The 110114-nt window shown below is 67.7% G+C and carries 103 protein-coding genes (2 of these 103 only partly in view); 38 read left to right on the top strand and 65 right to left on the bottom strand.

Translation table 11 applies throughout. The features are described from left to right. Both AC07O3_RS06125 and AC07O3_RS06120 read left to right on the top strand, forming a co-directional pair. Positions 1–432, top strand: partial view of a CHAP domain-containing protein gene (locus tag AC07O3_RS06125; protein WP_495338843.1) — the 3' portion only. The gene continues 132 nt to the left of window position 1, outside the view; 432 of the gene's 564 nt are visible here — the last part of the coding sequence; the start codon falls outside the window, past its left edge; the stop codon is at positions 430–432. Positions 433–469: 37 nt separating this feature from the next. Then, positions 470–1153, top strand: coding sequence for an alpha/beta hydrolase family protein (locus AC07O3_RS06120; protein WP_495338842.1), 684 nt, complete (start codon positions 470–472; stop codon positions 1151–1153). Positions 1154–1193: 40 nt separating this feature from the next. Here the strand turns inward: AC07O3_RS06120 and AC07O3_RS06115 are convergent, their stop codons facing one another. Next, positions 1194–1469: a hypothetical protein gene (locus AC07O3_RS06115; protein WP_093059356.1), complete on the bottom strand. Its 276-nt coding sequence runs from the start codon at positions 1467–1469 to the stop codon at positions 1194–1196. Positions 1470–1733: 264 nt separating this feature from the next. On the opposite strand from AC07O3_RS06115, the gene xylF reads away from it, so the two are divergent. The 4 genes from xylF to AC07O3_RS06095 all read left to right on the top strand — a co-directional run bounded on the left by xylF (position 1734) and on the right by AC07O3_RS06095 (position 6027). Further along, a complete protein-coding gene (gene xylF, locus AC07O3_RS06110; RefSeq protein WP_093059354.1) occupies positions 1734–2756 on the top strand; it encodes a D-xylose ABC transporter substrate-binding protein in 1023 nt (340 codons plus the stop codon). A 119-nt stretch (positions 2757–2875) separates the two neighbouring features. Then, positions 2876–4066, top strand: a complete 1191-nt coding sequence (locus AC07O3_RS06105; RefSeq protein ID WP_093076134.1) for a sugar ABC transporter permease — start codon at positions 2876–2878, stop codon at positions 4064–4066. A 1-nt stretch (position 4067) separates the two neighbouring features. After that, entirely contained in the window at positions 4068–4865 is a 798-nt protein-coding gene (locus AC07O3_RS06100; protein WP_258352400.1) for an ATP-binding cassette domain-containing protein, read from the top strand. A gap of 7 nt (positions 4866–4872) precedes the next feature. Then, positions 4873–6027: an ROK family transcriptional regulator gene (locus tag AC07O3_RS06095; RefSeq protein WP_426390717.1), complete on the top strand. Its 1155-nt coding sequence runs from the start codon at positions 4873–4875 to the stop codon at positions 6025–6027. Here AC07O3_RS06095 and AC07O3_RS06090 read toward each other — a convergent pair whose 3' ends face one another. After that, positions 6028–7260, bottom strand: a complete 1233-nt coding sequence (locus AC07O3_RS06090) for a helix-turn-helix domain-containing protein (RefSeq protein ID WP_426390716.1) — start codon at positions 7258–7260, stop codon at positions 6028–6030. A 143-nt stretch (positions 7261–7403) separates the two neighbouring features. Between AC07O3_RS06090 and AC07O3_RS06085 the strand changes: the two genes are divergently transcribed. Beyond that, the gene (locus AC07O3_RS06085) at positions 7404–9518 is read left to right on the top strand and encodes a PQQ-dependent dehydrogenase, methanol/ethanol family (protein WP_495338841.1); all 2115 of its coding nucleotides are present in this window, start codon (positions 7404–7406) and stop codon (positions 9516–9518) included. A gap of 21 nt (positions 9519–9539) precedes the next feature. Here the strand turns inward: AC07O3_RS06085 and AC07O3_RS06080 are convergent, their stop codons facing one another. From AC07O3_RS06080 to AC07O3_RS06070, 3 genes are all read right to left on the bottom strand, one after another. Further along, positions 9540–11966 carry a hypothetical protein gene (locus AC07O3_RS06080; RefSeq protein ID WP_495338840.1) on the bottom strand — a complete coding sequence of 809 codons (2427 nt, stop codon included), beginning with the start codon at positions 11964–11966 and terminating at the stop codon, positions 9540–9542. Next, the gene (locus AC07O3_RS06075; RefSeq protein ID WP_426390714.1) at positions 11963–12700 is read right to left on the bottom strand and encodes a hypothetical protein; all 738 of its coding nucleotides are present in this window, start codon (positions 12698–12700) and stop codon (positions 11963–11965) included. The genes AC07O3_RS06080 and AC07O3_RS06075 overlap by 4 nt, the downstream gene beginning before the upstream one ends. A 120-nt stretch (positions 12701–12820) precedes the next feature. Continuing rightward, on the bottom strand, positions 12821–13795 hold the full coding sequence (locus AC07O3_RS06070) for a tripartite tricarboxylate transporter substrate-binding protein (RefSeq protein WP_495338839.1): 975 nt from the start codon (positions 13793–13795) through the stop codon (positions 12821–12823). A 160-nt stretch (positions 13796–13955) separates the two neighbouring features. Between AC07O3_RS06070 and AC07O3_RS06065 the strand changes: the two genes are divergently transcribed. Next, positions 13956–14972 (top strand): hypothetical protein, encoded by a 1017-nt coding sequence (locus AC07O3_RS06065; RefSeq protein ID WP_495338838.1) that lies wholly within the window; start codon positions 13956–13958, stop codon positions 14970–14972. 4 nt (positions 14973–14976) lie between these two features. Here the strand turns inward: AC07O3_RS06065 and AC07O3_RS06060 are convergent, their stop codons facing one another. The 7 genes from AC07O3_RS06060 to AC07O3_RS06030 form a co-directional block, all read right to left on the bottom strand. Further along, entirely contained in the window at positions 14977–16227 is a 1251-nt protein-coding gene (locus tag AC07O3_RS06060) for a phenylacetate--CoA ligase family protein (protein WP_093059337.1), read from the bottom strand. A 140-nt stretch (positions 16228–16367) separates the two neighbouring features. Continuing rightward, the gene (locus AC07O3_RS06055; RefSeq protein WP_093059335.1) at positions 16368–17180 is read right to left on the bottom strand and encodes an ABC transporter ATP-binding protein; all 813 of its coding nucleotides are present in this window, start codon (positions 17178–17180) and stop codon (positions 16368–16370) included. A gap of 96 nt (positions 17181–17276) precedes the next feature. Further along, a complete protein-coding gene (locus tag AC07O3_RS06050) occupies positions 17277–18608 on the bottom strand; it encodes an ABC transporter substrate-binding protein (protein ID WP_093059333.1) in 1332 nt (443 codons plus the stop codon). A 58-nt stretch (positions 18609–18666) separates the two neighbouring features. Beyond that, positions 18667–19731 carry a branched-chain amino acid ABC transporter permease gene (locus tag AC07O3_RS06045; protein ID WP_093059331.1) on the bottom strand — a complete coding sequence of 355 codons (1065 nt, stop codon included), beginning with the start codon at positions 19729–19731 and terminating at the stop codon, positions 18667–18669. Positions 19732–19734: 3 nt separating this feature from the next. Further along, the gene (locus AC07O3_RS06040; protein WP_093059329.1) at positions 19735–20664 is read right to left on the bottom strand and encodes a branched-chain amino acid ABC transporter permease; all 930 of its coding nucleotides are present in this window, start codon (positions 20662–20664) and stop codon (positions 19735–19737) included. A 15-nt stretch (positions 20665–20679) separates the two neighbouring features. After that, entirely contained in the window at positions 20680–21465 is a 786-nt protein-coding gene (locus AC07O3_RS06035; RefSeq protein ID WP_093076121.1) for an ABC transporter ATP-binding protein, read from the bottom strand. Beyond that, positions 21462–23417: an AMP-binding protein gene (locus AC07O3_RS06030; protein ID WP_093076119.1), complete on the bottom strand. Its 1956-nt coding sequence runs from the start codon at positions 23415–23417 to the stop codon at positions 21462–21464. Before AC07O3_RS06030 ends, AC07O3_RS06035 begins: the two co-directional genes overlap by 4 nt. Positions 23418–23501: 84 nt before the next feature. Here AC07O3_RS06030 and AC07O3_RS06025 point away from each other — a divergent pair, with 84 nt between their 5' ends. Genes AC07O3_RS06025 through AC07O3_RS06010 form a run of 4 tightly spaced genes read left to right on the top strand, consistent with a single transcriptional unit; the run spans position 23502 to position 25845 of the window. Then, the gene (locus AC07O3_RS06025; protein WP_093059323.1) at positions 23502–24272 is read left to right on the top strand and encodes a Crp/Fnr family transcriptional regulator; all 771 of its coding nucleotides are present in this window, start codon (positions 23502–23504) and stop codon (positions 24270–24272) included. Further along, a complete protein-coding gene (locus tag AC07O3_RS06020) occupies positions 24269–24739 on the top strand; it encodes a hypothetical protein (RefSeq protein ID WP_495338837.1) in 471 nt (156 codons plus the stop codon). The genes AC07O3_RS06025 and AC07O3_RS06020 overlap by 4 nt, the downstream gene beginning before the upstream one ends. A 60-nt stretch (positions 24740–24799) precedes the next feature. After that, positions 24800–25564 (top strand): SDR family NAD(P)-dependent oxidoreductase, encoded by a 765-nt coding sequence (locus tag AC07O3_RS06015; protein ID WP_495338836.1) that lies wholly within the window; start codon positions 24800–24802, stop codon positions 25562–25564. 23 nt (positions 25565–25587) lie between these two features. Further along, positions 25588–25845, top strand: a complete 258-nt coding sequence (locus AC07O3_RS06010; RefSeq protein WP_093059317.1) for a hypothetical protein — start codon at positions 25588–25590, stop codon at positions 25843–25845. 7 nt (positions 25846–25852) lie between these two features. Here the strand turns inward: AC07O3_RS06010 and AC07O3_RS06005 are convergent, their stop codons facing one another. Both AC07O3_RS06005 and AC07O3_RS06000 read right to left on the bottom strand, forming a co-directional pair. Next, positions 25853–26869 carry an MBL fold metallo-hydrolase gene (locus AC07O3_RS06005; RefSeq protein ID WP_097200656.1) on the bottom strand — a complete coding sequence of 339 codons (1017 nt, stop codon included), beginning with the start codon at positions 26867–26869 and terminating at the stop codon, positions 25853–25855. 60 nt (positions 26870–26929) lie between these two features. Beyond that, on the bottom strand, positions 26930–27913 hold the full coding sequence (locus AC07O3_RS06000) for a Bug family tripartite tricarboxylate transporter substrate binding protein (protein WP_093174191.1): 984 nt from the start codon (positions 27911–27913) through the stop codon (positions 26930–26932). A 264-nt stretch (positions 27914–28177) separates the two neighbouring features. Here AC07O3_RS06000 and AC07O3_RS05995 point away from each other — a divergent pair, with 264 nt between their 5' ends. After that, a complete protein-coding gene (locus AC07O3_RS05995; protein WP_093174189.1) occupies positions 28178–28555 on the top strand; it encodes a VOC family protein in 378 nt (125 codons plus the stop codon). Positions 28556–28571: 16 nt separating this feature from the next. On the opposite strand, the gene AC07O3_RS05990 is transcribed toward AC07O3_RS05995, so the two are convergent. The 10 genes from AC07O3_RS05990 to paoA form a co-directional block, all read right to left on the bottom strand. Next, positions 28572–29153: a superoxide dismutase gene (locus AC07O3_RS05990; RefSeq protein ID WP_495338835.1), complete on the bottom strand. Its 582-nt coding sequence runs from the start codon at positions 29151–29153 to the stop codon at positions 28572–28574. Positions 29154–29189: 36 nt separating this feature from the next. After that, complete coding sequence (locus tag AC07O3_RS05985) at positions 29190–29858, bottom strand: helix-turn-helix transcriptional regulator (RefSeq protein WP_495338834.1); 669 nt, start codon at positions 29856–29858, stop codon at positions 29190–29192. 36 nt (positions 29859–29894) lie between these two features. Next, positions 29895–31334 (bottom strand): efflux transporter outer membrane subunit, encoded by a 1440-nt coding sequence (locus tag AC07O3_RS05980; protein WP_495338833.1) that lies wholly within the window; start codon positions 31332–31334, stop codon positions 29895–29897. After that, entirely contained in the window at positions 31331–34411 is a 3081-nt protein-coding gene (locus tag AC07O3_RS05975; RefSeq protein ID WP_495338832.1) for a MexW/MexI family multidrug efflux RND transporter permease subunit, read from the bottom strand. The genes AC07O3_RS05980 and AC07O3_RS05975 overlap by 4 nt, the downstream gene beginning before the upstream one ends. Continuing rightward, positions 34408–35517: an efflux RND transporter periplasmic adaptor subunit gene (locus AC07O3_RS05970; RefSeq protein WP_093076104.1), complete on the bottom strand. Its 1110-nt coding sequence runs from the start codon at positions 35515–35517 to the stop codon at positions 34408–34410. Before AC07O3_RS05970 ends, AC07O3_RS05975 begins: the two co-directional genes overlap by 4 nt. Before the next feature lie 213 nt (positions 35518–35730). Then, positions 35731–36618, bottom strand: a complete 888-nt coding sequence (locus AC07O3_RS05965; protein WP_495338831.1) for a LysR family transcriptional regulator — start codon at positions 36616–36618, stop codon at positions 35731–35733. Positions 36619–36657: 39 nt separating this feature from the next. Beyond that, a complete protein-coding gene (locus AC07O3_RS05960; protein WP_495338830.1) occupies positions 36658–37368 on the bottom strand; it encodes a cysteine hydrolase family protein in 711 nt (236 codons plus the stop codon). Between the two features lie 131 nt (positions 37369–37499). Beyond that, complete coding sequence (gene paoC / locus AC07O3_RS05955; protein WP_495338829.1) at positions 37500–39695, bottom strand: aldehyde oxidoreductase molybdenum-binding subunit PaoC; 2196 nt, start codon at positions 39693–39695, stop codon at positions 37500–37502. Between the two features lie 3 nt (positions 39696–39698). Continuing rightward, positions 39699–40649 (bottom strand): FAD binding domain-containing protein, encoded by a 951-nt coding sequence (locus AC07O3_RS05950; protein WP_495338828.1) that lies wholly within the window; start codon positions 40647–40649, stop codon positions 39699–39701. Further along, on the bottom strand, positions 40646–41290 hold the full coding sequence (gene paoA / locus AC07O3_RS05945; RefSeq protein WP_093179826.1) for an aldehyde dehydrogenase iron-sulfur subunit PaoA: 645 nt from the start codon (positions 41288–41290) through the stop codon (positions 40646–40648). The genes AC07O3_RS05950 and paoA overlap by 4 nt, the downstream gene beginning before the upstream one ends. Before the next feature lie 137 nt (positions 41291–41427). Here paoA and AC07O3_RS05940 point away from each other — a divergent pair, with 137 nt between their 5' ends. From AC07O3_RS05940 to kdpE, 3 genes are read left to right on the top strand one after another with little or no spacing between them, the layout of a single operon-like run. Then, complete coding sequence (locus tag AC07O3_RS05940) at positions 41428–42399, top strand: LysR family transcriptional regulator (RefSeq protein WP_093060015.1); 972 nt, start codon at positions 41428–41430, stop codon at positions 42397–42399. 42 nt (positions 42400–42441) lie between these two features. After that, complete coding sequence (locus AC07O3_RS05935) at positions 42442–45189, top strand: DUF4118 domain-containing protein (RefSeq protein WP_495338827.1); 2748 nt, start codon at positions 42442–42444, stop codon at positions 45187–45189. A gap of 4 nt (positions 45190–45193) precedes the next feature. Beyond that, positions 45194–45895 carry a two-component system response regulator KdpE gene (gene kdpE / locus AC07O3_RS05930; RefSeq protein ID WP_093080910.1) on the top strand — a complete coding sequence of 234 codons (702 nt, stop codon included), beginning with the start codon at positions 45194–45196 and terminating at the stop codon, positions 45893–45895. A 19-nt stretch (positions 45896–45914) separates the two neighbouring features. Here kdpE and AC07O3_RS05925 read toward each other — a convergent pair whose 3' ends face one another. The 7 genes from AC07O3_RS05925 to AC07O3_RS05895 all read right to left on the bottom strand — a co-directional run bounded on the left by AC07O3_RS05925 (position 45915) and on the right by AC07O3_RS05895 (position 52895). Next, the gene (locus AC07O3_RS05925; protein ID WP_495338826.1) at positions 45915–46355 is read right to left on the bottom strand and encodes a hypothetical protein; all 441 of its coding nucleotides are present in this window, start codon (positions 46353–46355) and stop codon (positions 45915–45917) included. A gap of 184 nt (positions 46356–46539) precedes the next feature. Continuing rightward, entirely contained in the window at positions 46540–47673 is a 1134-nt protein-coding gene (locus AC07O3_RS05920; RefSeq protein WP_495338825.1) for a zinc-binding dehydrogenase, read from the bottom strand. An 88-nt stretch (positions 47674–47761) separates the two neighbouring features. Next, on the bottom strand, positions 47762–48334 hold the full coding sequence (locus tag AC07O3_RS05915; protein ID WP_093058643.1) for a dual specificity protein phosphatase family protein: 573 nt from the start codon (positions 48332–48334) through the stop codon (positions 47762–47764). Further along, the gene (locus AC07O3_RS05910) at positions 48334–48837 is read right to left on the bottom strand and encodes a hypothetical protein (protein WP_495338824.1); all 504 of its coding nucleotides are present in this window, start codon (positions 48835–48837) and stop codon (positions 48334–48336) included. The genes AC07O3_RS05915 and AC07O3_RS05910 overlap by 1 nt, the downstream gene beginning before the upstream one ends. Then, the gene (locus AC07O3_RS05905) at positions 48834–49979 is read right to left on the bottom strand and encodes an MGDG synthase family glycosyltransferase (RefSeq protein WP_495338823.1); all 1146 of its coding nucleotides are present in this window, start codon (positions 49977–49979) and stop codon (positions 48834–48836) included. Before AC07O3_RS05905 ends, AC07O3_RS05910 begins: the two co-directional genes overlap by 4 nt. A 333-nt stretch (positions 49980–50312) precedes the next feature. After that, entirely contained in the window at positions 50313–51758 is a 1446-nt protein-coding gene (locus AC07O3_RS05900) for a nicotinate phosphoribosyltransferase (RefSeq protein ID WP_495338822.1), read from the bottom strand. 66 nt (positions 51759–51824) lie between these two features. Next, complete coding sequence (locus AC07O3_RS05895) at positions 51825–52895, bottom strand: bifunctional nicotinamide-nucleotide adenylyltransferase/Nudix hydroxylase (RefSeq protein ID WP_495338821.1); 1071 nt, start codon at positions 52893–52895, stop codon at positions 51825–51827. A gap of 82 nt (positions 52896–52977) precedes the next feature. Here AC07O3_RS05895 and AC07O3_RS05890 point away from each other — a divergent pair, with 82 nt between their 5' ends. The 5 genes from AC07O3_RS05890 (at position 52978) to AC07O3_RS05870 (ending at position 57587) form a co-directional block, all read left to right on the top strand. After that, positions 52978–53811: a pseudouridine synthase gene (locus AC07O3_RS05890; RefSeq protein ID WP_093080928.1), complete on the top strand. Its 834-nt coding sequence runs from the start codon at positions 52978–52980 to the stop codon at positions 53809–53811. Beyond that, positions 53778–54896, top strand: a complete 1119-nt coding sequence (locus tag AC07O3_RS05885) for a winged helix DNA-binding domain-containing protein (RefSeq protein ID WP_495338820.1) — start codon at positions 53778–53780, stop codon at positions 54894–54896. Before AC07O3_RS05890 ends, AC07O3_RS05885 begins: the two co-directional genes overlap by 34 nt. Before the next feature lie 120 nt (positions 54897–55016). Next, the gene (locus tag AC07O3_RS05880; RefSeq protein WP_093058650.1) at positions 55017–55673 is read left to right on the top strand and encodes a response regulator; all 657 of its coding nucleotides are present in this window, start codon (positions 55017–55019) and stop codon (positions 55671–55673) included. Next, positions 55670–57052 carry a sensor histidine kinase gene (locus AC07O3_RS05875; protein ID WP_093080933.1) on the top strand — a complete coding sequence of 461 codons (1383 nt, stop codon included), beginning with the start codon at positions 55670–55672 and terminating at the stop codon, positions 57050–57052. Before AC07O3_RS05880 ends, AC07O3_RS05875 begins: the two co-directional genes overlap by 4 nt. 196 nt (positions 57053–57248) lie before the next feature. Beyond that, positions 57249–57587, top strand: a complete 339-nt coding sequence (locus AC07O3_RS05870) for a hypothetical protein (protein ID WP_093080935.1) — start codon at positions 57249–57251, stop codon at positions 57585–57587. A gap of 38 nt (positions 57588–57625) precedes the next feature. Here AC07O3_RS05870 and aqpZ read toward each other — a convergent pair whose 3' ends face one another. Beyond that, the gene (gene aqpZ, locus AC07O3_RS05865) at positions 57626–58333 is read right to left on the bottom strand and encodes an aquaporin Z (protein WP_093058653.1); all 708 of its coding nucleotides are present in this window, start codon (positions 58331–58333) and stop codon (positions 57626–57628) included. Positions 58334–58497: 164 nt separating this feature from the next. Further along, positions 58498–59508 carry a zinc-dependent alcohol dehydrogenase family protein gene (locus tag AC07O3_RS05860; protein WP_495338819.1) on the bottom strand — a complete coding sequence of 337 codons (1011 nt, stop codon included), beginning with the start codon at positions 59506–59508 and terminating at the stop codon, positions 58498–58500. 104 nt (positions 59509–59612) lie between these two features. On the opposite strand from AC07O3_RS05860, the gene AC07O3_RS05855 reads away from it, so the two are divergent. Together AC07O3_RS05855 and AC07O3_RS05850 are read left to right on the top strand one after the other, a co-directional pair. Further along, positions 59613–60524, top strand: coding sequence for a LysR family transcriptional regulator (locus AC07O3_RS05855; RefSeq protein ID WP_495338818.1), 912 nt, complete (start codon positions 59613–59615; stop codon positions 60522–60524). Positions 60525–60572: 48 nt separating this feature from the next. Continuing rightward, complete coding sequence (locus AC07O3_RS05850; RefSeq protein WP_495338817.1) at positions 60573–61613, top strand: ABC transporter substrate-binding protein; 1041 nt, start codon at positions 60573–60575, stop codon at positions 61611–61613. Positions 61614–61748: 135 nt separating this feature from the next. On the opposite strand, the gene AC07O3_RS05845 is transcribed toward AC07O3_RS05850, so the two are convergent. From AC07O3_RS05845 to AC07O3_RS05815, 7 genes are all read right to left on the bottom strand, one after another. Further along, positions 61749–62282: a DUF3761 domain-containing protein gene (locus AC07O3_RS05845; RefSeq protein ID WP_495338816.1), complete on the bottom strand. Its 534-nt coding sequence runs from the start codon at positions 62280–62282 to the stop codon at positions 61749–61751. Positions 62283–62375: 93 nt separating this feature from the next. Next, complete coding sequence (locus tag AC07O3_RS05840; RefSeq protein ID WP_256216966.1) at positions 62376–63038, bottom strand: hypothetical protein; 663 nt, start codon at positions 63036–63038, stop codon at positions 62376–62378. Further along, complete coding sequence (locus tag AC07O3_RS05835; RefSeq protein ID WP_093179772.1) at positions 63035–63847, bottom strand: COG1470 family protein; 813 nt, start codon at positions 63845–63847, stop codon at positions 63035–63037. Before AC07O3_RS05835 ends, AC07O3_RS05840 begins: the two co-directional genes overlap by 4 nt. Beyond that, positions 63844–64338 (bottom strand): hypothetical protein, encoded by a 495-nt coding sequence (locus tag AC07O3_RS05830; RefSeq protein ID WP_097197738.1) that lies wholly within the window; start codon positions 64336–64338, stop codon positions 63844–63846. The genes AC07O3_RS05835 and AC07O3_RS05830 overlap by 4 nt, the downstream gene beginning before the upstream one ends. Beyond that, a complete protein-coding gene (locus tag AC07O3_RS05825) occupies positions 64335–64979 on the bottom strand; it encodes a hypothetical protein (RefSeq protein ID WP_495338815.1) in 645 nt (214 codons plus the stop codon). Before AC07O3_RS05825 ends, AC07O3_RS05830 begins: the two co-directional genes overlap by 4 nt. After that, on the bottom strand, positions 64979–65584 hold the full coding sequence (locus AC07O3_RS05820) for a hypothetical protein (protein ID WP_097197740.1): 606 nt from the start codon (positions 65582–65584) through the stop codon (positions 64979–64981). The genes AC07O3_RS05825 and AC07O3_RS05820 overlap by 1 nt, the downstream gene beginning before the upstream one ends. Positions 65585–65645: 61 nt before the next feature. Next, positions 65646–67904: an SdrD B-like domain-containing protein gene (locus AC07O3_RS05815; protein WP_495338814.1), complete on the bottom strand. Its 2259-nt coding sequence runs from the start codon at positions 67902–67904 to the stop codon at positions 65646–65648. Positions 67905–68196: 292 nt separating this feature from the next. Here AC07O3_RS05815 and htpG point away from each other — a divergent pair, with 292 nt between their 5' ends. From htpG to AC07O3_RS05795, 4 genes are all read left to right on the top strand, one after another. Beyond that, positions 68197–70233: a molecular chaperone HtpG gene (gene htpG, locus AC07O3_RS05810; RefSeq protein ID WP_495338813.1), complete on the top strand. Its 2037-nt coding sequence runs from the start codon at positions 68197–68199 to the stop codon at positions 70231–70233. Beyond that, positions 70230–70898, top strand: coding sequence for a hypothetical protein (locus AC07O3_RS05805; protein WP_495338812.1), 669 nt, complete (start codon positions 70230–70232; stop codon positions 70896–70898). The genes htpG and AC07O3_RS05805 overlap by 4 nt, the downstream gene beginning before the upstream one ends. A gap of 74 nt (positions 70899–70972) precedes the next feature. Beyond that, positions 70973–71968 (top strand): Bug family tripartite tricarboxylate transporter substrate binding protein, encoded by a 996-nt coding sequence (locus AC07O3_RS05800; RefSeq protein ID WP_495338811.1) that lies wholly within the window; start codon positions 70973–70975, stop codon positions 71966–71968. A gap of 138 nt (positions 71969–72106) precedes the next feature. Next, positions 72107–73762 (top strand): hypothetical protein, encoded by a 1656-nt coding sequence (locus tag AC07O3_RS05795; RefSeq protein WP_495338810.1) that lies wholly within the window; start codon positions 72107–72109, stop codon positions 73760–73762. Here the strand turns inward: AC07O3_RS05795 and AC07O3_RS05790 are convergent. Genes AC07O3_RS05790 through AC07O3_RS05775 form a run of 4 tightly spaced genes read right to left on the bottom strand, consistent with a single transcriptional unit; the run spans position 73752 to position 77728 of the window. Continuing rightward, positions 73752–74870: a glycosyltransferase family protein gene (locus AC07O3_RS05790; protein WP_495338809.1), complete on the bottom strand. Its 1119-nt coding sequence runs from the start codon at positions 74868–74870 to the stop codon at positions 73752–73754. The genes AC07O3_RS05795 and AC07O3_RS05790 overlap by 11 nt on opposite strands. Before the next feature lie 3 nt (positions 74871–74873). Further along, entirely contained in the window at positions 74874–75650 is a 777-nt protein-coding gene (locus AC07O3_RS05785; protein WP_495338808.1) for a hypothetical protein, read from the bottom strand. Further along, positions 75640–76653: a hypothetical protein gene (locus tag AC07O3_RS05780; protein WP_495338807.1), complete on the bottom strand. Its 1014-nt coding sequence runs from the start codon at positions 76651–76653 to the stop codon at positions 75640–75642. The genes AC07O3_RS05785 and AC07O3_RS05780 overlap by 11 nt, the downstream gene beginning before the upstream one ends. A 49-nt stretch (positions 76654–76702) precedes the next feature. Continuing rightward, a complete protein-coding gene (locus AC07O3_RS05775; RefSeq protein WP_495338806.1) occupies positions 76703–77728 on the bottom strand; it encodes a glycosyltransferase family 2 protein in 1026 nt (341 codons plus the stop codon). A gap of 96 nt (positions 77729–77824) precedes the next feature. On the opposite strand from AC07O3_RS05775, the gene AC07O3_RS05770 reads away from it, so the two are divergent. Beyond that, positions 77825–79168 carry a UDP-glucose dehydrogenase family protein gene (locus tag AC07O3_RS05770; RefSeq protein ID WP_495338805.1) on the top strand — a complete coding sequence of 448 codons (1344 nt, stop codon included), beginning with the start codon at positions 77825–77827 and terminating at the stop codon, positions 79166–79168. Here the strand turns inward: AC07O3_RS05770 and AC07O3_RS05765 are convergent. From AC07O3_RS05765 to AC07O3_RS05755, 3 genes are all read right to left on the bottom strand, one after another. Further along, a complete protein-coding gene (locus tag AC07O3_RS05765; protein ID WP_426390674.1) occupies positions 79154–80293 on the bottom strand; it encodes a CaiB/BaiF CoA transferase family protein in 1140 nt (379 codons plus the stop codon). The genes AC07O3_RS05770 and AC07O3_RS05765 overlap by 15 nt on opposite strands. A 294-nt stretch (positions 80294–80587) precedes the next feature. Beyond that, positions 80588–81565 carry a Bug family tripartite tricarboxylate transporter substrate binding protein gene (locus tag AC07O3_RS05760; RefSeq protein ID WP_495338804.1) on the bottom strand — a complete coding sequence of 326 codons (978 nt, stop codon included), beginning with the start codon at positions 81563–81565 and terminating at the stop codon, positions 80588–80590. A 34-nt stretch (positions 81566–81599) separates the two neighbouring features. Further along, complete coding sequence (locus AC07O3_RS05755; RefSeq protein ID WP_495338803.1) at positions 81600–83294, bottom strand: acyl-CoA dehydrogenase family protein; 1695 nt, start codon at positions 83292–83294, stop codon at positions 81600–81602. Between the two features lie 101 nt (positions 83295–83395). On the opposite strand from AC07O3_RS05755, the gene AC07O3_RS05750 reads away from it, so the two are divergent. Beyond that, positions 83396–84376: a LysR family transcriptional regulator gene (locus AC07O3_RS05750; protein ID WP_495338802.1), complete on the top strand. Its 981-nt coding sequence runs from the start codon at positions 83396–83398 to the stop codon at positions 84374–84376. Here AC07O3_RS05750 and AC07O3_RS05745 read toward each other — a convergent pair. The 4 genes from AC07O3_RS05745 to AC07O3_RS05730 form a co-directional block, all read right to left on the bottom strand. After that, on the bottom strand, positions 84373–85416 hold the full coding sequence (locus AC07O3_RS05745; protein ID WP_495338801.1) for a serine/threonine protein kinase: 1044 nt from the start codon (positions 85414–85416) through the stop codon (positions 84373–84375). The genes AC07O3_RS05750 and AC07O3_RS05745 overlap by 4 nt on opposite strands. A 33-nt stretch (positions 85417–85449) precedes the next feature. Further along, positions 85450–86565 (bottom strand): DUF2855 family protein, encoded by a 1116-nt coding sequence (locus tag AC07O3_RS05740; protein WP_495338800.1) that lies wholly within the window; start codon positions 86563–86565, stop codon positions 85450–85452. A 160-nt stretch (positions 86566–86725) separates the two neighbouring features. Beyond that, positions 86726–87151 carry an organic hydroperoxide resistance protein gene (locus AC07O3_RS05735; protein WP_093058675.1) on the bottom strand — a complete coding sequence of 142 codons (426 nt, stop codon included), beginning with the start codon at positions 87149–87151 and terminating at the stop codon, positions 86726–86728. 100 nt (positions 87152–87251) lie between these two features. Next, a complete protein-coding gene (locus AC07O3_RS05730; RefSeq protein WP_495338799.1) occupies positions 87252–87707 on the bottom strand; it encodes a MarR family winged helix-turn-helix transcriptional regulator in 456 nt (151 codons plus the stop codon). A gap of 194 nt (positions 87708–87901) precedes the next feature. Here AC07O3_RS05730 and AC07O3_RS05725 point away from each other — a divergent pair, with 194 nt between their 5' ends. Beyond that, positions 87902–88924 (top strand): MerR family transcriptional regulator, encoded by a 1023-nt coding sequence (locus tag AC07O3_RS05725; protein WP_495338798.1) that lies wholly within the window; start codon positions 87902–87904, stop codon positions 88922–88924. A 19-nt stretch (positions 88925–88943) separates the two neighbouring features. On the opposite strand, the gene AC07O3_RS05720 is transcribed toward AC07O3_RS05725, so the two are convergent. Both AC07O3_RS05720 and AC07O3_RS05715 read right to left on the bottom strand, forming a co-directional pair. After that, complete coding sequence (locus AC07O3_RS05720) at positions 88944–89789, bottom strand: ABC transporter permease (RefSeq protein ID WP_093058678.1); 846 nt, start codon at positions 89787–89789, stop codon at positions 88944–88946. Between the two features lie 3 nt (positions 89790–89792). Beyond that, entirely contained in the window at positions 89793–90743 is a 951-nt protein-coding gene (locus AC07O3_RS05715; RefSeq protein WP_307616927.1) for an ATP-binding cassette domain-containing protein, read from the bottom strand. Between the two features lie 126 nt (positions 90744–90869). Between AC07O3_RS05715 and AC07O3_RS05710 the strand changes: the two genes are divergently transcribed. Genes AC07O3_RS05710 through AC07O3_RS05700 form a run of 3 tightly spaced genes read left to right on the top strand, consistent with a single transcriptional unit; the run spans position 90870 to position 92982 of the window. Next, positions 90870–91712, top strand: a complete 843-nt coding sequence (locus AC07O3_RS05710) for a hypothetical protein (RefSeq protein ID WP_097197756.1) — start codon at positions 90870–90872, stop codon at positions 91710–91712. After that, positions 91709–92386 carry a hypothetical protein gene (locus AC07O3_RS05705; RefSeq protein ID WP_097197757.1) on the top strand — a complete coding sequence of 226 codons (678 nt, stop codon included), beginning with the start codon at positions 91709–91711 and terminating at the stop codon, positions 92384–92386. The genes AC07O3_RS05710 and AC07O3_RS05705 overlap by 4 nt, the downstream gene beginning before the upstream one ends. After that, positions 92383–92982 carry a hypothetical protein gene (locus tag AC07O3_RS05700; protein ID WP_256216968.1) on the top strand — a complete coding sequence of 200 codons (600 nt, stop codon included), beginning with the start codon at positions 92383–92385 and terminating at the stop codon, positions 92980–92982. Before AC07O3_RS05705 ends, AC07O3_RS05700 begins: the two co-directional genes overlap by 4 nt. Here AC07O3_RS05700 and AC07O3_RS05695 read toward each other — a convergent pair. Then, positions 92979–93869, bottom strand: a complete 891-nt coding sequence (locus tag AC07O3_RS05695; protein WP_093058682.1) for a LysR family transcriptional regulator — start codon at positions 93867–93869, stop codon at positions 92979–92981. The genes AC07O3_RS05700 and AC07O3_RS05695 overlap by 4 nt on opposite strands. A gap of 117 nt (positions 93870–93986) precedes the next feature. On the opposite strand from AC07O3_RS05695, the gene AC07O3_RS05690 reads away from it, so the two are divergent. Further along, a complete protein-coding gene (locus AC07O3_RS05690; RefSeq protein WP_440532890.1) occupies positions 93987–94646 on the top strand; it encodes a glutathione S-transferase family protein in 660 nt (219 codons plus the stop codon). After that, the gene (locus AC07O3_RS05685) at positions 94643–95635 is read left to right on the top strand and encodes a flavin-nucleotide-binding protein (RefSeq protein WP_495338797.1); all 993 of its coding nucleotides are present in this window, start codon (positions 94643–94645) and stop codon (positions 95633–95635) included. The genes AC07O3_RS05690 and AC07O3_RS05685 overlap by 4 nt, the downstream gene beginning before the upstream one ends. On the opposite strand, the gene AC07O3_RS05680 is transcribed toward AC07O3_RS05685, so the two are convergent. Then, positions 95593–96771, bottom strand: a complete 1179-nt coding sequence (locus tag AC07O3_RS05680) for a cytochrome P450 (protein WP_495338796.1) — start codon at positions 96769–96771, stop codon at positions 95593–95595. The two genes, AC07O3_RS05685 and AC07O3_RS05680, sit on opposite strands and share 43 nt — an antisense overlap. An 82-nt stretch (positions 96772–96853) precedes the next feature. On the opposite strand from AC07O3_RS05680, the gene AC07O3_RS05675 reads away from it, so the two are divergent. Continuing rightward, on the top strand, positions 96854–97546 hold the full coding sequence (locus AC07O3_RS05675; protein WP_495338795.1) for an ArsR/SmtB family transcription factor: 693 nt from the start codon (positions 96854–96856) through the stop codon (positions 97544–97546). 12 nt (positions 97547–97558) lie between these two features. Here the strand turns inward: AC07O3_RS05675 and AC07O3_RS05670 are convergent, their stop codons facing one another. The 8 genes from AC07O3_RS05670 to AC07O3_RS05635 form a co-directional block, all read right to left on the bottom strand. After that, complete coding sequence (locus tag AC07O3_RS05670; RefSeq protein WP_495338794.1) at positions 97559–98566, bottom strand: Bug family tripartite tricarboxylate transporter substrate binding protein; 1008 nt, start codon at positions 98564–98566, stop codon at positions 97559–97561. 100 nt (positions 98567–98666) lie between these two features. After that, positions 98667–99677 (bottom strand): Bug family tripartite tricarboxylate transporter substrate binding protein, encoded by a 1011-nt coding sequence (locus AC07O3_RS05665; RefSeq protein ID WP_176928987.1) that lies wholly within the window; start codon positions 99675–99677, stop codon positions 98667–98669. 125 nt (positions 99678–99802) lie between these two features. After that, positions 99803–101320 carry an AMP nucleosidase gene (locus tag AC07O3_RS05660; RefSeq protein ID WP_093058687.1) on the bottom strand — a complete coding sequence of 506 codons (1518 nt, stop codon included), beginning with the start codon at positions 101318–101320 and terminating at the stop codon, positions 99803–99805. Positions 101321–101362: 42 nt separating this feature from the next. Beyond that, complete coding sequence (locus AC07O3_RS05655) at positions 101363–101911, bottom strand: TIGR00725 family protein (RefSeq protein WP_093058688.1); 549 nt, start codon at positions 101909–101911, stop codon at positions 101363–101365. Then, on the bottom strand, positions 101862–102683 hold the full coding sequence (locus tag AC07O3_RS05650; protein ID WP_093058689.1) for an ABC transporter permease: 822 nt from the start codon (positions 102681–102683) through the stop codon (positions 101862–101864). The genes AC07O3_RS05655 and AC07O3_RS05650 overlap by 50 nt, the downstream gene beginning before the upstream one ends. Before the next feature lie 10 nt (positions 102684–102693). Continuing rightward, positions 102694–103782, bottom strand: coding sequence for an extracellular solute-binding protein (locus tag AC07O3_RS05645; RefSeq protein WP_093179806.1), 1089 nt, complete (start codon positions 103780–103782; stop codon positions 102694–102696). Between the two features lie 22 nt (positions 103783–103804). Next, positions 103805–104833, bottom strand: coding sequence for an ABC transporter ATP-binding protein (locus AC07O3_RS05640; RefSeq protein WP_307616917.1), 1029 nt, complete (start codon positions 104831–104833; stop codon positions 103805–103807). Further along, positions 104830–105615, bottom strand: a complete 786-nt coding sequence (locus AC07O3_RS05635) for an ABC transporter permease (protein WP_093058692.1) — start codon at positions 105613–105615, stop codon at positions 104830–104832. Before AC07O3_RS05635 ends, AC07O3_RS05640 begins: the two co-directional genes overlap by 4 nt. Positions 105616–105781: 166 nt before the next feature. Between AC07O3_RS05635 and AC07O3_RS05630 the strand changes: the two genes are divergently transcribed. Further along, positions 105782–106696 (top strand): LysR substrate-binding domain-containing protein, encoded by a 915-nt coding sequence (locus tag AC07O3_RS05630; RefSeq protein WP_093179812.1) that lies wholly within the window; start codon positions 105782–105784, stop codon positions 106694–106696. 28 nt (positions 106697–106724) lie between these two features. After that, entirely contained in the window at positions 106725–107633 is a 909-nt protein-coding gene (locus AC07O3_RS05625) for a ketopantoate reductase family protein (protein ID WP_495338793.1), read from the top strand. Here AC07O3_RS05625 and gorA read toward each other — a convergent pair. Further along, a complete protein-coding gene (gorA, locus tag AC07O3_RS05620) occupies positions 107630–108988 on the bottom strand; it encodes a glutathione-disulfide reductase (protein ID WP_495338792.1) in 1359 nt (452 codons plus the stop codon). The genes AC07O3_RS05625 and gorA overlap by 4 nt on opposite strands. A 79-nt stretch (positions 108989–109067) precedes the next feature. After that, positions 109068–110114: the 3' portion of a DUF6600 domain-containing protein gene (locus tag AC07O3_RS05615; protein WP_495338791.1), read on the bottom strand. It continues 930 nt past the right edge of the window; 1047 of the gene's 1977 nt are visible here — the last part of the coding sequence; the start codon falls outside the window, past its right edge — the gene reads right to left on this strand; it ends in the stop codon at positions 109068–109070.

Genomic DNA, 110114 nt, shown 5'->3' with positions numbered 1-110114 from the left:
GATGGCTACAACCTGGGCATCAAGTACCAGTGCGTGGAGTTCGTCAAGCGCTATTACTTCGAGCGTTTCGGCCACCGGATGCCGGACCCCTATGGCCACGCCAGAGATTTCTACGACCCGGCCACACCGCACGGCGCCCTGAATGGCAAGCGCGGGCTGCGCCAGTACCGGAACGCGCAGTCCGAGCCGCCGAAGGTGAATGACCTGATCGTGTTCGCGCCCACGCTCTTCAACCCCTACGGGCACGTCGCCATCGTGGCCGGCGTGACGGACCGCGAGATCGAGATCGTGCAGCAGAACCCCGGGCCGTTCTCGCACAGCCGGGCCCGCTTCGCGATGGATGCCGCCGAAGGCCGCTGGACGGTGGCGGGCGGCGTGCTCGGCTGGCTGCGCCCGGACGGCGGTGGCAGCGCTGCCGGCAAGCCTGCATAGTTTTGCCACCCCTCGACCTTCTTCGAAGACCGGCCAGATGACCACAGTGCAGCAGCAAATCGGCATTTCAGTGGCGGCGGATGTCGCCGTTTCCGCGCTGGCAATGTCGCCGCCTTCGGCTGATGCCTGCCTGGTCCTGGCCCATGGTGCCGGCGCGGGCATGGCACATCCGTTCATGAACGCGGTGGCCGAGGGGCTCGCGCAGCGGCGCATCGCCACGCTGCGCTACCAGTTTCCCTACATGGAACAGGGCAGGAAGCGCACGGACGCGCCGGCCCTGGCGCATGCCACGGTCCGCGCGGCGGTGGCATGCGCGTGCGCGCACTTCGGGGGGCTTCGCCTCTTCGCCGGCGGCAAGTCCTTCGGCGGCCGCATGACCTCGCAGGCCCAGGCGATGGCGCCGCTGCCGGGCGTCGAAGGGCTGGTCTTCCTGGGCTTTCCGCTGCACCCGTCGGGCGCGCCGTCGATCACGCGCGCCGCGCATCTGCAGGACGTCGACGTGCCCATGCTCTTTGCACACGGCCCGCGCGATACGCTGGCCGAGCCGCGGCAGTTCGACGCAGCAATCCAGGCGCTCGGGCCGATGGCCACCGTGCTGGAGATCGACGGTGCCGACCACTCGTTCCACGTGCTCCGGCGCTCCGGGCGCACCGACGAGGAGGCGCTCGACGAACTGCTCGACGGCATCGCCGTGTGGGCGCAAGCGTGGCGCCTCGGCTGAGCCGGGCCGCCGATGCTTCAGCCGGCCATGGCCGTGCGCTTCACGAAAAGGCCGGGACCTCCCGGCCTTTTTCACGCGCGCCTTCGCCCGGATAGCGCACGCATTGCAGTGCCTCGAAACCCTTCTGCGTGACCGCCAACACTTGCACCACGCGCAGGCCCGGCATCTTCGCGATGTCCGCGGCCGAGGGCACCAGCGCGAGCACCAGTCCGGCTGCGCGCAGTTTCAGGACTTCATCGATGTCCTTGCGCGAGGACATCACCATGGGTAGCCGCGTGGCGGCAATCTGCCTGAGCATGAGCATGTCTGTGAGCATTTCTTGTCTCCTTGTTCATCGGCGACAAAGGTCGGGAGAGCGTTCGGAATAAGGCCTCCCGCCAGGCGGGAGGGATGCGAAAGATACCGGGCCGCACACGCCCGCAACGTAGGACCGCATCCCGCGACAAGGGTCGCAATGCGCTCCGGGAATTCCCGGATGCCCAGAGCCCCGCCGCGATGGGATAGTTAGTTCGCCCTTCAAACTAACTAATTTCTTACACGGCTGATCCCTGCGGGGCGCACCAACATTGGAGAGACATCGATGCAACTGAAACACACCCTGGCCGCCATGGCCTTCGGTCTTACGGCCGTGGGCGCGATGGCGCAGACCGTGGTCGGCGTGAGCTGGTCGAACTTCCAGGAAGAACGCTGGAAGACCGACGAGGCCGCCATCAAGGCCCAACTGGAGAAGCTCGGCGCCAAGTACATCAGTGCCGATGCGGGCGGCTCGCCCGAGAAGCAGCTCGGTGACATCGAGGGCCTGATGTCCAAGGGCGCCAAGGCGCTCATCGTGCTGGCGATGGACAAGGACGCCATCCTGCCCGCCGTCACCAAGGCCACGCGCCAGAAGGTGCCCGTGGTGGCGTACGACCGGTTGATCGAGGCGCCCGGCGTCTTCTACATCACCTTCGACAACGTCGAGGTCGGCCGCATGGAGGCGCGCGAAGTCTTCAAGGTCAAGCCCAAGGGCAACTACGTGATCATCAAGGGCTCGCCGAGCGACCCGAACGCCGACTTCCTGCGCGCAGGCCAGCAGGAAGTGCTCGACGCCGCCGTCAAGAAGGGCGACATCAAGATCGTCGGCGACGAATACACCGAAGGCTGGAAGCCCGAGGTCGCGCAGAAGAACATGGAGCAGATCCTCACCAAGAACGGCAACAAGGTCGACGCGGTGGTCGCGGCCAACGACGGCACGGCCGGCGGCGCGGTGGCTGCGCTCACGGCCAAGGGCATCCGCGGCATTCCGGTGTCGGGCCAGGACGCCGACTTCGCGGCGCTCAACCGCATCGCGCTGGGCACGCAGACCGCCACCATCTGGAAGGACTCGCGCGAACTCGGCCGCGAAGCCGCCACCGCCGCCGTGGCGCTGGCCGCCGGCAAGCCGGTAGACAAGGCCGCGCCGTGGGCCGGCGGCGCCAAGAAGATCTCGCTGTCCTCGCGCCTGCTGACGCCGGTGCCGATCACGCGCGACAACCTCGACGTGGTCGTCAAGGCCGGCTGGATCAAGAAGGACGAGCTCTGCAAGGGCGCCTCGGGTGCGAGCGCACCCGCTGCCTGCAAGTAAGCCGTAGCAACGGACGCGCCGGTCGCGCGTCCATCCGCGCAACGCTGCCGCCTCGGGCCGGCCCATCACGGGCCCGGCCAGGGCAGGTTGCGCACCTGTAGTCCCTGGGGGTTTCAAGAATGAGCAATCCAACACCGGGCTGGTGGCGCCGCACGGGCATCGACCTGCGGCTGATATTGATGTGCGTGCTGCTGGCCGTGATGGCCGTGGTGTTCAGCGTCATGTCGGGCGGCGTGTTTCTGTCGCCCGAAAATCTCTACAACGTCGCGCAGCAGACAGCCGTGGTCGGCATCGTGTCGACCGTGATGGTGCTGGTCATCGTGGCGCGCCACATCGATCTGTCGGTCGGCTCCGTGATGGGTTTTGTCGGCGTGTTGATCGCGTACCTGCAATACACCTCGGGCTGGTCGTGGCCCACGGCCTGCCTCGCGGGGCTCGCGGTGGCGCTGCTGGTGTCCATCTACCAGGGCTGGCTCACGGCGGTGCTCGGCGTGCCGTCGTTCGTGGTCACGCTGGGCGGTCTCATGTCGTTTCGCGGCGCGGCCTTCCTGGTGGCCGACGGCAAGACGCAGCCGGTGAACGACGAATTCTTCCAGCGCCTGGGCGGCGGCTACGACGGCGGCATCGGCGTCACCGCGAGCTGGGTGCTCGCTGCCATCGTGGCGCTGGTGCTGTTCGGGCGCATGTTGCAAAAGCGCCGCGCGCGCCAGCGCTACGACATGCCGACCGAGGCGCTGTGGCTCGACGTGCTGATCACCGCGGTGCCGGTGGCGGTGGTGATCGCCTTCGCATGGGTCATGAACAACTACCAGATCTCGTCGAAGAGCGAGCCGCAGGGCATTCCGATTCCGGTGCTGATCTGGGCGGTGGTGGCGATCGTGCTGTCGTTCATCGTGCACCGCACGCGCTTCGGGCGCTATGTGTTCGCGATGGGCGGCAACCCCGACGCTGCGGCGCTGGTGGGTATTCCGGTCAAGCGCGTCACGCTGATGCTGTTCGCGCTGCTGGCGGTGCTGGTCACCATTGCGGCCATCGTGTCGATCGCGCGGCTCAATGCGGGCACCAACTCGCTCGGCACGGGCATGGAGCTGTACGTGATCGCGGCGGCCGTCATCGGCGGCACGGCGCTGGCGGGTGGCAGCGGCTCGATCTTCGGGTCGGTCCTGGGCGCGCTGATCATGCAGTCGCTCGACAGCGGCATGCTGCTGCTCGACGTGCCCATCGGCAAGCGCATGGTCATCATCGGGCAGGTGCTGATCGTGGCTGTGGTGTTCGACGTGCTGTATCGCCGCAAGTTTGGGGAGAACTGAAATGGCAGACATCGACACCTCCAAACCCCTGGTGGAACTGCGCGAAATCCGCAAGGCCTTCGGCGGCGTCAAGGCCGTGGACGGCGTGAGCGTCAATCTCTACCCCGGCGAAGTGGTCGCGCTGCTGGGCCACAACGGCGCCGGCAAGTCCACGCTGATGAAGATGCTCGCGGGCGCCTACCCCATCGACTCCGGCGACACGCTGATCGCGGGCGAGAAGGTCAACATCCGCACGCCCGCCGAAGCGCAGGGCCAGGGCATCGAGACCATCTACCAGACCCTCGCGCTGGCCGACAACCTCGACTCCGTGTCGAACCTCTTTCTCGGCCGCGAGAAGATGACCCCGTGGCGCACGCTCGACGATCACTTCATGGAAGTGCAGGCGCGCAAGGTGTTCCATCGCCTCAACAAGAACTTCACCAACATCCGCGTGCCGGTGCGCAGGCTCTCGGGCGGGCAACGGCAGGTGGTGGCAATTTCTCGTGCGCTGTACTTCAACGCGCGCATCCTCATCATGGACGAGCCCTGCGCGGCGCTCGGCCCCGAAGAAACCGCGATGGTCGGCGGCCTCGTGAAGCAGCTCAAGGCCGACGGCGTGGGCATCTTCCTGATCACGCACGACATGCCCGACGTTTTCTCGTTGAGCGACCGCCTCGCGGTGATGAAGAACGGCAAGCTGGTCGGTACCTACCGCACCGCTGACGTGACCGAAGACGAAGTGCTCGGAATGATCATTGCCGGCAAGCGGCCCGAGGGCAAGGAGCAGGCCCATCACGCCGACACTGCCGCGCTTGCCTGATGTTGTCGTGAAGACAATAGGCGATCAGCAACTGCTCAAGCGAATGAACCGCAGCGTGCTGCTGCGGCTGCTGCGCGCGCAGCCCGGCCTGTCACGCGCGCGGCTGGCCAGCGAGAGCGGGCTTACCAAGTCGACCGTGAGCCTGCTGGTGCGCGAGCTGATCGACGAAGGCTGGCTCAGCGAGGCCGGCGCCACCGTGGCCGACGGGCTCGGCCGGCCTTCGACGCCACTGCAGATCAATGTCGGCGTGCGCGCGCTGATGGGCGTGGAGATTGCGGTAGAGACTGTGCGCCTCGTGTGCGTCTCGCTGCAGGGTGAGGTGCTTCACTCGAACACCCACGCACTCACCGACGGCTCGCCGGCCGGCGTGTGCGCGCAGGTCGCGCGCATGGCGGCCGCCGCGAATGCGCAGCTGGAGCAATTGGGCCTGCGCCTGTCGAGCATCGGCGTGTGCGTGCCCGGCGCGGTGGACGACTGCACCGGCGTGGTCCGCTTCGCGCCCAACCTCGGCTGGCGCAACGTGAGCCTGCTGCCCGCGCTCGAAAAAGCCTTTGCCGCCATCGGCCTGCCTGGCGTGACCGTGCAACTGCAGAACGACGCCGATGCCGCCGCGCTCGGCGAGTACGAATTTGCGGCGGGCGAGGGCGAAGACCCGCTGGTCTTCGTCAACTGCGACGTGGGCGTGGGCGCTGGCGTGGTGCTGAACGACCGGCTCTTCACCGGCGCGCAGGGCATGGCCGGCGAGATAGGCCACACCATCCTTGAACTCGACGGGCCTCTGTGCTCGTGCGGCCGACGCGGTTGCGCCGAGGCCTTCTTCGGCTCGCGCGTGCTGGAGCGCAAGGGGGTCGACCTGCCGCGCGCCGCCGCCTTCTTCGGCGTGCTGCTGCAGAACCTGTGGGTCACGTTCAACCCGCGCGCGATCGTGCTCGGCGGCAAGGCGTGCGCCGAGCATCGCGGCTTTGCGCAAGCGGCGTTCGAAAGCATGAAGCGCCACGCCGACGATGCCGGCATGCCCGCGCCCGACCTGCGCACCGCGCGCTACGGCGCGCTGGCCCCTGCGGTGGGCGCAGCTGCATTGGCGCTGCACGAATACCTGCGGCCGTTGCAGCCCGATGCGAAGGCGCGTCGCGCGCGTGCGCTGGCCCGCGCCGCGGCCTGATCAGTCCGCGGCGTCTTCTTTCCAGCCGCGCAGCCGGCGATAGAGCGTGCCGCGCGACACGCGCAACTGCCGCGCCGCCTGCGACACATTGCCGCCGTGCGCCACTAGCGTTTCCTCGATCAGCTTGCGGCTGTGCTCGCGCAGCGTTGTCTCGGCATGGGGCTCGGGCTCGCAGGCTTCGGCAGCAGGCATCTGCGCATCCTGCTCGATGGCCAGCGGCGTGGCTTCGCCGGGCATCGCCACCGCATGCCGGAAGTCCGCACCATCCGCGCCCTTCAGCCGCGCCTGTACCCACACGCCCAGCCCGCTCGCCAGCCGCAACGGCTGCGCCGCCTCGCGCCGCCCAAGGCGCAGCAGGCTCGCAAGGTCATGCCCCAGCAGGCATTCGACATCGCGCTCGTCCGCCGCTTCGGGCAGCCGGCCCAGCAGCCGCGCGCCCGCGTTGTTGAGCCACGCGATCGTGCCGTCGGGCGCGATGCCGGCGAGTGCCTCGAGCGGCGTGCCCAGCAGCGTGGGGCTGGCCTGGAAGCGCAGGATCAGGTGGTCGCGCGACTGCGCCTGCAGCAGCCGGTTCTCGATGGTCGTGGCATAGAGCGCCACCATCGATGCCGCATCGAAGCCGAAGCGCCGCGCCTCCGCCGTGAGGTCGAGCACGCCGGCCAGTTGCCCCGTCACGTCGCGTATCGGTGCTGCCGCGCACTGCATCTGGCACAGCACGTCGAAGTAGTGCTCCGCGCCGTTGACCGTGCAGGCCTGGCCGGTGCTCGCCACGATGCCCGGTGCCGTGGTGCCGACGATGCGCTCGGAGATGTTCACGCCCACGCGCGCGGTCTTGCACAGCACCGGCTGGTGCGCCATGGCGGGCTGCTGCGTGACGTGCACCAGCACGCCCTCGCTGTCGGTGAGGATCACGCGGCAGTCGGTGCCCGCGAGCGCGTGCTCCATCTGCACCAGCTCCTGCCGTGCCACCTCGAGCAGTTCGCGGTTGCGCGCAAGCGTGGCGTGCAGCCGGCTCGGCGTGACCGCATCGAAGGGCACGATGCGCTGGCGGTCGGTGTGCGTGCGGCTGCAGCGCATCCACGACTGGATCACCGCCTCGCCGACGAGGCCCGAGGGGCGCACGCCTTCCTCGAAGAACTGCTGCCGCGCGAGCGCCACGCGCTGCGCGGGCGTGCTGGCAAAGAGTTGGCGCGGCGCATCCGCCGTGCCGATTCTTCTTCCGTCGAGGGCCATGGTGTTCGCTGCCTCCCGCAAGGGACCGAGTCCGGGACCAACGCTGAATGTGTTCCGCAATGGAACAGCACCGGACTGGGGAAATCCCGAAGATGAATGCGAAGCCCGCACAGACCATCCTTGAGCCACAAAGGAGACCTGCGATGAAAAAAACACACTCCGGGCTGCTCGTGCTCGCCGGCGCTTTGCTGTGCCTGGGCGCAAACACGGCGGCCACGGCCCAGAACGCACAGGACCGCGCGGCAGCCGCCACCAGGCGCGTCGACGGCAGCTTCATCCGCGCCAACGCGGCGCAGAAGAAAACACCCGACTGGCCCAGCGTCGGCCTCGACTATTCGGAGTCGCGCTTCAGCCAGCTCGACCAGGTGAACGCCGGCAACGTCAAGCAACTGGGGCTGGTCTGGTCGTACAACCTCGAGTCGACGCGCGGCGTGGAGGCCACGCCGCTGGTGGTGGACGGCATCATGTACGTCACCGCCTCGTGGAGCGTGGTGCATGCCATCGACACCCGCACCGGGCAGAAGCTGTGGACCTTCGATCCGCAGGTCGATAAGTCCAAAGGCTTCAAGGGCTGCTGCGACGTGGTGAACCGAGGCGTTGCGATCTACGAAGGCAAGGTCTACGTGGCGGCCTACGACGGCCGCCTGATCGCGCTCGACGCAGCCACCGGCCAGAAGGTCTGGGAGAAGAACACCATCGAGGGCCAGAAGGGCAGCTACACCATCACCGGTGCGCCGCGCGTGTTCAAGGGCAAGGTCATCATCGGCAACGGCGGCGCCGAGTACGGCGTGCGCGGCTTCGTCACCGCCTACGACGCGAAGACCGGCGACCAGAAGTGGCGCTGGTTCGTGGTGCCGGGCGACCCGGGCAAGCCCTTCGAAGACGAATCGATGGCGCGCGCCGCCAAGACCTGGGACCCGAGCGGCAAGTACTGGGAAGCCGGCGGTGGCGGCACCGCATGGGACAGCTTTGCCTTCGACCCCGAACTCAACCTGATGTACGTGGGCACCGGCAACGGCTCGCCATGGGCTGCCAAGGCGCGCAGCCCCAAGGGCGGCGACAACCTCTACCTGGGCTCGGTGGTGGCGCTCAACCCCGACACCGGCAAGTACGTGTGGCACTACCAGGAGACGCCCGGCGACAACTGGGACTACACCTCCACGCAGTCGATGATCCTGGCCAACGTGAAGATCGACGGCAAGGCCCGCAAGGTGCTGCTGCATGCGCCGAAGAACGGCTTCTTCTTCGTCATCGACCGCACCAGCGGCAAGTTCATCTCGGCGAAGAACTTCGTCGAAGTGAACTGGGCCACCGGCTACGACAAGAACGGCCGCCCCATCGAGATCGCCGCCGCGCGCCAGAACGAGAAGCCCGGCGACAGCATCCCCGGCCCCTTCGGCGCGCACAACTGGCACCCGATGTCGTTCAACCCGCAGACCGGCTTTGCCTACCTGCCAGCGCAGCACGTGCCGATCAACCTGATGGACGACAAGGACTGGAAGTTCGACCAGAACGCGCCCGGCCGTCCGCATGCCGCGCTGGGCTGGAACACCGGCAAGTTCGCCAATGTCGAGCCGCCCACGAGCAAGCCCTTCGGCCGCCTCGTGGCGTGGGACCCGGTGGCGCAGAAGGAAGCGTGGGGCGTCGACTACGCATCGCCATGGAACGGCGGCACCCTTACCACTGCCGGCAACCTCGTGTTCCAGGGCACGGCCGACGGCCGCCTGCTGGCCTACAACGCGAAGACCGGCGAGAAGCTGTGGGAAACGCCCACCGGCACCGGCGTGGTGGCCGCGCCTTCGACCTACATGGTCGACGGCAAGCAATACGTTTCGGTCGCCGTGGGCTGGGGCGGGGTGTACGGCCTGGCGCAGCGCGCCACCGAGCGGCAGGGCCCGGGCACGGTCTACACCTTCGCGGTGGGCGGCACGGCCAAGATGCCGGACTTCGTTCAGTACCGCATGGACAAGCTGGTGCAGGGCGTGAAGTACGACCCCGCCAAGGTCCAGGCCGGCACCATGCTCTACGTGAGCAACTGCGTGTTCTGCCACGGCGTGCCCGGCGTGGACCGCGGCGGCAACATCCCCAACCTCGGCTACATGGACCCGGCCTACATCACGAACCTGGACAAGTTCATCCTCAAGGGCCCGGCCATGGCGCGCGGCATGCCCGACTTCACGGGCAAGCTCTCGGGGGACGACATCGAGAGCATCAAGGCCTTCATCCAGGGGACGGCGGACGCCATACGCCCGAAGTAGGGAGGGCCGCTCTCTCCTTGGCTACCGGCCGCCGTACCAGTACTGGGTGCTGGCGGCCCAGGTCGAATCCGGGTATTTCGCGTGCAGGGTCTGAAGGCCCTTGCGCGACCAGTCGCCCACCGCCTTGTCCGGGCAGGCGTAGCGCGCCATCTTCACCGCGACCGATAGCGCCTGCGGCACCAGCGGATCAGCGCGGTTGCGCTGCATCAGCGCCAGGCTTTCCTGGGTGAAGTAGATCGAGTCCTGCGGAATGGCGCGCAACTTTGCGACCAGCGCGGCCTGTTGCGCGCGCTCTTCTTGCGGCAGGAACTCGGGCATCTCGAAATCGGCAGCCGTGGCGGCCTGCGGGCCGGTGGTCATCACGCCGAGCGGGCGGCACCACTTGCTGTAGCTGCCGGTGGCCATGCTGCGGTCGTACGCCGGTTCGAGCCAGGGCTTGAGCGGCGTGGGCCGGATGCCGTCTGCCACGGGCCAGTGCGGCGGCAACAGCACCTCGGTGGTGCTTGCCATGCGCTCCAGCAGCAGGTGACGCCAGGCGGCGGTGTCAGTGACCGACAGCGCCATCGAGCGGCGGATGCCGGCGATCATGTCCGGCCCCTTGGCGGTAGCCCCCTGCGACGGTGACGCGATACGTATCTGCGCAGCGCGGCGAGCGCTGGCGTAGTCCTCGGCCAGCACGGCGCGGGTCCATGCGGTCTCCAGCAGGGAGTCGCGCAGCGCGGGCGAGAGCGCCGGGTCGGCCGCGAGCCGCAGCCACATTGCGAGCGGCGCGCGCGTGTTCAGGAAGCGCGTCGCGTCGTCGTCGAAGGTGCTGGCCAGCGGCACCGCATTGGGTTTGGCTTCCATCGCCTCGGGGTCGCGGCGAGCAACCACCAGGCGGATCGCCAGGCGGCGCCATTCCTCTTCCGACGAGGCCGTGGGCAGCAGCAGCGCCTTCACGAGGTTCTGGCCCGAGAGGCTGTGTGCGATCAAGGGCGAATCGGCTGCACTGGCGACCAGTTCGCGTGTCTCCTTGAAGCGGCCCTGCGCAAACAGGCGCTGGGCGCGCAACTGGGTGGCGGCGAAGCGTGCAGGGTGGTCTTCGGGCACGGCCGCCAATGCGGCCTGCAGTTCGGCCTCGCGCTTGTCGTCGGTGGCGGTGCTCACGGGCACCAGGCTTGCCGCGGCCATCAGCCAGGCGAGGTCGTGCGTGCGCTGGTAGTTGCTCCAGCTGAACTTCTCGCGCCACTTGTCCTGGGCGGTGATGCCGCTCGCCGGACCGTTGAAGCCGCGCACCGTGTTGAGCCACTGCACGAGATCCGACTTCTGATCCGGGCCTGCGTACGAACAACCGGCCATCATGCAGTAGCGGAACTCGTGGTTCAGCAACAGCAGCCTGGCGGCGGCGACATCGGGTGCGCCCATGGTCTTCAGGCTGTCGGCCAGGCGCTGCAGGCGCGTGCCGGGCGTGAGGTAGCGGATGCGCAGTGCCTCGGCCAGCCGGTGCACCGACGGATGCAGCGCCTGCAGGCGCGGGTTCTTCAGCAGCGGCAGCGCGATGGCATCGACCGCTTTGGTGAGTTCGGCCTGCTGCTTCAGCGCCTCGGGGCTTTCCTTGCCGGCGTCGTCCCGTTCCGAGAAAGACGGCTCGCCGCCCGGGTTCTGCCGCGCCAGCACACGCAGCCGCATGTAGGCCGCGAGGTCGCGCCAGGGGCTGGCCTTGTCGGCCGCGATCTCGGTGAACGCGGTGTCGGCCTCGTCGAGATCGTCGGCGTAGAAGCGCTGTGCGGCCAGCTGGTAGGCATGGTCGGCCTGCAGCCAGGCGGGGGCGCGGGGTGGCAGTTCGGGGATGGTGCCGGGCTCCTTGTTGCAGGTGTCGAACACCGCGTCTTGTGCCTGCAGCCAATGCCGCACGTAGGGGGTGGCCGCCTTGTCGCCGGCGGCGCGTGTCATGCGCTGGGCCAGCGTCTTCGTGGCGTTGCGGAAGGCATCGCCGTAGAAGCAGTTGGGGCTCGCCTGCAGGCTGCTGGCGTTCCATTTCGGCTGCTGCTGCGATGGCGCCAGCAGGGCAGGCCTGTCGCGGGGCGACTGGGGATCGAGCTTCGCATTGGCGTCGTCGCGCGCTTTTCGCCATTCGATCCAGGCGTCGTCCGTTTCGGCCATGCCGTTGTCTTCGCGCGGCAGCTTCTCCAGCAGATCGGAGAAGGCCCGCACGGCGTCGGAAGAGAACGGCTGGCCGTGCAGGCGCCAGTACCAGAGCACCTGGTAGGGCACGAGGTAGTCGGTGTAGTAGCCCGCGGGCCGCTCGACGAACTCGCGCACCGGCTGGTCGGGCCGGGTGGTGGCGAAGAACAGGTCCTCGGGGTCGCCGCCGCCACTGGCATGAGCCGCGAGAGCGCTGCCGAGCAGCGCGGCCATTGCGAGCAGCCTGGCGCCGGCGCGCATCGCGTTTGCTGTTGAAGAAATCATTTGTGCGAATCCCTGTTGCCGAGTTGTTCGAAGTCTTCGTTCTTCCATGCGCCCGCGTGGAACACATAGCGCCGCTTCACGCTGCCGAGCACGGGCCATGCCTCGCCGAGCATCAGCCCCGCCGCGTCGCGGCAGGCCGGCACCGTGGCCGCGCCCGTCGCGTCGAGCCGCTGGCGGATGCGCGCGGATTCCGCCCCCATGCGGAAGTACATCGGCACGATCTCGTCGAGCAGGCCGGCAGGCAGCCACGCGTCGCTCATGCACCATGAGGCGAGCGCCGTGGCCGAGAGCCGCACGCCGCCGGCGCGCACCGGCTGCAGCCGCCGCAGCAGCGCGACATACGCCTCGCGCTGGCTGCGGCGCGCCTCGAAGTCGAGCTGCACCCAGCCCGAGCGGTTGCCGTGCTTCGCGGCATGCTCGATGGCGGCGGCAATGGCCTCCTGCTGCGCGTCGTTGACGGGCGAGGGCGCGAGGTTGTCGAGTGAAACATGGACCACCGGCACCACGGTGGTGGCGCCCGGCGCGATGCGCAGCGGCCACTGACGCCAGCTCGTGCGGCTGCGCTCGCCGCTCAGCTGCACCGTGGCATGCAGGTAGGCCACGCCCGTGCCTTCTGGCAGCGCGGAAAAAAACTGGGGCCGGTCCCAGACCCACAGCAGCGTCTGCGGCTGGGCCATGCCGTCATGCGCCAGCAGGGCCAGGAAGACCGGAAAGGCCGCGCTGCGAAAACGCATGGGAGAGAGCGAAAGGGGCGGGAGGGTGGAAGAAAAATCCCGGCCAGCATAACGAAAAAAGCCGCCTGGCCCGGGAGGGCGCAGGCGGCCTTGCGGCTGCTTGTGGCGGCGGTGAATCGATCAGTCGGCGTACACGCCGGCAGCCTTGATGATCGGACCCCACTTCGCGATTTCAGCCGAGGCGAACTTCTTGTGCTCCGCCGGCTCGACGCGCTTGTCGGTCGTGATCACGGCGCCCAGCGCTTCTTCGCGCTTGATGAAACCCGGGTCCTTCATCGCGGCCTTGATGGCCTCGTTGAGCTTCTTCAGCACCGGCGCGGGCGTGCCCTTGGGCGCGTACATGCCGTGCCAGATCGTCACTTCGAAACCCTTCAGGCCCGACTCGTCCAGCGTCGGCAGGTCTTTCAGCGCGGGGGTGGTCAGGCGCTTGGCCGTGGTCACGGCATAGGCCTTGACCTTCTTGGCCTCGATCTGCGACGTGGTGTTGGTCGTCTGGTCGCACAGCAGGTCGATCTGGCCGCCCAGCAGGTCGGCGATGGCCGGGGCCGTGCCCTTGTACGGCACGGGCGTCATCTCGACCTTGATCGCGCTCTGGAACAGCAGGCCGCACAGGTGCGACGCGGCGCCCAGGCCGGCGTTGCCCAGGTTGATCTTGCCCTTGTTGGCCGCGATCCAGGTCGTCAGCTCCTTGTAGTTGTTGGCGGGCAGGCCGGGCTTGCCGATCAGCGTCATCGGCACTTCGTTGACCATGCCCAGGTATTCGAAGTCGGTCTCGACGTTGAAGGGCAGCTTGCGATACAGCGCCGGCATCGTCGACATGCCGATGTGATTCAGCAGCAGCGTGTAGCCGTCGGGGTTGGCGCGCGCCACCTTGGCTGTGCCGATGGAACTGCCCGCGCCCGCGGTGTTGTCCACCACGATCGTGGTGCCGAGCGTCTTCTGCATGGCCTCCGCCAGGTCGCGTGCGACACGGTCGGTCGGGCCGCCGGCTGCGAAAGGCACCACCAGCGTAACGGTCTTGCCCGCGGGAAAGTCCTGGGCGTGAGCACCGGCGGCTGCGGCGGCAATCGCCGCGAGGGCGAACAGTTTCTTCATGTCGTCTCCGGGAGGGGGTAATAAAAACGCCGCGATCTTAAAGGCTGACTGCTGCCTGACCTATAGCGAATAGCCCTTAGGTTCGCGTCGTCATCCGATACCCTTGCTTCTTCCGCGCATGCCACCGCATGCGCCATGTAAAGCGAGAAAAAGCACTCCCATGACGACGACCCCTTCCCCCGCAAGCGCGCAGCGCCTGCCGCGCGATCTTGCGCTCGTCACCGTGGCCATCGATGCCGTGATGGTGCTGGTCAACATGGCCATCCAGCTCTGGCCCGATTCGCCCCACGGCGAGCAGCTGCGCAGCACCTATGCCCTGCCAGGCGTGTGGATACCGATGGTGTTCAGCATCGGCATGGCCTGGGTGCTGGCGGCGGCGCTGGCCTGGAGCCACGGGCGCAATGCGCTCGAAAAGCGCGGCGTTGGCAGCGTGGCGCGGCTGCCCCAACCCCGCATCCGCTACGCCGCGGTGTACATCGCGGTGCTGGTGCTCAACTTCTACTTACTGAGCCCGCTGTTCTACGAAGTGCAACTGCTCTTCATGCCGGGCGGCCGCCTGCATGATTTTTTCGGCTCGACGTCCATGAGCGCGGCGATGGCGCTGTTCACGGTGCTGCAGTCCGTCGCGCAGTTGATCTTGCTCGTGCTCGGCGTGTGGGTCTCGGCCTGGTTCGCGTTGAGGGCGGCCAGTGCAGCGCCTTCCGATGCGCAGCAGCAGCAGGACGACGATGAAGCCATCGGTGCATCGCCACGCCGTGCCGTGGCACTGGTGGGCGCCGCGGTGTTCGCATCGCTGCAGATGTGGAGCGGCGTGGTCGTGAGTCGCTGGACATCCGTCGCGCGCGGCATGGATGGGCTCGAACTGCTGATCGCCTGGATGCTGCCGCCATTGGTGGCCTTCGCGCTCGCGTTCTGGGGCGGCTGGCTGGGCGCCAATGCCGGGCTCGCGCGGGTGCGGCCTTTCAGGGCCGTGGCGGCCGCGGCCCTGGCCTTCGTGCTGGTGCAGGTCAGCTGCATCGCCATCGCATTGGCCTGGGTGATGCTGGCGACCTGGTCGCACAGCTTCGACAACGCGGGCGGCCTCATCGGCTTCGCCCTGGCGCTCGTGCTGGTCTATTCGGTGCTCGTGGTGGTGTTGATGCGCGCCGCCACGCGCTGGCTGTACCGCCGCTACTGACTGGCTACTTGTAGCTGCGCGCGTCCTCGATCACCTTGCCGTCGTTGGGCAGACCGCCCGCACCCACGACGACGACCTCGCCACGCAGCTTGGTCACTTCGCGGATCACCGCGCTCACGCGGGCCTCGAGCCCTTCGGGCACCGCCCCCGCGCATTCGAGCTGCAGCGTCATCTTGTCGTCGCCCATCTCGCCGGACACGATGAGCCGCGCGCGCTGCACTTCGGGAAAGCGCCGCGCGATCTCGGCCACCTGCGAGGGATGCACGAACATGCCGCGCACCTTGGTGGTCTGGTCGGCGCGGCCGAGCCAGCCCTTGATGCGCTTGTTGGTGCGGCCGGTGGGGCAGGTGCCCGCGAGCACGGCCGAGAGGTCCCCGGTGCCGAAGCGCACCAGCGGGTAGTCGGGGTTGAAGGTGGTGACGACGATCTCGCCGACCTCGCCATCGGGCACCGGGTCGCCGGTGCCGGGCCGCACGATTTCCACAAGCACGCCTTCGTCGATCACCAGGCCTTCGCGCGCGCTGGTCTCGTAGGCGATCAGGCCCAGGTCGGCAGTGGCATAGCACTGCGTGCCTTTCACGCCGTGTGCGGCAATCCAGTCGTGCAGGCTGGGTGGAAAGGCTTCGCCGGAGACGAGCGCCTTGGTGAGCGAGGGCAGCTTCTGCCCTTTCTCCTCGGCCTTCTCCAGCAATATCTTCAGGAAGCTCGGCGTACCCGCATAGCCTTCGGGCTTGAGGTCGACCATGGCTTCGAGTTGCTGCTCGGTCTGCCCGGTGCCGCCTGCGAACACGGTGCAGCCCATGGCGCGTGCGCCGCTTTCCATGATCGAGCCGGCGGGCGTCATGTGATAGCTGAAGCTGTTGTGAATGAGCTCGCCGCTGCGAAAGCCCGCCGCATGCAATGCCCGAGCGGTGCGCCAGTAGTCGCGCGCTTCGCCCTCAGGCTCGTAGATGGTGCCGGGGCTCGCGAACACGCGCGGCATGCGCGGGCCGCGCACGATGGTCGAGAAGCCGCCGAAGGGGTCGTCGGTGCGGCGTGCCTTCTGCAGGTCGAGCAATTCCGATTTGCGCGTGACCGGTAGTTTCGCCAGCGCCTCGCGTGTCGTGATGTCTGCGGGCTTCACGCCGTCCAGGATCTTTGCGAATGCGGGTGCTGCCGTCTGGGCCTGTGTGATCTGCTTCGGTAGCGCGGCCAGCAGGTCGCGTTCGCGTTCGGCCGGGTCGCGGATCTCGAGCTTGTCGTAGTGGTCGGTCATGTCCGTACCCTTTGTCTTTCAGTTCGGTTTTTCGCCACGCTGGCGTTCGTTCGGGGTGCGTGCGAATGACACCGGGTGCTCCCCTCCGAGAATGTCCCCTGTCGGCGTGATCGCACCCCGAGCAGCGACACATGAATACATCAAGCCAGCCACCTCTTGCGCCGCTTGTAGCTCTTCACATCGCGAAAGCTCTTGCGATCCGCACCGCCAACGCCAAGGTAGAACTCCTTCACGTCCTCGTTCTCGCGCAGGCTCTTGGCCTCGCCATCCATCACGATGCGCCCGTTCTCCAGGATGTAGCCGTAGTCGGCGTAGCGCAGCGCCATGTTGGTGTTCTGCTCGGCCAGCAGGAAGGTCACGCGCTCCTTGGTGTTCAGGTCTTTCACGATCTCGAACACCTCTTCCACGATCTGCGGCGCCAGGCCCATAGAAGGTTCGTCGAGCAGCACCATGCTCGGGTTGGCCATCAGCGCGCGGCCGATGGCGCACATCTGCTGCTCGCCGCCCGATGTGTAAGCCGCCTGCGAAGTACGCCGCGTCTTCAGGCGCGGGAAATATGCGTAGACCTTCTCCAGCGTCTGCTGCACCGCAGCCTTGCCATCGGTGCGCGTGTAGGCGCCGGTCATCAGGTTCTCTTCGATGGTCAGGTGGGCGAAGCAGTGGCGGCCCTCCATCACCTGGATCAGCCCGCGCTTCACCAGCTCCGCTGGCGAAAGCGCCTCGATGCGATCCCCGCGCAGCTCGATGGTGCCCTTTGTGACAGCGCCGCGCTCACCCGCGAGCAGGTTGCTCACTGCGCGCAGCGTGGTCGTCTTGCCCGCGCCGTTGCCGCCGAGCAGCGCCACGATGCCGCCGTCGGGCACCGTGAGCGACACGCCCTTGAGCACGAGGATCACGTGGTTGTAGATGACCTCGATGCCGTTGACATTGAGAAGGATGTTGGGTTCGCTCATGGTGTGGTCCGAAGCATTCGCAAGAACAGCGCGTGCAGCGCAGTGCTGTTCTTGCGAATGGCGGCTCTCGCGAGCCGCCACAGCACGCTCAGTGCATCAGGATTGGCAATCCGCTGCCTCGCGGCGCGTCAGCTTCTTCTCGCCCGCGTACTTGTCGGCAGCAGACTTCACCATCGGCTTGATGATCTGGTCGTCGGCCTGGTACCAGTCGGACATGTCGCCCCACTTCGCGCCGTCCCAGGTGTGCACGCGCGCCCAGGTCGAGCCCATGTGGTCCTGGCACGAAGTGCTCACCGGACGCATCACGCCCGAGAAGCCGAGTGCGTCGAGCTTCTTCTGGTCGAGTGCCAGGTTCTCCATGCCCCAGCGCACCTGCTCGCCGGTCATGACCTTGCCCTTGCCGAAGCGCTCCTGCGCGCGCTTCACGGCCTCGACGGTCAGCATCTGGATGATCACGCCGCGCGTGTAGAGCACCGAGCCCACTTCGTCCTTCGGGCCCGTGCCCTGGCCCTTGTCGTGCACCTGCTTCAGGATGTCCTGGATCACCTTGGGCTGCGTGCCCGAGGTGTTCAGCGCCAGCGCGTGGTAGCCCTTGGCATTGGCGCCCACGTCCTTCACGTCGGGCTCGGCACCGGCCCACCACACGCCGTACATCTTCTCGCGCGGGTAGCCCGTGGCCACGGCCTCCTTCAGTGCGGTGGAGTTCATCACGCCCCAGCCCCACAGCAGAACGAAGTCAGGGCGCTGCTGGCGCACCTGCAGCCAGGCCGACTTCTGCTCCACGCCGGGCGCGGTCACCGGGATCAGCGACAGCTCGAAGCCGTTCTGTTTGGCGCGCTCCTGCAGCAGCGGAATGGGCTCCTTGCCGAACGGCGAGTCGTGGTACACGAGGGCGATCTTCTTGCCCTTGAGCTTGTCCATGCCGCCTTCGGCCTTGCCGATGTGCTGGATCAGAATGTCGGCCGCGGTCCAGTAGGAGCCCATCAGCGGAAAGTTCCACTTGAAGACACCACCGTCCTGCGAGGCGGCCAGGCCGTAGCCCAGCGTGATCAGCGGGATCTTGTCGGTCGGCACCTTGTCGGTCAGCGCGAAGGTGATGCCGGTGGCCTGCGGGTCGAACAGCGCAACGCCCGGGCGGCCCTTCAGGCGCTCGTAGCATTCCACGCCCTTGTCGGTGGCGTAGCCGGTCTCGCATTCTTCGTACGTGATCTTCACGCCGTTGATGCCGCCGGTCGCATTCACCAGCTTGATGTAGTCCTGCTTGCCGTTGGCCCAGGGCGTGCCGTTGGGTGCATAGGGGCCCGTGCGGTACACCAGCAGCGGGAAGAACTGCTCCTTGGCCTGCGCATTGGCGAGCGATGGCGCGAGCAGGGCGCCGAGGGTGCTGGCCACCAGGGCGGCGGTCAGAGCGAGCGATTTCAGTTTCATGCCTGTCTCCTTTGTGGGCACCTCGGTGCCGGGTTTTTTACGAACGGGAACTCATCAATCAGTGAGGGAAGGGCCAGAGCCGCAGCTTCTCTTTGGCCGTGGACCACAGCCGCGCAAGACCATGCGGCTCGACGATCAGGAAGAACACGATCAGCGCGCCGAAGATCATGGTCTCCAGGTGCGAGGCCAGCGCGGTCGAAATCGAGAAGCCCAGCCACCCCGGCAGCTGGTTCAGAAACAGCGGCAGCAGCACGATGAACGCGGCGCCGAAGAAGCTGCCCATGATCGAGCCGAGCCCGCCGATGATCACCATGAACAGCAGCTGGAACGAGCGGTCGATGCTGAACGCCGCCGGCTCCCACGCACCCAGGTGCACGAAGCCCCACAGCGCGCCGGCCACGCCGACGATGAAGCTGCTCACCGCAAAGGCAGTGAGCTTGGCGTACACCGGGCGAATGCCGATCACCGCGGCTGCCACGTCCATGTCGCGCATTGCCATCCACTCGCGGCCGATGGCGCTGCGCACCAGGTTCTTTGCCAGCAGCGCGAACACCACCACGAAGAGCAGGCAGAACAGATACTTCTGCACCGGCGATTCGATCGGCACGCCGAACACGTTGAGCCCCGCCACGCTCACCGAGCCCGACGAAGAATTATTGGTGAACCACTGGATGCGCAGGAAGGCCCAGTCGGTAAAGAACTGCGCCGCCAGCGTGGCCACAGCAAGGTACAGCCCCTTTATGCGCAGGCTCGGAATGCCGAACAGCACACCGATCACCGTCGCGCACAGGCCGCCCAGCAGCAGCGATGCGATCAGCGGCATGCCGTCGATGCGCACCTGGAAGTTGTAGGCCGCATATGCGCCCACCGCCATGAAGGCGCCCGTGCCCAGCGAGATCTGGCCGCAATAGCCAACCAGGATGTTGAGGCCCAGCGCCGCGAGCGACAGGATCAGGAAGGGCGTGAGGATCGCGCGCATCCAGTAGTCGGACACGCCAAGCGGCACTACGACGAACGCCACGAGCAGCAGCACCAGCATCGCAATGCGATCCTGCGCAATCGGAAAGATCTGCTGGTCGGCCCTGTAGCTCGACTTGAACTGACCGTTTTCTCTGTAGAACATTGCTCAGACCCGATCGATGATTTTTTCGCCGAACAGGCCTTGAGGCCGAACGAGCAGGAAGACCAACGCCAACACATAGGCAAACCAGATCTCGATGCCGCCACCGAGCATGGGGCCGAGATAGATTTCAGACAGCTTCTCGCCCACGCCGATCAACAGGCCACCGATGATGGCGCCCGGAATCGATGTGAGCCCGCCGAGGATCACCACCGGCAGCGCCTTCAGCGCCACCAGCGAGAGCGAGAACTGCACGCCGAGCTTCGATCCCCAGATGATCCCGGCCACCAGCGCCGAGAAGCCGGCCACCGACCACACGATCACCCAGATGCGCTTGAGCGGAATGCCGATGGACTGCGCGGCCTGGTGGTCGTCGGCCACAGCGCGCAGCGCTCGGCCCGTAGCCGTCTTCTGGAAGAAGATGGCCAGCACCACCACGAGGCCGGCCGCCACCAGCGCGGCGATCAGGTCTTCCTGGCTCAGCAGCAGCCCGCCCTGGAAGGTGCCTTCGAGCACCATCAGCGGTTCCTTGGGCATGCCCACGTCGATCTTGTAGATGTCGTTGCCGAAGATCGTCTGGCCCACGCCGTCGAGAAAGTAGGCGATGCCCAGCGTGGCCATCAGCAGCGTGATGCCTTCCTGGTTCACCAGCTTGCTGAGCGCGAGCCGCTCGATCAGCCAGGCCACCACCACCATCACCGCCATCGCGGCGATGAATGCCAGGATGTTCGCGAGGATCTGGCTCTGGAAGCCGAACCACAGCGGGAACCACTCGGAGAAGCGCGCCATGGCCAGCGCAGCGAAGAGCACCATCGCGCCCTGCGCGAAGTTGAAGACGCCCGAGGCCTTGTAGATCAGCACGAAGCCGATGGCGATCAGCGAATAGAGCATGCCGACCATGAGGCCGCCGAAGAGGGTTTCAAGAAAAAAGCCCATCGTGTTCTTTCGTGATCAGTGCTCGACGCCGAGGTAGGCGCGGATCACGTCTTCGTTGTTGCGCACTTCATCCGGGGTGCCATCGCCGATCTTCTTGCCGTAGTCCAGCACCACCACGCGGTCGGAGATGTCCATCACCACGCCCATGTCGTGCTCGATCAGCACGATGGTCGCGCCGAACTCGTCGTTCACGTCGAGGATGAAGCGGCTCATGTCCTGCTTCTCTTCCACGTTCATGCCTGCCATCGGCTCGTCGAGCAGCAGCACCTGCGGCTCCATTGCGAGCGCGCGGCCCAGGTCGACGCGCTTCTGCAGGCCGTAGGGCAGGCGGCCCACCGGTGTCTTGCGGTGTGCCTGGATCTCGAGGAAGTCGATGATGTGCTCGACGAATTCGCGGTGCCGCAGCTCCTCGCGCTCGGCGGGGCCCCAGCGCAGGGCTTGTGCGAGCAGGCCGCTCTTCATCTTGAGGTTGCGCCCCGTCATGATGTTGTCGAGCACGCTCATGCCCTTGAACAGGGCCAGGTTCTGGAAGGTGCGCGCCACGCCCATCTCGGCCACCTGGCGCGAGTTCATGTGCTTGAAGGTCTGGCCGCGGAAGGTGATGGAGCCCTGCTGCGGCCAGTACACGCCATTGATGCAGTTCAGCATCGAGCTCTTGCCCGCGCCGTTCGGCCCGATGATGGCGCGCACTTCATGCTCGCGCACGTTGAAGCTGATGTCCGTGAGCGCCTTCACGCCGCCGAAGCTCAAGCTGATGTTCTGCACGTCGAGGATGACCTCGCCTGTCTTCCGGGTGCTCATGCCGCCGCCTTCACGATGGGAAACGTCTTCGCTTCGACGACCTTCAGCGTGGCGCTGACAACCCCCGTGCGTCCGTCCTCGAACTTGACCTGGGTCTCGATGTACTGCTCGGTCTTGCCGCCATAGAGCGCTGCCACCAGCACCGCGTATTTCTCGGCGATGAAGCCGCGGCGCACCTTGCGCGTGCGGGTCAGCTCGTCGTCGTCGGGGTCGAGCTCCTTGTGCAGCACCAGGAAGCGGGCGATCTGCGTCTCGCCCATGCCGTCTTCGCTCGCGAGGTCGGCGTTGACCTTGGCGATGCAATCGGCCACCAGCGCCAGCACGTCGGGCTTGCCGGCCAGGTCGACGTAGCCGCCGTAGGCGAGACCGCGGCGCTCGGCCCAGTTGCCGACGGCTTCGTAGTCGATGTTGATGGCCGCGCACACTTCGTCTCGCGCGTTGCCGAAGCACACGGCTTCCTTGATCTGCGGGAAGAACTTGAGCTTGTTCTCGATGTAGTTGGGCGCAAAGATCGCGCCGCTCACGAGACGGCCCACGTCCTTGGCGCGGTCGATGATGCGCAGGTGCCCTTCGCTGTCGAGCACGCCCGCATCGCCGGTGTGGAAGTAGCCGTTCGCATCCAGCACCTCGGCCGTGGCGTCGGGGCGCTTGTAGTACTCCTTGAGCACCGACACGCCGCGCACCAGCACCTCGCCGTCTTCCGCGATCTTCAGTTCGATGCCCGGCGCGGCCGTGCCCACGGTCTGCAGCTTGACCTTGCCGTCCTGCTGCAGGCACACATACGCGCAGGTCTCGGTCTGGCCGTAGAACTGCTTGAGGTTGACGCCGATGGAGCGGTAGAAGCGGAACAGGTCGGGCCCGATGGCCGCGCCGGCCGTGTAGGCCACGCGGATGCGGCTCATGCCCAGCACGTTGCGCAGCGGGCCGTAGATCAGCAGATTGCCAAGGCCGTACATCAGGCGGTCACCCGTGCCCACCGGCGCGCCGTTGAGGATGTCCGCGCCCACGCGCCGAGCCAGCGCCATGAACTTCGCGTACAGCCAGCGCTTGGGCGCGGCCGCGTCTTCCATGCGGATCGACACGGCGGTGAGCAGTCCTTCGAAGGTGCGCGGCGGGCCGAAGTAGTAGCTCGGGCCGATCTCGCGCATGTCGTTCATCACCGTCTCGGCCGACTCGGGGCAGTTGAGCGTGAAGCCGCCCACCAGCCACTGCGCGACGGAGAACAGATGGTCGCCCACCCACGCCATCGGCAGGTAGCTCATGATGTTGTCGCCGGGGCCGAGCTTGTCGGTCTGCACGCCGCCGCGGCCGGCTGCGATGAAGCTCGCATGCGTCTGGCATACGCCCTTGGGGCGGCCGGTGGTGCCCGAGGTGTAGAGGATCACGCCGACATCCGTAGCCTCTCCGCTGGCCACCGCGCGGTCGTAGTAGCCGACGTTGGCCTTGTCGAACTCGCGGCCCAGCGCGCGCAGTTGCTCGTAGCTCATCAGGCCCGGCTGGTCGTAGTGGCGCAGGCCCTTGGGGTCGTCGTAGATGATGTGGCGGATGCCGTGCTGCTGGTCTTTCTGGAGCTCGCGGCATTCGAGCAGCTTGTCGACCTGCTCCTGGTCTTCGACGATCACGAAGTCGATGGCCGCGTCCTGCAGCATGAAGACCATCTCGCTTGCCACCGCATCCTGATACAGCGGCACCGGCACGCCGCGCAGGCTTTGCGCCGCGACCACCGCCATGTACAGGTGCGGCCGGTTGGCGCCGACGATGGCCAGGTTGTCGAAGGGCTTGAAGCCGAGGCTCGCGAGACCGCAGGCCATTTCGCGCACTTCCTGCGCCACGGCGTTCCAGGTCCAGGTTTGCCAGATGCCGAGATCCTTCTCGCGCACGGCGGGCGCCTCGGGTTGGGCGTCGGCATGCGCGAGCAGCAGACGGGGGAAGGTGGGGGCGGTTGTTTGCACAGTGGGCGGATCGTAGGTCTCACTTTGACGCCCGGTTGTCGTTCCAACGACAATCCTAGGGACACTACTCCCCGGAGTTTCCCGATGCCTCACGGCAATCTCAACCACAACGTGCTCGGCGGTTCGATCAAGGATCGCGTGCGTCCCGCCAATGCCGCTGAGCTCGAAGGCATCCCCTGGCTGCCCACGCTCACGCCAGCCGAGCGCCGCCGCGCCGAAGCCGCGCTGGTGGTGGGCGAGGCCGAGCCCGGCGACCTGGTGTGCCGCGTCGGCCGCTCGCCGACCTACTGGTTCGGCGTGGTCGAGGGGCTGCTCAAGATGAGCAACGACAACGCCGACGGCGGCTCGGTCACCTACACCGGCGTGCCGCCCGGCGGCTGGTTCGGCGAAGGCACGGTGATGAAGCGCGAGCCCTACCGCTACAACATCCAGGCGCTGCGGCGCAGCCTGGTGGCGGGGCTGCCGATCGAAAGCTTCCACTGGCTGCTCGACCACTCCATCGGCTTCAACCGCTTCGTGATGAACCAGCTGAATGAACGGCTGGGCCAGTTCATCGCGGCGCTGGAGATCGACCGGCTCAACAACCCCGACGCGCGCGTGGCGCGCAACCTGGTGTCGCTGTTCAACCCGGTGCTGTACCCGGGCGTGGGCGAAGTCTTGCGCATCACGCAGCAGGAGCTGGCCTACCTGGTCGGCCTCTCGCGCCAGCGCGTGAACGAGGCACTGAACGGCCTTTCGGCGCAGGGCCTGATCCGCGTGGAGTACGGTGGGCTGCGCGTGCTCGACCTGCCGGGCCTGCGCGCGACGGCGATGTCGAACAGGAAGAACGCCTCGGCGGAAACGGAAAACACATGACCCTCAAAGACCAGCTCCAGGTGGTGCCCGCGAATGCGGAAGCCGCCTTCATCGCACCGCCCGAGGCGCCGAAGACGAAGGCCGAGGACGCCGGCCCGACGCTGCAGGAGGCCATCGAACGCAACGAGGCGTTGAACGAGAAGCTCGATGCGCTCAACGAAATACTGGCCAAGCCGCTCAGCGAAATTCTTGCCGACCGCGAGAAGTCCGAAGAGGCCGCGCTCGCGTGGGACCGCTTCGGCGCGATGTGGATGCTCTCGCAACGCGCGATGCGACGCGTGGCGCTCGACCTCGCAGCGCAGCTCGGTGTGAGCGAGGAAGAAGTCGTCGCGCGCGCCATGGCCAATGCCAATGCGGTGCTCAACGGCGCAGACGAGGTCGACCTCGACGGCACCATCGCGCCTGCGCAGCTGCAGCACATCGCCCGCCACCGCAACTTCCTGCGCAAGCAGTTCCGTACCGGCTGAGCACCAAGGCCTCTCGATACCGCTTAACCTCCCCGCCTTCGTTCAAGAAAGAGCTTCCTGATGACCGCTTCCCACCTCACCCTCATCACCGGCGCCTCGCGTGGCCTGGGCCGTGCCATGGCCGAACAGCTGCTGCAGGCCGGCCACACGGTGCTGGGCATCTCGCGCATGCAGGATCCGGCGCTTGCCGAAGTAGCCAAGGCCGCCGGCGCCGAACTCGTGCAATGGGAGCAGGACCTGTCCGACCCCGTGGCCGCATCGGCCCGCGTGTCGGCATGGCTCAAGACCATCGACGCGCAACGCTTCGACAGCGTCACGCTCATCAACAACGCCGGCACCGTCGGCAACCCCGCGCCGCTGTCGAGCGCGGTGGAGGCGGAGCTGTCGCTGGCCCTGCGCATCGGCCTCGAAGCGCCGATGCTGCTGACGGCGGCTTTCCTCGGCGCCACCCGCGAATGGCGCGGCGCGCGCAAGGTGCTGAACATCTCGTCGGGCCTGGGCCGCAACGCCATGGGCAGCCAGGCGCCTTACTGCGCGGCCAAGGCCGGCATGGACCACTTCTCGCGCGCCGTGGCGCTCGAGGAAGCGAATGCAACGAACGGTGCACGCATCGTCTCTCTCGCGCCCGGCGTGATCGACACCGACATGCAGGTGCAACTGCGCGGTGCGTCGGCCGAGAAGTTTCCGGACCGCACGCGCTTCGTGAGCATGAAAGAGGACGGCCGGCTCGACAGTCCCGCCACTGCGGCGGCCAAGGTACTCAAGTACCTGGCGCGCGAAGACTTCGGCAACAACCCCGTGGCCGACGTGCGCGACCCTGCCTGATCGAAACGAAGGACACGCACGCCATGGCTACCGCCAAGTCGATCGACACCATCGAGTACAAGCTCTTCCCGTCGCCGAGGAACGTGCACCGCATCGTCTTCGAGCACCAGGTCTTCGTGCCGTACCCGTACGCTCTGATCGTGATGGACGAGTTCTACTTCAAGGGCCGCTACAGCCTGTTCTCGGCCTGCAGGCTGAGCGACGGGAAGATGGGGCAGGTGGCGACGTTCGAGGATGCGTCGGACGTCGCCATCTTCAACACGAAGTTCGTGCCGGACTGAACTGCGACTACTGCATCGCGAACCTGTCGCGCTGCGCCTGCGCGCATTCGCCCATCACGTTCAATGCGCGCTCCACCGTGGGCGTGCCCATCACGAAGGGGTTCGCCGCGCCGGCCGGCTGCTGCCGCATCGCCGCCATCTTGGCCTGCGAGCTGTCGACGTTCGAGTGGTTCGACAGCATCACGTCGATGCCTTGTGCTTTCACCAGGGAGTCCATGCGCCGGGTGGACGCGATGTAGCTGTCCAGCCGAGGCACGTCCTTGCCGAAGTTGAAGCCTGTGCCGCCCCAGAGCATGGCGCGGTGCTTCCTGCCGTTCTCGCTCACGTCGAACACCGGCGAGAGCGTGCCCATGGTGTGGCCCGGCGTGAGGTACAGCGTGACGGTGGTGTCGCCCAGGGTGACGCGGTCGCCGTCCTTTGCCGAGATGTCGCCCGCGCCGCGCTTGGGCGGCGCGCCCCAGATGGGCGTGGCGAACTCCAGCTTCGTCTCGGTCATCGTCCAGTCGGCATCGCTCATCACCACGCGCGCGCGGTACTTCTGCGCGAGGTAGGGCGCGCCGCCGTAGTGGTCGCCGTGGCCGTGCGTGACGATCACGTACTTGATCTGCGCCGGGTCGAGGCCCAGCTTGCGCATGCCGCCTTCGATCAGCGCGGCGGCCTCCACCTGGTTGTTGAGCGCATCGATGAGGATGATGCCGTCGGAGGTCTTGATGGCCCAGGCGCTGACCCAGTCGGCGCCCACGAAATACAGGTTGTCGAAGGCCCTGGCGGGCGGTGGCGCCGGCTTGTTGATGAGCAGCGGGAGGCCCTTGTCGAGCTCCTCCTGCGGCGGACGCGTGGCTGGGGCGGGCTTGCATAGCGTGAGCAGCGGACCGAGGTCGGTGCCCGCGGCCTGCGTGGCTGCCGCGACGTGGGCGGCCACGGTTGCGTCGGAAGGTTTCTGCGCGGGCGTCTGTGCGCAGCCCTGGACGAGGGCGACAACCGCTGCCAGAGCGGCTGTCTTCAGGGGAAGGGAAGGAACCATCGGTGTCTCCATGCCGTCGTTGCGGCTTGTTCTGGAGACATCATTCTGCGGCGCGCAGGCTTATTCGATTGTCGCGCCCGAGGCTTGCACGATGCCCTTCCACTTCTCGTAGTCGGTCTTCAGCAGCGCGCCGAACTGCTCCGGCGTCATGCTCTGCGGCTCCGCGCCCTGCGCGATGATGGCCGCCTTCATTTCAGGCGTGGCCAGCAGCTTGTTGATATCGGCATTCAGCAGCGTCACCACGTCCTTCGGCGTACCGGCCGGCACGAAGATGCCATACCAGGTGCTCACGTCGAAGTCCTTGTAGCCGAGCTCGGCCACGGTGGGCGTGTCGGGCAGCGAGGTGCTGCGCCTGGCCGAGGTGACTGCCAGCGGGCGCAGCTTGCCCGCCTTGATCTGCGCCATGGCCGAGGGCACCGACGACACCATCAGGTCGACGTTGCCCGCGAGCACGTCCATCATGGCCGCGTTGGAGCCCTTGTAGGGCACGTGGCGCATCTTGATCTTGGCGGCGCTGTTGAAGATCTCGCCGGCCAGGTGGATGGTGGTGCCGTTGCCGGGCGAGCCGTAGGTGACGGTGTCTGGCGCGGCGCGCGCGGCCTTCACCACATCGTCGAGCGTCTTGAACTTGGAGTTGGCCTGCGTGACGATCACCACCGGCGTGTAGGCCACGTGGGCCACCGCGGTGAGGTCTTTCACCGGGTTGTAGCTCAGGTTCTTGTAGAGCCAGGGCGCGACGACCATGTTGTCCTTCTGGCCCATCACGATGTCGTAGCCCGTGGGCGCGGCGCGCGCGGCCTCGGCAATGCCGATGGTGCCGCCGGCACCCGCGCGGTTGTCGGGCACCACGGTCCAGTGATTCACCTCGGTGAGCTTCTGGGCCACCAGGCGCGCCAGGATGTCGGTGCCGCCGCCGGGCGGGAAGGGCACGACCATGCGGATGGGCTTGGCGGGGTAGGCCGCGGTCTGTGCATGAGCGGTGGCCGTGAAGGCCAGGGGGAATGCCAGCGCGAGGGCCAGCTTGCCGAGGTGTCTGCGGATCATGGGTTGTCTCTTTGTCGGGGTCGATTCGGGGTTGCAGTCGTTGCCGTCGTCACTGCACCGGGGGTGCAGTGTGCCGGAAGCCGGGTAAGAAGGATTTCTTCATTTGCGATGGGGCTCGTATCGACTTGCGGGGTGCCATTTTCCGATGCCTTGACAGGGCCCTGTCCGACGCAAATACTGCACCGTATGGTTGAGTATTTTTGGCAAGCCCGGCATGCGTCGATGGCACGCCGGGCCTCCCCGAAGGAAACCCAGGAGACTCGCATGCTCGGAAACATCAACGCAGTGGCCAATCTCGCGGTGAAAGACCTCGCGGTGGCCCGCCGCTTCTACGAAGACACGCTGGGCCTGTCGCAGGTCGATGCGGAGGGCGACGAAGTGATCGTCTACCGCAGCGGCAACACGCGAATCAACGTGTACCGCTCGCAGTTCGCCGGAACGAACCAGGCGACGGCCGTCACCTGGCAGGTGGGCGGAGACATCGAGCGCCTCGCCGCCGCCCTCAAGGCCAAGGGCGTGCGCTTCGAGCACTACGACATGCCCGACACGAAGCTCGTGGGCGACCTCCATGTCATGGGCGACATGAAGGTCGCGTGGTTCAAGGACCCGGACGGGAACATCCTGAACCTGATCAACGGCTGATCGATCAGCCGAAGTTTCAGCCGAAGTTCTTCGCCGCGAAGTCCCAGTTCACCAGCTTGGCCAGGAAGGTCTCGACGAACTTCGGGCGCAGGTTGCGGTAGTCGATGTAGTAGGCGTGTTCCCAGACGTCCACCGTCAGCAGCGCGGTGTCTGCAGTGGTCAGCGGCGTGCCGGCGGCGCCGGTGTTCACGATGTCCACGGAGCCGTCGGCCTTCTTCACCAGCCACGTCCAGCCCGAACCGAAGTTGCCCACGGCCGACTTCACGAAGGCTTCCTTGAACGCGTCGTAGCTGCCCCACTTGGCATCGATGGCCTTGGCCAGCGCGCCGGTGGGAGCGCCGCCGCCCTGCGGCTTCATGCAGTTCCAGAAGAAGGTGTGGTTCCAGATTTGCGCGGCGTTGTTGTAGATGCCGCCGCTGGACTTCTTGATGATCTCTTCAAGCGTGAGCGACTCGAACTCGGTGCCCTTTTGCAGGTTGTTGAGGTTCACCACGTAGGCGTTGTGGTGCTTGCCGTAGTGATATTCGAGGGTTTCCTGCGAGTACTCGGGTGCCAGCGCATCGAGGGCGTAGGGCAGGGGTGGGAGCTTGTGTTCCATCGTGGTTTCCTTGTGGTGGTTGCTGAAAAAACAGAGTCAGGCATTCGCCTTGGGTTCGACCCGGTAGGCGCACCTTCGCGCGCCCGCCAGCACGTGTTCGACGCGGCTGACGCTCACTTCGGGCCCCAGCACTTCGTCGAAGAGTTGCAGCTCACTGCGGCAGAAGCCCGTGCAGGCTTGCGCCGCGGTGCAGATGGGGCAGTGGTTCTCGATGAATAGAAAACCCTTGCCCTGTTCGTCGGGCCGGAACTCGGCCATGTAGCCCTCGCGGCTGCGGATTTCCGCCAGCCGCTCCAGCCGCGCCTTGAGGCTGCGCGCGCCGCGCATGGCCTCGGTGTAGTTGGTGCGCATGGTGGCTTCGCGCGCGCTGATGAGCTGGTCCATGCCCTTCTCGCCGAACACGCTGATGACGGCGCTGATCATCTGCACCGTCATCTCGGCATGCGTGTCGGGAAAGCGCTTGTGGCCCTCCCCGGTGAGCCGCCAGATCTGCGTGGGCCGGCCGCGGCCGCTGGAGCGGCTCTCGGCGTCGACCAGGCCTTCGGCTTCCAGCTTGGCCATCTGCTGGCGCACCGCCTCCACGGTGACATTCAGCACCTTGGCGATGTCGGGAATGCCGAGCGCGCCGCGGGTCTTGAGCGTCGAGAGGATGCGGTCTGCCGGCTGGTGCGGCATCCAGGTGGGCTTGGCATCGGGGGCGGACATGGCGGATTCGGTCGTAGGGAGGAAACAGCGCCATTGTCAGGTGGTTGGCACTCCCTTCGCAGCGGCGGGTGCTTGCCAGCCGCCGCCCAGCGCCTTGTAGAGCGCGACGAGGCTGGTGTACGAGGCGGTTTCAGCCTCGGCCACCGCGTCTTGCGCGCGCAGCAGGGTGCGCTGCGCATCGAGCACGCTCAGGTAGGGCGCGGCCCCTTCGCGGTAGCGCACCTCGGCCAGCTCGGCGGCGCGGCCGCTGCGGGCGGAGGCTTCCACCAGCCGCTGCAGGCGCAACTGGTTCTGACCGTAGCCGGTGAGGGCGCCTTCCACGTCCTCGATGGCGCGCAGCACGGTCTGCTCGTAGAGCGCGCGGTCGCCTTGGGCGCGGGCCACGGCGCCACGCACGCGGGCCTTCACCGAGCCCAGCCGCAGAGCCGGCCAGCTCACGCCCGGCGTCACGCTGAAGGCGCGGCTCGGCGAACTGCCCAGGTCGGAGCCCCGCAGCGCGACGAAGCCCAGGAAGCCGCCGATGTCGAAGCGCGGATACAGCTCGGCCGTGACCGCACCCACGTCGGCCGTGCTGGCCGCGAGCCCACGCTCGGCGCGCAGCACGTCGGGCCGGCGGCGCAGCAGGTCGGCCAGGTCGCCGATGGGCAGGCGCTTGTCGAGCACGCGCAGCTGGCGCGGCTGCAGCATCGGCTCCAGCTCGCCGGGGCGCAGGCCGGCCAGCACCGCGACGCGGTAGGCCGACTGTCGGCGTGTGGTTTCGAGCGCGGGCAGCTGGCTTTCGGTGGTCGCCAGGTTGGCCTGCGCGCTTGCCAGATCGCCTTCGAGGCCGCGGCCGGTCTGCACCTGCGCCTCGGTCACGCGCAGGCTCTGGCGCAGGCTGTCGAGCGTGCTGCGCGTCACGGCAATGCGCTGCTCGGCGCCGCGCATCTCGTAGTAGTTGCGCGCCAGCTCGGCCACGGCAACGATGCGCACCTGTTCGAGGTCGGCGGCGCTGGCCTCGGTGCGCGCGGTCGCTGCCTCGTCGAGCCGCTTCAGGCGGCCGAACAGGTCGATTTCCCACGAGGCGTCGAAGCCCGCGCGGCTGCTCTGCGACAGCGAACGCACGTCGGGCTGCGTGGCGTTGTTGCCCTGTGCAATGCTGCGCGTCTTGCTCGCACCGGCGGTCACGACCGGCAGCCGGTCGAGCTCCGCCTCGGTCTGCGTAGCGCGCGCTTCGAGCAGCCGGGCCTGCGCGATGCGGATGTCGTGGTTCTCGGCCAGTGCGCGGTCGATCAGTGCATCGAGCTGTGGATCGTCGAGCTGGCGCCACCAGTCGCGCTGCACCGCGTCGTCGGCGAACAGCGAGCGCTCGGGCGCAGTGATGGCAACGGGTGCGTCGGCCGGCGCCTTGTAGTCCGGGCCGACGGCGCAGCCGGCCAGCACCAGCATGCCCAATGCGAAGGGAGCGGCGTATGAAAAGAGTCGGTTCATGGTCATGCTCCTTCGGCCAGCGCATCGAGTTCGGCCACGCGCTGCGAGTGGCCCGCCGCGCGGTGGTCGCGCGCCAGCAGCGTGTACATCGTGGGCAGCACGAACAGCGTGAAAAGCGTGCCCACCAGCATGCCGACCACGATCACCAGGCCGATGCTGAAGCGGCTGTTGGCACCCGCGCCGCTGGCAAACAGCAGCGGCACAAGGCCCATCACCATCGCAGCCGTGGTCATAAGAATGGGGCGCAGCCGGATGCGTGCGGCCTCCTCGATCGACGCGCGCCGGTCGAAGCCCTTGTGCACCTGGATCTCGTTGGCAAACTCCACCATCAGAATGCCGTGCTTGCTGATGAGCCCGATGAGCGTCACCAGCCCGATCTGCGTGTAGATGTTGATGGTGCCGAAGCCCAGCGCCAGCGGCACCAGCGCGCCGCAGATCGACATCGGCACGCTGATCAGGATGATCAGCGGGTCGCGCAGGCTCTCGTACTGCGCGGCCAGCACCAGGTAGATCACCACGATGGCGAACACGAATGCCATCACCAGCGCCGAGCCCTCCTGCGTGAACTGCCGCGCGTCCGACTGCCAGTCGTAGCTGAAGCCGGCCGGCAGCTTCTTCGCCTCTTCGCTCAGGAAGGCCACCGCGTCGCCCATGGTCACGCCCGGCATCGGAATGGCCTGGAAGGTAGACGCGTTGAGCTGGTTGAACTGCGTGAGCTTGTTGGGCCCCACGCTGGTCGACAGCTGCACCAGGTTGGCCAGCGGCACGGGCTGGCCGCTGGCGCTCTTCACGAAGTAGCGCGACAGCGCCTCGGCCGTGAGCCGCTGCTCGCGCGGCGACTGCGGGATCACGTCATACGAGCGGCCGTCCATGCCGAAGCGGTTGACGTAGTTCTCGCCCACCAGCACCGCCAGCGTGTCGCCGATGGACTTCATCGTCACGCCCATGCTGTTGGCCTTGGCGCGATCCACGCGGATCTCGACCGTGGGGTTGTTGAATTCCAGGTCGCTGTCGACCACGGCGAACTTGCCGCTGTCGCGCGCCGACTTCTTCAGCGCTTCCATCGCCTCGAACACGGTGCGATGGTCGCCCGCGCTGCGAATGACCATCTGCACCGGCAGCCCGCCGGTAGAGCCCGGCAGCGAGGGCAGCTGGAACGCGAAGACGCTGCTGCCTTCCACGTCATTCATGCGGCCCTGCGTGTCGCCCTGGATCTGGTCGGCGTTGCGCTTGCGGTCTTTCCAGTCGGACAGCTGCACGCCGCCGATGCTGTTCGACACGCCGTCCGAGCCGTTGATGAGCCAGCGGCCGGTGTTCTCGGGCAGCGTGGCGAACACCTCGTCCCACTTCTTGCCGAACTTCTCGACGTAGTCGATGTTCGCGTGCTGCGGCGACTTGATGGCCGTGAGCACCATGGCCTGGTCTTCACCCGGGGCCAGCTCGCGCTGCGCCGCGTTGTAGAGGAAGGGCAGGCTCACCAGCACCAGCGCCGCGAACGCGCCGGTCACCCAGCGGTGGTGCAGCGACACGTCGAGCAGCCGGCCATAGCCCGTGGCGAGCCGGTGGAAGAAGGCCTCGGCAGCGCGCGCCATGCGGCTGCCTGCGGTGTCCTGCGGCAGCAGGAACGAGCTCATCACCGGCGACAACGTGAGCGCGATCACGCCCGACACCACCACCGCACCCGCCAGCGTGAAGGCGAACTCCTTGAAGAGCGAACCGGTGAGCCCGCCCATGAGCCCGATGGGCGCGTACACCGCGGCGAGCGTGAGCGTCATCGCGATCACCGGGCCGGCCACTTCGCGCGCGCCGATCAATGCGGCCTGCACGCGCGACTTGCCTTCTTCTATGTGGCGGTGCACGTTCTCCACCACCACGATGGCGTCGTCCACCACCAGCCCGATGGCCAGCACCATCGCCAGCAGCGTCAGCAGGTTGATGCTGAAGCCGAACAGCAGCATCAGCGCGGCGGCGCCCAGCATCGACAGCGGAATCGTCACCACCGGAATGAGCACCGCGCGGATCGAGCCCAGGCACAGGAAGATCACGATCACCACGATGGCGATGGCTTCGAGCAGCGTGTGCCGTACCTCGTCGATGGAAGCCTCGATGAAGCGCGCCAGCTCGAAGGGCAACTGCACTTCAACGCCCGGCGGCAGGTTCTGCTTGATGCCGGGCAGCAGCTCGCGGATGCGCTTCACGATCACCAGCGGGTTGCCGTTGGGCGCCGCCTGCAGGCCGAGGTAGATGGCGGGCACGCCGTCCATCGTCGCGCTGCTGTCGGCGCTCGCAGCGCCCAGCTCCACCGTGGCCACGTCGCCCAGGCGCACGATGGTGTCGCCGTCTCGCTTGATCACCATGTCGCGGAACTCGGCCACGTTCACCAGGTCGGTGTTCACGCGGATGTTCGACACCACGTACAGGCCCTTCACCTGGCCGGGTGCGGCCTGCACGTTGTTCTGGCGCAGCGCGTCGGCCAGTTCGCCGGCCGAGATGCCGCGCGCGGCCATGCGGTTAGGGTCGAGCCACACGCGCATGGCGAGCGTCTGCCCGCCCGACACCTCGACGCCCGATACACCGGTGATGGACGCGAACTGCGGCTGCACCACGCGCGAGAGGTAGTCGGTGAGCGCCGGCATCGGCATCGTCTTGCTGGAGAAGCCGACGTAGGCCACGGCCGTTGCCTCGCCCGACGATTTGAGGATGACCGGGTCGAAGGCCTCGGCCGGCAACCGGTACTTCACCTGGCTGACCTGAGCCATGGCTTGCGTGAGCGCCTGGTTGGCATCGGCGTTGAGCTTCATGCGCACGCTGATCACGCTGCGGCCCAGCGTGGAAGACGACGAGAGGTAGTCGACGTTCTCGATGGTCGCCACCGCCTGCGCGATCGGCTGCGTGACGAAGCCCTGCATCAGCTCCGGCGAGGCGCCGGGGTACTGCGTGGTGATGGTGAGCGTGGTGCTCTCGGTCAGCGGGTACTGCCGCACCGGCAGGTCGCCCAGCGCACGCGCGCCGAGCAGCAGGATGAGCGTGCTCACCACCAGCGCCAGCACGGGCCGGCGCACGAAGAGGTCGGTGAACTTCATGACTTCGATTCCTGCGCGACGGCCAGCGTGTCTTTTGCAGTCGGCATCACGGCGGCGCCGGTGTACAGGCGCAGCTGGCCGGAGGTGACGACTTTGTCGCCGGGCATCAGGCCCTTCTCGATGACGACCAGGCCGTCCTGCCGCTCGCCGGCTTTCACGAACACCTGCTGCGCGGTGAAGCCGTCACCCTTCTCGGCGGGCCGCACCACGAAGACCGAGTCGCCGTGCGTGCTATAGGTGATGGCCGTCTCGGGCACGGTAATGGCGTCGGCACGCGCCGGCAGCGCGACCTTGCCGTTGACGAACATGCCCGGCGTGAGGGCGCCGTCGGCGTTGTCGATGGTGGCCTGCAGGCGCACCGTGCGCGTGTCGCTGCCGATCTGCGGCTCGATGGTGCTGAGCCGTCCCTGGAACACGCGCCCCGGATAGGCATCGACCGAGAGCGCCACCTGCTGGTTGCGCTTGAGCACGGGCAGCGCGGTTTCGGGCAGCGTCAGGTTGGCGAACAGCGTGCGGCTGTCGGTGAGCGACACCAGCGCATCGCCGGCCCGCACGAACTGGCCGAGGTTGACGCGGCGGATGCCGAGCACGCCATCGAACGGCGCCTTGATGCGCTTCTGCTCCAACAGCGCCTGCACGCGCCGCAGGTCGCCGCTGGCCTGGTCGAAGGCGGCCTGCGCCTGTTCGAGCTGTTCCTGCGTGGCCGCCTGCTGCGGCACCAGGCGGCGCGTGCGGTCGAGCAGTGCCTTGGCATTGGCGCGCTGGGCCGTCAGGCGCTCCAGGTCGCCCTGCTCGGGTGCGTCGTTGAGCTGCACCAGCAGCTGCCCCGCGCGCACTTCGCCGCCGGGCGTGAAGAGAATCTTCGCGACGCGGCCTTCCACTTCCGCCGGCACTTCGACCTGCCGGTTGGCCTCCAGCGTGCCGATGCCGCTGAGGAAGCGTGCCACCTCAGTCTTCTGCGCGGAGGCCACCGCCACCTTGGCCGGCGGCCTGCCGCCACCCTCCGCATGCGCCGGCGTGAGCTTCGTGACGAGCCCGTAGCCGGCTCCCCCAATTACCAATGTCGCGAGGCCGGCGCCTAGCCAGGCCCTTGATTGCTTGTTCATTACGACGTCCATTATTAATCAAAGAAAGTACTTTGATTATTAAAAGATGCCGATGGCCTGTCGATGAAGGCGTGGCAATGGCCGTCATAGGCCGGGGCTATTTGTGCAAGGCTGTGCATGTCGAGTTCTCCAGGGTTACGCGGGGATTCCCGCTGACCTCAAGAAGACGCGCCACCCACCCGGGTTGTGACAACCCGGTGCCTTGCTATCTGTCTATCTGTAGTGAGTCGCCATGAAATCGATGAAGGCGCGCACCGCGGGCTGCACGTGCCGCGTGCGCGGATAGAGCGCCGCGTAAGTGCGCTGACCGAGCGTGACCTCCGGCAGAACGCGCACCAGCGCACCTGCCTGAAGATCGGCGCGCGCCGTGTGCCATGTCAGCGCCGCAATGCCCAGCCCGCATTTCGCGGCCGAATACAGCGCGGTGATCGTGTCGCAAGCGAAGCGCGCATCCGGCTTGAGCGTTTGCTGTTGGCCGTCGCGCAGGTGGAGGGTCCAGTGCGCAGGGCTTTCCGGCCCGTTGTGCTGCAGGCACTGGTGCTGCGACAGGTCTTCCGGCGTGCGGGGCAGGCCGTGCTCGGCCAGATAGCGTGGCGCGGCGACCAGCACCATGTCGGAGACCGCCAGCGTCCGCGCCATCATCGAGGCATCTTCCAGCTCGGCGCTGATGCGCAGCGCGACGTCGATGCCTTCGGCGACCAGCTTGGTGAAGCGGTCGGTGCAAACGACTTCCAGTCGGATGCCTGCATGCCGCGCCTGAAAGGCCGGCAGCCAGTCGGGCAGCTCCAGCGTCGCGATCGAGAGCGGCATGCTTACCTTCAGTGTTCCCGAGGGCGCCTTGCTATCCGCCGCCGCATCGGCATGGGCCGCATCCAGTCGCGAGAGGATGTCCGTGCAGGCGGCGAGATAGCGATGCCCCGCTTCGGTCAGCGTGATACCGCGCGTGTCGCGCCGCACCAGTTGTGCGCCGAGCGACGCCTCCAGTGCCTGCAACTGGCGCGACAGGCTGGAGTGCGTGGTGCCCAGCGACTGCGCCGCCGACGAAAGGCTCTTCGCCTGCGCAATGCGTTGAAAGGCGCGCATCGCCTTCACCTGATCCATGCGCCGCCCTCCTGCGGGTTCCTTAGATTCTTCGCATTTTCAGGCAACCGGCAATGCCAGGATCTGCGCGGTGGTCAGCACCTCGCCGAAGGTGTCCTCGATCTCGGCCAGCGCTGCGCGATGCAGGCTGTCGTGCGAAACGGTGTCGCCGTTCTCGCGGCGGATCGACCGGGTGGCAGTGGCATCGGAGGACACCACCACATCGAAACCTAGGGGCGCGGCATCGCGCGCCGCACCGGCCACGCATGCGTGGGTCATGAGCCCGGTGATGACGAGGGTCTGGACACCGGCCGAGCGCAGGCGCTGTGCGATGTCGGTGCTTGCGAACACGCTGACGGTGGTCTTCTGCACGACCGTATCGCGCGCCCTCGGCTGCATGTCTGCGTGGAACTTCACGGTGTCGCCGCCCTGGGCGAATGTCGCGGAGCCTGCTGGCGCCACGTGCTGTATCTGGAACACGGGGAAAGCGTGCCGGTCCGCCCATGCCAGCAGGCGCTTCGTGCGGGCGACGGCATCCGATGCGTCGGCAATGGGCATGCGGCCGGTGAAGTATTCGTTCTGGAAGTCGATCACCAGCAAGGCAGTGGCCTTGCCGTTCAATTGCTGCAGAGGTTTCGCGCCCGACATGGCGCGAAGGGTCGGCGTCGGTGCGGGGGAAGACATGGGTGCGGCAGCGGAAGTGCCGACGATGCCGGCCGCGCAGGGCACGGCCAATACGCTCATGAGTCCGCGGCGAGAGAGTCCTGACATGGTTGCTGTTCCTGGAAGAGATTCATCAAAAGTGATGAGGAAGTCTAGGAACGGCAGCGGACAGCGACTAGGCCGGCACAGCGACAAGTGTTGTGCGGCTTGCGCACACCGCCGCCGGACGCGGATGCAATTCAAGCCGCGTCGGGCATCCGGCTGATGAGCTTGTCCAGCGTGATCGGATAGTCGCGCACCCGTATGCCCGTCGCGTTGTGGATCGCATTCGCCACCGCCGCACCCACGCCGCAGATGCCGAGTTCACCGACGCCCTTGGCCTTCATCGGCGAAGAGATCGGATCGGTCTCGTCCAGGAAGATCACTTCCTGGTGCGGTATGTCGGCATGCACCGGCACCTCGTAGCCGGCCAGGTCGTGGTTGACGAAGAAGCCCAGGCGCTCGTCCACGGCGAGCTCTTCCATGAGCGCGGCTCCGACCCCCATGGTCATCGCGCCGATGACCTGGCTGCGCGCCGACTTGGGGTTGAGGATGCGGCCCGCGGCGCAGACGGCGAGCATGCGTCGTACCCGTATCTCGGCAGTGAATGCGTCGACCCCGACTTCCACGAAGTGCGCGCCGAAGGTGGACTGCTGGTACTGCTTGTCGAGGTTGCCGAACTCCAGCACGTCTTCCGCGACGATGCTCTCGCCGGCCGCGATACCAGCGAGCGGCACGCTGCGGCCACCGGCGCGCACCATGCCGTCCGCGAAGACTGCGCCGGCGGAGTCAAGGCCCGCCCGCTGCGCGACGGCCTCCCGCAGCTTGGTGCAAGCCGCGTAGACACCAGCCGTCGAGCAGTTGGCGCCCCATTGCCCGCCCGAGCCGGACGACGCGGGAAAGTGCGAATCGCCGAGCCGCACGACCACGCGTTCGAGCGGCACGCCCATCATCTCGGCGGCCGTCTGCGCAATGATCGTGTAGCTGCCGGTGCCGATGTCCGTCATGTCGGTCTCGACGGTCACAACGCCGCGCGCATCCAATGCCACGCGCGCAGCCGACTTCATCACCTGGTTGTTGCGGAACGCCGCCGCCACGCCCATGCCGACGAGCCATCGGCCGTCGCGCACGAGGCCGGGCCGCGCGCTGCGCTTGTTCCATCCGAAGCGCTCGGCACCCGTGCGCAAACACTCGATGAGGCGGCGCTGCGAGAACGGACGGCTCGGGTTGGCCGGGTCTACCTGCGTGTCGTTGAGCACGCGGAATTCGATGGGGTCGATGCCCAGCTGCTGCGAGATTTCGTCGACGGCAATCTCCAGCGCCATCAGCCCCGGCGCCTCGCCCGGTGCGCGCATCGCGTTGCCTTCGGGCAGGTCGAGCAGAGCCAGCCGGGTGCCGGTAAGCCGGTGTTCGCCCGCGTAGAGCAGGCGCGTCTGCTGCACCGCGTTCTCGGGCTTGCCGTCCACCAGGTTGCCGGACCAGCTTTCATGGCCGATGGCGGTGATCTTTCCCTGCGCGGTGGCGCCGATGCGGATGCGCTGGATCGTCGCGGGCCGGTGCGTGGTGTTGTTGGCGATCAGCGGGCGCTGCAGCGCGACCTTGACCGGCCGGCGCGCAATGCGCGCGCCCAGCGCCGCCAGCAGCGTGTCCGCCCGCAGGAACAGCTTGCCGCCGAAGCCGCCGCCGATGTAGGGCGACATGAGGTGGACCTTGTCCTTGGGCATGTCCAGCGTCTTCGCGAGTTCGCCAGTGGTCCAGTCGATCATCTGGTTCGAGGTCCACACGGTGAGCCTGTCTCCATCCCACGCGGCGATGGTGGCTTGCGGCTCCATCATCGCGTGCGAGTGGTCGGGCGTGGTGTAGGTCTGGTCCAGCCGCACCTCGGCCTTGGTGAATGCGCTGGCGAAGTCGCCGACGGTGTTGTCGCGGTTGATCGTTTTCTTGTCCGTAGCAGCCTTCGCATCCGCGAGGCCGAAGCTGCCTTCGGCGCGTGCGTACTTCACCTGCACGAGCTGCGCCGCGGCGCGCGCCTGCTCGAAGGTCTGCGCCACGACGAGCGCAACGGCCTGGTGGTAGTGGTCGATGACGGGGCCACCGAGCAGCCGGGCCGTATTGAAATTGCCCTTGCCCAGCTTGCCTGCGTTCTCGTGGGTGACGATGGCGATCACGCCCGGCGCGGCCTTCGCGCGGCTCAGGTCGATCGAAACGATCCGGCCCTTGGCAATGGCCGATCCGACGATGTAGCCGTAGGCCTGATTGGCCACAACGTCGTGCCGCTCGTATGCGTAGGGCGCAGTGCCCGTGGTCTTGAGCGGACCGTCGATGCGGTCCACCGGCTGGCCGATCACCTTCAGCTGGTCGATGGGGTTGGTGGTGGCGGGGGTGTCGAACTTCATCGCTCAGCTCCTGGCTTGCGTCAGCACCGCATCGAGCGTGCGCTCGACCAGCGACACCTTGAAGGCGTTCTGTGAAGTGGGCTTGGCGCCGGCAAGCAATGCCGCGGTCACGGCCCTGGCGCCGCGAGGCATCTCGGCCTCCGCCGCCTCGACGCGCCACGGTTTATGTGCGACGCCGCCCACCGCAATGCGGGCACTGCCGTCGCGCTGCACGATCGCGCCTACCGAAACCAGTGCAAAGGCATAGGAGGCCCGGTCGCGCACCTTCTGATAGATGTGCCTGCCGCCCGCCGGAGCGGGGAGCTTGACCGATGTGACCAGCTCGCCGGGCGTCAGCACGGTTTCGACATGCGGCGTGGCGCCGGGCAGCTTGTGGAAGTCGGCGATGGGGATGGTGCGCCGCGAGCCGTCGGCGCGGATGGTCTCCACCGTTGCATCGAGCGCGCGCATTGCGACGGCCATGTCGCTGGGATGTGTCGCGATGCATGCATCGCTCGTGCCCACGATCGCATGCTGCCGGGTGTATCCGCCGATGGCCGAGCAGCCGCTGCCGGGCCGGCGCTTGTTGCAGGCCTGGTTGGTGTCGTAGAAGTAAGGGCAGCGCGTTCGCTGCAGCAGGTTGCCCGCGGTCGTTGCCTTGTTGCGCAGCTGGCCCGATGCGCCGGCGAGCAGGGCGCGCGACAGCAAACCGTGGTCGCGCCGCACGCGGCTGTCGGCGGCAAGATCGGTGTTGCGCACCAGCGCGCCGATGCGCAGGCCGCCGTCGGGCGTGCTTTCGATCTTGTCGAAGCCCAGGCCGTTGACGTCGATCAGGTGAGCGGGCGTCTCTATCTCCAGCTTCATGAGGTCGAGCAGGTTGGTGCCGCCCGCGATGAAGCGCGCACCCGGCACCCTTGCCGCCTTCATGACGGCCTCCGTCGGCGACGACACGCGCTCGTAGGTGAAGGACTTCATGCCGTTCTCCCCGCGGCCACTTCGGTGATCGCATCGACGATGTTGCTGTAGGCCCCGCATCGACAGATGTTGCCGCTCATGCGCTCGCGCAGTTCCACCACCGTGACCTGGGGCCTGGCCGTCAGGTCGGCACTCACGTGGCTGGGGATGCCTTCGCGAATCTCGTTCAGCACGGAGACGGCAGAGCAGATCTGCCCCGGCGTGCAGTAGCCGCACTGGTAGCCGTCGTGCTTCACGAAGGCGGCCTGCATCGGGTGCAGCGCACCCGGCTTGCCCAGGCCTTCGATGGTGGTGACCTTGGCGCCTTCGTGCATCACCGCCAGCGTCAGGCACGAGTTGATGCGGCGGCCCTCCACCATCACGGTGCAGGCGCCGCATTGGCCGTGGTCGCAACCTTTCTTGGTGCCGGTCAGGTGCAGGTGCTCGCGCAGCGCATCGAGCAGGGTGGTGCGGTTGTCCAGTGTCAGGACGTGTGTCTTGCCATTCACTTCAATGGTCGTCTTCGACAGGCCGGAGAGCTTTGGCGCGGGTCTCGTCGCCGCGTTGGCCGCTGGAGCCTCCGCGACCACTGCCGCCGAAGCGGCCCCGGCAATCAGCAGATCGCGCCTGGAGATGGTGGTGGGTTCGTCGGGGGTATTCATGCCGTGCCGCGTGCCTTTCATCTCGAACAACTGCAATCCGCCAATGTAGGCCGGTACCCCCGGGCCGAACTAGGCGGAACGGCCTTGATGCACTGACAAGTTGCTCTTGATAATCGACGGCCACACTGGAGGCCTTTATGCCTATCAATGAACTGCGTTCCATCGCCACATTCGCCAGGACGGCCGAACTCGGCAGCCTGCGACAGGCCGCCGCGGCGCAAGGGATGACGCCGCAGGCCGCCAGCCAAGCCCTGGCCCAGCTGGAGCAGCACCTCGGCGTGCGGCTGTTCCATCGCACCACGCGCAGCATGGCGCTCACCGACGAGGGGCGGCAGTTTCTTGAAGCCGCGCAGCCCGCGCTGCTCGGCCTGCAGCGCGCCCTGCACATGGCGCGCCGCGCGACCGACGAGATTGCCGGGCCGCTGCGCATCGTGGGGCCGCGATCAACCTTTGCGCCCGTGTTCTGGCCCCTGCTCGATGAGTTCTGCAGGCTTTACCCTGAAGTGCAGCCCGACGTGCAACTGGACGACCGCATCGGCAACTGGGTGGAAGACCGGGTCGACGTGGGTTTTCGCGTCGGCCCGTCGCCGGCCGAGGGCGTCATTGCGCGAAGGCTGTTCGGCCTCCAGCTCATCGTCTGCGCGGCCCCGTCGTACCTTGACCGCCATGGCGCGCCCGACAGCCTGAACGCGCTGGCTGCGCATCGCTGCAGCGGCTTCCGTCTCCCGAGCACGGGCAAGGTCATGCCCTGGTACGTGAAGGTCGGGGAGGATGTCGTCGAGCATCACATCGTTCCGGCACTGTGCGTCAACGACGAAGCGCTGGAAACCGAAGCGGTGCTGGCCGGGCATGTCATCGGTTCGATGACCAGCGTGAGCGCCAGCGCGCACATCCGGGCCGGGCGGCTGATACCGCTGCTGAGCGAGCACGCTGCCGACCGTTCGGCCGTGTTCGTCTACTACGGGAGCCGCGCGGCCCAGCCCGCGCGCGCCAAGGCATTCATCGACCTGGCCATCGAGCGGCTGACCAACAACCCCGCCTACCTGCTGACGGCGGAAGAACTGCGCTCTGCGGAATCCGCAGGGCGGCTTGCGCATGCACGTCGTTAGGGTGAGTCGACATTCAATCCGATGCGCTAACCTGTGCCGCCGATGAACGACGTTTCCCGCCCTGATCCCGACGCCCTGCTGGCCCAATTGCGAAACGACGAAGCGCGCGCATTGCGCGGCAAGCTGCGCATCTACTTCGGCGCCAGTGCCGGTGTCGGCAAGACCTGGGCCATGCTGAGCGCCGCGCAGCGCGAGCGCACCACAGGGCGCGACGTGCTGATAGGCGTGATCGAGACCCACGGCCGCACCGAAACCGCCGCGCTGCTCACGGGGCTCGACACACTGCCGCTGCGCGAGCTGGACTACCGCGGCCGCACGCTCGCCGAATTCGATCTCGACGCCGCGCTCGCGCGCAAGCCCGCCGTGCTGCTGGTCGACGAACTGGCTCACACCAACGCCCCCGGCTCGCGACACGCCAAGCGCTGGCAGGACGTGCAGGAACTGCTGGCCGCCGGCATCGAGGTGTGGTCTGCGCTCAACGTGCAGCACCTCGAAAGCCTCAACGGCACGGTCGGCGCGATCACCGGCGTGCGTGTGCACGAGACCGTGCCCGACACCGTGCTCGACGAGGCCGATGAGGTGGTGCTGGTCGACGTCACGCCCGACGAACTCACGGCGCGGCTCGCGGCCGGCAAGGTCTACCTGCCGCAGCAGGCCGAGCGCGCTGCGCAGAACTTCTTTCGCAAGGGCAACCTGATCGCATTGCGCGAGATCGCACTGCGCCGCACCGCAGAGCATGTGGAAGACGACGTGCGCGGCTGGCGCGTGGAGCAATCGGGCGCTGGTGGCAACGGGCAGGGCCGCGAGCTGCAGGCCTGGAACACCTCGGGCGCGATCCTCGCCTGCGTCGGCCCGCATGAAGGCGCGGCGCAGACGGTGCGCACTGCGGCGCGTCTCGCGGGTCAACTGAATGTGCGCTGGCATGCGGTGTATGTCGAGACGCCCAGGCTGCAGCGGCTGGCCGCGGCGGAGCGCGATCGGACTCTTGCTGTGCTCAAGCTGGCGGAAGAACTGGGCGCGGCCACCGCCGTGCTCACCGGCTCCGATGTGGCGGAGCAGCTGGCCGAACAGGCACGCCGGCTCAACTGCGCGACGCTGGTGCTGGGGCGCGCTGAGCCCGCCACCGGCTGGCGCCGCTGGTGGCCCGCGGGAGTGCAGCCGCTGGCGCGGGCGCTGGCCCAACGCGCACCCGCGCTCGACATCATGGAAGTGGCCCGCGCGGAAAGCTCGCGCCGCCTGTCGCGCACCCAGCTGGAGGGCATGCGCATCGACAGCGACGATCACGAGAAGGCGCCCACCCACTGGCCCGCCTACGCATGGGCCGCTGCCACCAGCATCGCGCTCACGCTGATCTGCACGCCGCTGGCCCACGTGCTGGAGCTGTCGAACATCGTCATGCTGTTCCTGCTCGGCGTGGTGGGCGTGGCGATGCGCTTCGGGCGCGGGCCCGCGGCGCTGGCGGCTCTGCTCAACGTCGCGGCCTTCGACTATTTCTTCGTGCCGCCGCGCCTGTCGTTCGCCGTGAGCGACGTGCAGTACGTGCTGACCTTCGCGATCATGCTCGGCGTCGGCCTGCTGGTGGGGCAGCTTACGGCGGGGCTGCGCTTCGCGGCCGGCGTGTCGGCCAGCCGCGAACGGCGCGCGCGTTCGCTGTTCGAGCTCACGCGCGAGCTCTCGGCCGCGTTGGAAAGTTCGCAGGTGATCACGCTCGGCACCGCCGCTGTGCAAGGTCACTTCGGCGGCGATGCACTGGTGCTGGTGACCGACGCGGCCGATCAACTGATGCTGCCCGCTGACCCTCCCAAGGGCTTCGACCCGCAGGTGGCCGACTGGGCCTTCCGCCACGCCCAGCCCGCCGGCCTTGCGACCGCCACGCTGGCGGCGCAGGCCTGGCACTACGTGCCGTTGCAGGCGCCGATGCGCGTGCGTGGCGTGCTCGCGCTGTCGCCCGCGCAGCCGCGCTGGCTGCTCATTCCCGAACAGGCGCAGCAGCTCGACACGCTGGCGCGGCAGATCGCGATTGCGCTGGAGCGCGTGCACTACGTCGAGGTGGCGCAGCAGGCCGTGGTCGAGATGGAATCGGAGCGCCTGCGCAACGCCCTGCTCGGCGCCATCTCGCACGACGTGCGCACGCCGCTCACCGCGCTGATCGTGCTGGCCGAATCGCTGCAGACCCTGCCGCCCGAGGAGCACGGCAACACCGCGCGCGCCATCGTCGCGCAGGCGCACGAACTGCATGCGCTGGTCAACAACCTGCTCGACATGGCGCGGCTCGAAAGCGGCATTGCGGGCGGTGCGGTGAACCTGCGACGCGACTGGCAGTCGGTGGAAGAGGTGGTGGGCTCTGCGATTCGCGCAGCGCGCACGTCGCTCGGCAATACCGTCGTTCAGACCGCGCTCGACCCCGACCTGCCGCTGGTCGAGTTCGACGCGGTGCTGATCGAACGCGTGCTGGTCAACCTGCTGGAGAACGCCACCAAGTACGGCGCGCCACCCATCGTGGTGGGTGCACGGGCCGAGCCCGGCACGCTGGTGCTGACGGTGCGCGACCACGGCCCCGGCCTGCCGGCCGCGCTGCTGGGCCACGAACAGAAGCTCTTCGACAAGTTCACGCGCGGCGAGGTCGAATCGGCCACGCCGGGCGTGGGCTTGGGCCTGGCGATCTGCAAGGCGGTGGTGAGTGCGCATGGCGGCGAGATTGCCGCGGGCAACGCGCGCGACGGCGGTGCAGAATTCACGGTCACTTTGCCCCGCCGCGAGCCTCCCGAACCGGCAGAAGCCCAACTCTGAACCCATGCCAACCCCCATCGCCATCGTGATCGAAGACGAGCCGCAGATTCGCCGCTTTGTGCGCGGCGCGCTGGAGGCCGAAGGCTGGGTGGTGCATGAGGCTGGCACGTTGCGCGATGGACTGGCGGCGGCCGGCACGCGGCAGCCCGATCTGCTGGTGCTCGATCTGGGGTTGCCCGATGGCGATGGCGTCTCGCTGATTCGCGACGTGCGGGGTTGGTCGGCCGTGCCGATCATCGTGCTGTCGGCGCGCACAGATGAAGCCGACAAGATCGCCGCGCTCGACGCAGGGGCCGACGACTATCTGACCAAGCCCTTCGGCACGGGGGAGTTGCTGGCGCGCGTGCGAGCCAACCTGCGCCGTCCGCGAGCGGCAGGTGGCAACGGCAGCGAAGAACCTCCCGAGGCACTGTTCCGCTTCGGCGAGATCGAGCTCGACCGCGCCGCGCGCCTCGTGCGGCGTTCAGGCGTCGAGGTGCATCTGACACCTACCGAGTACCGCCTGCTGTCGGTGCTGGTCGCGAACGCGGGGCGCGTGCTGACGCAGCGCCAACTGCTGCGCGAGGTGTGGGGGCCGTCGCACTCTGACCAGAGCCATTACCTGCGGATCTACATGGGGCATCTGCGGCAGAAGCTGGAGGCCGATCCGGCGCAGCCCCGGCATCTGTTGACTGAGACGGCTGTGGGGTATCGGTTGGTGGTGTAGCTGCACGCAAGGGGATGCCTCAGAGGCAGCCCCACAGATATACGGACTTGTTCCTGGCGAGCGCCTCGGCTGCGAGCCTCCGGAGGTCTTCCATGACAGGATGCAGCTCGGTGGGCTCGCACGCGAGTTCTTCCGTGTTTGCCCATCGCTCCAGCACGGGGGGCAACGATGCAGAGTCGACTTGGGTCAACAGTGTCGTCAGTTCATCGGGAAATCGATTGAGCCACGCATCGTTGTCTTCGCCGAGTTCGACGTACTCGAGCATGTGCCTGTCGACGTCCCACTCCACGCCTTCCATGATGGCCCAGAGCGTCGTGATCTCGATGTCGGTGAATCGCTTGTACTGGACCGGCTCCAGCAGTTCCTCGATCTCGTCGCCCTCATCGGGTTCCTCGATCCGGTTGGCATAGCGCAATGCCTCTTCGGGGCTGGCGACGAAGAAATCCGAGAGTATTCCCATCTTCTGTTCCTCAGCAAGCTGAATAATGAGCCTGGATTACACCCTGCTTGCCCTTCGCCAGTTTTACGGATCGATGACGTTCGTCGAGGGAAGGGGGTTGGACGCAGCGCTTGTGCGGGCCGATCAACGACTGCTCTGAACGATCACGCCGTCGGCGTGATCGCACCCCTGAAGACGAACTTTCTCAGGCCGCAGCAACGCCCTTGTTCGGATTCAGCAAGAACTTCTCACCAGTAGCCTGCTTCCCATAAACACCGATCGCATCGAGCTGCAGCGCCTCGACCAGCGACACCTCGCGCGTGTAGTGGCTCGCAAACGTCGTCTTCAACTCCGCAACGACACGCGCCTTCAAACGCTGGGTGCCCGCATCGCCGAGCTTCCCGAGGAACGGGAACAGCAGCCACCCGCCCATGCCCCACGCCATGCCGAAGTTGCGCACGAACTCCGTGGGGGCGCGGTCGAGGCCGCCGTAGATGTACACCTGCTTGTGCGTGGTCGAGCCGTAGCGGCTGTATTCCTTGGCGGTGCGGTTGATGGCCGCTTCCATGCAGCCGAGGATCTGCCCTGCGAGCTTGCCGCCGCCGGTGGCGTCGAAGGCCAGCGTGGCGCCGGTCTCGACCAGCGCCTGCGTCAGGTCTTCGAGGAAGGTGGGCGAGGTCGCGTTGCACACGTACTTCGCGCCCAGGCCGCGCAGCAGGTCTTCCTGCTCCTGCTTGCGCACGATGTTGACGAGGGCGATGCCGTCCTTCTGGCAGATCTTGTTGAGCATCTGGCCGAGGTTTGAAGCAGCAGCCGTGTGCACCAGCGCCTTGTGGCCTTCCATGCGCATCGTCTCGACCATGCTGAGCGACGTAAGCGGGTTGACGAAGCACGAGGCGCCTTCGGCTGGCTTGGTGCCGTCCGGCAGTTCCAGGCACTGCGCGGCGGCAAGGCAGCGGTACTGCGAGTACATCGCGCCGCCGATGGCTGCCACGGTCTTGCCGAGCAACGCCTGCGCGGCCGGCGACGAACCGGCTTTCACCACCACGCCCGCACCTTCGTTGCCGACCGGCATCGACTGGTCGAGCCGTGCCGCCATCGCGGGAAGCACACGCTCGGGCACGGTGGCGGTGACGACGGGGCGTTCGGCGGTGCCGGAGGCCTTGGCCGTGCTCATGTCGGCCGCGCCGAACAGCAGGCCCAGGTCCGACGGGTTCAGGGGCGACGCCTCGACGCGAATCACCACTTCGTGGGCCTGCGGTTCGGGAATCGGGTCGTCGTGCAGCGAGAGTTCGAGTTCGCCGCTGGCGCGAATGAGGGAGCGGATTTGCAGTGCCATGGAAGAGCCCTTTTCAGAAGGTTCGCAGATGGCCTGTGGCCACGGGGCGGCCAGTATAGGAGCGGGGGTACGAAAGGCGCTGGCGCCTTCAGGACACCACGGGCACCACCGGGGCATGGGCCAGCGCCTGGCGCATCTTCACCGGGTCGAGCCGCTCGATGTAGCGCGGAATGTTGCGCCACAGCGTGTGATAGCCGTAGCCGCCGCGCAGCATTTCGTGGCGCGCGCTGTCCTTGTCCCAGTCTTGTACCGCCATGCGGTACACCGCCGCGACCACGCCGGTGCGGTCGGCGCCGTGCATGCAGTGGATGAGCACCGGGCCGTGCTTTTCGGCCTCGCGAATGGCGAGTAGCGCGCGCAGCACCTTGGCGTCGTCGATGGACCAGGTGTTGATCGGCACGCGCACCAGCCGGATGCCGGTGCCCGCGAACACCTTCCTGTCGTCGTTGAAGGAGCGCAGGCTCACCACCGTGTGGATGCCCAGCGATTGCAGCGCCGCCATGTTGGCGCGCCGCGGCTGCGCGCTGCGGTACAGCGTGGGCGTGATGCGGTGGAGGTTCTCGACTTGCAATGCGTCCAGCGGATCGGCCCAGTGGCCGGGGCGCGGGTCGGCAATGCCTTCTTCTGCTGCCGCTGCAGCCTTGCCGTGCTTCTTCTTCATCATTGCTGTCGTTGCTTCTGGCGAGGCCAGTGCCGCGTTGCCAGTATCAGCGCCGCCACCGCGAGGCCGCCCCAGTAGTCGACCGGCGCACCCCACATCCAGTGCTTGTGCCAGAACGCATCGACCGGATTGAAGCGCGCCCAGCCGAAGGCCGGGTTGATGAGGAACCAGGTGAAGTCCTCGCAGACCCAGAACACGATGAGGCCCGCCCCCGCCAGCCCCACGTCGCGCCAAGTCCATCGCCCGTTGAATGCCAGCGGCGAGAAGAACACCAGCGCCATGAAGGTGAACACCCAGGCGTGATAGCCCGTCATCGCGCGGCCGCCCCAGAAGATGTCGAGCCAGATGCTGTTCTCGATGCGCCAGGTCGGCAGCGACGTGGCCCAGCCCGCGCCGCCTTCGATCTGGATCTCGGCGTTGGCGAAGAAGAAGGCCATGACGGCCACCCAGGCGAGATAGCCGAGCGTGCGGCCCACGCCGGTCTTTTGGGTGTCGCGGTTCATGCGGCGCGATCCGACAGAACGTGTTGCAGCACCGCGCGCGCCGCCTGCGGTTTGCCCAGCGCGCGGCTGCGGGCGGCCATGTTCGCGAGCTTGGCGGTGTCGGCCATCAGGCGCGCCACCTTGTAGTCGAGGCCGATGGCGTCGTAGGCCAGCCACGCGGCGCCTTCTTCCATCAGGAAGCCGGCGTTGTGCTCTTCCTGCCCGGGGATGGGCGAGATCAGCAGCATCGGCTTGCCCAGTGCCAGGCATTCCGACACCGTGAGGCCACCCGGCTTGGTCACGACGAGGTCGGACGCGGCCATCATCTTGTGCATTTCGTTGGTGAAGCCGATGGCGACCACGCGCCCCGGGTAGCGCCTGGCCAGCGCCTCCAGCTTGCCGTATGCCTCCACGTTGCGGCCGGCAACGGCAATGACCTGGAAGTTGCCTTCACCGCCGAGGCCGAGCACGCGCTCGACCATGCTCGGCAGGTCGCCCACGCCCGCGCCGCCCGAGGCCATCAGCAGCACAGGCCGCGACGGGTCGAGGCCCAGTTCGGCCGCGCAGGCGTTGCGCGCGAGCGCCGGTGCGTCGGGCTCGGAGAAGGCCGGCATCACGGGGATGCCGGTGACGTGGATGCGGTCCGCCGGAATGCCGCGCGCCCGCAGGCGGAACGCCACTTCTTCCGTGGCGGCCAGGTAGCCGGTCATGCCCGGCACGAGCCACATGTTGTGCAGGTCGTAGTCGGTGATCTGCAGCCACACGGGGTAGTCGATGCGGCCGCGGTTGCGCTCGCGCATCAGCAGTTCCGCGGGCAGGAAGTGGGTGCAGATCACGGCGTCGGGCTGCTCGCGGCGGATTTCCTTCACGAGGGCGCCGGTGCTCAGCCGCTCGATGCCGCGGCGCAGGCGTTGCGAGGGCGCGTGGTGCGGCGTGGTGTCGGTGCGCTGGTGCAGGTACGACCACAGTTCGGGGGCCCGGTTCACGAGCTGGATGTACCAGTCGGTGTAGACCTTGCGAAAGCCGCCGGCCACGTGGGCCATCGCATCGATGTGGACCGCCGTGCAGGGCGGGGCGAGAGTCTGGGCGGTGGCGGCAAGCGCCTGTGCTGCACGCACGTGGCCGTTGCCGGCGCTCACGCTGAGGATCAGGAGTTTGGTCATGAAATCCGGGAGTTGCGCGGATTATGGCGATGCCTTGTGGCAGTGCTTTTCCGGCTGTTGTTCAGGGCGCGATCCCGCCGACGGGGTACCTTGCTCCGCGAATGTCCCCCGGCCTTCGGCCTCCTCCTTTATTTCGCTGCGCAAGGCACCCCGCCGTCGTGATCGTTCAGAGCACTTGTTGATCAAGTGGACCAACGGCGGCGCTCGTTGTGCACAGGGCGCCGGGTGCTCCCCGCAGCGAAATAAAGGAGGAGGGGCGAAGCCCCGGGGGACATTCGCGGAGGGGAGTACCCGGTGGCCTGTGCACCCGCCCTGAACGAATGAACCAAAACCCTAAAGAGGCGCCCGCGAAGTGATGAACTGGTTCACCCCCGCAGCAGCCCGCTCGCGAACAGCATCGAAAGTGGTGCTCTCCACGATGCGCCCGTTCTCGAACACCGTCTGCAGCAAGTCGGCCTGGCCTGCCGCCAGCGTCTCTTCACGCACAGTGCTTTCGACGCCGTTCGCACCGCGCACCAGCGCAAGACGCCCCTTCTTCGAAGCCTTGCCCATGTCCCCCACGGGCGACTTGTACACGTCGCGCCACTCGCCGTTCACCTGCATCGCCGAGCACTTCATCGCCCACTGCATCGTGTCGCGATTGACCTGCTGCAGCAGTCCGCCGCCCATGCCGAACGAAATGTTCTCCGTCGAGAAACCGTTGTGGAAGAAGTTCGACAGGCACAGCCGCAGCGAATCGAGATTCACGCCGTCGCCCTGGATGATGCGCACGCTGTTCAGCACGCGGAAGCCCTTGGCGTTGGTCGTCGTGCCGAAGCGCTCGGCCAGGATCTGCGCCACCTTCAGCGTGGTCTCGGCCGGGTCGCCCGAGTCCGGGCGCACCACCAGCGTCGCGCCCGAGGCCACCACCTTCGCCTTCAGCTCGCCACCCCAGATACGCGCGCAGGCATTGAAGATGTCGTAGCTGTCGCTCACCACCGCAAAAGTGGCGCCGGGCTTGCCGAACTGGTCGACCATGTTGCTGTACGCATCGGCTTCATGCTCGCGGCCCCAGCCCGTGATGGTGCTGTGTTCCGCCGCCGGAATCGAGAAGCCCGCCACGTCGCAGTCGTAGTACCGGCGCGCGGCCACCAGCGCGGCCAGCGTGTCGGTGCCCATGAAGTTCACCAGGTGGGCCATGCCGCCGAGCGCGGCCGATTCGACACTCGACACCCCACGCGCGCCGAAGTCGTGCAGCCTGAAGGCGATCTGCCCTTGCGGGTCGTCGCAGGTCGCTTCGAGGTACCGCAGCAGCGTTGTGCGCGCGGCAGCCGAGAGCGTGGCGACCGTGGTGGGGTACCAGATCGCGCGCAGCAACTCGGTTTCGAGAAAACTCGTGACCCAGAAGAACTCGGGGTCCGTGTTCTCGATGGTGGCCAGCACGTTGTGCACCGGCAGCACGCTGCCTTCAGGCACCGCGCGGATGCGCACCGGCATCAGCCCGCCATGCTTCTCGATCAGGCGCAGCCAGCCTTCGCGGTTGAAGGGCTCGCCGTGCGCGGCCATGAGCAGGGCGGCTTCTTCCACGTCGTCGCGCGTCACCGGCGTCTGCAGGTATTCGCGCAGATAGGCCTGCAGGCCGAAGAACAGCGAGTGGCTGAAGATGCCGCCGCGCGACTCGATGTAGCTGTACACCGTCTGCGTGCCGGGTGGATATTGCATCCAGTGCGACACCTTGTAGGAGTCGGTGCGAAGCAGCAGGTTGTTGCCCAGGGGCGAGGAGGTGAGATTGCGGTTCATGTGAAAGCTCCTTTCACGTTGGCACCCGTCAACCAGGTGCCGTTCTTGCTGACAAAGCCTGGTCGTTCAGTTCTTGCCCAGGCCACCCAAAAAATGATTCGCGATGAAGAAGTGGTCTTCGTAGACGTGGTCCTGCATGTCGAGGAACTCGGCAATCGGCACCCATCGCACCTCGGCCGCGTCGTCGTCGGCACGCACGTCTGAAAGGCCCGTCCACTGGTTGTGCGCCAGCTCGAAGAAGAAGCCGTGCGTGATCGTGCGGCCGCGCTGCGAGCGGTCGGGCGCGTCGAACACGTGGCTGGCCTTCATGCTGCCGTTGAGCACGGGCAAGGGCACCTTGAGGCGGGTTTCTTCCTTCAGCTCGCGGATGGCCGCGTCCTGCAGACGCTCGTGCTGACCGACGAAGCCGCCGGGCAGCGCCCAGGTGCCCTTGCCGGGATGGAACTTGCGCTGCACCAGCAGGATGTGGCCGGCCTCGACCACGATGGCGTCGACGGTGGTGTAGATCGGCGGAAAGTCGCTGCCCGCATAGCGGTACTTGTCGCGGTAGTCGACGAGGAAGGCGCGCTCTTCGCAGAGATCGGCGTAGTCGGCCGTGGTGGTGAACTGCTCGAGAAAGGCTGCGGTGCCGTCGGGCAGGTCGGCGCGTGCGAGCTGGCCGCGGTTCTCGGGGTCGAAGTAGAGGCCGCGCACGTCGGTGGCGTTGAGGCTTTCCACGCTGTTCTGGCCGACGAACTCCCAGTGCGGGAAGAGCTTGAGGTAGTAGCTCGATGCGTCCTTCAGGTGGCCCACCAGCGCGACCTTGGCCTTGGCGGGTGCATGGCCGTCCTGCACGATGAGCCGTTCGACCGCCGACTGGATCGACGCGATCCAGATCTGGTCGTTGTAGGGCGAGTCGCCCACGCCGACCACGCTCACGCGCATCTGCTCGGTGCCGCGCAGGCAGGCGCGCACCATGCGTTCGCGTTCGTCGAAGGTAAAGGGGTTCTTGACGCTGCGTGGCTTGCGGTCGGAGCCGACCACCACGATGACCCGATCGGCGGCGCGAAGGCCTTCTTCGATGAGTCGTTGATGTCCGAAATGAACGGGCTGGAAACGCCCGATGACGATGGCGTATTGAAACTTGCGTGTGCTCACTTGGGAATCCCCCAAAAAGGGCGCGATCAACTCGCGCTTGCGTTCAGGATAGCATCGGTGCCGCACATTGATCAAGCCTCCGATGACCGAGCCCTCTTCTCCCCCTACCGATGCCGTTCGCCTCAACAAGCGCATGGCCGAGCTCAAGATGTGCTCGCGCCGCGAGGCCGACGAGTGGATCGCCAACGGCTGGGTGAAGGTCAACGGCAAGCCGGCCGAGATGGGCGTGAAGGTCACGCCGTCCGACCGCATCGAGATCGACAAGGCCGCCAAGGGCCAGCAGGCGAACCAGGTCACCATCCTCATCAACAAGCCCATCGGCTACGTGAGCGGGCAGGCCGAGGACGGCCACGAGCCGGCGGTCACGCTCTTCACACCGCAGAACCGCTGGGCGGAAGACAACGCGCGCTTCTTCTTCAGTCCCCAGCAGCTGCGCGGCCTGGCGCCGTGCGGGCGGCTCGACATCGACTCCATCGGCCTGCTGGTCATGACGCAGGACGGCCGCATCGCACGCCAGCTCATCGGTGAAGACTCCGTGATGGAGAAGGAATACCTGGTGCGCGTGGCCTACCACGGCCTGGGCCAGCCCGCGCCTACCGGCCAGCTGGTGCGCATGGACGACGACGACCCCATCACCACCAACGTGCAGGCGGTCTTTCCGCCGGCCATGCTGGCCAGGCTGCGACACGGCCTGAGCCTCGATGGCCAGCCGCTCAAGCCGGCGCGCGTCGAATGGCAGAACCCCGAGCAACTGCGCTTCGTGCTCACCGAGGGCAAGAAGCGGCAGATCCGCCGCATGTGCGAACTGGTCGGCCTGAAGGTGGTGGGCCTGAAGCGCGTGCGCATCGGCAAGGTGATGCTCGGCAACCTGCCGGTGGGCCAATGGCGCTACCTCGGGCCGCACGAGAAGTTCTGAGCCTGCGCGCGCTGAACCGCGCCACGCTGGCGAGGCAGATGCTGCTGGCACGGCGCAGGCTGACGGTGACGCAGGCCGTCGAACGCCTGGCCGGCCTGCAGGCGCAGGCGCCCAACCCACCCTACATCGGCCTCTGGAGCCGGCTCGAAGGTTTCCGGCGCGAGCAGCTGACCGAAGCACTGCAGAAGCGCCGCATCGTGCGCATGTCGACGATGCGCGCGACCCTGCACCTGATGACCGCGAGCGATGCGCTGGCGTGGCGTCCGCTGCTGGAGCCCGTGCACCAGCGTGGCCTGCTGGGCAACCACAAGAAGGCGCTCGACGGCATTGACCGCGCGGCGGTGGTCGAGACGGGGCGTGCGCTGCTCGCCGAACGGCCGCACACCAGCGCCGAACTCGGGCAGGCCCTCGGCGTGCGATGGAAGGGCCGCGAGACCGTCTCGCTGGCCGGCCTGATCCGCAACAACGTACCGCTGGTGCACCTGCCGCCGGCCGGCACCTGGAACTCGCACCAGAGTGCGCTGCTGCAGCCCCTCGGCGATTGGCTGGGGGAGGCCGTCGACGCAACCCCGGCCACGCAAGACGACCTGCTGCTGCGCTACCTTGCCGCCTTCGGCCCCGCTACGCTGGCTGATGCCGGCGCCTGGTCGGGCCTCACCGGCTGGAAGGCCGTGGCCGAGCGCCTGCGGCCGCAGTTGAGCGTGTTCACGGGCGAAGACGGCCAGGAACTGTTCGACCTGCCCCGCGCGCCGCGCCCTGACGCCGACACGCCCGCGCCGCCGCGCCTCGTGGCCGAGTGGGACAACCTGCTGCTCTCGCACGCCGACCGCAGCCGCGTGCTGAGCGAGGCGCACCGTGCCCGCGTGTTCACCGTCAACGGCATCGTGCGTGGCACGGTGCTGCTCGACGGCTTCGTGGCGGGCGTCTGGAAGATCGAGCGCGCGAAGAACACCGCCACCGTGGTGCTGGAACCGTTCACGCGATGGTCGAAGGCCGACCGCATCGGCGTGGAGCAAGAAGGCCTCGAGTTGCTGGCCTTCACTTCGGACGGCGAAGGCGAACGCCATGCCGTGCGCCTGCCATGACCCCGTGGCGCACCCGCCGTCTAAGCGTGCCCTAAGTATTCGTTTCTACGCTGCGCCACGGCGCAGACACTTCCGATCATCCCGGTCGCGTGCTACCTTGCGGCCGAAGGAGTCGCCGCGATGCGCGTTCTACTGGTGGAAGACGATGAAATGATCGGGCGCAGCCTGAAGCAGGCGCTCGAGGGCGCGGGCTGGTCCGCGGACTGGGTGCGCGACGGCGAACTGGCGCAAAGCGCGCTGGGTGACGGCGGCTACACCTGCGTGCTGCTCGACCTTGGCCTGCCCAGGCAGGACGGCACAGAAGTGCTGCGCCGAGCCCGCGAACGCGGCGATGCCACTCCCGTGCTGGTACTCACCGCGCGCGACGGCCTCGACGACCGCATCCACAGCCTCGACCTCGGCGCCGACGACTATCTGCTCAAGCCTTTCGAATTCCGCGAGCTGCTCGCGCGCATGCGCGCCGTGGTGCGCCGCCGCGACGGCGCCGCGCATTCGCTGGTCGGCAGCGGCTCGTTGCAGCTCGACCTCACCACGCGCGAAGTGGTGGTCAATGGCGCGCGCGAGGCGCTCACCGCGCGCGAGTTCGCGCTGCTGCATGCGCTGCTGGAGCGGCCCGGCGCCATTCTTTCGCGCGAGCAGCTCGAAAACCGCATCTACGGCTGGGGCGAGGAAGTCACGAGCAACGCAATCGACGTGCTGATCCACGGCATGCGCCGCAAGCTCGGTGCGGACGCGATCCGCAACGTACGCGGCCTGGGCTGGCGCGTAGCTGCATGACCGGAGCTCCGCGCAGCGGCGGCCGCTGGTGGCGGCCACGTTCGCTGCGCACGCAACTGCTGCTGTGGCTCATCACGCTGCACCTGGGCGCGGCCGTGCTCACGGCGTGGTTCTCCTTCGAGGCCTACGGCAACCTCGTGCACAACGCGCTGGACGACCAGATGCGCCTGGTGGCCGAGTCGTACGAAGGCAGCGACCCGCAGAAGCTGCCGCACCCGATGGACGGCGAGGCCGCCTTCTCGCGCGGCGCTTTCATCGTGCAGATCTGGAGTGCCGACGGCCAGACGCTGCGCGCCACTTCGTGGCCCGTGCTGACGGTGCCCTTGCAACCCCAGCCCGGCTTCAGCGACGTGAACACGGGCGCGCATGCGGGCTCCGACTGGCGCGTGTTCACCGCCAAGCCCGGCACGCGCGCCGACCAGCCGCGCGTGCAGGTACTGCAGAACGAGGACTACCGCCGCCGCCGCGCCCTGCGCCGCGCAATGTTCGAAGGCCTGCCGATCGCGCTGCTGCTGCCGCTGGCGCTGCTGATCCTGTGGATCATCGTGTCGGCGGCTTCGCGCTCGCTGCGCGCGGTGGCGCGCGACGTGGCCTCGCAGGACGAGCGCAGCCCCACCGAGCTGTCGCTCGCGCGCGTGCCCGACGAGATCGCGCCGCTGGTGGGCGCCTTCAACAACCTGCTGACACGCGTGCGCAATGCCTTCGCCACGCAGCGGCGCTTCGTGCAGGATGCGGCCCACGAGCTGCGCACGCCGATGGCCGCCATCGGCCTGCAGATCGAGAACCTGCGCGCGCACGTGCCGGCAGGCGAGGCCACCGAGCGCTTCAACCAGCTCGAGGCCGGCGTCACGCGCGCGCAGCACCTGATCGAGCAGTTGCTTCATCTCTCGCGGCAGGACGCGCCGCAGAGCCTCGGCAATGCGCGCGAGCGCGTCGACATCGAAGTGCTGCTGCGCGAGAGCGTGAGCCAGCTGATGGTGCTGGCCGATGCGCGGCGCGTGGACATCGGCTTCGAAGGCAGCATTGCCGCGGTGGTGTTCGCGCCCGCGGCCGAACTGCGCAGCGTGTTCGACAACCTGATCGACAACGCGCTGCGCTACGCGCCCGAAGGCGGCGTGGTCGACGTGAAGCTGCACGAGGTCGATGGCCACGCGGTGGTCGACGTGCTCGACAACGGCCCCGGCATTCCGCAGGCCGTCATCGGCCGCGTGTTCGATCGCTTCTTCCGCGTGCCCGGCGCTGTGGCGGGCGGCAGCGGGCTGGGGCTGGCGATTGCGCGCACGGCGGCCGAGCGGCACGGCCTGCGCATCGAGCTGCGCAATCGCACCGGTGGGCCGGGGCTGATGGCGCGCGTGCACCTGCCCGTGCTGCCGGTGTAGCGGAGACTGGCCGGCCGTTCGGCACGCGAGGCACCTGCGGTCCAAAGTTTCAGGAAAAAGCGTGCTGCTCACGCGTGCGTAACTCTTCCCTCACATTCACCTCAGTCTGCGTGCCTAGAGTGCACTCAGGTCCTGCCACGCGCAGTTCGCGCGATGGCACGTGACCGGGGACAACCTGCAATCAGGAGAACACGTCATGCGCACTTCCTTCAAGCTTCTCGCCGTCGGTTCCTTTGCTGCGCTGGCAGCCATGGGCGCCGTCACCGCATCGGCCGAAACCACCGATGGTTCGGATTTCCATCCGCTGCAGATGAATTCGCCCGCGAACCCGGACGTCCAGGCCGGCGCGATGGCCGCAGCCCGTCCGAGCGGCACCGAGCCAATGGGCCAGTCGACCAGCGCACCCGCGATGAGCTCGACGATGCCGGTGGCCGACATCCAGGCCGGCGCCTATGGGGCGTCGCACCCGACCGGCACCGAGCCGATCGGGCAATCGACTTCACTGCCGATGGTGAAGTCGGGCAGCGGCAGCTGAACTGAAGCTGCGCTGCCGGTGATGACGACGATCAGCGATCAGTCGTCGTTGCCATTGCTGAGTAGCGCGCGGTAGATCACCGCGCCGATGATGGCCCCCGCAATGGGCGCCGCCCAGAACAGCCACAGTTCCGACACCGCATAGGACGGCCCGAACAGGGCCGGGCCCGTGCTGCGCGCCGGGTTCACCGAAGTGTTGGTCACAGGGATCGAGATCAGGTGGATCAGCGTGAGGCACAGGCCGATCGCAAGACCCGCGAAGCCGCCGGCCGCGCGCTTGGCGGTGGAGCCGAGGATCACGATCAGGAACACGGCAGTCATCACCACTTCGCACAGCAATGCGGCCGTCATGCCGTACTTGCCGGGCGAGTGCTCGCCGTAGCCGTTGGTGGCGAAGCCGCCGATGTCAGCGCCCGGCTTGCCCGTGGCGATGAGGTACAGCACACCGGCCGCCGCGATGGCGCCGAGCACCTGCGCCACGATGTAGCCCGCGAGCTGCGAGGCCTTGAAGCGGCCCGCGGCCGCAAGGCCGATCGACACGGCCGGGTTGAAGTGCCCGCCCGAGATCGGGCCCAGTGCATAGGCGCCCGTCACCACCGTGAGACCGAAGGCCAGCGAGACCCCGAGCAGGCCGATGCCGACACCCGGAAAGGCCGCTGCCAGAACTGCGCTTCCGCAGCCTCCGAGCGTGAGCCAGAAAGTACCAATGAACTCGGCCGACCATTTCTTGTAGGTACTGTGTTCCATAACTCTCCATCCTGAAGTTGAGAAAGCGCGCAATGCACGAGGCCGTGCGCGGGCGGATTCTAGGAACGCCAGGAGGGGGCGTCGAGCGTGTAATTCGTACTAACGGAACCTGTTCACGGATGGCGCGGCTTTTGTGCAGCGCCGCAACTGCGTTGCGTCTTCGTTCAGAGCGTCACGACGATCTTTCCGAACGCACCGCGCTCGAGGTGATCGAGCGCGGCGGGCAGCGCATCGAAGCCGTGCTGCGCGGCAATCACCGGCTTGAGCGCATTCGCATCGACGGCGCGCACCAGGTCTTCGAGCGCGCGACGGTGGCCCACGCCGATGCCCTGCACCGTCACGCGGCCCAGCACCATCGCATAGAACGACGCGCTCAGCGTCTCGCCGCCGAGCATGCCGATGATCGACACGCGACCGCCCTGCTTCACGGCCTGCAGCGAGCGGTCGAGGTTGGGGCCGCTCGCGAGTTCGAGCACGTGGTCGGCGCCGCGGCCTTGCGTGAGCCTGCGCACTTCGGCGGGCCAGTCGCCGTCGCGTGCCAGCACGTGCGTGGCGCCGAGTGCGAGCGCCTGTGCGCGCTTGTCTTCGCTGCCCGTGACGACGATGGCCTGCGCGCCATGCAGCCGCGCGATCTGCAGGCAGAACAGCGCGACGCCGCCGGTGCCGTGGATCAGCACCGTCTCGCCCGCGCGCAGCGCACCGGTCTCGGCGAGCGCGAACCACGCGGTGAGGCCTGCGCACGGCAGCGTGCTGGCTTCGGCCAGGCTCAGCGTCGTGGGCGCGGCCACGGCCCAGGTGGCGTCGAGCAGCACATGCGAGGCGAGCATGCCGGGGCCGGGTCCGCCAAGGAGCGTGGCCTCCGCGTGCCAGTGGCTGTCGATCCAGCCGCCCCAGAAGGTGTTGACGACCCGGTCGCCGACGGCGAAGCGCGTCACGCCGGGGCCGATGGCCGTCACGGTGCCCGCCATGTCGGAGCCGGGTGTGAAGGGCAGGTCGAGCGCCATGCCCATGCCATCGCGAATCATCAGCAGGTCGCGGTAGTTGAGCGACACCGCGCCGACCTTCACGAGGATCTGGTTCGCGCCCGGCACGGGCAGTGCTGCTTCCACCTGTTCAAGGTGGGCGCGGCCGAGCGTGGGGAGCTGCCAGCGGCGCAGCGTTCGAGGGTCATGCATCAAAGGACTCCGCGAGAGGGAAAAAGAGGAGCCTTCATGCTATTGACGATGCGAGATACCCGGTGACGGATAATTTTCCTTTCACTGGCGCTTGAAAGTCTCCAATGGGTCAACGTCTGCAAGGCATCGAGGAATTCGTCGCGGCGGCGGAGGCGGGCAGCTTCGCGCTGGCGGCGCAGCGCCTGCATGTCACGCGCTCGGCCGTCGCCAAGAGCATCGCGCGGCTCGAAGCGCGCCTGAACACGCGGCTCTTTTTGCGCACCACGCGCAGCCAGAGCCTCACCGAGGAAGGCCACGGCTACTACGAGCGCTGCCGTCGCGTGCTGGCTGAGCTCGAGGCGGCCGAAGCCGTGACCGACGCCGCGCGCAGCACCGCCTCGGGCCTCGTGCGCCTGAGCATGCCGGCGATGCTCGGTCGGCTGAAGGTCGGGCCGCTGCTGCTGGCGCTGGCGCGCCGGCATCCGCAGCTGTCGCTCGAACTCTCGTTCAACGACCGGCGCGTGGATCTCGTGGAAGAGGGGCTCGACCTGGCCATCCGCAGCGGCGAACTCGCCGACAGCGCGGAACTGGCCGCCCGGCCGGTCGGCATGCAATGGATGGCGCTGTGCGCCTCGCCCGCCTACCTGGCCGAACATGGGCATCCCGCGAACATCGACGACCTGACGGGGCCGCACGAGGCCGTGCTCTATGCGCGCGACGGCCAGATCTCGTCCTGGCGCTTCCACGACACCGAGGGCCGTCTTGTCGACGTGACGCTGCCTTCAAGGCTGCGCTGCGACAGCGCCGAGGTGCTGCTCGAAGCAGCCATCGGCGGCATGGGCCTCGCGCGCCTGCCGGCATGGCTCGCGGCCGATGCGCTCGCGGCAGGCACGCTGGTGCGCGTGTTCGACGAGCCGCGGCCCTTCGGCTTCGCGCTGCACGTGGTCCGCCCGCGCAGCCGCTACCTGCCGCTGAAGACGCGGGTGGTGATCGACTGGCTCGCCGAGCACCTGCCGCCGCTGCTGGCCGCGCGCTGAAGCGGACGCTATCCTGCGCGTTCAAACAACGAACGAGGAGATCCGCGCATGCATCCTTTTGCCGTCCGACACATCGCCACCGCCGCATGCATTGCCACGGCGGCCCTGCTGGGGATGTCGAACACCGCGGCGCAAGGCACCGTCAACGCGCTGTGCAGCACCGACGCGGGCTGGTGCGAGGCGGCGGCCACCGCCTTCACGCGCGAAACCGGCATCAAGGTGCAGCAGGCCCACAAGGGCACAGGTGAAATCGGCGCGCAGCTGCGCGCGGAAGCCGCCAACCCCAAGACCGACATCTGGTGGGGTGGCACCGGCGACCCGTTCCTGCAGGCCGCCGAGCAGGGCCTGCTCGAACCCTACCGCCCGGCCTACATCAACGACCTGCACGACTGGGCGGTGCGCCAGTACGCGCTGTCGCAGAACATGGTGGGTGGCTTCTACACCAGTGCCATCGGCTTCGGCTTCAACACCGACCTGCTCAAGAAAAAGAAGCTGCACGAGCCCAGGTGCTGGGCCGACCTGATCAAACCCGAATACAGGGGCGAGATCGAGATCTCGCACCCGGCATCCAGCGGCACGGCCTACACCATCATCGCGGGCCTGGTGCAGCAGATGGGTGAAGAAGCGGCCTTCGAGTACCTGAAGAAGCTGCACCGGAACGTCACCAGCTACACCCGCAGCGGCCAGGCCCAGGCGCCCAACGTGGCCAAGGGCGAAGTGGCCATCGGCGTGAGCTTCATCTTCGGCTTCGAGCGCTGGCGCTACGACAAATTTCCCGTGAAGACGGCCGCGCCCTGCGAAGGCACGGGCTACGAGATCGGCGGCATCGCGCTCGTGAAAGGCGCGCGCAACAAGGAGAACGCCAGGCGCTACTACGACTGGCTCATGAGCCCCGCGGGCCAGGCCATCGGCGGGCAGTCGGGCAGCCTGCAGTCGCCGGCCAACAAGACCTTCAAACCCGACCCGCGCATCCCGTCGATGGCCGACGTGAAGCTCATCAAGTACGACTTCGAGAAGTACGGCAAGGCAGCCGAGCGCAAGCGCCTGATCGACCGCTGGACGCGAGAAGTGGAGTCACAGCCGAGGTAGGGCTCGCCCCCAGGCTTCGCGCACTTCGTGTCGCTGCGCCAACCCCCTACCGGGGGCAACACCAGCGGCCCGGCAAAGCCGGTTCCGCGGTGTTTCTGGAAGGAGCCCTTCAGGACGTGCAGGGGAAGGAGCCCTTCAGGACGTGCAGGTCTTGTTGTGAGACGCGTGCATGCCCTTGGCCTTGGCATCGGCCTCGCTCAGGTACTCGCCCTTCTTGGTCTTGCCGTAGTAGCGGTCGCCCATGCAGTGATAGACCTTGGTCTCGTCGTTCGCCCACACCTTGCCTGCGCCGCCACCGGGCGCGGCCGCCATCTTCGTGAGGTCGGGCGAGCCCGGCGTCCTGGTGGCCGTGCCGGTGCTCGGCGCCACACCGGTCTTGTCGACCTTCGCCGACTGGGTCTCGACCGCGGGTGCGGGCGCAGCCGCTGCGGCCGGCGCAGTTGCCGCCGCAGCACCGGCAGCAGCCGGCGCGGCCTTGCCGAACCAGGTCTTGATGCCCTTGTGACCACGGCAGGCGCCGGACTTGGTGTCGGGCGATGCGTAGCTGCCGTCCTTGCATTGCACGGTGGTGCCGGCGGGCGCATCGGCCGGAACCTGTGCCTGCGCGCCGAGCGAGGCGAGCCCGAGGAAGGCTGCGACGCACAGCACGCGGGATTTCTTGTTGTTCATGCAAAGCTCCTGGAGGGGTGAAGGAAAAGATCCACCGCGCAGCTTTGGCGAGCGATCCCAGCGCCAGCTGACTTGCACGCCGGAAAGAGCCAATCAGGGCGAACTGGCCGTGAAGGTGACTTGCCCGGTGTAGGTGCCGGCGGTGCGGCTGGCCAGGTTTGCGTACGAGAAGGTCCAGGTCGCGGTGCGCTGGGTGACGAGGTTGGCGAAGCTGGTGCCCACGACATTGACCGTGGTGCCCGTGCCCGAGTTGGGAATCGGCGGCGCGGGCAGGTTGCTGTCGCTGCTGGCGATCGTGATCTCCGACAGCGGGATCGTGTTTGCCCCGCTCGTGAGCGGCGCGGTCGCGGCTGCCCGCAGCGTGACCTGCCCCGCATTGCTGCGCACCTCGACCGGCAGCGCGTTGCCGCTCGGCGTGACGCTGAAGGTCGGAGCCGCGCCGCTCCAGTTCACAGGCGTGTTGTTGCCCGCGACCGGCGTGGTGGGCCCGCCCGGGATCGACGGCGTCAGCACGAAGCTCACCGTGCTCGTGGTGCCGCCCGGCGTGGGCCACGCGCCGTCTCCGATGCGAAAGAAGATGAACTTGTCGATGGCGATCGTGAAGTCGAGGTTCACCAACCCGGTGGTCAGCGGCACCGAGGCGCTCGGGCCGACGGTGCTCGATGCGGCGTGCGTGGCCCCCATCGGCGCCATGCCGACGGCCGTGGCGAGCAGGCCCGAGAACGTGCCTGCCAGGGGGCCTATACGGTGCGTCACTTGAGCTCCATGTCCACCTTGAAGCTGCCCTTGTCCCAGTCCAGCGTACCGCTGGCCTTGACCGGGTAGGCGGGCTGCGGCGCGGGCTGGCCGCTCTCGCCCTTGGGCACCAGTGCCAGCGTGCGCGTCTGGCCCGGCAGGATGGGGGTGCCTTCGGGCACCAGCTCGAAAGCGCGGCCCTTGCTGTCGGTGGCGTCCAGGCTGCCTTCGAGCCGGCCGTGCGCGTCGCCAGTGTTGCTCACGGTCACCAGCGTGCGGCGTGCGCCGTTTGTTTCTCCGCTGGCAATCTGCTTGATTTCGAGCTTGGGCTCGGCGCCGTTGAGCATGACGTACACCGCCACCGCGATGCGGCCCGTGACCGGCAGGCTCAGGCTGGCGCCGCCGCTCTGGATGACGGTCTGCTGCGCCGGCTCCGTGCCCTCGATGGCGATCATGAAGCGGCACTCGCCGCGTGGCGCGTCGGCCGGCGGATCGACCTGGAAGCGGAACGCCTTCTTGCTGCGCGCCGGCACCGAAACGCTGCGCCGCTCCAGCACCACCCACGGCCTGCAGCTGCCGGGCAGCAGCTCGTCGTGGTAGCCGATGTTGCCTTCGGCCGAATAGCTCCAGTCGATGGTGCGCATCGTCACCTCGGTGGCGGTCGGCGCCAGGTTGTGGATGTCGAGCGACTGCCCCAGGCGCGCGCCGGCCTTGCCCGAGAGTTCGAAGCGCGACGGCGTGACGGCCAGCTCGAAGGGCGCGGCCGTTGCGGCGCCGGCCACTGCCAGCAGCAGGAGGACGAGAGAAGAGGGAGAGAGAAAAACGTTCATGGCAGGGTTTCGATTTCGAAGAACGACTCGAAGCTCAGCGCCGAGCCCGAAGGCATGCGCAGCTCGCGGGGGTCGACGCGCAGCGTCAACTCGAAGGTCTCGTTCATCCATGGCGCCTGGACCACGCCGTTCCACACCTGCACCCGGTCGCCGGGCCGGCCGCTGCCACTTGCGAAGGCGCCGTTGCCGCGCCATTGCACCTGCATTCCGGCCGGCGAGCGCAGGCCCGCGACCATCGACGGAATCACATAGAAGATGCGCGCGCGCCGGCCCACATGGGGGGCGGTGGCCAGCCGGTACTCGATGCGCCCGAGGGGCAGCACGACCATGTTGCCGTCCATCCCCTGGGCGTTGCTGAAATCGCTGCGCACCTGCGCGCGCGGGGAGGCCGAGTCGTCGAGCCGGGCGACCGCTGCCCACGCGGGGGCGAGCGCTGCACCGCAGAGCAGCAGTGCTGCGGCTGGCCATCGGCGAAGGCGCGGGGAGGTCATTCCATCGAGGCCGTGAAGCGCACGGTGCCCTTGTAGTTGCCGCCCGGGTACACAACGTCGTTGTCGTAGGAGAACTGCAGCCGCGTGGCGGTCACGTTGCGCGACAGGTAGGTCCAGGTGCCGACGCCCAGGACGCAGGGCAGGCCGAGCAGGCCGACGCAGAAGGTGGCGTTCGCGTCGTAGCTCGCGATCGACTGGTTGGCGGCGGCGGTGAAGCGGCCGTTCTGGATGTCGCCCGAGGCGGCATTGCTGTTGTTCGTGGCCACCCAGCTGATCTTGCTGAAGGGAATGGTCGTGGCGCCGCAGCCGCCCGACTGGCAGGTCAGCGCGGCGGAAGAATCGACGCGCAGCGTCACCGGCCGTGCCACCGTGGTGTTGGCTATGGGGCGCACCGGCATCACCCAGACGTCGATGGTCGGCGTGCCGGTCACGGCCGTGGGGGTCAGCCCGGCGTTGGCGCCGGTCACGCTGAAGGCCACCGTGTCGATGGTCGCGCCGGGCGATCCCACGCGCAGGGTCAGGCCGTAGCTGCTGCCCGTGTCGGTCACCGTGGTGATGACGGCGTGGGCGGGCGGGGCGAGGCTCGCCGCCGCCACGAGCGCCGTCGTGGCGATCGCCTGGCATCGGCGGCTGCGCGTCATCAAATGCCCTGGGCTGTGTACGTGATGGTGTTCGTGTACGTGTTCGCAGCCCAGCCGGCGGGCGTGCCACCCAGCGAGTAGGCCCAGGTGCCGGTGGCGACCGCGTTCGAGGGGAACGAGGTCGAGGCGCAGGCGCCGAGGTTGGCGCCCGGATGAGGCAGCGTGCCCGTTGCGGTGACCGTGAAGTCCGCGTTCGTCGGGCCGCCCGTGAGGGGCGCCCAGGCGCCCATGGCGCAGTTGATGGTGCCGGCGCCGGCGTTGGTCCAGGCGTACACGGTGAGCGTGCTCGCGGCGGACGTGGTCGTGACGGTGGGCGCCGCGCCGTTCCAGTCCACGTTGGTGTTGTTGCCCACCACCGGCGTGGTGGGCACGCCCGGAATGCTGAGGGCTGAAGTCCAGGTCACCGTGTCGACCGTGGTGTTGGTCGAGCCGACGCGCAGCAGGATCAGCTTGGGCACCGTCACGCTCAGGTTCACCTTGGCCTGCGCTGTGATCGTGCCCGTGCCGGAGCCGTACTGGCTCTCGGCCATGGCGGGTCCTCCGGCAAGGGCGAGGCCTGTGAGCGAGGCGGCCAGCGCGAGGCGGGCAATGGGTTTTCGGGTCATGAAGTCTCCTTGGGGTTGTGTATGCGGGGAAAAAAAGAAATCGAAAGGTCGGTGTCGTGGTTCATTCGCCCACCTTGACCACGGGAATCGCGGCAGTGGCCTGGCCACGCAACGGCACGTTCACGCTCGTTCCGGTGTCGCCGGCCGCGCCCCAGGGCAGCGGCACGCTTTCGAGCGTGAGCGTCAGTTGATGCCGGCCGGTGGTCACCAGCGGAAATTCGAAGCGCCCGTCGCGGTCGGTGATGGCGCGGTAGCGGCCGTCGAGCAGCACCTCGACGCCGGCCACGCCGCCTTCGCCCGACTGCTGCTCGCCGTCGCGGTTGGCGTCGTAGAACACGCGGCCCGACACGCTGCCGCCGCCCGCACCCTCGCCGCGCATGCCCGCCGCCCGGTAGGCCGTGCCGGCGCTGCCCTCCCAGCGCAGATAGATGTAGGCGGTCTTCTCATTACTGCGATAGAGATTGGGTGCGGAGTAAGAGGTCGGCAGCAGCGAGGCGCGCGCCTGGTTGAAGTTGGCCATGAAGCCCACGCGCCAGCCCGCGCCCAGCTCCTTCTCGGCCATGAGCGAGCCCGACAGGCCGCGGCTGGTGTAGAGGCCGCCGCTTTGCGAGGTGTAGCGCAGGTTGCCGCCGACGTTGAAGCCGCTGTCGATCCAGTAGCGGAATTGCAGGCCCGCCGTCGGGTAGCTGCGGGTGGTGCCGCCGCTGCTGTCGCGCGCATGGCCGAGGGTGGTGGTGAGCTCGGGGCGCATCGTCTCGTAGCGCCCGCCGATCCAGTCCTGCTCCCACTGCACTTCCTGGCCGGTGGCGGCGCTGTCGCCGAGCACGATCAGCTCGTTGCGCCGCACCGTCAGCGTGAAGCGGCTGCGCGGCCAGTCGAAGAAGCGGGTCTGGTAGAAGGCGCTGCCGTAGAGGCTGCGCCCATCGCCGCTCGCTATGGCGTTGGCGGTGCCGCCGTCCGGCAGCCCGTCGTAGCGCGTGCGGTACGCGCTCAGGCTGCCGCCGACGGAGTTGTAGCGGTCGAACAGGTACTGGAAATTGCCGCTCGCGCCGAAGCGCCGGTAGCCCGAGAGATGGAAGCTGGTGTCCGGCGCCGCGCGCTCGTAGTCCAGGCCGGCGCCCCAGCTCATGCGGCTGGTGTTGCGGTCCACGCGCCAGTACGCGCCGCGCGTGCCGGTCGCCAGCGCGTAGTCGCCGAAGTACAGGTTGGGCCGCGCGGTGTAGATGCCGAATTCATGGCGGTACAGGCCGGTGCGCGCGCTCGCCTCGATGAAGAGGCCCTGCGAGTTGCCGGTTGCCACACCCGGCGTGGGTGAATTCACCCGGCTACCCACCAGCGTGGCGCGCGCCTTGAAGTCGCCGTCGCGCACCACCTCGCGGCCGTAGCCGATCGACGTTGCCCAGCTCGTGACGTCCTTGCGGCCGATCCCCATCGCCGTGATGGGGTCGATGTAGTAGGCCGGAATATCGCGCGCCTGGTCGAGCTGGAACGAGGCGAACCATGGATCGCCCAGGCGCAGCGTGGCCCCGAGCCAGCCGAGCGTGCCCTGGCTCTTCTCGAAGCCGGGGTACGGCCCGCCAGTGAGGTTGCCGCGCTGGCCGATGCCGGCGCGCACGTCGAGATCCGTGCTGAAGATGCGCGTCGAAGCGCCGCGCACCGTGGACGAGCCCAGCGTGAGCCTGTAGTTGCGCGCCAGGCCATCGGTGACTTCGCTGTAGATGTCGCCCACGGCGGTGTCGGCGAAGGTCTGCGTGGTCAGCGGAAAGCCGAGGTTGCGCAGCGTGAAGCGGCCGCTGGTTGCCTCGCGCGCATAGCCCAGCGAGCCGATGCCGATGCCGCTCGCGCTGTTGTCGCCGCCCAGGTGGCGGCCGTCGGCCTGCAGAACGAACTCGCCGTAGTTGAGGGTTTCGCGCCGGTACTCGAAACGCTGGCCGAACTCGGTCGCGCGCTGGCGGCCGTAGCCGGTGGTCGTGGCGTCGCCGAAGCCGATGCGGCTTTCCACCAGCCAGGCGCGATAACCCTGCGGCTGCTCGGCTTCGGGCGTTGCGTCGGCCGCCGCGGTATCGGCATCGAGAGTCTCGAAGCGGTCTTCGTAGGCCTTGGGCGCGGAGTCGACGAGCGCCTTCAGCCGCGCTTGCTCCGCCTGTGCACGGTCGAGGGTCTCGATGCGTGCGTCAGCCACGGCCTGGGGTTTCTGGGGCTCGGCCTGCGCCTGCGCGCAGGACAGCCATGCCAGGGCGGTCGTGCATTCGAGCCACACGAGTGCGCCCCTCGGATGCCACAGGGCTCCGGCGGGACCGGGTACGGTCCACGGCGTCATTCGAATCATCTGGCGACATCCCTGTTTTGTCTCCCGGGTGTTGCGGCCCTGTTCCGGATCAGCGCAGGATATTTCAGAAGTGTTGACGACCGTTAATATTTCGTGACCCGGAAGGCTTCCCCGGGCGAGAACGTTGGTCTTACGCCTTCAGGGGTGCGCAAAATGGAGCCTTTCGACCCCATTTGCCTCTTGATGAGGTCGAAAGACCACCCATTTGAAGAAGTTGGCACAGCGTCACCGCATGGACGCCGTGCCCGGCATAGAATTTTTTGGCTTCGATATTTCTCTTTCCATGGCTGATTCCTCCAAAACCAAACTCCCCTTCCAGGCTGAAGTCGCGCAACTGCTGCACCTCGTCACGCATGCGCTGTATTCGAACAAGGAAATCTTCCTGCGCGAGCTGATCTCGAACGCATCGGACGCGTGCGACAAGCTGCGCTTCGAGGCGCTCGACCACCCCGAGCTGTATGAAGACCAGCCAGAGCTCGACGTGCGCCTGAGCTTCGACAAGGCCGCGCGCACCATCACCATCACCGACAAGGGCATCGGCCTGTCGCGCCAGGAGGCCATCGACAACCTCGGCACCATCGCCAAGAGCGGCACAAAAGACTTCATGAACAAGCTCAGCGGCGACCAGAAAGCCGACGCACAGCTCATCGGCCAGTTCGGCGTGGGCTTCTATTCGGGCTTCATCGTGGCCGACAAGATCACCGTCGAATCGCGCCGCGCCGGCCTGCCGGCCGACCAGGGCGTGCGCTGGGCCAGCGGCGGCGCCGGCGACTTCGAGGTGGCCGACATCACGCGCGCAGAGCGCGGCACCAGCATCACGCTGCACCTGCGCGACGACGCTGACGAATACCTCAACGCCTGGAAGATCAAGCAGATCGTCGGCAAGTACTCCGACCACATCTCCCTGCCCATCCTGATGGAAAAGGAAGAGTGGAAGGACGGCGAGAACGACCAGCCCGGCGACATGGTGAAGACCGGCGAGTGGGAAACCGTCAACAAGGCCAACGCCCTGTGGAGCCGCCCCAAGAAGGACATCACCACCGAGCAGTACGAAGAGTTCTACAAGAGCATCAGCCACGACTACGAGGCCCCGCTCGCCTGGAGCCACAATCGCGTCGAAGGCAGCACCGAGTACACGCAGCTGCTGTACATCCCGGCCAAGGCCCCGTTCGACCTGTGGAACCGCGACAAGAGCGCGGGCGTGAAGCTCTACGTGAAGCGCGTCTTCATCATGGACGACGCCGAGGCGCTGATGCCCAGCTACCTGCGCTTCGTCAAGGGCGTGATCGACTCGGCCGACCTGCCGCTGAACGTGAGCCGCGAACTGCTGCAGGAAAGCCGCGACGTGAAGGCGATCCGCGAAGGCAGCACCAAGCGCGTGCTCGGCATGCTGGAAGACCTGGCGAAGAAGCAGAAGACCGCGCCCGAGAGCGGCGAGGGCAAGATCGACGTGGGCTCCGGCGAATCGGTGCCGGCGCCTGAACCGACCGAAGGCGTGACCGATGTCGTCGACAAGAACACGCCCACTGCGGCCGAAACTGCTGCCGCGGCTGCCGATGAATCCGGCAAGTACGCCAAGTTCTACGCCGAGTTCGGCGCGGTGCTGAAAGAAGGCCTGGGCGAAGACATGGGCAACCGTGACCGCATCGCCAAGCTGCTGCGCTATGCCTCCACCACCACCGACGCGGTGGGCGTGAGCTTTGCCGATTACAAGGCGCGCATGAAGGAAGGCCAGGACGCGATCTACTACATCACGGCCGACACCCTCGCCGCCGCCAAGAACAGCCCGCAGCTCGAAGTCTTCAAGAAGAAGGGCATCGAGGTGCTGCTCATGACCGACCGTGTCGACGAGTGGGCGCTGAACTACCTGAACGAGTTCGACGGCACCCCGATGCAGAGCGTGGCCAAGGGCGCGGTCGATCTCGGCAAGCTGCAGGACGAGTCCGAGAAGAAGGCCGCCGAGGAAGCCGCCGAGTCGTTCAAGCCCATGCTCGAGAAGCTCAAGGAAGCCCTGAAGGACAAGGCCGAAGACGTTCGCGTGACCACCCGCCTGGTCGACTCGCCCGCCTGCCTCGTGGTGCAGGACGGCGGCATGAGCACGCAGCTCGCGCGCATGCTCAAGCAGGCCGGCCAGCCCGCGCCCGAACTGAAGCCGGTGCTCGAAGTGAACGCCGAGCATCCGCTGGTGAAGAAGCTCGAAGGCTCGTCGCATTTCGACGATCTCGCGAACATCCTGTTCGACCAGGCGCTGCTCGCCGAAGGCGGGCTGCCGGCCGACCCGGCCGCCTACGTGAGGCGCGTCAACGCGCTGCTGGTGTGAACGACCGGCCGCGCGTCCCTCGTGCAGCAGCCGTCGTTCCGGCGGCGCTGCTGTTGCTTCTGACGGGCGGCTGTTCTCACTATCACGTCGGCATTCCGCTGGTGCCCGGACTCTCGCTGGGGCTGGGCGCCACCAAGGACGGCAATTTCTCGGTGGGGCTCAACACCGGCTTCGGTCCGCTCGGTGCGGGCGTGGCCGTGAACAACGGCGGGCAGGTGTCGGGCTCGGCCGGCGTGGGTGTCGGCGTGGGGCCGGTGGCCACGGGGGTCAGCAAGGGCGCTGTGCTTTATGACCCCAAGGCCGCGCCTGCGGCTCCCGCTGCTGTGGCGGTCGCTCCGGCCGCTGCACCTGTGGCACCTGTAGCACCCGTGGCTTCGGCGCCGACCCCTGCGGGAACGCCGGCGACGGTTGTCCCCGTGCGCTATTCGACACCTGCCGATCCGTTCACGCCCATCGCCACTCCTGCTGCTGCGGCCCAGGCACCCGCTGCCTCCTCGGTGGCACGCACCGCGGCACCGGCCCGGCCGCCCCTCGTCAAGATCACGCGTCCGCCACCGGAGCCTCCGGCGCCCGCCGTGAACATCAAGTACCGCACCCCGGCCGTGGCTGCCGCCGCGGCCTCGGCCCGCGAAATCGGCACGCCCGGAAACCCCGTCGCGCCCTGATCGACGCGCCTTTCACACGAACACGCGACCCGGCCTAACATCGCGGCTGGTATCTCCCCCGGAGACAGTCGTCCATGACCCGTCGACCGCTGCTGCTGCACCTCCTGGACCTCTTGGCAGTGGCCGCCCTCGCGGCCACGGGATTGCCCCGCGCAGCGAAGGCGCAGGCCGCATACCCCGCCAAGCCGATCCGCTGGATCGTGCCCTACCCCGCGGGGGCCGGCGCCGACATCGTCGCGCGAACCATCGGCACGCAACTCGCCATCGACGCGGGGCAGCCGGTGATCATCGAGAACCGCGCAGGCGGCAACACCGCGCTCGGCGCCATCGAGGCCGCACGCGCCCCGGCCGACGGCTACACGCTGCTGTCGGCCGACAACGGCACGCTGGTGTTCAACCCCGCGCTGTATCGCAACCTCAGCTACAACCCCTCGCGCGACTTCGCGCCCGTCACCCTGCTGGGCCGGCTGCCGATGGTGCTGCTGGTAGGCCCTTCCAGCGGTGTGAGGGACGCGCGCGCCTTCATCGACGATGCGCGCGCCTTTCCTGGCAAGGTCAGCTTTGCCTCGGCCGGCACCGGCAGTCCGCAGCACCTGGCGATGGAGCTGCTCGAACGCGAAGCCGGGCTGGAGATGGTGCACGTGCCCTACCGCGGCGCCGCGCCCGCGCTGGCCGACGTGGCGGGCGGCCAGTTGCCGGTGCTGATGTGCGACCTGGCCGCGTCGCGCCGCTTCATCCAGGGTGGCAAGCTGCGCGCGCTGGCGGTGGCGCACCCGCAGCGGCTGAAGGAACTGCCCAACGTACCCACCTTTGCCGAGCTAGGCATGCCGCGCGTCGAAGCTGCCGCGTTCATGGGCCTGGTGGTGCCCGCCAACACCCCGGGCGAGATCGTGACGCGGCTGCAGCAGTCGGTGGCCAGCGCCATCCACAACCCCGCCGTGCTGCGCAAGCTTGCCGAGTTCGGTGTCGAGCCAGTGGGCGATGCGCCTTCGCAGTTCGCGGCGCTGCTGCAGGGCGAGTCGGCGCGCTGGCATCCGCTGATCCGCGATCTCAATCTCTCGCTCGACTGAGCCGGTCCTTTACGGCAACTTTGCGCATGTGCCGAGCCTTCCTCACTTTGAACTAAGAGTCGCTGCCTAGATTGGCGCATCGCACAGAAAAGGTCGGCGAGGCGGGTTGCAAGGGGCAGGCCGGTCCTCCCGAGACCCATGACCACGAGCCGGTTCCACCACGTCATTTTTGCGGACGACTTCTTCCGCTCTCCAGCCAACGGGCTGCAGTATCACGCCGCCAACCGGCGCTTCCTCCGGGGCTTCTTCGACACCGCGCTGGGCCGCCTGGGCCTGCCGGTGCGCGAGATCACGCCGCTGTCGGAAGGCGGCCGCATCGACGTCGAGCGCCTGATGGACCGGCTGGAGCTGCCCTGCACCCCGGCCGGCTGGGCGCGCGCCTGCATCGCCAACCTGTTGCCGCTGGCCGGGCGCGAGGGCCTGCCGATGTTCGACCCCGGCTGCCTCGTGATCGGCTGGGGCCTCACGCCCGCGCTGCAGCAGTGCATAGACCGCAGCGGCGCGAGCTACCTGGACATCGAGATCGATCCGCGCCGCTTCACCGAGCATCTGCACTTCTGCGCGCGCACCAATGACCCCGTGATCGAAGCCGCGCTGCTGGCGCGCCGCGTGGACGAAGAGCTGTTCTGGAACCACGCGAGCGCGCTCAAGGGCCGCTTCGCGCGCCACGGCGCGGCCTCGCTGTTCGATCCGCGGCTGCGCGTAGGCCTGTTCTTCGGGCAGAGCCTGGTCGACCTGTCGCTGGTCAGCGGTGGGCGCACCATGCACCCGGCCAGCGTGATCGCGCCACTTCGCGAGCTGGCGAACAGCGTCGACCTGCTGGTCATCAAGCCGCACCCTTACGAGAGCGCGCTGCACGACCTGGCGCCCATCGCGCGCGCCATTCCCAATGTGGCGTGGACGCGGGAGAACACGTATGCGCTGCTGTCGGCTGCCAATGTGCATTTCGCATCCAGCCTGTCGTCGAGTGTGCTGACCGAGGCGCGCTACTTTCGCAAGCCCGCGCACGCGCTGATCCGCGCCGACCGCAATGCGGCCGGGTTGCTGCCCGAGACCTGCTCAGACTGGATCCCAGTGGGCGCCGCGCTGGGCGCGATGGATTTCATGGCCGCGGCCTGCGGCGCCGGCGACAACAACAATGCCAGGCCGAGCCTCACGGCCTGGCCCGAAGCGGCGATCGACCGCGCCTTCCTCACGCGCTGGGGCCTCGACGACCAGACACAAGGCCTGCCCGAAGTGGCCGAGCTGCAGATGGGCCGTTCCTACCTGTTCCATCCCGGCAGCCCCGCGATGAGCTGGCTCAGTCATGGCTGGGCGGGCTTCGACGGCGATGGCGCGCGCAGCGAGGGCGAACTGGCCTGCCTCGTCATTCCCCTGCCTTCGTTGGCGCAGTCACCTGTGCTGTCGCACCAGCGGCCGTACCGGCTCGAGGTGAGCATCGACTACCGCAGCAACGCCAAGACCACCAGCGTGCTCGCCATGTTCGACGGCACGGTGCTGCCGGGTCAGCGCGGCACTGGCGCGCGGCGGCGCAGTCTGGTGTTCGAGATCGAACCGACGGCGGGACGCAAGTGCCTGGTGCTGCAGTTCGTCGTGGCCGCCGGCACGGGGCGCCGCATGGCCCAACCGGCCTTCACCATCAGGAAGCTGCAGGTGTCGCTGCGCATGGGCCGGGGAGTGATCTCCGCGCCGCCGAAGACGACAGCGAAGCAATGGTCCGAGATGCATCCGGTGCGTGCGATGACGCGGGCGTTTCGCGCGTTGATCGATACGGCGCGTGGGGTTATCGGGTAGCTGTCGAGGCAAGGCCGTACAGCAGCGTAGTCCAGTGCCGGAGCCGTTCGATGGCCCCCTGTCGCCCCGCAGTGGCATCCGCCACGCTAGCCGGCAGTGCAAGCAATTCGCCGGCCGCGGCAGCCACAGCCCGCGCAAACTTCGGCGCATCACCGCGCCACACCACCACACGATGCGCCAGACCAAGCTGCGCCGCGCGCCCCGCGTTGATCGCCTGCTCCGGCTGGTCGGTCAGCAGCAGCAGGATCGGTTTGCGGTAGACCGCTGCGATAGACAGCGCCGCCATGCCCGGCGCTGAAACGATGAACGCGCTGTGCGCTGCCGCCTCTATCCAGTGCTCGTCGCGCGCATGCCAGTGCGGCCTGTGGGCATAGCCTTCGCCGACGAGATGTGCTGGCACGCCCGCGTCGGCAAGACCCTGTTCGAGGCCGTCGGCAAGCGCCGGCTCCTGGAAATGCGGGTTGAGGTACACGGCAGCCGCGCGCTGTGCCGCTTCGCTGTGGTCCACCGCATCGACCACCGCGACCGGCGTGGCCAGCCGGTGGCGGCCGTGGCCGTCGTGCTGCGGCTCGCCATAAGCGAAGTCGTGCTCGATGCGCGCGAGGCTGCGGTCGATCTGCCACGCCACGATGCCGCCGAACAGCTTTGCAATCGCGCCGGGCATCCGTCCCTTGAAATTGGTTTCGAGCGCGCGGCGCAGGCTGGCGCCGTACACGTGCACGACCTTGCGCCGCCAGAACGGCAGCCAGCCCATCAGCAGCAGCGCGGGGTGGAACGAGTCGTTCACCACCAGGTCGGCTTCACGAAAGCGTGCGCGCAGCCGCCACACGTCGCGCAGCATGCGTTCGGGGCGGAACATGTAGTGCGCCACGTTGCGGTCGGTTTCGCGGCGCAGCATGTTCTGCTGCGTGTCGAACTGCACCGCGTAATGCCGCGAGAGCACTGGCGCATCGATGCCGAAGCCGGCGAGAAAGCGCGCGCCTTCGTCCGAGGTGGTGAGCACCTGCACCTGCGCGCCGGCTGCGCGCAACGCATGGGCCAGCAGCTGCGCACGCATCAGGTGGCCGCGCGCGTCCGCGGTCGCGAGGTAGAGGATGCGCGGCGGCATCGCTCAGGCGTGATGCTGGTGCTGCACCGGCCGCGTGGCGCCGGGGCGCAGCCGCAGCGCCACGCCGGCGATCCACATGCCTAGCGCGCCCGTGACGCCGAAGCCGCGCTCGGTGTCGCGCACCTCGCGCATCAGTTGCGCGAGCCGCGCCTGTTCGTGCGGCGCCACGCAGCGCTGCAAGGTGTGGCTGCACAGACGGATGTGGCGGTCTTCATCAATCAGCACGCGCGACAGCAGCGGGTGCAGCGCATGTTGCGGGCCGATCAGCGCGCAATGGCGCTGCAGGATGCGCGAGGCCATCTGCTCGGCCGAGAGACCGATGGCATAGGCCGGCACCAGCCCGCCGTGCGCAAAGTGTGGCGCATGGCGGCGAATGAGCGCCTGCCAGCGCGCGAGCTTGCGGCGGCTGAACCAGTCGGGCTGCGGCGCCTCTTCGGGTGAAGCTGCCGCCTGCGCGTTGCCGCCGCGCTCGACGATGGCCTGCGCGAACAGGCGCGCATGGTGTTGCTCGTCGGCCAGGTGCTGGTCGAGCTGGCGCACCAGCCACTCGGGCGGGGCGATGCGCAGTTCGCGCTGCAGCGCCTGCTCGGATGATTCCTCGCCCACCAGATAGAAGCGCAGCAACAGCATCTCGCCCGCATTGCTCGCATGCAGCTGGCGCAGTGCGGCGCGCTTGACGTGGTGCACGAGGCGGGCCTGCAGGGCCGGCCAGCCGCGCAAGGTGGGCGCAGAGAGGCAGTCGAAGCCGGCTGCGATGTCGTCGGCTGGCTCAGCGGCCATCGGCCTTGGCCTTCGTGGTCTGTGGTGTCTGCTGCTGCCAGCCCAGCACCAGCCCGATGAAGCTGTCCTGCAGGAAGGCGCGCGCGGCGGCATCGGCACCCGCGAATTCGCGTTGCTGGCCGTCGTAGCGCACATAGCCCTTGCCGTTGGTAGCGCCGAGCACGAGCTTCTCGTTCTTGCGGAAGCCGCGCTGCAGCAACGGCTGCAGCAGCGACTGCGATTCGAGCCCGTACAGGAACATGTCGCGCTGCACCACCTGGTGCGGGATCTGGCCGCTCAGCGCCTGCAGCTCCAGCGTCCAGTTGCCCTGCTGCATGGCCTCGGCCAGTTGCATCCCCCTGGCGGCCGGCGCATGAAAGCGCGCGCGCGCCACCGACTTCGAGGCCTTGCTCAGGCCGAGGCCGATGGTGATGTCGGCGTCCCTTGCGCCATTCGTGCGGTTGTCTTCCACCTGCACCAGCACGTTGGCCAGGCGCGCGGTCAGCGAAGGCTTGGCCAGCGCCTCGACGACCTGGTCGGCTGTGAGCAGCACATGGTCGGTGGTCGCCTCGTTCACCACCACGATCTGGTACGGGTCGATGCGGATGTCGCTGAACTCGCCGCCCATGGGCGAGTGGGCGTGGCTGCTCACCGACCACTCGCTGCCCGAACGGCTCAGCAGCGCATGAAAGGTCAGCGGCACGCGCTGGCCGCTGCGCGCCTGGCCGGAACCTTGCAACAGCACGTCGCCGACGATGGTTTTCTCGTTGTAGCTGCGCGTGTTGACGAAGCGGATGGTGTGCGCGGCGCTGTCGAGCGCGGCACGGGTGTCGGGGTCGTCGAGGGCGAGGCGGTTGCAGTCGTTGCCGGGGCCCGCGAGCGCGGCGAAGGGGCAGCCGGCGTCGGACTTGAAGTTGAAGACGCCGCGGCCGACAAAGTCGGCGGCACTTGCCAGCGTGAAGGCGCCTGCGAGCGCGAGGCCGAGCGTCAGCTGGCGAGCGATGAATGAAGAGCGAATTGGCATGTTCTTGTCTTGTTGTTCTTCTGGAAGAGAAGGAAGGCGCGAAAGGCGTTCAGGGCCGGTGATACGAAAGCGCCTGCGCGTCGGCGTTAGTGCTGCCCGTGGTGTGCCACCCGATGCCGCGCGCGAACGCACCCAGCATGTCGACCGCCGAGAAGCCGAGGATCAACGCCATGCCCGCGAGCCAGCGCAGCCCGCGCAGCGGCGGCAGGTCTTGATGATTGAGCGCCTTCACGCTGAACCCCAGCCGGGTGAACAGCACGGCCAGCGGCCCTATCGGCCCGCTCTTCGCGAGCCACTGCCAGCGCGGCGATACGTAGCTGCGCAGCAGGTGCGGCGTGAGCGAGTACGTGTCCTGCCCGCGCATCCAGCGCAGCTTGAGCGCCTCGGCGCGCGTATCGGGCAGGCGGTGTTCGGTGTGGGCCTGTGCCGCGTAGTGGATCGGCACGCCCGCCGCCTTCAGCCGCATGCCCAGCACCTGGCAGTGCGCGCGGTACACGCCGTCGAGCGCCTGGTAGCTGTGCTGCTCGAACACGTCGCGGCGGAAGGCCACGTTGTTCGCGTAGAAGTTGCTCGTGGCGCCGGCATGGTCGACGTTGGGGAAGTACATGAAGTCGATGGTCGTGAGCGCGGTGCCGACCACGTTGGCCGCGTAGCTGGTGCGGCCAGCCACCACGGCGGGCGCGTCGCTTCGGGTGAACGGCAGCAGCATCTGCAGCAGCCAGTCGTCGTCGGGCAGGCAGTCGGCGTCGGCGAACACCACGTGCGTGCAGCGCTGCGCATCGGTGGCCTCGAAGCCGACATTCTTGGCGTCGTAATAACCGGTGGCGGCATCGATGCGCACGAAGTCGACCGGGCAGCCTGCGAGCTTGCTCACGGCCTCGCAGGTGGCCGGGCTCAGCCCGTCGTGCGTGACGACCACCTGTGCGAGCGCGGTGAGCGGCAGTTTCTGCTTCGCCAGCAGGGCGACGAGACGCTGCAGGCTGGTGCCCGCCTTGGCCTCGGCATCGGCTCCGCCGCGCAGGTTGTTGGTCTCCAGGACCAGCGCGCAACGCGCGGCAACTTGATCGGGCATCATCGAATTTTCCTGTCCGGACATTGTTTTGAAGGCTTGCATCCTGCTTTTATCGCACAACCGCGCCCGCCACCAGTGCCGTGCGCCATGGGCTCGCCCATGAAAGTCAGCATCTTCGGCGCCGGCTACGTGGGCCTGAGCTTTGCCGCCTGCCTGGCTGAAGCGGGCCACGAAGTGCTGTGCGCGGACGCGGATTTGGCTCGCATCGAAGGGCTGCAGCGCGGCCTGATGCCCTTGCATGAACCGGACCTGGAGGCGCTGGTGGCCGCTGGCCTGGCCGCCGGAACGCTGCAGTTCACCGCCGACGAGCGCACGGCCTGCCTGCATGGCGACGTGCTCTTCATCGTGGTGAACACGCCCGCCGACGCCGAAGGCCGCGTCGACCTGCGCCATGTGATGGCCGTGGCCGCCGGCATCGGGCGGCACCGCGACCGCGAGGCGGTGGTCGTGTGCAAGTCGACCGCGCCGGTGGGCACTGCCGACCAGGTCGAGGCAGTATTGAGCGGCGAGCTTTCGCAACGCGGCGCGCGGCTTCGCATCGCGGTGGCGGCGAACCCCGAGTTCCTGCGCGAAGGCTCGGCCGTGCGCGACTGCCGGCGGCCCGACCGCGTGGTGATCGGCAGCGGAAACCCATGGGCCGTCGAGTTGCTGGCCCGGCTCTACGAACCCTTCGTCGAGGACCCGACAAGGCAGTTGCTGGTGATGGACCGCCGCTCGGCCGAGCTCACCAAGTACGCGGCCAACGCCATGCTCGCCACCCGCATCAGCTTCATGAACGAGATGGCCCGCCTGGCCGAGCATGCGGGTGCCGACATCGAGATGGTGCGGCGCGGCATCGGCGCTGACCGGCGCATCGGGCCCGACTTTCTGCAAGCCGGTGCGGGCTATGGTGGCTCGTGCCTCGCGAAGGACGTGCGGGCGCTGAGGTACGCGGCCGACCGCGACGGCCATGCGCTTCGCATCCTCTCGGCTGTCGAGGCCACGAACCACGAGCAGAAGAGCCGGCTGTTCGACCTGATGACGCACCACTTCGAAGGCCGCATCGCGGGCAAGACCATCGCCGTGTGGGGCCTGGCCTTCAAGCCAGATACCGACGACATGCGCGATGCGCCGAGCCTCGTGCTGCTGGAGCGGCTGTGGGCCGCCGGTGCGCGCGTGCAGGTATACGACCCGGCGGCAATGCCGAACGCACGCGGCCTCATCGGCGAGCGCGATGACGTGCGCTGGTGCGACACGGCGCAAGAGGCGCTGCAGGGCGCCGATGTACTGGCGCTCGTCACCGAGTGGGCGGAGTTCCGGCGGCCTGATTTCGCGGGCATCGCGAAGGCACTGCGCACGCCGGCGATCTTCGATGGCCGCAATGTCTACGACGCCGCGGAGGTCGAGTCCGTGGGCATCGCGTACTACGGCATCGGCCGCGGCCGATCATCACTGCTCCATTGAGTCGTCCAGCGGCAGGAAGGCATCGCCCGGCGTGAGTGGCGCATGCCGGTAGCTTGCCGGCGTGCGGCTCAGCTTCACCGGCGCGCCGATGCCGCGATAGCCACCGGGCATCTCCACCACCATCTCGCGGTGCAGCGTGTGCGGATGCTGCAACGCGGCATCGACTGGCAGCACTGGCGCGGCGGGCACGCCGGCCGCCATCAGTTGCTCGACCAGCGCGCGGCCATCGAAGGCCGCCATCGCCGCCTCGAGTTGCTGCTTGAGTCCGTCGCGGTGCACCGAGCGCGCGCCGGCCGTGCGGTAGAGCGGATCGTCCGCCAGATCGGGCAGTCCGATGCAGCGGCACAGGCTGGCGAACTGCCGGTCGTTGCCCACGGCCACGAACACCGGGTCGGTGCCGGTGGCCAGCGCGTCGTACGGATAGATGTTCGGATGCGCATTGCCGGTGCGGCGCGGCTCGGTGCCGTCCATGAACCAGTTGGCCGCGTGCGGATGCAGCAGCGACAGGCCGCTGTCGTACAGCGCTGCCTCCACGAACTGCCCACGCCCGCTGCGCTGGCGCTCCTGCAGAGCGAGCAGCACGCCGATGACCGCGTTCAGCCCGGTCACCATGTCGACCACCGGCAGGCCCACGCGCAGCGGTCCACCGTCGGCTTCGCCGTTGATGCTCATGATGCCGGTCATGGCCTGCACGGCGGCGTCATAGCCCGGCAGCGCACCCAGCGGGCCGTCGGCGCCGAAGCCCGACACGCGGCACCACACGAGGCGCGGAAAGCGCTGCGACAGCGTTTCGTAGCCGATGCCCCAGCGTTCCATCGTGCCGGTTTTGAAGTTCTCGATCAGCACGTCGGCTTCGGCCACCAGCGCGAGCAGTGCAGTGCGGCCTTCTTCCGTCGAGAAGTCGAGGTGCTGCACGCGCTTGTTGCGGTTGAGCCCGTGGTAGTACGAGGCCACGCCTTCCCTGAAGGGCGGGCCCCATGTGCGCGTGTCGTCGCCCTGTGGCGGCTCGACCTTGAGCACGTCGGCTCCGTGATCGCCGAGGATCTGGCCGCAGTAGGGGCCGCCGAGGATGCGGGAGATATCTAGTACTCGGATGCCTGCGAGGGCGCCTTGGGCTTGTGTCATTTCTGGTCCTTGGATTTGCCTTGTTCGTTCATTCGGGGCGAGTGCACAGGCCACCGGGTACTCCCCTCCGCGAATGTCCCCCGGCCTTCGGCCTCCTCCTTTATTTCGCTGCGGGGAGTACCCGGCGCCCTGTGCACAGGGAACGCCATGCTTGTTCCGGCGGTTTAACCGCTGCGCTGAACGATCACGCCGATGGGGTGCCTTGCGCAGCGAAATAAAGGAGGAGGCCGCAGGCCGGGGGACATTCGCGGAGCAAGGTACCCCGTCGGCGTGAGCGCGCCCCGAATGACGGCATCAATCGAGCTGTGCCCCCGACTTCTTCACCACGTCCTTCCACTTCACAGACTCCGTGCCAATGAACTGGCCAAGCCTCTGCGGCGACGTATCGGTGGGTGTTTCCAGACCCTGCGCCGCGAACATCTGCTTCACCTTGGGCGAGTTCAGCACTTCGGCGAAAGCATGGTTGAGCTTGCTAACGCGGTCGGCTGGCGTGCCGGCCGGCGCGACGATGCCGAAGAACACGCTCACGTCGTAGCCCTTGTAGCCCTGCTCCGAAATCGTCGGTACGTCGGGCAGCGCCTGCGAGCGCGCGACGGTGGCCACGCCCAGTGCGCGCAGCTTGCCGGCCTTGACGTAAGGCAGCGCGGTGAGGATGTCAGTGAAGGTCATGCTGACCTGGTTACCCAGCAGGTCGTTGAGCGCGGGGCCGGTGCCTTTGTAGGGAATGTGCTGCAGGTCGGTGCCCGCTACCGAGTTGAAGAGCACGCCCGCGAGGTGCGACGACGCGCCGTTGCCCGACGATGCATAGCTGAGCTTGCCGGGGTTGGCCTTGGCGTAGGCCACGAGCTCCGGCACGGTCTTCACGGGCAGGGCGGGGTTCACCACCAGGATGTTGGGCAGGTAGCCGACCTGGATCACCGGCGCGAAGCTCTTCACCGGGTCGTAGTTGATCTTGCGGTACAGGCTCGCGTTGATGGCCAACGGGCCCGAGGTGCCGAACAGCAGCGTGTGGCCGTCGGCCTCGGCGCGCGCCACGTATTCGGCGCCGATGTTGCCGCCGGCGCCTGCGCGGTTCTCCACGATCATGGACTGGCCGAGGCGGTCCTTCATCTCGGCGGCCAGCGTGCGGGCCATCGCGTCGGTGGGGCCGCCGGGCGGGAAGGGCACGACCAGCATCAGGGGCTTGGTGGGGAAGGCGTCGGCGGCTTGCGCTGCGGGCATTGCTGTCAGCAGCGCGGCGCAGGCTGCCAGCAGGAAGGGGAAGCGTTTCAAGGGATGTCTCCGTTTTTGTAAGAGGGAAAGAGGCTCAGGCCGGCACCGTCGTGGATTGACCGGTGGCGGCATTCCAGTCCGCGGGCATGGCATCGGGCGAGAGCGGATCACGCGGCAGCACGCGGTGCAGCAGCACCAGTTGCGCCCAGTGCATGCGTGGTGCGGAGCCGCTGCGTGCGGCCTCCCAGGCCATCGCGATGGCGCTGGTGCAGTGATAAAGCGCCGATGCGGCCTGCCGCGCGAGCACGTCGCCGCCTTCACGCGCGGCGGTTTCGGTCAGCGCTGCGGCGCGGTCGAGTGCATCGCGCAAGGCCTTCGCGAAGCCAGGAGCGAGCGCCGCATCGCCCAGCAGCTTCGCGCAGTGCGCGCGCAGCACGGGCAGCGAGCCTTCGCGCTTCACCGCGCGAATCACGTCGAGCGCCACGATGTTGCTCGTGCCTTCCCAGATCGAGCCCAGGTGCGCGTCGCGCACGAGGCGCGCATCGCTCCATTCCTCGATGTAGCCGCAGCCGCCACGCACTTCCATCGCATCGCCCGTGACCTTGCGCGCATCGCGGCAGGCGCGGAACTTGATGAGCGGCGTAAGGATGCGCAGCAGCGCATACGCATCAGGCTCGGCTGCGTCGGAGCGGGCCAGTGCCAGCGCCGTCTGGCACACCATCGTGCGCGCCTGCTCGGCCGGCAGGCGCAGCTTGTCGAGCTGGCGCTGCATCAGCGGCATCTGGTCGAGCGTGCGGCCGAAGGCGCGGCGCTCGGATGCAATGAACTCGGCCTCGGCCACCGCACGGCGCATCAGGCCGGCAGCGCGCACGCCGTTCGACAGGCGCGAGTTGTTGACCATGTCTGCCATCTGCACGAAGCCGCGGCCCGCTTCACCCACGAGGTACGCGACCGCGCCTTCGAGGCGGATCTCGCCGCTGGCCATCGAGCGCGTGCCCAGCTTGTCCTTCAGCCGGATGATTCGGTAGTGGTTGAGGCTGCCATCTTCGAGCCGGCGCGGCAGCAGGAACAGCGACACGCCCTTCATGCCGGGCAAGCCGTCGTCGGCGCGTGCCAGCACCATCGCGAAGTCGGCATCGGGGTTGGAGCAGAACCACTTGTCGCCGGCAAGGCGCCAGCTGCCGTCGACTTCCTGGTGCGCCATCGTGGCGGTGGCGGCAATGTCGGAGCCGGCGGCTTGCTCGGTCATGAACATCGCACCTTGCGCCAGCTCGTCGAAGTTGAGAGATGTCAGGCGCGGCAGGTACTTTGCGAGCAGCTCCGGGCTGCCGAACTTCTTCAGCGTGCGCGTGAGGGAGTCGGTCATCGACACCGGGCAGCACAGGCCGAACTCGGCCTGCACGAACAGGTAGGTCAGCACGTACTTGACCAGCGGCGGCACCTTGCCTTTCCAGCCCAGCGTGTCGTCGCGATGCGAGATGGCGGCCAGGCCGAATTCGCTGAGCGCGAGGCGTTCCATTTCGACGTACGCGGGGTGCTTCACGACCTTCTGCTCGTCGAGGCCGGTGCGCGTGCGTTGCTTCAGCACGGGCGGGTTGCGGTCGGCGGTGCCGGCCAGGTCGTCGAGCAGGCCGCCCGCGAGGCCGCCCAGGCGCTCGAAGTGCGGCTGCATGTGGCGGCGCAGGTCTTCGGGCAGGTAGAGCGCGAGCAGCGCGTGCAGCTCGGCGTCGGTGGTGAACAGGTTCTGGCCGTGGCGATCGGGGATCGGATGGGCGTGCTCTGCGGACATGCGCTTTGTCTCCATGGTTTCCTTGGTTTGGCGCATTGTTGAAGCCGCGACGATCCGTGTCTAATATCGATTTGGTCTTGTTCGATTCGATCTGACTATCCATGGAACTGCGGCACCTGCGCTACTTCTCCGTGCTCGCCGAAGAACTGCACTTCGGGCGGGCAGCGCGGCGCCTGTCGATCTCGCAGCCGCCGCTGTCGGTGGCGATCCGGCAGCTGGAAGACAACGTGGGCGCGCGGCTGTTCGAGCGCAACAGCAAGGAAGTGCGGCTCACGCCCGCCGGCGAGGCGCTGCGCATTTCGGCGCGGCGCGTGCTGCTGCAGGCGGAAGAAGCCGCCATCGAGGCGCGCGACGTGGCGCTGGGCTCGGCAGGGCGGCTGCGCATCGGCTTCGTGGGCGCGATGCTGTACCGGGGCCTGCCGCAGGCGCTGCGTGCCTTCCAGGCGAAGCACCCGGCGGTGCGCATCACGCTGAGCGAACTCAACTCCGGCGTGCAGATCACCGAGCTGCTGAACGACCGGCTGGACATCGGCTTTGCCCACACGCGCCGCGTGCCGCTCGAACTGCAGCACCGGCTGTTGCTGTCCGAACCCTTCGTGGCCTGCCTGCCGGCTGGGCATGCGCTGGCGCGCAAGCGGGTGCTGGCGCCGGCCGACCTGCGCGAGCAGCCCTTCGTGCTGTTCTCGCGCGAGGCTTCACCCGACTATCACGAGCGCATCCTGTCGATCTGCGCCGACGCGGGCTTTCTGCCCGAGGTGCGCCACGAGGTGCGCCATTGGCTGGCCGTGGTCTCGCTGGTGTCGCAGGGCATGGGCGTGGCGCTGGTGCCGCAGGCGATGCGGCATTCGGCCCTGCGCGGCGCGGTGTTCAGGCCGCTCGATCGGGTGGTGGCGCAATCGGAGGCCTATGGCATCTGGCGCAACGGGCCGGCCAATGTGCTGGTCGAGCGGCTGCTGCAGGGCGTGGTCGACGCGCAGCCGGCCGCCGCCGTGCCGCCCCAAGGCGGCCGGGCCTCCCCCTTGGGGGGTGGAGAATTACACGCAGCGAAGCGGAGTGAAAAGCCGGGGGGCCGACATTTCTAGGCGTAAAGGGGCTCTTCGGCCATCTGCTCGCACTGGTCTTCCAGCACGAGGATCTGCCCCTTCCAGTAGTCGCTGGAGCCGAACCACGGAAAGTTGATCGGGAAGATCGGGTCTTCCCAGCGCCGCGCCAGCCAGGCGCTGTAGTGGATGAGCCGCAGCGTGCGCAGCGGTTCGATCAGCGCCAGCTCGCGGCGGTCGAATTCGCGGAACTGCTCGTAGCCGTCGAGCAGGCCCGACAGTTGCGACGTGCGCTGTGCGCGGTCGCCCGACAGCAGCATCCACAGGTCTTGCACCGCGAAGCCGGTGCGCGCGTCGTCGAGGTCGACGAAGTGCGGGCCGCCGCCGGGGCGGTCGGTGGGCGTCCACAGGATGTTGCCGGGATGCACGTCGCCATGCAGGCGCAGCTTGCGGGGCTTGAAGTCGGAGGCCGGTGGCTGCAGCGCGAGGGCGGTCGCGCGAACCATGTCCAGCGCCTCGTTGCAGATCTTTTCCCAGTCGCGCTGCATGTCGAGCGGAATCTTGTCGTTCTCCAGCAGCCAGTCGCGCGAGTCGAGGCCGAAGGTCTGCAGGTCGAGCGCGGGGCGGGCCTCGAAAGGCTTGGCGCTGCCCACGGTATGGATGCGCGCCAGAAAGCGGCCCACCCATTCGAGCACCTCGAAGTTGTCGAGCTCTGGTGCGCGGCCGCCGCGGTAGGGGCTCACGCTGAAGGCGAAGCCGGCGTGGTGATGCAGCGTCTTGCCTTCGAAGGCCAGCGGCGGCACGGCCGGCACTTCGCCGGCGGCCAGTTCGAGCGAGAAGCCGTGCTCTTCGAGGATCTCGGCTTCGCTCCAGCGGCCGGGGCGGTAGAACTTGACCACCACTGCCGGATGTGGGTTCGGGTCTTCCAGGTAGACCTGGTAGACCCGGTTTTCATAGGAGTTCAGGCCTGTGAGCCGGCCGTCGCCGTACAGGCCGAGCGTCGCGAGCGCGTCGAGCACCACGTCTGGCGTGAGGCTCTCGTAAGGATGTGTGTTCGCGGGCGCCGCGGAAGAAAGGGTCATGCGGCGATTGTCGCCACACGGCGCCCCGCGGGCTCACGCGCTTGCAGGTTGTTTGTAAAGAGAAAGGATATGGCCCGTGCGCGGGTCGCCCTTGCCCGCGAGCACCTGCGCGTAGGCGGCCTGCACTGCCTCGCCGCCATCGTGGTGTTCGGCGTGCAGCCAGGGGGCCTTCGCATCGGTGACGGTGGCCAGGAAGTTGTGCCAGGCCGCGACCATGCGGCGCCCGAATTCGTCGGGGCCCCATTCGGTGGTGCGCTTCTTGATCTGCGCCGGTGCGAAGAACAGCGTGGCGCGCGGGCCCGACAAGTCCTTGCCCGCGCCCTTGGTTGCAAGCTGCTCGACGTGCGTGCCGCCGATGGAGCTGCTGTATGCGAGATTCGTGAAGCGCTCGTGGATGGCGTTGCGCAGCGCGCCGTTGCCGGCGAAGTCGACGTACACGCAGGGCGTGTCGGCCGCGATGGTGTCGAGTGCTTCGTAGGTCACCACGCGGTCGTAGCAGCCCAGGCTTTCGCAGAAGGCCACGTTGGAGGGCGAGGTCAGGCCGATCACCTCGATGCCCTCGCGCTGGTGCAGCTGGAAGGCGGTGCCGTAGGCCGTCTTGCTCGATGCGCTCGACAGCAGCATGGTCTTCGCGCCGAAGAAATCGTTGTCGGCCATGAAGTCGTCGATCAGCCACGAGGTGATGAACAGCGGGCGCAGCAGGGCCTGGGTGTCTTCGGTGTCGGCCGTGTAGAGCGCGTCGCTCGCGCAGCGGAAGTACTGGTTGTAGACGGCGGGCAGCTCTGCGCGGTGCGGCGCCACGTCGGTGAAGCGCTCGGGCGAGAGCCGCCCGGGGCTCAGCACCGCGGCTGAAGCCATTGGCCAGTAGCCGTAGAGCCGTTCGCCCACCGGCACACCCGGGTGCAGCGACTGCACCACGCTCGCAAAGCCCCACACGGGAATGCTGCCCCAGCCCTCTTCGCCGCTCGGGAAGAACTGCCAGTAGCTCATCGCGTCACCGAAGGCGGCATACGTGATGTTGTTGGAAGTGAGCGCAAAGCTGTCGATGCGCACGCGCACCTGGCCGTCGGCGAGCGCTTCGTCGGTGGCGGTGTGCAGGCGCGTGGTGGCGAGCTGGTCTTTGCGGATGAGGAAGCTGGTGGTGCTCATGAGCGAGGCTCCTGGCAGTTGGTGTCCAGCTACGTTAGCCAAGCTTGATGAAAGGCGCTATCTCGCGCCGCGTTTTGGCGTCACCCGTGAGACATCGGCGGGCATGAAAAAAGCGGTCCGGCTTGTGGCCGGACCGCTTGTTCGCGCGCGCAACGAGCTTTTAGGCGATCGTCAGTTCCACGTCGATGTTGCCGCGGGTGGCGTTCGAGTAGGGGCAAACCTGGTGAGCGGTGTCGACCAGCTTCTGCTTGGCATCTGCATCCAGGCCGGGCAACGTGATCGCCAGCTTCACGGCGATGCCGTAAGCCGCGCCGCCGTTCGTCGGGCCAAGGGAAACGCTGGAGTCGATGGCGACGTCTTCAGGCACCTTCACGCCGATCTTCGGGCCGACGGCCTTCATCGCGCCGATGAAGCAGGCGGCATAGCCGACCGCGAACAGCTGCTCGGGGTTGGTGCCGGGCTTGCCGGAACCGGGCGAGCTCAGCTTGACGTCGATAGCGCCATCGCTGGACTTGCCTGCGCCGTCACGGCCGCCGACGGTGTGAGCTTCTGCGGTGTAGAGAACTTTGTCGAGCTTGGTGGTCATGGTGATTCCTTTGGTGATGATGAAGTGGAGGGAGGGTGGTGAAAGGCTTCGTTCTCTCTTGATGGGATCGACCGAAGCGGGAGAAAAATGTTGCGCTGCGTCAGGCTGCCTTCTTGATGCGGTCGCGCAGGGTCTGGATCTGCTGGGTGAGCGAAATCAGTTCGGGCACCGAGCATTCGGTGGCGGCCATCAGGCAGGCCGGCACGTTCGATGCGCGGCTCTTGAGCCTGCGGCCGGCGGCTGTCAGCGTGATGTGCACGCGGCGCTCGTCGGCCACGTCGCGCACACGGGCCACGTAGCCGTTGGCTTCGAGGCGCTTGAGCAGCGGCGTGAGCGTGCCCGAGTCGAGCGAGAGCTTCTCGCCGAGCTCGGAGACCATGAGGCCGTCTTGCTCCCAGAGGGCGAGCATCACGAGGTATTGGGGGTAGGTGAGCTGCAGCTTTTCCAGCACCGGCTTGTAGAGCCGCGTCATGGCCAGGGAGGCGGAGTACACGGCAAAACACAGCTGGTTGTCCAGCTTGAGCATTTCGTCGGTGGGGACTGGGTTGGAGCGCATGGGCTGAATTGTAGCGAGCAATTAGATTGTGTGCAATCTAATTTGCAAGCGTTGGTTTCAACGGAGGCTACAGTCTGCCGGGAACGGGCATTCTGAACCTGCAAGGCCAGTGAATCCAACTTTCATGTCCGCCTGTTGACCCGGCCCCTGGGGCAGCCCTTAAAAAGGGAAGAACGTCGAAAAAGGTTCTCTTCATGCAATCCACCGCTCGCTCTTTCAGTCCATCCGAAGCCGCGAGGCGGCTCGGTGTTTCGGCCAAGGCCTTGCGGCTCTATGAGCAGCGCGGGTTGGTGGCGCCTGGTCGTACCGCGGCGGGGTGGCGGGCGTATGGCCAGAAGGAGATGTCCCGGGCCGCCGAGATCGTCGCGCTTCGCGCGCTCGGCTTCAGCCTTGCGCAGGTGGAGCGGGCGCTGGAAGGCAATTCCCAAGGACTGGAGCCAACGCTGGCGGCGCACCAGACAGCGCTGGAGGCGCAGCTTCGCCAGCTTGCTCGCACGGTCGACAAGGTCCGTGGCTTGCGAAGCGAACTGGCGCAAGGCCGGACGCCGAGCATCGGCGAACTCACAGGCCTGCTGGCACCTGCTGCAGAGGTCCGCGTCGCATTCGAACTGCCGTGGCCATGGGGCGGGGAGCTCTTCGAGCTTCGCGACATCCGCGCCCTGAACTACATCATTGGTCCGCTAGGCAGTGGCAAGACCCGGCTGGCGCAGTGCCTCGCCAATGCATTGCCCAACGCCGCCATGCTGGGCCTGGAGAGGCTTGAAGATGACGAGGTGGCAGCAGCAAAGTCGCGGCTGGATGGTGATTCCCTGCTGAAGTCCCGCGTCGACGAAGCCCTGACCTGGCTCGTGGAAGACGGCGCCACGCCGTCGGATGCCTTGATCGCATTGCTCGCGGGGCTGCAGGCCGACGGACCGGACGCTCTGGTCATCGACATGATCGAACAAGGCCTCGACCACGCAACCCAGGAGGCATTGATTGCCTGGCTGCGCCGCCGCGGGCCCGGCGTGCGGCCCCTCTTCATGCTCACCCGTTCCTGCGCCATCCTCGACCTGACTGCCGTCGGCCCGGACGAAACCATCCTCCTCTGCCCCGCCAACCACAGCCCGCCGACCCAGGTGGCGCCCTATCCCGGCGCGCCTGGCTACGAGGCGGTTGCCACTTGCCTGGCTTCGCCTGAAGTGCGGGCCCGGACCGCGGGAGTCATGCAGCTGTAGGTGATGAAGAGACCCAGCCTCACCCCTTGAACCGCTTGCGCGTCAACGCCAACGCAATCCAGAACGCCACTACTGCATACACAGCCAGCACCGCCGCGTGCAGCCACCAGTCGGTCGGCCACTGGTCCATGAACAGCGGCCGCACCAATGCCACCGCATTCGTCAGCGGCAGCCACGCCGCCACGGCCTTGACTGCGGAGGGCAGTTGCTCGAGCGGAAAGAACACGCCGCTCAGGAACATCATCGGCGTCATGAAGAGCGTGAAGTAGTACGTGAAGAAGTCATAGCCCTTCGCCAGCGCATTGAAGATCAGCGCGATCGACGAGAAGGTGATGCCCGCCCCGATCAGCACCATCCACGCAACGATGAGCTTCGGGCTGTGGCTGATGCCCAGCCCGAGCATCACGAACAGGATCGCCGTCACGGTGAAGATCGACTTGAACGCCGCCCACAGCATTTCGGCCATCACGATGTCGTCGAGTCCGACGGGCGCGTTCATGATGCCGTCCCAGGTCTTCTGCACGTGCATGCGCGAGAACGCCGAATAAAGCGCCTCGAAGCTCGCTGCGTTCATCGCGCTCATGCAGATCGACCCGCTCGCCAGGAACAGGATGTAGGGCACCTTCACGCCGTCGACCGACACCTGCCCCACCAGCGCGCCCATGCCGTAGCCGAAGGCCACGAGCCAGATCAGCGGTTCGGCGATGTTTCCGATCAGGCTGGGGATGGCGAGCTTGCGCCACACCAGCAGGTTGCGCAAAAACACGGGCCACCAGCGCAGCGAGATTTCGGGCGGGCGCCATACTGAAGGCGAAGGAGGCGCGGTCGCTGCAATCGGTGCGGTCGTCGTTGTCGTCGTGTTCATGATCTAGCCGTCCTCGCGAATCTGGCGGCCGGTGAGCTTGAGGAAGAGGTCCTCCAGATTCGCCGGCCGATGAAAGGTGCGCAGGCCGCTGTGCTGCGTCAGCGCATCGAGCAGCCGCCGCGCGTCCTGCGTGTAGAAGAACACCGTCTCCCCGCTGACTTCCACGCGTGCCGCCATCGCCTTCAGCTCGGGCGATTCCGCCAGCGACAGCGCGCCGTTGCCATACACCTCGACCACGTCGGGCTCCAGGTGCTCGGCAATGAGGTCGCGTGGGCGGCCTTCGGCGATCTTGCGGCCATGGTCGAGCACCAGCAGGCGCGAGCACAGGCGCTCGGCCTCGTCCATGAAGTGCGTGGTCAGCAAGATCGACTTCCCCTGCTGCAGCAGCACCTGCAGCCGTTCCCACATCAGGTGCCGCGCCTGCGGGTCGAGGCCGGTGGTCGGTTCGTCGAGCAGCAGCAGCTTCGGGTCGTTGACCAGCGCACGCGCCAGCGACAGCCGCCGCCGCATGCCGCCCGAGAGCTCGCCCGGCTTCGCATCGGCCTTGTGCGACAGCGCCGCGAACTCCAGCAGCTGCGGCACGCGTGCGCGCACATGCGCCTTGCTGAAGCCGAAGTAGCGGCCGTACACCACGAGGTTCTCGGCGCAGCTGAAATCCGGGTCGAGCGTGTCGAACTGCGTGACCACGCCCAGCTGCGCCTTGATGGCCAGTGCGTCGCGCGGCATCTGCAGCCCGAGTGCCGAGATGTCACCACCGTCGGGCGCGGTGAGGCCCAGGCACATGCGGATGGTGGTGGTCTTGCCCGCGCCGTTCGGGCCGATCACGCCCAGGCATTCGCCGGGCGCGATCTCGAACGACAAGTCGTCGACGACCGTGGTGTCGCCATAGCGCTTGCGCAAGTGGCTGGCGTGAAAGAGAGGTGCGGGGGAAGGGGAAGAGGATGTGGGCGGCACACAACCATTCTGACGCAGTCACCTGAAAATCACGGGCGCTCCAAGCCCTCGATAACCCGAGTCGAACCACGTCCCGGCGGCCTCACAATCGACGCCCAGTTGCATTGCGCGGTGGGAGGCCCAAGGATGCTGCGTTTCTGGTTGGTGCTGTCGGCTGCGCTGCTGCTCAGCGCCTGCGCACCTTTTCATCGGCCCCTGGCGGCTGCGGACCGCAACAAGGTCCAGGAAGTCGACGTACGCGTCGTCGTCGCGCAGGAGAGCTTCATGTTCTCCGCGCAGCCCCCCGGCGTGAGCGCGGCCACCGGCGGCGGGCTGATCGGCGCGCTGATCGACTCGTCGGTGCAGCAAACGCGCCAGAAGGAGATGAGCGCCGAAGTGCAGGCCATCGTCGGCCCGCTGCTCGACTACGACTACCGCGTGGAGGCGGGCAAGGCGCTGACCACGCTGCTTGCCGAGCCGAGCTCGTTCCCGCTGAAGATCCGCTCCTCGCAGGTGCTCGCGGCGATGCCGCTGAAGGCCGAGCAGGAGGCCCGCATCGCTGCCACGAAAACTGGCCCCGCCTACATGGTGCTGTTGCTGCAATACGCGCTGGAGCCAGGCCTCGGTGCCTTCACCACGCGCACCTCGGCCCTGCTCTGGCAGGACGGCCGCAGCGAGCCGAGCTATCGCGCCTCTGCCATCTTCCAGACGCCCATCGGCGGCACCGCGCGCGCTGCCGTGCTGCGAAGGCTCACCGCGAACGACGGGCAGGTGCTGCGCGGCGTGATGCGCGAGTCGATGGCACAGACCCTGCATGCGGTCGCGCTGGACATTGCCGGCGCCCGTTCAGGTGGCGTTAAGACTGCGCGATTCAATGTCAACGGTTCGTGGGTGACACTGGCCGGCCAGAGCTTCGACGAGCAGCCCGGCCGCGTGCTGTTCCGCGACCAGGACGGCGCCATGTATTCGGTCAGGAACACCGCCCCATGAGGCCACGCCAAGGACTTGCCATCGCCACCACTCTGGCCGTACTCTGCGCCATGCCCACTCTCTCGCATGCCGTCACCGAGAGCGAGCCGCTCCCCATGGTTTTCGAGCCCGCGCCCGAGCCGGCCGAACGCCCCAACAGCGTGCCGGCCGTGTCGCTGCGACTCGCGCGCGGCTGCACGCTGTACCTGCCGTCGATCGAAGATGCGCGCAGCAACAAGGCCAATGCCGGCAACCTCACCGTGATGCTGCCGACGGTGCACGCCACGCCCCGGTCCGTGCAGTCGCTGCGCAGCGGCGACGCCACCGGGTGGACGCGCGGCGCGCTGCAGTCGACGAGCCGCTACGGGTTCCAGACAGTGCTGGGCGCACCGCCCGCGAGCGCCGGTGCCAGGCAGGTGACTGCGGACGTGGCCCTGCGCCTGGCCCACGCGTGGTCGGTCGATCTGAACCTGGTTTCGCACGTCGTGCTCAAGGTGAACTACCGCCTGCCCGGCGGCGAGACTGTCTTGCGCCAGTACCACGGCATGGGGACGCGCACCAACTGGGCCAGCGCCAATGGCGAGTTCATGTCGGTGCTGAATCTCGGCCTCGAAGAGGCGGTGCGCGGCATGGCGAGCGATGCCGCCGCGCTCTGCGATGGCCTGCCTTTGCCTGCGCCGGTGGTCGTGCCATGAAGAGCAGGCTGGAACTTCACCTGACCTGCGATGTGCCGCACGAATCGCAGATCCCGTTCTTTGTCGCGGTGTGCGAGCAGATCGGGCTGCGGCCGCTGCTGATCGACCATCACCGCGACAACGGCGGCGAGCGAAATCGGCAGCTCTCGGCTACCGCCTGGTTGCGCGCCGATCTCGAAGAAGCCAAGGCCGAAGCGATGGCGCTGGCGCAATGGCTGGCGCGGGCGGGCATGGCAGTGTTGGGCGTGAAGGTCGATGCGCCTGTGCAGGACGCCGACCAGCTCGACTGCGACGGCCAGTATTTCGAGTGGCGCGGCAAGCTGCGCCAGCAACAGTGCGACATGTCTGCGCTGCAGCAGCTGTGCGAGGCGCACGGCGCGCAGTTGTCGCGAGACAGCCTGCGTGAGGAAGCCTGCACCTGCTTCGTGACGCTGCGCAGCTGCGAATCCCTGGAGGAATTCACGTCGCGCGTATCGGCCGTGACCGGACAGCTCGAGCGCGACGGCTGGCCGGTGCTGAAGCAGGACTCGGAAATCTGCCTGCTCGACAGTCGCGAATTGCCCCGCAACTGCAGCTGCAATGGCAACTGCACCTAGAGCCTGAGCCCGCTGAACTCCATCTTCATCCACTCGATGAACGCCCGCGTGCGCGCGGGCAGCAGCCGCGCATTGGGATAGATCACGCTCACCGGCCGCGGCGGTGGCTCGAAGTCTTCCAGCACCAGCTTCAGCCGTCCCTGCGCCACGTGCGGCATCACCTGGTACGAGAAGAAGGTGCCGAAGCCCATGCCCGCTGCGCACGACTCGATGGCCGGCGCGAGGTGATTGAACTCCAGGCGGTTGTTCGGCGTCACGCTGATCGTCTTGCCGCCTTCGTGGAACAGCCACTGCGCCGGCGCGTCGACGCGGCCTCGCACGCAGGGCGCGCCGTTCAGGTCGCGCGGATGCGTTGGCGTGCCGTGCCGCGCCAGGTAGTCGGGGCTCACGGCCACCACGCGGCGGATGGTGCCCAGCGTCTGCGCCACCAGCGACGAATCTTCCAGCGGGCTGATGCGAATGCCCACGTCGATGCCTTCTTCGAGCAGGTTCACGGTGCGGTCGTACAGCCGCACGCTGCAGCGCACTTTTTCGTAGCGCTGCATGAAGCGCACGATGGCCGGCGCCACGTACATGTGGCCGAAGAGCACCGGCGCGGTGATGGTGAGCTGGCCCGCCGGCTCGCGCGCCTCTGCCTTCAGCGCGAGGTCGGCGGCGTCGGCTGCGAGCAGCACCTCGCGTGCGCTCGACAGGTAGTGGCGGCCTTCCTCGGTGAGCGAAAGGCGGCGCGTGGTGCGGTGGAACAGGCGCACGCCCAGGTGCGCCTCCAGCGCAGCGAGCGAGCGCACCACCGCGGGCAGCGAGGTGCCGAGCGCCTCGGCGGCGCGGGTCAGGCTGCCCTGGTCGGCAATCTGCACGAAGGTCTGCATGGCCTTGAAACGATCCATGGGGGCGATTAAACCGGAAAACGCAGCAGTCAAATACAGGAATGGCTATTCATTCATTCAGCGCAAGAGAGAAGAATCGAGGCACTGTCCCAGCCATCTCGAAAAAGGAACGCCTCCATGAACGCCGCAGCCGCCAATCGCCCCGCCCAGCCCATCAAGCTCTACGGCACCACGCTCTCCGGCCATGTGCATCGCGTGCGGCTGTTCCTCACGATGCTCGGCCTGCCCTTCGAGAACGTCGAGATCGACATGCGCAAGCGCGACAACCGTGCGCCGGAGTTCCTGGCGCGCAACCCCTTCGGCCAGGTGCCGGTGATCGAGGACGGCGACCTTACGCTGGCCGACTCCAACGCCATCCTGGTCTACCTCAACGAGCGCTATGCGTCCGACCCCGCGCGCTGGATGCCGCGCGATGCCGTCGGTGCGGCGCGCGTGCAGCGCTGGTTCTCGGTGGCGGCGGGGCCGCTGGCGTATGGCCCGGCGGCCGCGCGGATCATGGCGCTGTTCGGCCACACCACCGACCCGACGGAGACCGTCAAGCGCTCGCATGCGTTGCTCTCGGTGATGGAGATGCACCTGCAGCAGCAGCCCTTCCTTGCCGGTCCCGCCGCCACGCTGGCCGACATCGCGAACTACGCCTATGTGGCGCATGCGCCCGAAGGCAGCGTGGCGCTCGATACCTACCCGAACGTGCGCGGCTGGCTTGAGCGCGTGGAAGCCTTGCCGGGCTTCGTACCAATGGTGCGCACGCCCATCGGGCTTGCGGCGGTCGCATGATCGCCGCGCCGTTCCACGCCGGCGAGCGGGCGTTGCAGGCCCTGGCGGGCTCGCGCGAGCAGATGGAGGTGGCCGGGCCGCGCGTCATTCGCGACTACATGCCCGACCAGCACCGCGAGTTCTTCGGGCTGTTGCCGTTCCTCGTGGTTGGCAGCCTTGACGCGGATATGCAGCCCTGGGCCAGCGTGCTCGCGGCACCTGCCGGCTTCGCGCATTCACCAGATGCCACGCACCTGCGCGTCGATGCGCTGCCCGCGTCGGGCGATCCGCTCGTTGGCCAGTTGAAGCAGGGCGCCACACTGGGCCTGCTCGGCATCCAGCCGCATACGCGGCGGCGCAACCGCATGAACGGCACGGTCGAGGCGCTCGATGACGCGGGTTTCATGGTCGCGGTGCAGCAGAGCTTCGGCAACTGCCCGCGCTACATCCAGGCGCGCGAGCCGGTGTTCGTTTCGCCGCGTGCCGATGCGGCGCCGCAGGCGCAATGGCTCGACAAGCTCGACCTTGCGGCGCATCGCCTTATCGGCAGTGCCGACACGTTGTTCATCGCCACCGCCTATCCGAACGAGGTTGCGGCGGGCGACGAGGCCGATGTGAGTTCGCACGGCGTCGATGTGTCGCACCGCGGCGGTCGCCCTGGCTTCGTGCGCGTCGACGGCGATGACGTGCTCACCGTGCCGGACTTCAACGGCAACCGCTTCTTCAACACGCTCGGTAACCTGGCGGCGCATCCGCGCGCGGGGCTGCTGTTCGTCGACTTCGACAGCGGCGATCTGCTGCACGTGGCAGTCACGGCAGAGATCGTTTGGGACGGGCCCGAGGTGGCCGAATTCGAAGGCGCGGAGCGGCTGATGCGTTTCCATGTCACGCATGCCTTGCGTCGCCCGGCGGCGTTGCCGCTTCGCTGGGGCGATGCGCAGCTGTCGCCCCACCTGGCGGGCACGGGTCAGTGGAACACGGGAATGCGCCCGTTGACCGACGGCCGGTAGCTCCAGCCGCGCAGGCGCTGAGCATCGAGGTCGGGCGCGCGACGCAGCAGGGCGTCGAGGCTGGCCGCTGCCAGCGTGCATGCCAAGGCCTGGCCGGGGCACGCATGCATGCCGTGGCCGAAGCCGAGCATGCGGCGCTTTGCACGCACGAGCATGAAGTTGTCGGGATCGGGGTTGAACGCCGGGTCGCGATTGGCCGAGGCCAGCAGCACCAGCACCGTATCGCCTGAGGCCAGCGGTGTGCCGGCGATGGTGACGGCTTCGGCGGCAAAGCGCCGTGTGTTGTGCACTGACGGATCGTGCCGCGCGGTCTCCTCGACGATTGCCTGCAGGCCGTCGCGTGTACGGGTCGACGTGCGCAGCGAAGGCTCGCGCATCAACGCGATCAGGCTGTTGCCGACCAGGCCCGCCGTTGCATCGCAGGTCTGGGATAGCAGGCCGGCCACGTTCGCCAGCAGCGAGCGCGACAGAGGCGCATCGCCCGCACTTTCGGCGAGCACGGCGGCGAGCAGCGTGCCGTGCCGTGGCGGCTCGCCTGCCACCAGAACTTCAAAGCGCGTCATCAATTCGCCCGCCGCGGCGCTCGCACGCTGCAACTGCTCGGGCGTGGACAACGGCGACAGGCAGGCCACGAAGTCGCGCATCCACCGGTCCACCTGCGGCAGCGCGTCGTCGGCAAAACCCAGCAGGTGCGCGACGGCCTGCACAGGCATCGAGAACAGCGCGTCGGACAGCGGTTGCTGCTGCGGCACCCGCAGCGCTATCTGCAGGGCTGCCGCGTGCACCGCGTTCAGGGCGAGCCCGGCCAGTGCGCGTTGCAGAGCGGGCCGGTGCGCCTGGTGCGCCACGCCGTCGTTCATGCGCACCAGATGGCCGAAAACCTCGCCGGCCGCACTGCCCACGATGGCGCGCGGCACCGGCTCGGCGGGCGGCCGTACACGCAACGCACCGTGCGCGAGCAGCACCTCTTCGATCACGTCCGCGCGGCTCGCGACCCAGAGGCGCAGCTTCTCGTTCCAAGCGAGCGGCGGCCCGTCGCGAAGGGCGGCGTAGTACGGATAGGGATCGGCATGCGTGACGGCAGCGACCGGGTCGGCGGGCATCTCGGCGAGGGTGGGGCTGTTGCTTTCGTTCATGGCATCAGTGTGCGATCGAAGCCGCCGCCATACTTCGTCCGCGAACGAAGTGTCGGATGCTGCTCCGTCTTACGATGGGCGCATGGACACCACCGCTTCATCCGCCGATTTCCAGCTGGCCCGCCTGGCCGGCGCCATCGCCGAACCGGCGCGCGCCCGCATGCTGAGCTGCCTGATGGACGGCCACGCGCGCACTGCCACCGAGCTCGCCACCGTCGCCGAGGTGGCCGCATCGACCGCCAGCGCGCACCTCGCGCGTCTGAAGGACGAACGGCTGGTCGATCTGCTGGTGCAGGGCAAGCACCGCTACTTCCGCCTCGCCAACGACGACGTCGCCGCCGCGCTCGAAAGCCTGATGGTGGTGGCCGGCGCGCCGCGCACGCCAGAGTTCAAGCCGAACACGCCGAGCCGCCTGCGCAGCGCGCGCACCTGCTACGACCACATGGCGGGCACGGCGGGTGTCGCGCTGCACGACAGGCTGCATGCGCAGGGCTGGCTCAGCGGCCTGCAGAGCGGCTCGTACGAACTCACGTCCGAAGGTGCGATCGCGCTGGAGAGCCTGGGCGTCGAGGTCAATGCGGTGCGGCGCTCGCGCCGCCGCTTTGCCTGCGCCTGCCTCGACTGGAGCGAGCGCCGTCCGCACCTGGGCGGCGCGCTGGGCGCTGCATGGCTGCAGCTGTCGTTGCGCCGCGGATGGGTGCGGCAGGAGCTCGACGGGCGGGCGCTCACGCTCACGCCGAAGGCGCAGCGCGAAATGCCCGAGCTTTTCGCGTGATGCTTCGAGCGATCAGGCCTTCAGCTTGAGCAGATAGATCAGCGGCCCGGCCATCGCCGTATCGAGATCGAGGAAGCTCTCGAAGTCCTTGCCCGCCATCCAGTACGCGTCCCAGTTGTTGCGCTTGATGGTCTTCTGCCAGACATCGGCCGTGGTGGCGCGGCGCACGGCTTCGAGCAGCACGGCCTTGCGCTCGGCCGGGACCTTCTTGCCGGTGAGCACGCCGCGCCAGTTGGCGAGGTCGGCGTCCACTCCCTGTTCGCGCACCGACGGAATGCCCAGGAACGGCCGCTTCGATGACACGCCGATGGCGCGCAGCTTGCCGCTGGCCAGGTGATCGCTGAATTCGCTGTAGCCCGAGATGCCGGCGGCCGCCTTGCCCGTTTCGAGCGCCTCGACCACCTGTGCGCCGCCGGGGTGCGGCAGGTAGACCAGAGCCCCCGCGTTGCCGGCCACACGCGCCAGCATGCCGGCGTACATGTGATCCACGCCGCCGGCCGAGCCGCCGGCGATGACCGTCTTTGCAGCATCGGCGCGCAGCTGCGCAATCAGGTCCTTCGGGGTCTTGATGGGCGAGTCGGTCTTCACCGCCACCACTTCGTAGTCGCTGGTGAGCCGTGCCACCGGCGCGACCTGCGCCATCGTGACGGCGGGCTTCTGCAGCGCCACCGCGCCGACCATGACCATGCCGCTCATCAGCAGCGTGTCGGGGTCGGCGTCGTATTTCTCGACGTACTTCGCCAGGCCGATGGTGCCGCCCTTGCCGCCGATGTTCTCGTAGCTGATGTCGCCCACCGCGCCCGACGCGATCATCGCGGCGCCGAGCGCGCGGCCGGTCTGGTCCCAGCCGCCGCCTTCGTTGGCGGGAATGACGATGCGCAGCTTGGTGGCGAGCTGCGGTTCGGCCGCGCTGGCCATCGTGGGCCAGAGCGCTGCGGGCATTGCGCCCGCGGCAGCTGTCGATGCGATCCATGCCGCAAGGCTGCGGCGAGAGAGGCCGGTCGGCACGAAATGCGACATTTTGTTTCCAGTTCCCTGTAAAAGTAACCGGATGATGTCCGAAAAACGTGTCAATCCCTTGCCTTCGTGGCCTAGGGAAAACCCGCAGGAGCGGGCGCTCTCAGGCTTTCAGCTTGAGCAGATAGATCAGCGGGCCGGCCATTGCGGTGTCGGTTTCGAGGAAATTCTCGAAATCCTTGCCCTCCATCCAGAAGGGGTCCCAGTTGTTCTGTTTGATGGCTTTTTGCCACACATCGGTGGCGGTGGCGCGCCGCACCACCGTCAGCAGCGCCGCTTTGCGGTACGGCGGCACCTTGCGGCCGGTGAGCACGCCGCGCCAGTTGGCAAGGTCGGCTTCCACGCCCTGCTCGCGCACCGAGGCGATGCCCTGGAACGGCCGCTTGGACGACACGCCGATGGCGCGCAGCTTGCCGCTGGCCAGGCCCTCGCTGAACTCGCTGTAGCCGGAGATGCCGGCTGCGGCCTTGCCGGTTGCCAGCGCCTCGACCACTTCCGCGCCGCCGGGGTGCGCCTGGTAGACCAGCGACTGCGAGGCGTCGGCCACGCGCGCCAGCATGCCTGCGTACATGTGGTCCACGCCGCCGGCCGAGCCGCCCGCGATGACGGTGTTGGCTGCATCGGCGCGCAGCTGTGCGATCAAATCCTTCGGCGTCTTGATGGGCGAATCGGCCTTCACCGCCACCACCTCGTAGTCGCTGGTGAGGCGTGCGATCGGCGCCATGTTGGCCATCGTCACGGCGGGCTTCTGCAGTGCGACCGCGCCGACCATGACCATGCCGCTCATCAGCAGGGTGTCGGGGTCCGCATCGTATTTCTCGACGTACTTCGCCAGGCCGATGGTGCCGCCCTTGCCGCCGATGTTCTCGTACACCACGCTGCCGACCGCGCCTGACGCCAGCATCGCGGCGCCGAGCGCGCGCCCGGTCTGGTCCCAGCCGCCGCCTTCATTGGCGGGAATCACGATGCGCAGCTTGCTGCTCACGGGTGCATCGGCGGCGGAGGCGGTGCGCGGCCACAGTGCGGCATGTCCTGCGCCAGCGGCTGCGGCCGAGGCCGCGATCCATGCAGAGAAGCTGCGGCGGGAGAGGGGAACGGAACGCGACTGGGTCATCTTCTTTCCGGTTGCTGTGGGGTAAACCGGATGATGTCCGCGAAACGGCGCAATCCCGCGCGGTGGCGGGCAGGACAAACCCTGAGGGCCCGACCTCTGTCGGGGCCCTCCAGAAGCCCTTCTTCTTACTGGAACGCCACCTCGGCAAAGCTGCGCAGCTTGCGGCTGTGCAGCCGCGTCGAGCCCTCTTCGCGCAGGATCTCGATGGCCCGCATGCCGATGCGCAGGTGCTGCTCCACGCGCTCGCGGTAGAAGTGGTTGGCCATGCCGGGCAGCTTGATCTCGCCGTGCAGCGGCTTGTCGCTCACGCACAGCAGGGTGCCGTAGGGCACGCGAAACCGGAAGCCGTTGGCCGCGATGGTCGCGCTTTCCATGTCGAGCGCCACCGCGCGGCTCTGGCTGAAGCGGCGCTGCGGCTGGTTGCCGGGCAGCAGTTCCCAGTTGCGGTTGTCGGTGCTGGCCACGGTGCCGGTGCGCATGATCTTCTTCAGGTCGGGGCCCTCGTAGCGCGTGACGTCGGCCACGGCCTTCTCCAGCGCGAGCTGGATTTCCGACAGCGCCGGAATCGGCACCCACAGCGGCAGCTCTTCGTCGAGCACGTGGTCTTCACGCACGTAGGCGTGGGCCAGCACGTAGTCGCCAAGCTGCTGCGTGTTGCGCAGGCCGGCGCAGTGGCCCAGCATCATCCACGCATGCGGGCGCAGCACCGCGACGTGGTCGGTGATGGTCTTGGCATTGGCCGGGCCGACGCCGATGTTGACCATGGTGGTGCCGCTGCAATCCTCGCGCACCAGGTGGTAGGCCGGCATCTGCGGCAGGCGCGGCGGGGCGGTGCCCTGGCTGCCGTCGAGCAGGTGGCCGTAGGTGGCGCTCGAACCTGCAGCAAGCCCGCGCCGGCGCGTGACCACGTTGCCGGGCTCGATGAAGGCGACGTACTCGCTGTTCTCGTCGGCCATGGCCTCGTGGCCCAGGCGCACGAATTCGTCGATGTAGAACTGGTAGTTGGTGAACAGCACGAAGTTCTGGAACCACTCGGGCGCAGTGCCCGAGTAGTGGCGCAGGCGGTGCAGCGAGTAGTCCACCCGCGCGGCCGTGAAGAGCGACAGCGGCTGCGCCTCGCCGTCGCGCGCCTCGTAGGTGCCGTTGGCGATGCCGTCGTCCATCACGCCCAGGTCGGGCAGGTCGAACACGTCGCGCATGAGGGCGCGGCGCTCGGCGCTCATGGTGCCTTCGATGTGGTCGTTCTCGGCAAAGGAGAAGTGGATGGGAATGGGCTGTGTGCTGGTGCCCACCTCGAGCTCGACCTGGTGGTTTTCGAGCAGCAGGCGGAACTGGTCGAGGTAATAGCGCGAGAACAGGTCGGGCCGCGTCAGCGTGGTCTCGTAGCGGCCGGGGCCAGCCACGAAGCCGTAGCTCAGGCCGGCGTTGGCCGGCGGCGTGTGGCGCGAGACGGTGTGCGTGTGCACCCGCACGAAGGGGTAGCAGGCCCGCACCCGGCCCGGCAGCGCCTCGCCGGCAACGAAGCGCAGCATCGATTCGCGCAGATGGGCGAGGCCGCCCTGGTAGATGGCCTTGACCTGTTCGAGTGCGGCGGCGGCATCGGTGAAGCGGGCGGGAGCGACAAAGGTGGGCATGTAGGGCATGACGGCATTGTGCAATGCGGCCGCCGCTTCAGCCGGGGGCAGTCATGCCAGCAGGCAGGCGAGCACTTTCGTGAGCATGTCTTCTACGTCCGTGGCCTGCACCGCGCCGGGCAGCGCCACGTCGCCGTGCATCACGAACACCGGCTTGCCCCACTTGAGCCCCAGCGCCATCTCTGACAGCGTGCCCATGTTGCCGCCGATGGCGACCAGGCACACGCCGCTGCGCGCGACGATGCCGTTGCGCATCTCGCCCATGCCCGTGGGGATGGCCACGCTGAGCCATTCGTTGGCGTTGCGGTCGTCGTCCTCGGGCAGGATGCCCACGACGATGCCGCCGGCCTCCACGGCTCCGCGCGAGGCCGCGGCCATCACGCCGCCGCGCCCGCCGCAGACCACGGACATGCCCGCGCCGGCCAGCGCATGCGCCACCGCGTGGGCGGCCTCGCATTCGGCCGGGCCGCCGTCGCCCGGGCCGATGATGGCCACGGGCTGGCGGTAGCGCTCGGGCCCCCGCTGCTTCTGCGCGAGGCGCGTCAGCGCCTCAGTGACTGGCGCCGACAGCACCACGCTCGCGCCTTCGCGTAAAGACATCGCCCACTCCCATCACGATCACACACACCACCATCAGTACCAGCGACAAGGCCGCCGCCACCGCGAAATCGGAACCGCCGTCGCCCACCTGCGCGAGCAGCATCAGCGGCAGGATGTTCAGCTGCGTACCCACCAGCGCCAGCGCCGTGCCGTAGGTGCCCATCGCGATCGCGGCCACCATGCAGGCGTTCGACAGCACCGAGGGCATCACCTCGGGCACCACCGTGTCCCAGAAGGCACGCGCTTTCGAAGCGCCCAAGGTGCGCGCCGCCTGCGCCGGGCGCAGGTCGAGGTTGGCGAACACCGGGTACAGCGACAGCGCCACGCGCGGGATCAGGTAGTAGGCATAGGCAAAGCCCAGGCCCGACACGCTGTAGATCCAGCTGCCGATGGCGGCCGGGTCACCGCCGAGGCCCGCGAGCAGCTGCGTCACGAAGCCCGCGCGGCCGAAGGCCAGGATGAAGCCGTAGGCAATCACCAGCCCCGAGAAGGCCAGCGGCAAGCCCAGCAAGGTCATCATCCATTGGCGTCGGCCTTCAGGCTGGCGTGCCAGTTCGATGGCGATGCAGGTGCCCACCAGCGCCGAGATCGCGCCCGCCGCGAGGCCGAGGCCCAACGTATTGCGCAGCGCGCCCAGGAACAGCGGGTTGCCGAACAGCCGCCCGAAGGCACTGCCGCCCTCGGCGAAGGCTTCGGGCAGCAGCGCCGCGAGCGGCACCGCGAAGAAAAGCGCCATGAAGGCCCATGCGGGCCAGGCGCCAAAGCGTCGCATCACGGCCTGCTTACTTGCCCAGCGCGGCCTGCGCCCAGAGCTTGTCGACTTCGGCCTTGCGCTCCGAGGCTTTCACCACGTCGAGCGGCTTGATCTGCGGCGCGGCCGGCATCTTGGCCGCCACGTCGGCACTCAGCGGCGTGCCCGGCACAGCCGGACGCACGAAGCCCTGCGCGAACAGCGACTGGCCTGCCTCGCTCATGATGAAGTTGAGCCACAGCTTGCCGGCGTTCGGGTTCGGGCCGTTCTTCACGAGGCTGATGGCGTACGGTGCGGCCACGCTGGCTTCCTTGGGAATCACGACTTCCACCGCGTCGCCCATGCCGTCGACGTGCTTGGCCTTGAGGCCGTCGTTCTCGTAGCTGATCCACACCGGGATCTCGCCCTTCAGGAACTTGGCGTACGGCGTCGTGCCTTCCACGCGCAACACATTGCCGGCCGAATGCAGCTTGCCGAGGTAGTCGGTGCCGGGCTGCACGTTGTCGACGCTGCCGCCGTTGGCGTAGGCCGCTGCAAAGGTCAGCACCTGGCCGATGCCGGTGGAGCGCGGGTCGAGGTAAACCACCGTGCTCTTGAACTCGGGCTTGAGCAGGTCGGCCCAGCCGGTGGGCACGGTCTTCACCAGCTTCTTGTTGACCAGGAAAGCGATGTTGAGCGTGTGGATGGTGAACCAGCGGCCCTCGGCCTCGCGGAACACGGGCGGCAGCTTGTCGAAGTTGACGGGCTTGAAGGGCGCGACCACGTCCTTCTTCGCGGCGTCGACGGCCGAGGCGGCGAAGTAGTAGGCGGTGTCGGCCTGCGGGCGGCGCTTGGTCTTTTCGAGTGCGACCACGGTGGCGGCGGAGCCGATGTCGTTGTAGGTCAGCTCGATCTCGGGGTAGCGCTTCTTGAAGTCGCGGAACAGCGACTTCCAGTTGGCCCATTCGGGGCCGGTGTCGAAGGAGACGCACAGGCCTTCCTTCTGAGCCTCGGCGTACAGCGCCTTCTCGCCTGCGTAGAGCTCGGGGCCGTCGAAGGCGAAGGCGGTGCGTGCCGCGAGGGTGGCCAATGACAGTGCGGGCAGTGCGCCGGCGGCCTGGATCAGATGTCTGCGTTGCATGGTGGCTCCTTGAAGGAAAGGGTCAGTGGTCAAGTAAACGAAGGTGTTCGGGCGCGATGGCGATGGCTTCTGCAGCCGGCGCTGCCGACTCGGCAAGGAATGGCTTGCCCGCACCCGGCACCTCGAAGTCGTAGCGCGTGAGCGCACCCAGGTAGCGCTGCGCGCCGGTGCGGCCCGCGAGGCGGTTCACGGCGTCGGGCGCCGGGTCGGCTCGGATGTGTTCGGGGCGCACCAGCACATGCAGCGCGGTGCCGAAGGGGCGGTGGCCGGTGTCGGCGAAGACTTCGGCAAAGCCCAGGTCCAGCCGGCCCGGGGAGGCCACCTTCGCGGGCAGGATCGTCGAGAGTCCGACGAACTCGGCCACCGCGCGGCTCGCGGGGTTTTCGTAGATCTCGCGCGGCGTGGCGATCTGCAGCAGCCGGCCGTCTTTCAGCATGGCCACGCGGTCGGCCATCACCAGCGCTTCTTCCTGGTCGTGCGTGACCAGCAGCGTGGTGGCGTTGAAGCGTTGCTGTATCGAGCGGATCTGGTCGCGCAGATGGCCGCGCACGCTGGCGTCGAGGGCCGACAGGGGCTCGTCGAGCAGCAGGGCGCGCGGGTCGATGGCCAGCGCGCGGGCAAGGGCCACACGCTGCTGCTGCCCGCCCGAGAGCTGTGCCACGGCGCGCTGCGAGAAGTCGCCCAGCCCCACGATGTCGAGCAGCTCCTGCGCGCGCTTGCGCCGCTCGGCCGTTGCCAGCTTGCGCAGCTTGAGCCCGTAGGCCACGTTGTCGAGCACGCTCAAGTGCGGAAAGAGCGCATAGCTCTGGAACACCATGCCGATGTGGCGCTGGTGCACCGGCGTGCGCGACATGTCTTCGCCGCCGAGCATGATGCGGCCGGTGTGGCCCGTCTCCAGGCCCGCCACCAGCTTGAGCAGCGTCGACTTGCCCGAGCCGCTGGGCCCGATCACCGCCACCAGTTCGCCGGTGCGCACGTCGAGCGACACGTCGTGCAGGCCGTGCGTGCTGCCGGGGTAGTTGTAGCTGACGTTGTCGAACAGAAGACTCATGTGCGCTGCTTTACAAGGGAAGAAGAAAGAAGCGCCGACGCGCTGGCCAGCACAAGAAGGATCACCGTGGCCGCGCAGGCAAAGCCCGTGGCGCCATAGAAGGCCTGCAGCAGCACCACCGGGTAGGTGCGGTTCTGGAAGCTCGTGAGCAGGTTCGACACGCCGAACTCGCCCACCGAAATGGCAGCGACCATCACCAGCCCGCTGATCAGGCTCTGCCTCAGGCTCGGCAGCACGATGCCGGTGAACTGCTGCCAGCCCGAGGCGCCGAGCGTGGCGGCTGCCTGTTCGAGCCGGCCAAGGTCGAGGTGGCGCAGGTCGGTGAGCAGCGTGTTGGTGAGGTAGGGCAGGGTGAGGATCGCGTGCGCCGCGATCAGCAGCGGCATCGAGCCCAGCCAGGGCGCGAGGTCGGTGTTGAACACGATCATGTAGCCGAAGGCCAGAGTGATCGCGGGCACCGCCACCGGCGTGGCGCTCACGATGCGCGCCGCCAGGCTGCCGCCGCGCCGCGCGCCGTGATACAGCGCATAGGCCAGCGGCAGCGCCAGCACGGTGTTGATGGCGCAGGCAGCCATTGCCACCACGAGGCTGCTCACGAAGGCCTTGCGAAAGGAGGTGTCGAGCCAGAGGTCGACATACCACTGCCCCGTGATGCCCGTGGGCAGCAGCGTGTTGGTCCAGTTGCCGCCCACGCTGCCTACCAGCAGCAGGGCGATGGGCAGCAGCAGGTACAGGCCGTAGATGAGCGAGATGCCGCGGATCAAGGTTGTCTCCAATGTCATGGACACCCGGCATACTTTCCGGATGCGCTACTGTCCGCGCCGAGCATGCCGCCGCGTTGCCTCGAATTCTAGGAACCGCATGCGTACTTATGGGTGAAAGTTGGATGACGACACTTGAGCAATCGGAAAGCGTTTTTCATGCAGCTTTCACGAAGCGGAGCCATGCATGAAGCGCGACTGCCCCACCATCCAGGAGCTGCTGGCCTTCGACGCCGTGGCGCGCCACCAGAGCATCACGCTGGCGGCCGGCGCCCTGTGCATCACCGTGAGCGCTGTCAGCAAGCAGATCGCGGGGCTGGAGGCCTTCCTTGGCCGCGAGCTGCTGCAGAAGAACGGGCGTGGCGTGCAACTTACACCGCAGGGGCGCGTGTACTGGCAGAAGATCTCGGGCGGCCTGCGCGCCATAGAAACCGCGACTTTCGAGGCGCGCTCGGGCGACGCGGGCGCCGGGCTGCTCACGCTGGCGAGCGTGCCCACCTTCCTTACCAAGTGGCTGATCCCGCGCCTGCCCGCCTTCAGCCAGAAGAGCCGCCACGTGATGCTGAGCTTCAGCCGTCACCTGGAGCCGAGCGACGGCATTCCGGCGGGCGTGGACGCCGCGATCCGATACGGCCCCGACGGCTGGCCCGGCGTGGTGTCCGAATACATCGCGGGGCGCGAGTTCGTGTTGATCGTGGCGCGCTCGCTGGTCGAGGGGCGGCACCGCATCGCGCAGCCCGCCGACATCGTCGGCCACACGCTGCTGCATCACGAGGGCGCGCCCAGCGCCTGGCGCCAATGGGCCGCGCAGCACGGCGTGCCCGAAGTGCAGATCGTGGCCGGCCCGCGCTTCGCGCAGTATTCGGCGCTGATACAGGCGGCACTCAACGGGTTGGGCATCGGCCTCGTGCCGAAGCTGCTGGTGCAGGAAGAACTCGCCGAAGGCTCGCTGCTGAGCCCCTGCGGCACGCCGGTGAGCGTGAACCAGGGGCACTACCTCTGCTATCGGCCCGACCGGCTCGACCTGCCGGCCTTCGCGGCGTTTCGCGAATGGCTGCTGGACGAAGGTCTGAAATCGCGCGGCGTGGAGACCGAGGCATGATCGCCGCGACAACCAAGGAATCGAACCGATGAAAGTCGCAGTCATGGGTGCCGGCGCAGTCGGCTGCTACTACGGAGCCATGCTGGCGCGCGCCGGGCATGAGGTGGTGCTGGTCGGTCGGCCTTCGCACGTAGAGGCCGTCAACGCCAAGGGGCTCCGGCTGGAGACCAAGGCCTTCGACGAATTCGTGAAGGTGGCTGCGAGCACCGAAGCCGATGCGGTGCAGGGCGCGGACCTCGTGCTGTTCTGCGTGAAGTCGACCGACAGCGAAGCGGCCGCCGCGCAGATAAAGCCGCATCTCGCGCCCGGCGCACTGGTGCTCACCTTGCAGAACGGCGTCGACAACGACGAGCGCGTGCGCTCGGTGCTGCCGGCGAACGAGGTTGCCGCGGCGGTCGTCTACGTGGCGACCGAGATGGCGGGGCCGGGCCACGTGAAGCACCACGGGCGCGGTGAGCTGGTGATCGCGCCCTCGCGCATGAGCGAGCAGGTCGCGCAGCAACTCGTTGCCGCCGGCGTGCCCACGCAGATCTCGGGCAACGTGCGCGGCTCGCTGTGGGCCAAGCTGATCCTCAACTGCGCCTACAACGCGCTCTCGGCCGTCACGCAGCTGCCCTACGGCGTGCTCGCGAAGGGCCCGGGCGTGACCGACCTGATCCGTGACGTGGTGGCCGAGTGCCTCGCGGTTGCGAAGGCCGAAGGCGTCGAAGTGCCAGGCGATACCGACGCCGCCGTGCGCGGCATCGCGCAGAGCATGCCCTCGCAGTATTCGTCGACCGCGCAAGACCTCGCGCGCGGCAAGCTCAGCGAGATCGACCATCTCAACGGGCTGGTCGTACGGCGCGGCGAGGCGCTGGGCGTGCCCACGCCGGCCAACCGCGTGCTGTTCGTGATGGTGAAGCTGCTCGAGGGCAAGCAGCAGGCGGTGCGCGCCTAGCCGGGCATCGGCTCGCGCATCGTCACGAACTCTTCAGCGGCCGTCGGGTGAATGCCCACGGTGCTGTCGAAGATCGCCTTCGTCGCACCCGCACGCATCGCCACCGCAAAGCCCTGCACCACTTCGCCGGCATCCGCGCCCACCATGTGCAGGCCCACCACGCGGTCGCTCGCCTTGTCCACGATCAGCTTCATGAACGTGCGCTCGCTGCGGCCCGACAGCGTGTGGCGCAGCGACTTGAATTCGCTCGAGAACACCGTCACCTCGCCGAACTTCGCACGCGCGTCGAGTTCGCTGTAGCCACAGGTGCCGATGTTCGGGTGCGTGAACACGGCCGTGGGAATGAATTCGTAGTCGAGCCGGCGCTTGCCTTTGCCGAAGAGCTCGTCGACCACCACCATCGCCTCGGCCAGTGCCACCGGCGTGAGCTGCACGCGCGTGGACACGTCGCCCACCGCGTAGATCGACGGCACCGAGCTGCGGTAGTGCCCATCGACTGCGATCGCGCCACGCTCGTCGAGCTTCACGCCCGCTGCTTCGAGGCCGAGCCCCTGCGTGTTGGGCACGCGGCCGGTGGCAAAGAGCACCGTGTCGGCCTCGATCTGCTGGCCGCGCGCCAGCGTGACCGTGAGTCCGTGCGGTCCGCGCGTGACCGAGGCGGCTTCGCAGTTCAGCCGGATGTCGACACCGGCCTTGCCCATCTCGTTCGCCAGGAACTGCCGCACGTCGTCGTCGAAGCCGGTGAGCAGGTGCGCGCGGCGGTGCAGCTGCGTGACCTTGGCGCCCAGCCCGTTGAAGATCGATGCGAATTCGCAGGCGATGTAGCCGCCGCCCACCACCAGCAGGCGCTTGGGAAACGGGTCGAGGTCGAACATCGCGTCGGAGGTCACGATGTGCTCGCGGCCCGGAATGTCGGGCACGAAGGGCGTGCCGCCGGTGGCCACCAGCAGGTGGCGGGCGGTGTGGCGCCGGCCGTCGATTTCCACCGTGTGGGCATCGACCAGCTGCGCCCATCCGGTGACGAGCGTGACGCCCGAGTTCTTCAGCAGTGAGGCATAGATGCCGTTGAGCCGCGTGATCTCTTTTGCGCGCTGCGCCTTCAGGTGCGCCCAGTCGAACTGCGGCGCCCCATGCAGCTTCCAGCCGTAGCCCGCGGCTTCCTCGAAAGACTCGGCATAACCGGCCGCGTAGCTGTAGAGCTTCTTGGGAATGCAGCCCACGTTGACGCAGGTGCCGCCGAGTTCTGCGGCCTCGGCGATGGCGACGCGGGCACCGGTGTGCGCCGCCATGCGAGCGGCGCGAACGCCCCCGCTGCCGCCGCCGATGACGAAGAGATCGAAGTCGAATGTGGGCATGAAAGGCTTGCTCCTTGGCCGCCGACTGTAGCGGCGGGGCGAAGGCAGCGCTTTCAGCGGGGCTTGCGGTGGGGCGTTCTCAGCGCGAGTCCGGCGAGGTCCAGAGCTTGCGCGGATCGTCGCTGCGCTGGCCTTGCGGTTGCGGTTGGGGTGCGATGCCGCGCTGCTGCTGGAGCGCGCGCAGCTGGGCCTCCTGCGCCTGGCGCATTGCGTTCTGCTGAGCCTGCTGTTGGGCCTGCACCTGCTGCTGCGCCTGCGCGGCGCGCAACTGCATTTCCTGTTGCTGGCGGAGCATCTGTTGCTGGGCCAAGGCCTGCTGCTGGGCCGCGCGCTGTTGCTGGAGCTGCATCTGCTGCATTTGCTGTTGTTGAAGCAACTGTTGCTGCTGCTGGGCTTGCGCTTGGGCGGCGCGCTGCTGCATTTCCTGCTGTTGACGCAGCGCCTGTTGCTGCTGGACCTGCAGTTGTTGTTGCTGCTGTTGCTGTTGCCAGCGCTCCTGCTCGCCGCGCTGGCGCCAGTCTTGTTGCGCCCGCCAATCCTGCTGTTGGCGCCATTCCTGTTGCTGACGCCCGCCCTGCTGGCGCTGCCATTCCATCTGCTGTTGTTGCTGCAGTTGCTGCTGTTGTTGAATCTGTGCGGCCTGCGCCGCGCGCTGCTGCATCAACTGCTGCTGTTGCGCCTGCTGGAACTGGACCTGCTGTTGCTGCCGCGCCATCAGCGCCGCCGCCGGCGGCATCACGGCAGCGGGCCGGCCGAAGCCGCCGCCGAAGCCGTTGATGGCGATGCCCGGCGTGGGCGCCACCGGCCCGCGCGAGAAGCGGTCGTCCGGCAGCCGCACCAGGTCGCGCCGCCCGAAGCTGCCGCGGCCGAAGCGGTCGGCGGGCAGCACGGTCACGGCGCCCGGCATCTGCTGGTTGGCATAGAAGTCGTTGCGGGCCTGCCGGTTGTAGATGGCCATGCGGTTCACCTGGTCCACATAGCGCTGGCTCGCGTGGTAGCCAGGGCGCCATTGCTCGCCCGGGGCCAGCGGGAACCAGCCCACGCCGTTGCGGCCGTTGCCGATCTGCACGCCAGCATTGGCACCGCCACCCACGAAGCCCACCAGCGCGGGCGAATACACCGGCCG

The sequence above is a fragment of the Variovorax sp. GW821-FHT09D05 genome (assembly GCF_059416325.1).
This window is presented reverse-complemented; position numbering and strand designations above follow the sequence as displayed.

What these genes read in the sequence shown, in the direction of transcription:
- AC07O3_RS06120 (WP_495338842.1), top strand. Translation starts at nt 470, where the DNA reads ATGACCACAGTGCAGCAGCAAATCGGCATTTCAGTGGCGGCGGATGTC.
- AC07O3_RS06115 (WP_093059356.1), bottom strand. Translation starts at nt 1,469, where the DNA reads ATGCTCACAGACATGCTCATGCTCAGGCAGATTGCCGCCACGCGGCTA.
- xylF (WP_093059354.1), top strand. Translation starts at nt 1,734, where the DNA reads ATGCAACTGAAACACACCCTGGCCGCCATGGCCTTCGGTCTTACGGCC.
- AC07O3_RS06105 (WP_093076134.1), top strand. Translation starts at nt 2,876, where the DNA reads ATGAGCAATCCAACACCGGGCTGGTGGCGCCGCACGGGCATCGACCTG.
- AC07O3_RS06100 (WP_258352400.1), top strand. Translation starts at nt 4,068, where the DNA reads ATGGCAGACATCGACACCTCCAAACCCCTGGTGGAACTGCGCGAAATC.
- AC07O3_RS06090 (WP_426390716.1), bottom strand. Translation starts at nt 7,260, where the DNA reads ATGGCCCTCGACGGAAGAAGAATCGGCACGGCGGATGCGCCGCGCCAA.
- AC07O3_RS06085 (WP_495338841.1), top strand. Translation starts at nt 7,404, where the DNA reads ATGAAAAAAACACACTCCGGGCTGCTCGTGCTCGCCGGCGCTTTGCTG.
- AC07O3_RS06080 (WP_495338840.1), bottom strand. Translation starts at nt 11,966, where the DNA reads ATGATTTCTTCAACAGCAAACGCGATGCGCGCCGGCGCCAGGCTGCTC.
- AC07O3_RS06075 (WP_426390714.1), bottom strand. Translation starts at nt 12,700, where the DNA reads ATGCGTTTTCGCAGCGCGGCCTTTCCGGTCTTCCTGGCCCTGCTGGCG.
- AC07O3_RS06070 (WP_495338839.1), bottom strand. Translation starts at nt 13,795, where the DNA reads ATGAAGAAACTGTTCGCCCTCGCGGCGATTGCCGCCGCAGCCGCCGGT.
- AC07O3_RS06065 (WP_495338838.1), top strand. Translation starts at nt 13,956, where the DNA reads ATGACGACGACCCCTTCCCCCGCAAGCGCGCAGCGCCTGCCGCGCGAT.
- AC07O3_RS06060 (WP_093059337.1), bottom strand. Translation starts at nt 16,227, where the DNA reads ATGACCGACCACTACGACAAGCTCGAGATCCGCGACCCGGCCGAACGC.
- AC07O3_RS06055 (WP_093059335.1), bottom strand. Translation starts at nt 17,180, where the DNA reads ATGAGCGAACCCAACATCCTTCTCAATGTCAACGGCATCGAGGTCATC.
- AC07O3_RS06050 (WP_093059333.1), bottom strand. Translation starts at nt 18,608, where the DNA reads ATGAAACTGAAATCGCTCGCTCTGACCGCCGCCCTGGTGGCCAGCACC.
- AC07O3_RS06045 (WP_093059331.1), bottom strand. Translation starts at nt 19,731, where the DNA reads ATGTTCTACAGAGAAAACGGTCAGTTCAAGTCGAGCTACAGGGCCGAC.
- AC07O3_RS06040 (WP_093059329.1), bottom strand. Translation starts at nt 20,664, where the DNA reads ATGGGCTTTTTTCTTGAAACCCTCTTCGGCGGCCTCATGGTCGGCATG.
- AC07O3_RS06035 (WP_093076121.1), bottom strand. Translation starts at nt 21,465, where the DNA reads ATGAGCACCCGGAAGACAGGCGAGGTCATCCTCGACGTGCAGAACATC.
- AC07O3_RS06025 (WP_093059323.1), top strand. Translation starts at nt 23,502, where the DNA reads ATGCCTCACGGCAATCTCAACCACAACGTGCTCGGCGGTTCGATCAAG.
- AC07O3_RS06020 (WP_495338837.1), top strand. Translation starts at nt 24,269, where the DNA reads ATGACCCTCAAAGACCAGCTCCAGGTGGTGCCCGCGAATGCGGAAGCC.
- AC07O3_RS06015 (WP_495338836.1), top strand. Translation starts at nt 24,800, where the DNA reads ATGACCGCTTCCCACCTCACCCTCATCACCGGCGCCTCGCGTGGCCTG.
- AC07O3_RS06010 (WP_093059317.1), top strand. Translation starts at nt 25,588, where the DNA reads ATGGCTACCGCCAAGTCGATCGACACCATCGAGTACAAGCTCTTCCCG.
- AC07O3_RS06005 (WP_097200656.1), bottom strand. Translation starts at nt 26,869, where the DNA reads ATGGTTCCTTCCCTTCCCCTGAAGACAGCCGCTCTGGCAGCGGTTGTC.
- AC07O3_RS06000 (WP_093174191.1), bottom strand. Translation starts at nt 27,913, where the DNA reads ATGATCCGCAGACACCTCGGCAAGCTGGCCCTCGCGCTGGCATTCCCC.
- AC07O3_RS05995 (WP_093174189.1), top strand. Translation starts at nt 28,178, where the DNA reads ATGCTCGGAAACATCAACGCAGTGGCCAATCTCGCGGTGAAAGACCTC.
- AC07O3_RS05990 (WP_495338835.1), bottom strand. Translation starts at nt 29,153, where the DNA reads ATGGAACACAAGCTCCCACCCCTGCCCTACGCCCTCGATGCGCTGGCA.
- AC07O3_RS05985 (WP_495338834.1), bottom strand. Translation starts at nt 29,858, where the DNA reads ATGTCCGCCCCCGATGCCAAGCCCACCTGGATGCCGCACCAGCCGGCA.
- AC07O3_RS05980 (WP_495338833.1), bottom strand. Translation starts at nt 31,334, where the DNA reads ATGACCATGAACCGACTCTTTTCATACGCCGCTCCCTTCGCATTGGGC.
- AC07O3_RS05975 (WP_495338832.1), bottom strand. Translation starts at nt 34,411, where the DNA reads ATGAAGTTCACCGACCTCTTCGTGCGCCGGCCCGTGCTGGCGCTGGTG.
- AC07O3_RS05970 (WP_093076104.1), bottom strand. Translation starts at nt 35,517, where the DNA reads ATGAACAAGCAATCAAGGGCCTGGCTAGGCGCCGGCCTCGCGACATTG.
- AC07O3_RS05965 (WP_495338831.1), bottom strand. Translation starts at nt 36,618, where the DNA reads ATGGATCAGGTGAAGGCGATGCGCGCCTTTCAACGCATTGCGCAGGCG.
- AC07O3_RS05960 (WP_495338830.1), bottom strand. Translation starts at nt 37,368, where the DNA reads ATGTCAGGACTCTCTCGCCGCGGACTCATGAGCGTATTGGCCGTGCCC.
- paoC (WP_495338829.1), bottom strand. Translation starts at nt 39,695, where the DNA reads ATGAAGTTCGACACCCCCGCCACCACCAACCCCATCGACCAGCTGAAG.
- AC07O3_RS05950 (WP_495338828.1), bottom strand. Translation starts at nt 40,649, where the DNA reads ATGAAGTCCTTCACCTACGAGCGCGTGTCGTCGCCGACGGAGGCCGTC.
- paoA (WP_093179826.1), bottom strand. Translation starts at nt 41,290, where the DNA reads ATGAATACCCCCGACGAACCCACCACCATCTCCAGGCGCGATCTGCTG.
- AC07O3_RS05940 (WP_093060015.1), top strand. Translation starts at nt 41,428, where the DNA reads ATGCCTATCAATGAACTGCGTTCCATCGCCACATTCGCCAGGACGGCC.
- AC07O3_RS05935 (WP_495338827.1), top strand. Translation starts at nt 42,442, where the DNA reads ATGAACGACGTTTCCCGCCCTGATCCCGACGCCCTGCTGGCCCAATTG.
- kdpE (WP_093080910.1), top strand. Translation starts at nt 45,194, where the DNA reads ATGCCAACCCCCATCGCCATCGTGATCGAAGACGAGCCGCAGATTCGC.
- AC07O3_RS05925 (WP_495338826.1), bottom strand. Translation starts at nt 46,355, where the DNA reads ATGGGAATACTCTCGGATTTCTTCGTCGCCAGCCCCGAAGAGGCATTG.
- AC07O3_RS05920 (WP_495338825.1), bottom strand. Translation starts at nt 47,673, where the DNA reads ATGGCACTGCAAATCCGCTCCCTCATTCGCGCCAGCGGCGAACTCGAA.
- AC07O3_RS05915 (WP_093058643.1), bottom strand. Translation starts at nt 48,334, where the DNA reads ATGAAGAAGAAGCACGGCAAGGCTGCAGCGGCAGCAGAAGAAGGCATT.
- AC07O3_RS05910 (WP_495338824.1), bottom strand. Translation starts at nt 48,837, where the DNA reads ATGAACCGCGACACCCAAAAGACCGGCGTGGGCCGCACGCTCGGCTAT.
- AC07O3_RS05905 (WP_495338823.1), bottom strand. Translation starts at nt 49,979, where the DNA reads ATGACCAAACTCCTGATCCTCAGCGTGAGCGCCGGCAACGGCCACGTG.
- AC07O3_RS05900 (WP_495338822.1), bottom strand. Translation starts at nt 51,758, where the DNA reads ATGAACCGCAATCTCACCTCCTCGCCCCTGGGCAACAACCTGCTGCTT.
- AC07O3_RS05890 (WP_093080928.1), top strand. Translation starts at nt 52,978, where the DNA reads ATGACCGAGCCCTCTTCTCCCCCTACCGATGCCGTTCGCCTCAACAAG.
- AC07O3_RS05885 (WP_495338820.1), top strand. Translation starts at nt 53,778, where the DNA reads ATGGCGCTACCTCGGGCCGCACGAGAAGTTCTGAGCCTGCGCGCGCTG.
- AC07O3_RS05880 (WP_093058650.1), top strand. Translation starts at nt 55,017, where the DNA reads ATGCGCGTTCTACTGGTGGAAGACGATGAAATGATCGGGCGCAGCCTG.
- AC07O3_RS05875 (WP_093080933.1), top strand. Translation starts at nt 55,670, where the DNA reads ATGACCGGAGCTCCGCGCAGCGGCGGCCGCTGGTGGCGGCCACGTTCG.
- AC07O3_RS05870 (WP_093080935.1), top strand. Translation starts at nt 57,249, where the DNA reads ATGCGCACTTCCTTCAAGCTTCTCGCCGTCGGTTCCTTTGCTGCGCTG.
- aqpZ (WP_093058653.1), bottom strand. Translation starts at nt 58,333, where the DNA reads ATGGAACACAGTACCTACAAGAAATGGTCGGCCGAGTTCATTGGTACT.
- AC07O3_RS05860 (WP_495338819.1), bottom strand. Translation starts at nt 59,508, where the DNA reads ATGCATGACCCTCGAACGCTGCGCCGCTGGCAGCTCCCCACGCTCGGC.
- AC07O3_RS05855 (WP_495338818.1), top strand. Translation starts at nt 59,613, where the DNA reads ATGGGTCAACGTCTGCAAGGCATCGAGGAATTCGTCGCGGCGGCGGAG.
- AC07O3_RS05850 (WP_495338817.1), top strand. Translation starts at nt 60,573, where the DNA reads ATGCATCCTTTTGCCGTCCGACACATCGCCACCGCCGCATGCATTGCC.
- AC07O3_RS05845 (WP_495338816.1), bottom strand. Translation starts at nt 62,282, where the DNA reads ATGAACAACAAGAAATCCCGCGTGCTGTGCGTCGCAGCCTTCCTCGGG.
- AC07O3_RS05835 (WP_093179772.1), bottom strand. Translation starts at nt 63,847, where the DNA reads ATGAACGTTTTTCTCTCTCCCTCTTCTCTCGTCCTCCTGCTGCTGGCA.
- AC07O3_RS05830 (WP_097197738.1), bottom strand. Translation starts at nt 64,338, where the DNA reads ATGACCTCCCCGCGCCTTCGCCGATGGCCAGCCGCAGCACTGCTGCTC.
- AC07O3_RS05825 (WP_495338815.1), bottom strand. Translation starts at nt 64,979, where the DNA reads ATGACGCGCAGCCGCCGATGCCAGGCGATCGCCACGACGGCGCTCGTG.
- AC07O3_RS05820 (WP_097197740.1), bottom strand. Translation starts at nt 65,584, where the DNA reads ATGACCCGAAAACCCATTGCCCGCCTCGCGCTGGCCGCCTCGCTCACA.
- AC07O3_RS05815 (WP_495338814.1), bottom strand. Translation starts at nt 67,904, where the DNA reads ATGACGCCGTGGACCGTACCCGGTCCCGCCGGAGCCCTGTGGCATCCG.
- htpG (WP_495338813.1), top strand. Translation starts at nt 68,197, where the DNA reads ATGGCTGATTCCTCCAAAACCAAACTCCCCTTCCAGGCTGAAGTCGCG.
- AC07O3_RS05800 (WP_495338811.1), top strand. Translation starts at nt 70,973, where the DNA reads ATGACCCGTCGACCGCTGCTGCTGCACCTCCTGGACCTCTTGGCAGTG.
- AC07O3_RS05795 (WP_495338810.1), top strand. Translation starts at nt 72,107, where the DNA reads ATGACCACGAGCCGGTTCCACCACGTCATTTTTGCGGACGACTTCTTC.
- AC07O3_RS05790 (WP_495338809.1), bottom strand. Translation starts at nt 74,870, where the DNA reads ATGCCGCCGCGCATCCTCTACCTCGCGACCGCGGACGCGCGCGGCCAC.
- AC07O3_RS05785 (WP_495338808.1), bottom strand. Translation starts at nt 75,650, where the DNA reads ATGGCCGCTGAGCCAGCCGACGACATCGCAGCCGGCTTCGACTGCCTC.
- AC07O3_RS05780 (WP_495338807.1), bottom strand. Translation starts at nt 76,653, where the DNA reads ATGCCAATTCGCTCTTCATTCATCGCTCGCCAGCTGACGCTCGGCCTC.
- AC07O3_RS05775 (WP_495338806.1), bottom strand. Translation starts at nt 77,728, where the DNA reads ATGATGCCCGATCAAGTTGCCGCGCGTTGCGCGCTGGTCCTGGAGACC.
- AC07O3_RS05770 (WP_495338805.1), top strand. Translation starts at nt 77,825, where the DNA reads ATGAAAGTCAGCATCTTCGGCGCCGGCTACGTGGGCCTGAGCTTTGCC.
- AC07O3_RS05765 (WP_426390674.1), bottom strand. Translation starts at nt 80,293, where the DNA reads ATGACACAAGCCCAAGGCGCCCTCGCAGGCATCCGAGTACTAGATATC.
- AC07O3_RS05755 (WP_495338803.1), bottom strand. Translation starts at nt 83,294, where the DNA reads ATGTCCGCAGAGCACGCCCATCCGATCCCCGATCGCCACGGCCAGAAC.
- AC07O3_RS05750 (WP_495338802.1), top strand. Translation starts at nt 83,396, where the DNA reads ATGGAACTGCGGCACCTGCGCTACTTCTCCGTGCTCGCCGAAGAACTG.
- AC07O3_RS05745 (WP_495338801.1), bottom strand. Translation starts at nt 85,416, where the DNA reads ATGACCCTTTCTTCCGCGGCGCCCGCGAACACACATCCTTACGAGAGC.
- AC07O3_RS05740 (WP_495338800.1), bottom strand. Translation starts at nt 86,565, where the DNA reads ATGAGCACCACCAGCTTCCTCATCCGCAAAGACCAGCTCGCCACCACG.
- AC07O3_RS05735 (WP_093058675.1), bottom strand. Translation starts at nt 87,151, where the DNA reads ATGACCACCAAGCTCGACAAAGTTCTCTACACCGCAGAAGCTCACACC.
- AC07O3_RS05730 (WP_495338799.1), bottom strand. Translation starts at nt 87,707, where the DNA reads ATGCGCTCCAACCCAGTCCCCACCGACGAAATGCTCAAGCTGGACAAC.
- AC07O3_RS05725 (WP_495338798.1), top strand. Translation starts at nt 87,902, where the DNA reads ATGCAATCCACCGCTCGCTCTTTCAGTCCATCCGAAGCCGCGAGGCGG.
- AC07O3_RS05720 (WP_093058678.1), bottom strand. Translation starts at nt 89,789, where the DNA reads ATGAACACGACGACAACGACGACCGCACCGATTGCAGCGACCGCGCCT.
- AC07O3_RS05710 (WP_097197756.1), top strand. Translation starts at nt 90,870, where the DNA reads ATGCTGCGTTTCTGGTTGGTGCTGTCGGCTGCGCTGCTGCTCAGCGCC.
- AC07O3_RS05705 (WP_097197757.1), top strand. Translation starts at nt 91,709, where the DNA reads ATGAGGCCACGCCAAGGACTTGCCATCGCCACCACTCTGGCCGTACTC.
- AC07O3_RS05700 (WP_256216968.1), top strand. Translation starts at nt 92,383, where the DNA reads ATGAAGAGCAGGCTGGAACTTCACCTGACCTGCGATGTGCCGCACGAA.
- AC07O3_RS05695 (WP_093058682.1), bottom strand. Translation starts at nt 93,869, where the DNA reads ATGGATCGTTTCAAGGCCATGCAGACCTTCGTGCAGATTGCCGACCAG.
- AC07O3_RS05690 (WP_440532890.1), top strand. Translation starts at nt 93,987, where the DNA reads ATGAACGCCGCAGCCGCCAATCGCCCCGCCCAGCCCATCAAGCTCTAC.
- AC07O3_RS05685 (WP_495338797.1), top strand. Translation starts at nt 94,643, where the DNA reads ATGATCGCCGCGCCGTTCCACGCCGGCGAGCGGGCGTTGCAGGCCCTG.
- AC07O3_RS05680 (WP_495338796.1), bottom strand. Translation starts at nt 96,771, where the DNA reads ATGAACGAAAGCAACAGCCCCACCCTCGCCGAGATGCCCGCCGACCCG.
- AC07O3_RS05675 (WP_495338795.1), top strand. Translation starts at nt 96,854, where the DNA reads ATGGACACCACCGCTTCATCCGCCGATTTCCAGCTGGCCCGCCTGGCC.
- AC07O3_RS05670 (WP_495338794.1), bottom strand. Translation starts at nt 98,566, where the DNA reads ATGTCGCATTTCGTGCCGACCGGCCTCTCTCGCCGCAGCCTTGCGGCA.
- AC07O3_RS05665 (WP_176928987.1), bottom strand. Translation starts at nt 99,677, where the DNA reads ATGACCCAGTCGCGTTCCGTTCCCCTCTCCCGCCGCAGCTTCTCTGCA.
- AC07O3_RS05660 (WP_093058687.1), bottom strand. Translation starts at nt 101,320, where the DNA reads ATGCCCTACATGCCCACCTTTGTCGCTCCCGCCCGCTTCACCGATGCC.
- AC07O3_RS05655 (WP_093058688.1), bottom strand. Translation starts at nt 101,911, where the DNA reads ATGTCTTTACGCGAAGGCGCGAGCGTGGTGCTGTCGGCGCCAGTCACT.
- AC07O3_RS05650 (WP_093058689.1), bottom strand. Translation starts at nt 102,683, where the DNA reads ATGCGACGCTTTGGCGCCTGGCCCGCATGGGCCTTCATGGCGCTTTTC.
- AC07O3_RS05645 (WP_093179806.1), bottom strand. Translation starts at nt 103,782, where the DNA reads ATGCAACGCAGACATCTGATCCAGGCCGCCGGCGCACTGCCCGCACTG.
- AC07O3_RS05640 (WP_307616917.1), bottom strand. Translation starts at nt 104,833, where the DNA reads ATGAGTCTTCTGTTCGACAACGTCAGCTACAACTACCCCGGCAGCACG.
- AC07O3_RS05635 (WP_093058692.1), bottom strand. Translation starts at nt 105,615, where the DNA reads ATGACATTGGAGACAACCTTGATCCGCGGCATCTCGCTCATCTACGGC.
- AC07O3_RS05630 (WP_093179812.1), top strand. Translation starts at nt 105,782, where the DNA reads ATGAAGCGCGACTGCCCCACCATCCAGGAGCTGCTGGCCTTCGACGCC.
- AC07O3_RS05625 (WP_495338793.1), top strand. Translation starts at nt 106,725, where the DNA reads ATGAAAGTCGCAGTCATGGGTGCCGGCGCAGTCGGCTGCTACTACGGA.
- gorA (WP_495338792.1), bottom strand. Translation starts at nt 108,988, where the DNA reads ATGCCCACATTCGACTTCGATCTCTTCGTCATCGGCGGCGGCAGCGGG.